Annotated in this window: 93 protein-coding genes (1 of these 93 only partly in view); 41 read left to right on the plus strand and 52 right to left on the minus strand. The window is 74.2% G+C overall.

Annotated elements, in window-relative coordinates; genetic code table 11:
• From ACZ6J5_RS11955 to ACZ6J5_RS11965, 3 genes are all read right to left on the minus strand, one after another.
• Positions 1 to 294 carry the beginning of an amino acid permease gene (locus tag ACZ6J5_RS11955; protein ID WP_469390342.1) on the minus strand. The gene continues 1,170 nt to the left of window position 1, outside the view, so 294 of the gene's 1,464 nt are visible here — the first part of the coding sequence; the start codon lies at positions 292 to 294; the stop codon falls past the left edge of the window.
• A 66-nt stretch (positions 295 to 360) separates the two neighbouring features.
• A complete protein-coding gene (locus ACZ6J5_RS11960; protein WP_469390545.1) occupies positions 361 to 2,493 on the minus strand; it encodes a phage holin family protein in 2,133 nt (710 codons plus the stop codon).
• A gap of 189 nt (positions 2,494 to 2,682) precedes the next feature.
• Positions 2,683 to 3,087 (minus strand): recombinase family protein, encoded by a 405-nt coding sequence (locus ACZ6J5_RS11965; protein WP_469390343.1) that lies wholly within the window; start codon positions 3,085 to 3,087, stop codon positions 2,683 to 2,685.
• Positions 3,088 to 3,284: 197 nt separating this feature from the next.
• On the opposite strand from ACZ6J5_RS11965, the gene ACZ6J5_RS11970 reads away from it, so the two are divergent.
• Both ACZ6J5_RS11970 and ACZ6J5_RS11975 read left to right on the plus strand, forming a co-directional pair.
• Complete coding sequence (locus tag ACZ6J5_RS11970; RefSeq protein ID WP_469390345.1) at positions 3,285 to 4,064, plus strand: MBL fold metallo-hydrolase; 780 nt, start codon at positions 3,285 to 3,287, stop codon at positions 4,062 to 4,064.
• Positions 4,061 to 4,735, plus strand: coding sequence for a DedA family protein (locus ACZ6J5_RS11975; protein ID WP_469390347.1), 675 nt, complete (start codon positions 4,061 to 4,063; stop codon positions 4,733 to 4,735). Before ACZ6J5_RS11970 ends, ACZ6J5_RS11975 begins: the two co-directional genes overlap by 4 nt.
• Before the next feature lie 31 nt (positions 4,736 to 4,766).
• Here the strand turns inward: ACZ6J5_RS11975 and ACZ6J5_RS11980 are convergent, their stop codons facing one another.
• The 6 genes from ACZ6J5_RS11980 to ACZ6J5_RS12005 all read right to left on the minus strand — a co-directional run bounded on the left by ACZ6J5_RS11980 (position 4,767) and on the right by ACZ6J5_RS12005 (position 10,243).
• Complete coding sequence (locus ACZ6J5_RS11980; protein WP_469390349.1) at positions 4,767 to 5,420, minus strand: hypothetical protein; 654 nt, start codon at positions 5,418 to 5,420, stop codon at positions 4,767 to 4,769.
• A 44-nt stretch (positions 5,421 to 5,464) separates the two neighbouring features.
• Positions 5,465 to 6,496 (minus strand): MBL fold metallo-hydrolase, encoded by a 1,032-nt coding sequence (locus tag ACZ6J5_RS11985; RefSeq protein ID WP_469390351.1) that lies wholly within the window; start codon positions 6,494 to 6,496, stop codon positions 5,465 to 5,467.
• A 14-nt stretch (positions 6,497 to 6,510) separates the two neighbouring features.
• Entirely contained in the window at positions 6,511 to 7,749 is a 1,239-nt protein-coding gene (locus ACZ6J5_RS11990) for an aminotransferase class I/II-fold pyridoxal phosphate-dependent enzyme (RefSeq protein ID WP_469390353.1), read from the minus strand.
• A gap of 71 nt (positions 7,750 to 7,820) precedes the next feature.
• A complete protein-coding gene (locus ACZ6J5_RS11995) occupies positions 7,821 to 9,044 on the minus strand; it encodes a sulfite oxidase (protein ID WP_469390355.1) in 1,224 nt (407 codons plus the stop codon).
• Between the two features lie 183 nt (positions 9,045 to 9,227).
• Positions 9,228 to 9,575 (minus strand): hypothetical protein, encoded by a 348-nt coding sequence (locus ACZ6J5_RS12000; RefSeq protein WP_469390547.1) that lies wholly within the window; start codon positions 9,573 to 9,575, stop codon positions 9,228 to 9,230.
• A gap of 167 nt (positions 9,576 to 9,742) precedes the next feature.
• Positions 9,743 to 10,243, minus strand: coding sequence for a hypothetical protein (locus ACZ6J5_RS12005; protein WP_469390358.1), 501 nt, complete (start codon positions 10,241 to 10,243; stop codon positions 9,743 to 9,745).
• A 168-nt stretch (positions 10,244 to 10,411) separates the two neighbouring features.
• Here ACZ6J5_RS12005 and ACZ6J5_RS12010 point away from each other — a divergent pair, with 168 nt between their 5' ends.
• Positions 10,412 to 10,918 carry a GNAT family N-acetyltransferase gene (locus ACZ6J5_RS12010; RefSeq protein WP_469390360.1) on the plus strand — a complete coding sequence of 169 codons (507 nt, stop codon included), beginning with the start codon at positions 10,412 to 10,414 and terminating at the stop codon, positions 10,916 to 10,918.
• A 63-nt stretch (positions 10,919 to 10,981) separates the two neighbouring features.
• Here ACZ6J5_RS12010 and ACZ6J5_RS12015 read toward each other — a convergent pair whose 3' ends face one another.
• From ACZ6J5_RS12015 to ACZ6J5_RS12025, 3 genes are all read right to left on the minus strand, one after another.
• Positions 10,982 to 11,107, minus strand: a complete 126-nt coding sequence (locus ACZ6J5_RS12015; RefSeq protein ID WP_205628270.1) for an ALQxL family class IV lanthipeptide — start codon at positions 11,105 to 11,107, stop codon at positions 10,982 to 10,984.
• A gap of 97 nt (positions 11,108 to 11,204) precedes the next feature.
• Complete coding sequence (lanL, locus tag ACZ6J5_RS12020) at positions 11,205 to 14,135, minus strand: class IV lanthionine synthetase LanL (RefSeq protein ID WP_469390362.1); 2,931 nt, start codon at positions 14,133 to 14,135, stop codon at positions 11,205 to 11,207.
• 16 nt (positions 14,136 to 14,151) lie between these two features.
• Entirely contained in the window at positions 14,152 to 14,328 is a 177-nt protein-coding gene (locus ACZ6J5_RS12025; RefSeq protein ID WP_469390364.1) for a hypothetical protein, read from the minus strand.
• Positions 14,329 to 14,554: 226 nt separating this feature from the next.
• Between ACZ6J5_RS12025 and ACZ6J5_RS12030 the strand changes: the two genes are divergently transcribed.
• The 3 genes from ACZ6J5_RS12030 (at position 14,555) to ACZ6J5_RS12040 (ending at position 17,134) form a co-directional block, all read left to right on the plus strand.
• Positions 14,555 to 15,688, plus strand: a complete 1,134-nt coding sequence (locus tag ACZ6J5_RS12030; RefSeq protein ID WP_469390365.1) for a hypothetical protein — start codon at positions 14,555 to 14,557, stop codon at positions 15,686 to 15,688.
• Positions 15,685 to 16,215 carry a GNAT family N-acetyltransferase gene (locus tag ACZ6J5_RS12035; protein ID WP_469390367.1) on the plus strand — a complete coding sequence of 177 codons (531 nt, stop codon included), beginning with the start codon at positions 15,685 to 15,687 and terminating at the stop codon, positions 16,213 to 16,215. The genes ACZ6J5_RS12030 and ACZ6J5_RS12035 overlap by 4 nt, the downstream gene beginning before the upstream one ends.
• 85 nt (positions 16,216 to 16,300) lie before the next feature.
• Positions 16,301 to 17,134: a methyltransferase domain-containing protein gene (locus ACZ6J5_RS12040; RefSeq protein ID WP_469390369.1), complete on the plus strand. Its 834-nt coding sequence runs from the start codon at positions 16,301 to 16,303 to the stop codon at positions 17,132 to 17,134.
• 220 nt (positions 17,135 to 17,354) lie between these two features.
• Here ACZ6J5_RS12040 and ACZ6J5_RS12045 read toward each other — a convergent pair whose 3' ends face one another.
• Entirely contained in the window at positions 17,355 to 19,298 is a 1,944-nt protein-coding gene (locus tag ACZ6J5_RS12045; protein ID WP_469390371.1) for a DUF5107 domain-containing protein, read from the minus strand.
• 139 nt (positions 19,299 to 19,437) lie between these two features.
• Between ACZ6J5_RS12045 and ACZ6J5_RS12050 the strand changes: the two genes are divergently transcribed.
• Positions 19,438 to 19,770: a DUF6204 family protein gene (locus ACZ6J5_RS12050; protein WP_469390373.1), complete on the plus strand. Its 333-nt coding sequence runs from the start codon at positions 19,438 to 19,440 to the stop codon at positions 19,768 to 19,770.
• A gap of 207 nt (positions 19,771 to 19,977) precedes the next feature.
• On the opposite strand, the gene ACZ6J5_RS12055 is transcribed toward ACZ6J5_RS12050, so the two are convergent.
• Together ACZ6J5_RS12055 and ACZ6J5_RS12060 are read right to left on the minus strand one after the other, a co-directional pair.
• Positions 19,978 to 20,472: a hypothetical protein gene (locus tag ACZ6J5_RS12055; RefSeq protein WP_469390375.1), complete on the minus strand. Its 495-nt coding sequence runs from the start codon at positions 20,470 to 20,472 to the stop codon at positions 19,978 to 19,980.
• The gene (locus tag ACZ6J5_RS12060) at positions 20,469 to 20,714 is read right to left on the minus strand and encodes a LapA family protein (protein ID WP_362479448.1); all 246 of its coding nucleotides are present in this window, start codon (positions 20,712 to 20,714) and stop codon (positions 20,469 to 20,471) included. The genes ACZ6J5_RS12055 and ACZ6J5_RS12060 overlap by 4 nt, the downstream gene beginning before the upstream one ends.
• A gap of 174 nt (positions 20,715 to 20,888) precedes the next feature.
• Here ACZ6J5_RS12060 and ACZ6J5_RS12065 point away from each other — a divergent pair, with 174 nt between their 5' ends.
• A complete protein-coding gene (locus tag ACZ6J5_RS12065) occupies positions 20,889 to 21,638 on the plus strand; it encodes a GntR family transcriptional regulator (protein ID WP_469390377.1) in 750 nt (249 codons plus the stop codon).
• 56 nt (positions 21,639 to 21,694) lie between these two features.
• Complete coding sequence (locus tag ACZ6J5_RS12070) at positions 21,695 to 22,852, plus strand: adenosine deaminase (protein WP_469390379.1); 1,158 nt, start codon at positions 21,695 to 21,697, stop codon at positions 22,850 to 22,852.
• Between the two features lie 39 nt (positions 22,853 to 22,891).
• Here the strand turns inward: ACZ6J5_RS12070 and ACZ6J5_RS12075 are convergent, their stop codons facing one another.
• The 5 genes from ACZ6J5_RS12075 to ACZ6J5_RS12095 form a co-directional block, all read right to left on the minus strand.
• Positions 22,892 to 24,643, minus strand: coding sequence for a CocE/NonD family hydrolase (locus tag ACZ6J5_RS12075; RefSeq protein WP_469390549.1), 1,752 nt, complete (start codon positions 24,641 to 24,643; stop codon positions 22,892 to 22,894).
• A gap of 344 nt (positions 24,644 to 24,987) precedes the next feature.
• Complete coding sequence (locus ACZ6J5_RS12080) at positions 24,988 to 25,914, minus strand: S66 peptidase family protein (RefSeq protein ID WP_469390381.1); 927 nt, start codon at positions 25,912 to 25,914, stop codon at positions 24,988 to 24,990.
• Between the two features lie 101 nt (positions 25,915 to 26,015).
• Positions 26,016 to 28,001 carry a S9 family peptidase gene (locus tag ACZ6J5_RS12085; protein ID WP_469390383.1) on the minus strand — a complete coding sequence of 662 codons (1,986 nt, stop codon included), beginning with the start codon at positions 27,999 to 28,001 and terminating at the stop codon, positions 26,016 to 26,018.
• An 80-nt stretch (positions 28,002 to 28,081) separates the two neighbouring features.
• On the minus strand, positions 28,082 to 29,443 hold the full coding sequence (locus tag ACZ6J5_RS12090; protein ID WP_469390385.1) for a M20/M25/M40 family metallo-hydrolase: 1,362 nt from the start codon (positions 29,441 to 29,443) through the stop codon (positions 28,082 to 28,084).
• Positions 29,436 to 30,269, minus strand: a complete 834-nt coding sequence (locus ACZ6J5_RS12095; protein WP_469390387.1) for a M55 family metallopeptidase — start codon at positions 30,267 to 30,269, stop codon at positions 29,436 to 29,438. Before ACZ6J5_RS12095 ends, ACZ6J5_RS12090 begins: the two co-directional genes overlap by 8 nt.
• A 250-nt stretch (positions 30,270 to 30,519) precedes the next feature.
• Here ACZ6J5_RS12095 and ACZ6J5_RS12100 point away from each other — a divergent pair, with 250 nt between their 5' ends.
• Entirely contained in the window at positions 30,520 to 31,686 is a 1,167-nt protein-coding gene (locus ACZ6J5_RS12100; protein WP_469390388.1) for a hypothetical protein, read from the plus strand.
• A 129-nt stretch (positions 31,687 to 31,815) separates the two neighbouring features.
• Here ACZ6J5_RS12100 and ACZ6J5_RS12105 read toward each other — a convergent pair whose 3' ends face one another.
• Together ACZ6J5_RS12105 and ACZ6J5_RS12110 are read right to left on the minus strand one after the other, a co-directional pair.
• Positions 31,816 to 34,191: an MFS transporter gene (locus ACZ6J5_RS12105; protein ID WP_469390551.1), complete on the minus strand. Its 2,376-nt coding sequence runs from the start codon at positions 34,189 to 34,191 to the stop codon at positions 31,816 to 31,818.
• 399 nt (positions 34,192 to 34,590) lie between these two features.
• Positions 34,591 to 35,034 (minus strand): SRPBCC family protein, encoded by a 444-nt coding sequence (locus ACZ6J5_RS12110; protein ID WP_469390390.1) that lies wholly within the window; start codon positions 35,032 to 35,034, stop codon positions 34,591 to 34,593.
• Positions 35,035 to 35,253: 219 nt separating this feature from the next.
• On the opposite strand from ACZ6J5_RS12110, the gene ACZ6J5_RS12115 reads away from it, so the two are divergent.
• The 3 genes from ACZ6J5_RS12115 (at position 35,254) to ACZ6J5_RS12125 (ending at position 38,608) form a co-directional block, all read left to right on the plus strand.
• Positions 35,254 to 36,303, plus strand: a complete 1,050-nt coding sequence (locus ACZ6J5_RS12115; protein WP_469390392.1) for an Rv2578c family radical SAM protein — start codon at positions 35,254 to 35,256, stop codon at positions 36,301 to 36,303.
• Positions 36,304 to 36,405: 102 nt separating this feature from the next.
• The gene (locus ACZ6J5_RS12120) at positions 36,406 to 38,025 is read left to right on the plus strand and encodes an alpha/beta hydrolase (RefSeq protein ID WP_469390394.1); all 1,620 of its coding nucleotides are present in this window, start codon (positions 36,406 to 36,408) and stop codon (positions 38,023 to 38,025) included.
• Between the two features lie 133 nt (positions 38,026 to 38,158).
• Positions 38,159 to 38,608, plus strand: coding sequence for a RidA family protein (locus ACZ6J5_RS12125; protein ID WP_469390396.1), 450 nt, complete (start codon positions 38,159 to 38,161; stop codon positions 38,606 to 38,608).
• 70 nt (positions 38,609 to 38,678) lie between these two features.
• On the opposite strand, the gene ACZ6J5_RS12130 is transcribed toward ACZ6J5_RS12125, so the two are convergent.
• The 6 genes from ACZ6J5_RS12130 to ACZ6J5_RS12155 all read right to left on the minus strand — a co-directional run bounded on the left by ACZ6J5_RS12130 (position 38,679) and on the right by ACZ6J5_RS12155 (position 42,763).
• Positions 38,679 to 39,410 (minus strand): DUF6230 family protein, encoded by a 732-nt coding sequence (locus tag ACZ6J5_RS12130; RefSeq protein WP_469390397.1) that lies wholly within the window; start codon positions 39,408 to 39,410, stop codon positions 38,679 to 38,681.
• On the minus strand, positions 39,407 to 40,075 hold the full coding sequence (locus ACZ6J5_RS12135; protein WP_469390399.1) for a hypothetical protein: 669 nt from the start codon (positions 40,073 to 40,075) through the stop codon (positions 39,407 to 39,409). The genes ACZ6J5_RS12130 and ACZ6J5_RS12135 overlap by 4 nt, the downstream gene beginning before the upstream one ends.
• On the minus strand, positions 40,072 to 40,590 hold the full coding sequence (locus ACZ6J5_RS12140; RefSeq protein WP_469390401.1) for a DUF6114 domain-containing protein: 519 nt from the start codon (positions 40,588 to 40,590) through the stop codon (positions 40,072 to 40,074). The genes ACZ6J5_RS12135 and ACZ6J5_RS12140 overlap by 4 nt, the downstream gene beginning before the upstream one ends.
• A complete protein-coding gene (locus tag ACZ6J5_RS12145) occupies positions 40,584 to 41,345 on the minus strand; it encodes a DUF6230 family protein (RefSeq protein ID WP_469390403.1) in 762 nt (253 codons plus the stop codon). The genes ACZ6J5_RS12140 and ACZ6J5_RS12145 overlap by 7 nt, the downstream gene beginning before the upstream one ends.
• On the minus strand, positions 41,342 to 41,803 hold the full coding sequence (locus ACZ6J5_RS12150) for a DUF6114 domain-containing protein (RefSeq protein WP_469390404.1): 462 nt from the start codon (positions 41,801 to 41,803) through the stop codon (positions 41,342 to 41,344). The genes ACZ6J5_RS12145 and ACZ6J5_RS12150 overlap by 4 nt, the downstream gene beginning before the upstream one ends.
• A gap of 258 nt (positions 41,804 to 42,061) precedes the next feature.
• The gene (locus ACZ6J5_RS12155; protein ID WP_469390406.1) at positions 42,062 to 42,763 is read right to left on the minus strand and encodes a DUF6230 family protein; all 702 of its coding nucleotides are present in this window, start codon (positions 42,761 to 42,763) and stop codon (positions 42,062 to 42,064) included.
• Between the two features lie 148 nt (positions 42,764 to 42,911).
• Between ACZ6J5_RS12155 and ACZ6J5_RS12160 the strand changes: the two genes are divergently transcribed.
• Positions 42,912 to 43,562: a TetR family transcriptional regulator gene (locus tag ACZ6J5_RS12160; protein WP_469390408.1), complete on the plus strand. Its 651-nt coding sequence runs from the start codon at positions 42,912 to 42,914 to the stop codon at positions 43,560 to 43,562.
• 34 nt (positions 43,563 to 43,596) lie between these two features.
• Here ACZ6J5_RS12160 and lepB read toward each other — a convergent pair whose 3' ends face one another.
• The 3 genes from lepB to ACZ6J5_RS12175 all read right to left on the minus strand — a co-directional run bounded on the left by lepB (position 43,597) and on the right by ACZ6J5_RS12175 (position 45,430).
• The gene (lepB, locus tag ACZ6J5_RS12165) at positions 43,597 to 44,226 is read right to left on the minus strand and encodes a signal peptidase I (RefSeq protein WP_469390410.1); all 630 of its coding nucleotides are present in this window, start codon (positions 44,224 to 44,226) and stop codon (positions 43,597 to 43,599) included.
• An 81-nt stretch (positions 44,227 to 44,307) separates the two neighbouring features.
• Entirely contained in the window at positions 44,308 to 44,682 is a 375-nt protein-coding gene (locus tag ACZ6J5_RS12170; protein WP_469390411.1) for a helix-turn-helix transcriptional regulator, read from the minus strand.
• A 139-nt stretch (positions 44,683 to 44,821) separates the two neighbouring features.
• On the minus strand, positions 44,822 to 45,430 hold the full coding sequence (locus ACZ6J5_RS12175; protein WP_469390413.1) for a HEAT repeat domain-containing protein: 609 nt from the start codon (positions 45,428 to 45,430) through the stop codon (positions 44,822 to 44,824).
• A 319-nt stretch (positions 45,431 to 45,749) separates the two neighbouring features.
• Between ACZ6J5_RS12175 and ACZ6J5_RS12180 the strand changes: the two genes are divergently transcribed.
• The 9 genes from ACZ6J5_RS12180 to pssA all read left to right on the plus strand — a co-directional run bounded on the left by ACZ6J5_RS12180 (position 45,750) and on the right by pssA (position 56,718).
• Positions 45,750 to 47,531, plus strand: a complete 1,782-nt coding sequence (locus ACZ6J5_RS12180) for a 3-hydroxyacyl-CoA dehydrogenase family protein (protein WP_469390415.1) — start codon at positions 45,750 to 45,752, stop codon at positions 47,529 to 47,531.
• A 124-nt stretch (positions 47,532 to 47,655) separates the two neighbouring features.
• Complete coding sequence (locus ACZ6J5_RS12185) at positions 47,656 to 48,507, plus strand: TetR family transcriptional regulator (RefSeq protein ID WP_469390417.1); 852 nt, start codon at positions 47,656 to 47,658, stop codon at positions 48,505 to 48,507.
• A gap of 407 nt (positions 48,508 to 48,914) precedes the next feature.
• Positions 48,915 to 50,252, plus strand: a complete 1,338-nt coding sequence (gene ccrA / locus ACZ6J5_RS12190; protein WP_469390419.1) for a crotonyl-CoA carboxylase/reductase — start codon at positions 48,915 to 48,917, stop codon at positions 50,250 to 50,252.
• A gap of 14 nt (positions 50,253 to 50,266) precedes the next feature.
• A complete protein-coding gene (locus ACZ6J5_RS12195; RefSeq protein ID WP_469390421.1) occupies positions 50,267 to 52,327 on the plus strand; it encodes a protein meaA in 2,061 nt (686 codons plus the stop codon).
• Positions 52,324 to 53,298, plus strand: coding sequence for an HpcH/HpaI aldolase/citrate lyase family protein (locus ACZ6J5_RS12200; RefSeq protein WP_469390423.1), 975 nt, complete (start codon positions 52,324 to 52,326; stop codon positions 53,296 to 53,298). Before ACZ6J5_RS12195 ends, ACZ6J5_RS12200 begins: the two co-directional genes overlap by 4 nt.
• 4 nt (positions 53,299 to 53,302) lie before the next feature.
• Positions 53,303 to 53,815: a MaoC family dehydratase gene (locus ACZ6J5_RS12205; RefSeq protein WP_351660024.1), complete on the plus strand. Its 513-nt coding sequence runs from the start codon at positions 53,303 to 53,305 to the stop codon at positions 53,813 to 53,815.
• A gap of 2 nt (positions 53,816 to 53,817) precedes the next feature.
• The gene (locus ACZ6J5_RS12210) at positions 53,818 to 55,023 is read left to right on the plus strand and encodes an acyl-CoA dehydrogenase family protein (RefSeq protein ID WP_469390425.1); all 1,206 of its coding nucleotides are present in this window, start codon (positions 53,818 to 53,820) and stop codon (positions 55,021 to 55,023) included.
• 170 nt (positions 55,024 to 55,193) lie between these two features.
• The gene (locus ACZ6J5_RS12215; protein ID WP_362479495.1) at positions 55,194 to 55,850 is read left to right on the plus strand and encodes a phosphatidylserine decarboxylase; all 657 of its coding nucleotides are present in this window, start codon (positions 55,194 to 55,196) and stop codon (positions 55,848 to 55,850) included.
• Positions 55,843 to 56,718: a CDP-diacylglycerol--serine O-phosphatidyltransferase gene (gene pssA / locus ACZ6J5_RS12220; protein WP_469390553.1), complete on the plus strand. Its 876-nt coding sequence runs from the start codon at positions 55,843 to 55,845 to the stop codon at positions 56,716 to 56,718. The genes ACZ6J5_RS12215 and pssA overlap by 8 nt, the downstream gene beginning before the upstream one ends.
• Before the next feature lie 75 nt (positions 56,719 to 56,793).
• Here pssA and ACZ6J5_RS12225 read toward each other — a convergent pair whose 3' ends face one another.
• Positions 56,794 to 57,315 carry a GNAT family N-acetyltransferase gene (locus tag ACZ6J5_RS12225; protein WP_469390427.1) on the minus strand — a complete coding sequence of 174 codons (522 nt, stop codon included), beginning with the start codon at positions 57,313 to 57,315 and terminating at the stop codon, positions 56,794 to 56,796.
• A 69-nt stretch (positions 57,316 to 57,384) separates the two neighbouring features.
• Complete coding sequence (locus tag ACZ6J5_RS12230; protein ID WP_469390429.1) at positions 57,385 to 58,536, minus strand: glycerate kinase; 1,152 nt, start codon at positions 58,534 to 58,536, stop codon at positions 57,385 to 57,387.
• Positions 58,537 to 58,648: 112 nt separating this feature from the next.
• Here ACZ6J5_RS12230 and ACZ6J5_RS12235 point away from each other — a divergent pair, with 112 nt between their 5' ends.
• The 4 genes from ACZ6J5_RS12235 to ACZ6J5_RS12250 all read left to right on the plus strand — a co-directional run bounded on the left by ACZ6J5_RS12235 (position 58,649) and on the right by ACZ6J5_RS12250 (position 62,756).
• Positions 58,649 to 60,337, plus strand: a complete 1,689-nt coding sequence (locus ACZ6J5_RS12235; RefSeq protein WP_469390431.1) for a BCCT family transporter — start codon at positions 58,649 to 58,651, stop codon at positions 60,335 to 60,337.
• 69 nt (positions 60,338 to 60,406) lie between these two features.
• On the plus strand, positions 60,407 to 61,480 hold the full coding sequence (locus ACZ6J5_RS12240) for an ADP-ribosylglycohydrolase family protein (RefSeq protein ID WP_469390433.1): 1,074 nt from the start codon (positions 60,407 to 60,409) through the stop codon (positions 61,478 to 61,480).
• The gene (locus tag ACZ6J5_RS12245; protein ID WP_469390435.1) at positions 61,477 to 61,998 is read left to right on the plus strand and encodes an NUDIX domain-containing protein; all 522 of its coding nucleotides are present in this window, start codon (positions 61,477 to 61,479) and stop codon (positions 61,996 to 61,998) included. Before ACZ6J5_RS12240 ends, ACZ6J5_RS12245 begins: the two co-directional genes overlap by 4 nt.
• 41 nt (positions 61,999 to 62,039) lie before the next feature.
• Positions 62,040 to 62,756: an SIR2 family NAD-dependent protein deacylase gene (locus tag ACZ6J5_RS12250; protein ID WP_469390436.1), complete on the plus strand. Its 717-nt coding sequence runs from the start codon at positions 62,040 to 62,042 to the stop codon at positions 62,754 to 62,756.
• On the opposite strand, the gene ACZ6J5_RS12255 is transcribed toward ACZ6J5_RS12250, so the two are convergent.
• The 5 genes from ACZ6J5_RS12255 to ACZ6J5_RS12275 form a co-directional block, all read right to left on the minus strand.
• Complete coding sequence (locus ACZ6J5_RS12255) at positions 62,753 to 63,256, minus strand: methylated-DNA--[protein]-cysteine S-methyltransferase (RefSeq protein WP_469390437.1); 504 nt, start codon at positions 63,254 to 63,256, stop codon at positions 62,753 to 62,755. The two genes, ACZ6J5_RS12250 and ACZ6J5_RS12255, sit on opposite strands and share 4 nt — an antisense overlap.
• Positions 63,257 to 63,268: 12 nt before the next feature.
• On the minus strand, positions 63,269 to 64,741 hold the full coding sequence (locus tag ACZ6J5_RS12260; RefSeq protein WP_469390439.1) for an AlkA N-terminal domain-containing protein: 1,473 nt from the start codon (positions 64,739 to 64,741) through the stop codon (positions 63,269 to 63,271).
• Positions 64,742 to 64,790: 49 nt separating this feature from the next.
• The gene (locus tag ACZ6J5_RS12265) at positions 64,791 to 65,342 is read right to left on the minus strand and encodes an O-acetyl-ADP-ribose deacetylase (RefSeq protein ID WP_469390441.1); all 552 of its coding nucleotides are present in this window, start codon (positions 65,340 to 65,342) and stop codon (positions 64,791 to 64,793) included.
• Between the two features lie 41 nt (positions 65,343 to 65,383).
• Positions 65,384 to 66,805: a phytoene desaturase family protein gene (locus tag ACZ6J5_RS12270; protein ID WP_469390443.1), complete on the minus strand. Its 1,422-nt coding sequence runs from the start codon at positions 66,803 to 66,805 to the stop codon at positions 65,384 to 65,386.
• A 70-nt stretch (positions 66,806 to 66,875) separates the two neighbouring features.
• Positions 66,876 to 67,733 (minus strand): inositol monophosphatase family protein, encoded by an 858-nt coding sequence (locus ACZ6J5_RS12275; protein WP_469390445.1) that lies wholly within the window; start codon positions 67,731 to 67,733, stop codon positions 66,876 to 66,878.
• A 201-nt stretch (positions 67,734 to 67,934) separates the two neighbouring features.
• On the opposite strand from ACZ6J5_RS12275, the gene ACZ6J5_RS12280 reads away from it, so the two are divergent.
• Entirely contained in the window at positions 67,935 to 68,990 is a 1,056-nt protein-coding gene (locus ACZ6J5_RS12280; RefSeq protein WP_469390447.1) for a lipoate--protein ligase family protein, read from the plus strand.
• A 25-nt stretch (positions 68,991 to 69,015) separates the two neighbouring features.
• On the opposite strand, the gene ACZ6J5_RS12285 is transcribed toward ACZ6J5_RS12280, so the two are convergent.
• From ACZ6J5_RS12285 to ACZ6J5_RS12295, 3 genes are all read right to left on the minus strand, one after another.
• Positions 69,016 to 69,603, minus strand: coding sequence for a class I SAM-dependent methyltransferase (locus ACZ6J5_RS12285; protein ID WP_469390449.1), 588 nt, complete (start codon positions 69,601 to 69,603; stop codon positions 69,016 to 69,018).
• A 178-nt stretch (positions 69,604 to 69,781) separates the two neighbouring features.
• Positions 69,782 to 71,017, minus strand: a complete 1,236-nt coding sequence (locus ACZ6J5_RS12290; RefSeq protein WP_469390452.1) for a sensor histidine kinase — start codon at positions 71,015 to 71,017, stop codon at positions 69,782 to 69,784.
• Entirely contained in the window at positions 71,014 to 71,670 is a 657-nt protein-coding gene (locus tag ACZ6J5_RS12295; protein WP_469390454.1) for a response regulator transcription factor, read from the minus strand. The genes ACZ6J5_RS12290 and ACZ6J5_RS12295 overlap by 4 nt, the downstream gene beginning before the upstream one ends.
• Positions 71,671 to 71,845: 175 nt before the next feature.
• On the opposite strand from ACZ6J5_RS12295, the gene ACZ6J5_RS12300 reads away from it, so the two are divergent.
• Genes ACZ6J5_RS12300 through ACZ6J5_RS12315 form a run of 4 tightly spaced genes read left to right on the plus strand, consistent with a single transcriptional unit; the run spans position 71,846 to position 75,448 of the window.
• A complete protein-coding gene (locus ACZ6J5_RS12300) occupies positions 71,846 to 72,376 on the plus strand; it encodes a hypothetical protein (RefSeq protein WP_469390456.1) in 531 nt (176 codons plus the stop codon).
• Positions 72,373 to 73,500 carry a peptidoglycan-binding protein gene (locus tag ACZ6J5_RS12305; RefSeq protein ID WP_469390458.1) on the plus strand — a complete coding sequence of 376 codons (1,128 nt, stop codon included), beginning with the start codon at positions 72,373 to 72,375 and terminating at the stop codon, positions 73,498 to 73,500. Before ACZ6J5_RS12300 ends, ACZ6J5_RS12305 begins: the two co-directional genes overlap by 4 nt.
• The gene (locus tag ACZ6J5_RS12310; protein ID WP_469390460.1) at positions 73,497 to 74,258 is read left to right on the plus strand and encodes an ABC transporter ATP-binding protein; all 762 of its coding nucleotides are present in this window, start codon (positions 73,497 to 73,499) and stop codon (positions 74,256 to 74,258) included. The genes ACZ6J5_RS12305 and ACZ6J5_RS12310 overlap by 4 nt, the downstream gene beginning before the upstream one ends.
• Positions 74,255 to 75,448, plus strand: coding sequence for an ABC transporter permease (locus ACZ6J5_RS12315; protein WP_469390462.1), 1,194 nt, complete (start codon positions 74,255 to 74,257; stop codon positions 75,446 to 75,448). Before ACZ6J5_RS12310 ends, ACZ6J5_RS12315 begins: the two co-directional genes overlap by 4 nt.
• An 80-nt stretch (positions 75,449 to 75,528) precedes the next feature.
• Here the strand turns inward: ACZ6J5_RS12315 and ACZ6J5_RS12320 are convergent, their stop codons facing one another.
• On the minus strand, positions 75,529 to 76,689 hold the full coding sequence (locus tag ACZ6J5_RS12320; RefSeq protein ID WP_469390464.1) for an agmatine deiminase family protein: 1,161 nt from the start codon (positions 76,687 to 76,689) through the stop codon (positions 75,529 to 75,531).
• A 120-nt stretch (positions 76,690 to 76,809) separates the two neighbouring features.
• Here ACZ6J5_RS12320 and ACZ6J5_RS12325 point away from each other — a divergent pair, with 120 nt between their 5' ends.
• Positions 76,810 to 77,454, plus strand: a complete 645-nt coding sequence (locus tag ACZ6J5_RS12325) for a TetR/AcrR family transcriptional regulator (protein WP_469390466.1) — start codon at positions 76,810 to 76,812, stop codon at positions 77,452 to 77,454.
• Positions 77,455 to 77,480: 26 nt separating this feature from the next.
• Here ACZ6J5_RS12325 and ACZ6J5_RS12330 read toward each other — a convergent pair whose 3' ends face one another.
• The 8 genes from ACZ6J5_RS12330 to ACZ6J5_RS12365 all read right to left on the minus strand — a co-directional run bounded on the left by ACZ6J5_RS12330 (position 77,481) and on the right by ACZ6J5_RS12365 (position 86,532).
• Positions 77,481 to 78,287, minus strand: coding sequence for an ABC transporter ATP-binding protein (locus ACZ6J5_RS12330; RefSeq protein ID WP_469390469.1), 807 nt, complete (start codon positions 78,285 to 78,287; stop codon positions 77,481 to 77,483).
• A complete protein-coding gene (locus tag ACZ6J5_RS12335; protein WP_469390471.1) occupies positions 78,280 to 79,272 on the minus strand; it encodes an ABC transporter ATP-binding protein in 993 nt (330 codons plus the stop codon). The genes ACZ6J5_RS12330 and ACZ6J5_RS12335 overlap by 8 nt, the downstream gene beginning before the upstream one ends.
• Complete coding sequence (locus ACZ6J5_RS12340) at positions 79,269 to 80,123, minus strand: ABC transporter permease (protein ID WP_469390473.1); 855 nt, start codon at positions 80,121 to 80,123, stop codon at positions 79,269 to 79,271. The genes ACZ6J5_RS12335 and ACZ6J5_RS12340 overlap by 4 nt, the downstream gene beginning before the upstream one ends.
• Positions 80,120 to 81,079 carry an ABC transporter permease gene (locus ACZ6J5_RS12345; protein ID WP_469390475.1) on the minus strand — a complete coding sequence of 320 codons (960 nt, stop codon included), beginning with the start codon at positions 81,077 to 81,079 and terminating at the stop codon, positions 80,120 to 80,122. Before ACZ6J5_RS12345 ends, ACZ6J5_RS12340 begins: the two co-directional genes overlap by 4 nt.
• Positions 81,076 to 82,749: an ABC transporter substrate-binding protein gene (locus ACZ6J5_RS12350; protein ID WP_469390477.1), complete on the minus strand. Its 1,674-nt coding sequence runs from the start codon at positions 82,747 to 82,749 to the stop codon at positions 81,076 to 81,078. Before ACZ6J5_RS12350 ends, ACZ6J5_RS12345 begins: the two co-directional genes overlap by 4 nt.
• A 98-nt stretch (positions 82,750 to 82,847) precedes the next feature.
• Entirely contained in the window at positions 82,848 to 83,861 is a 1,014-nt protein-coding gene (locus tag ACZ6J5_RS12355) for an agmatine deiminase family protein (RefSeq protein ID WP_469390479.1), read from the minus strand.
• A 348-nt stretch (positions 83,862 to 84,209) separates the two neighbouring features.
• The gene (locus ACZ6J5_RS12360) at positions 84,210 to 84,785 is read right to left on the minus strand and encodes a TetR/AcrR family transcriptional regulator (RefSeq protein ID WP_469390481.1); all 576 of its coding nucleotides are present in this window, start codon (positions 84,783 to 84,785) and stop codon (positions 84,210 to 84,212) included.
• Between the two features lie 34 nt (positions 84,786 to 84,819).
• The gene (locus tag ACZ6J5_RS12365; protein WP_469390483.1) at positions 84,820 to 86,532 is read right to left on the minus strand and encodes a serine/threonine-protein kinase; all 1,713 of its coding nucleotides are present in this window, start codon (positions 86,530 to 86,532) and stop codon (positions 84,820 to 84,822) included.
• Positions 86,533 to 86,651: 119 nt separating this feature from the next.
• On the opposite strand from ACZ6J5_RS12365, the gene ACZ6J5_RS12370 reads away from it, so the two are divergent.
• The 4 genes from ACZ6J5_RS12370 to ACZ6J5_RS12385 all read left to right on the plus strand — a co-directional run bounded on the left by ACZ6J5_RS12370 (position 86,652) and on the right by ACZ6J5_RS12385 (position 90,271).
• Entirely contained in the window at positions 86,652 to 87,269 is a 618-nt protein-coding gene (locus ACZ6J5_RS12370) for a TetR/AcrR family transcriptional regulator (protein WP_469390485.1), read from the plus strand.
• Between the two features lie 171 nt (positions 87,270 to 87,440).
• Positions 87,441 to 88,610, plus strand: coding sequence for an agmatine deiminase family protein (locus ACZ6J5_RS12375; RefSeq protein WP_469390487.1), 1,170 nt, complete (start codon positions 87,441 to 87,443; stop codon positions 88,608 to 88,610).
• 77 nt (positions 88,611 to 88,687) lie between these two features.
• Positions 88,688 to 89,623, plus strand: a complete 936-nt coding sequence (locus ACZ6J5_RS12380; RefSeq protein WP_469390489.1) for a DUF4436 domain-containing protein — start codon at positions 88,688 to 88,690, stop codon at positions 89,621 to 89,623.
• Between the two features lie 48 nt (positions 89,624 to 89,671).
• Complete coding sequence (locus ACZ6J5_RS12385; RefSeq protein ID WP_469390491.1) at positions 89,672 to 90,271, plus strand: TetR/AcrR family transcriptional regulator; 600 nt, start codon at positions 89,672 to 89,674, stop codon at positions 90,269 to 90,271.
• Between the two features lie 25 nt (positions 90,272 to 90,296).
• Here the strand turns inward: ACZ6J5_RS12385 and ACZ6J5_RS12390 are convergent, their stop codons facing one another.
• On the minus strand, positions 90,297 to 91,856 hold the full coding sequence (locus ACZ6J5_RS12390) for an AMP-binding protein (RefSeq protein WP_469390493.1): 1,560 nt from the start codon (positions 91,854 to 91,856) through the stop codon (positions 90,297 to 90,299).
• A 318-nt stretch (positions 91,857 to 92,174) separates the two neighbouring features.
• On the opposite strand from ACZ6J5_RS12390, the gene ACZ6J5_RS12395 reads away from it, so the two are divergent.
• The 4 genes from ACZ6J5_RS12395 to leuD all read left to right on the plus strand — a co-directional run bounded on the left by ACZ6J5_RS12395 (position 92,175) and on the right by leuD (position 97,668).
• Positions 92,175 to 94,178, plus strand: a complete 2,004-nt coding sequence (locus ACZ6J5_RS12395; protein ID WP_469390495.1) for an alkyl/aryl-sulfatase — start codon at positions 92,175 to 92,177, stop codon at positions 94,176 to 94,178.
• Between the two features lie 294 nt (positions 94,179 to 94,472).
• Entirely contained in the window at positions 94,473 to 95,642 is a 1,170-nt protein-coding gene (locus tag ACZ6J5_RS12400) for a LeuA family protein (protein WP_469390497.1), read from the plus strand.
• 27 nt (positions 95,643 to 95,669) lie between these two features.
• A complete protein-coding gene (leuC, locus tag ACZ6J5_RS12405; RefSeq protein WP_469390499.1) occupies positions 95,670 to 97,079 on the plus strand; it encodes a 3-isopropylmalate dehydratase large subunit in 1,410 nt (469 codons plus the stop codon).
• Between the two features lies 1 nt (position 97,080).
• Complete coding sequence (gene leuD / locus ACZ6J5_RS12410) at positions 97,081 to 97,668, plus strand: 3-isopropylmalate dehydratase small subunit (RefSeq protein WP_469390500.1); 588 nt, start codon at positions 97,081 to 97,083, stop codon at positions 97,666 to 97,668.
• Between the two features lie 84 nt (positions 97,669 to 97,752).
• On the opposite strand, the gene ACZ6J5_RS12415 is transcribed toward leuD, so the two are convergent.
• The coding region (locus ACZ6J5_RS12415) for a condensation domain-containing protein (RefSeq protein WP_469390502.1) at positions 97,753 to 100,002 on the minus strand (2,250 nt) is incomplete at its 5' end.

The raw sequence follows: 100,002 nt of genomic DNA on the forward strand, positions 1-100,002 counted from the left end.
GAAGACCAGGGCGAGGGCGAGGGCGCCCAGGGTGAGGATGCCGAAGGCGACCAGGCTGATGGTGCCGTACGGGGCCACGGAGGCGGGGAGCAGGAAGATGCCGCCGCCGATGATGTTGCCCGCGACGAGGGCGGTGGCGACCGGGAGGCCGAAGCCGCGGGCGGGCTTGCCGGGAGCCGGCTCGCCGGGGGCGGGCTGCGCGGGCGCGCCGGGGGCCTCCCCCTCGGGCCGGTGCGCGGGCCGGGGCTCCGGGTCGGCGGTGTCGCGGCGGGTGTGGGGGGTGGCCGTGCTCATGGGGGGTGGTGCGCCTCTCGTCGTGCAAACGCGTCCATCGTCCGCCTGCCGAGACGCCGTTCCAAATCACCCGCTTTTGTCCTGTACGGCCGGGCCATCGACCGGAAGAAACGCTTCCGCATCGCCGCCGGGCGGCGAAATCTCCAGCGGCACCTGCGGCCCCCGCGACCCCTCGCTCTCCCGCAGCCAGCCCCGCAGCACCCGGTGCACCCGCTCGGCGCCCACGATCTCCCCGGGCGGATCGGTCAGCTCACGCGGCCACAGCAGGAAGGGGCGCCCCTGCTCGCCGCCGAGCCCGCCGTGGGAGCCGATCTGCTCCTCGAAGGCGTGCACGGTGCCCGTCGCCGGGTCGTACATCGAGTTGACCATGATGTCGGCGACGTGCGGGAAGCCGTCCGTGCGCCGCACCGCGTCCGCCGCGCCGGGACCGAAGACCGCGAGCGGCCCGGCGTCGGCGTCGCTCAGCTCCGCCAGCGGGACCTCGACGCCGCCCCGGGCCAGCACCACCGAGCCGTGCTCCTCGCTCGCCACCAGCAGGAAGCCGATCCCGGGGTGCTCGGCCAGGGTGCGCAGCAGCGCCGGGTGGAGGCGGTCGATCTCCTCGCGGGTCATCCGGTGCGGCACGCCCGGGAACGAGACCAGGCCCAGGTTCCCCGAGGCCAGCACCACCGGCTCGGAGGCGCGGGCGGCCGCGGCGGCGGCCGCCTCCGCCGCCTCCCGGCCCCACTCGGCCGTCTCGTCCGGGGAGCGGTGCAGGGCGCCGCGCAGCGCGTCGCGGGCCGCGTCCCGGGCCTCCGAGCCGCCGGACTCCGGCTCCGGGTGGCCCCAGCGGGTCCGCCGCACCCGGCGCGGCACCGGCAGCCCGCAGCCGGCCCGGACCAGCTCGCGCAGGCTCAGCCCGTACGCGCCCGCGAAGGTCTCCCCCGGGCTCTGCCCGTGGTCGGAGAGCAGCACGATCCGGTACGGGCGGGGCGCGTGCTCGGCGACCCGGGCGATCAGCGCCAGCGCGCGGTCCAGCCGCCGGAGCACCTGGTCGGTGTCGGGGCCGTGCGGCCCCGAGTGGTGGGCGACCTCGTCGTAGGCGACCAGGTCGGCGTAGACCGCGGTCCGGCCGGCCAGCATGTCGCCCATCACGGCGGCGACCACCACGTCCCGCTCGATCACCGTGGCGAAGGCGCGCACCAGGGGGTAGAGGCCGCCCCGGGAGACCCGGGGGGTGCGGCGGCGCAGCCGGGCCCGGGTCGACTGGGCGATCTCGCGGAACGCCTCGGTGACGAAGGAGCCGGCGGTGCGGACGGCGTTGGCGGGGTCGGAGAAGTAGGCGAAGTAGCCGGACCGCGAGCGGTTGCGGCGGCCCCGGCGGGCGGCCACCGACAGGACCAGGGCGAGCTGGTCGGCGCCGCCGCTGAACAGGTTGCCCCGGGAGGCCCCGTCGTAGGTGAGCAGCCCGCCGTCGCCGGTGCGCTCGACCGCGCGGCGCTGGAGTTCGACGGCGCTGGCGGGCCGGTTGGAGACCATCAGCCGGCCGGTGTCCTTCTCGTACCAGCGGAAGGCGGGCACGTCCTCGTTGGAGCCGTGCAGGATGCCGAGCTGGCTGGCGCCGGTCTGGCTGGACCAGTCGGTGCGCCAGGCGGCGACCCGGTGGCTGGTGGCGAGCCACTCGCCGACGGTGGGCATCAGCCCGTCGGCGACGGCGTCCTTCAGGACCCGGTGGCCGACGCCGTCGAGCTGGAGGAAGACGGTGCCGGGCACCGGCTCGGGCCCCCGGGCGAGCCTCGGCCGCTTGCGGTCGGCGAGCCGGTGGAGGCGCCGCCGGTAGGCGTCGTCGTCGCGCACGGCGAGCGCGGTGGAGGTGGCCGAGGCGACCGCCGACATCACCGCGGCGACCAGGACGGCGGTCTGGGGCGCCACGGTGCCGCGCCCGTCGGGCGTCAGCCACAGCGCGACGAGCAGCAGCGAGCCGTTGAGGAAGAACACCAGCAGGCCGAGGACCAGCGCCGGTACGAGCAGCAGCGCCCGCACGATGACCGGCCACACCAGGGCGCCGAGCACACCGAAGGCCCCGGCGCCGAGGGCGGCGGTGTACGCGATGGTGGTGAGGCTGTCGCCGTCGCGGGACTGGAGCTGGAAGTCGGGCAGCGCGGCGGCGAGCACGAGCAGGGTGAGCGTGGAGACCGCCCACACCGTGACCACCCGCATCACGGTCCGGCCCGCGCTCCGCCAGCGGACGGGGGACTGCGCTCGCCGTTCGCCCACGCCTGGTACACCTTTCGCCCGTTTCCTGCCCCAAGCGTGGCACAACGGCCACCGCGCGCGGGTCGGCCGGGAAGGAGCTTGTGTGTCAGGTCCGGGCCCGGCGCCGCGCGGCGGCGGCGCCCGCACAGCCCTTCAGCAGCCGTCGTACCCGGCGGTGGGCATGGACATCCGCCGGTGCACCCAGGCCTTCATCGACGCGTCGTAGGACGGTTCGTCGAGCCCCGCCGTCTCCAGGCGCACCCCGCGCCGCTCGCACTCGGCGAAGAACGCCGGCACGTCGGTCAGGGCGCGGGCCAGCACGCGCTCGTTCGGCGCGACGAAGAGGTCCACGGTCCCCGCGTCCACGTCCGCCCACAGCGCCTCGTGGTCGGGCCGGATGCCGTAGAACAGCAGCCGCCTCGCCACCACGTACCCCTTGTCGACGGCCCAGCGCGCGCACATCGCGTGCTGGCTGCGGGTGTCGACCAGGAAGGGATCTTCGTCGAGCTCTTCGAGCGGGGTGAGGCTGGCGATCGCCGCCACCCGAACGTCGTCCATGGGGCGACCCTACTGCGTCCCCGGACCCCCGAGGAGATCTTCCGCGCGCCCGCGCCGCGCGGCCCGCCGCGGACCGGTCACACCGGCGGCACCGGACATCTACCCTCGTTACGGAAGGACGGAAGGCCCGAAGGACGGAAGGCCCGGCGGCGAGCGGCGGCCGGGGGCGGGAGCGGGAGCGGACGAGGAAGGACGGGGTGCCGGTGGAGGTCACCTGGTGGGGTCATGCCACCTGCACGGTCGAGGACTCCGGAGTGCGGTTCCTGACGGACCCGGTCTTCACCCGCCGCCTCGCCCACCTGCGCCGGCGGCGCGGCGCGCTCCCCCCGCCGGAGGCCGCCCGTGCCGAGGCGGTGCTCGTCTCGCACCTGCACGCCGACCACCTCCACCTGCCCTCGCTGGCCCTGCTCGCCCCCGGCACCCGGGTGCTGGTGCCCATGGGCGCGCCCCGCGCGGTGCCCGCGCTGCGGCGGCTCGACGCGCGCGGGCTGCGGCTCACCGAGCTGGCGCCCGGCGACGCGGTGGACGTCGAGGGCGTGACCGTACGGGCCGTCCCGGCACTGCACGACGGGCGGCGGCTGCCGGTCGGCCCGCACCGCTCCCCCGCGCTCGGTTACGTGGTCGAGGGCGAGGCCCGCACCTACTTCGCCGGGGACACCGGACTGTTCGACGCGATGGCGGAGGCCGTCGGGCCCGTGGACGTGGCGCTGCTGCCCGTCGGCGGCTGGGGCCCGTACCTCGGCCACGGACACCTGGACGCGGGCCGGGCCGCCGAGGCGCTCGCCGCGCTGTCGCCCGCCGCGGCGGTGCCGGTGCACTACGGCACGTACTGGCCGATCGGCATGGACGCGGTCCGCCCGCACGAGTTCCACGCGCCGGGCGGCGAGTTCGTCCGGCACGCGGCCCGGCTGGCGCCCAAGGTGGCGGTGCACCTGCTCGGGCACGGCGAGCGGGTCCGCCCGGAGGTCGCCCGGTGATCGACCGGATCCTGACGGCGGTGCGCGAGCTGCCGCCGGAGTCGACCCAGCAGGCCGTCGGCTACCCCTCGCTGTTCCTGCTGGTGGCGCTCGGCGCGCTGGTGCCCGTGGTGCCGACCGGGGCGATCGTGAGCTCGGCGGCGGTGGTCGCCTTCCACCAGACCGCGCCGCTCGCCCTGCTGTACGTCTTCCTGGTGGCGGCGGGCGCCGCCTTCCTCGGCGACCTCGCCCTGTACTGGCTCGGGCAGCGCGGGGTGCGCTCCCGCAACGGCTCGCGGTGGCTGGCGGCGCTGCGCGGCCGGGTGACCCCGGAGCGGCTGGCGCAGGCGCAGGAGCGGCTGGAGACCCACCAGGTGCCGGTGCTGGTGCTGTCGCGGCTGGTGCCGGCCGGCCGGATCCCGGTGATGCTGGCCTGCCTGCTCGCCGGGATGCCGCTGCGCCGCTTCGCCCGGGGCGACCTGCCGGCCTGTCTGGCGTGGGCGGCGACGTACCAGCTCATCGGCATCCTGGGCGGCTCGCTCTTCCCCGAACCGTGGGAGGGCGTGGTGGCGGCGGTCGCCCTGACGGTGCTGCTCGGCGCGGCGCCCGCGCTGTGGCGGCGGCTGCGGGGGCGGGGCGGGGGCGACGGGAAGCCGTCGACGCCCGGCGGGACACCCGCCCCGAAGGGCTGACCGCCCGGGAGGGGGCGGCGGCGGGCCTCGGTCACAGGCCGTTCAGGAGCCGCTTGCTCAGGGGGGAGCGGTCCTCGTGCACCGCCCGCAGGTCGGCTCGGGCCCGGCGTATCAGTTCCGTGCGGTACGCCTGCCACGCGGGGGTCGTCTCGACCCGCGCCCCGGCGTCCAGCTCGCCGAGGAGGGCGCGCCACGCGGCGTTGCCGATGAAGCCGGGTCGGCGTGCGTCGGGTCGGCGGGGTTCTCGCCAGTCGGCCAGGGTCTCCTCGACGAGCGCACGGTGGTCGCCGCCCGGTGCCAGCGCCCCCAGCCCGGGTGCGCGACGCTCGATCTCGCGCCACGTCTCCTCCGGCCACGGGCCCAGGCCGTACGTGGCGGCCAGCACGGCCCGCTGCCGCTCGGTCTGGGCCTGCTGGATCGCCGCCGCCATGACATGCGCGAGGCGCGGCGAGTGCCGGCCGCGGGAGGTCTTCTGGATGTCGAAGGGCCGCCAGCACCAGAACCGGTAGGGCCGGGTCCGCCGGGTGGACTCCACGACGAAGCGGTAACCCAGCGGGCCTTCGTGATCGTGGTCGGGGCTCTGCGCGGCGACATGGACGAGCTCCGCCAGCCGGAAGCGGCGCACCCGCGGGCCGGGCACGGGGCACCACCAGCGCGTCACGACGAGGAACCGGCCGTCGAACACCAGCTTCACCCCCGTCCGCCGAAGCCGGAGGCCCGGGTACGGGGTCACGGGCCGACCGACCGGGAGGCGCCGACCGGGAGGTCCCAGAGGTCCTCGCGGGGCAGCCCGGCGCGGTCCCAGGCGGCGCGCAGGCGGGTGAGGGGTTCGAGGACGGGCTCGGAGGAGAGCACGAAGGTGGCCCAGTGCATGGGGGCCATCCGGCGGGCGCCGAGGTCCTGGTAGGCCCGCACCGCCTCCTCGGGGTCGGTGTGGACGTCGCTGAGCCACCAGCGCGGGTCGTAGGCGCCGATCGGCAGCAGGGCGAGGTCGAGGTCCGGGTGGCGGCGGCCGATCTCGCCGAACCAGTGCCCGTAGCCGGTGTCCCCGGCGAAGTAGACCCGCCGCCCGTCCCGCTCGCCGAGCACCCAGCCGCCCCACAGCGAGCGGCAGGTGTCCAGGAGGGTCCGCTTGGACCAGTGGTGGGCGGGGACGAACTCGAAACGGACGCCGTCGAGTTCGGCCGCCTCCCACCAGTCGAGCTCGGTCACCCGGGCGAACCGGCGGCGGGTGAACCAGCGGCCGAGCCCGGCGGGCACGAAGACCGGGGTGCGGCGCGGGAGGCGCTTGAGGGTGGGGGCGTCGAGGTGGTCGAAGTGGTTGTGGCTGATGACGACGGCGTCGACCGGCGGCAGGTCCTCCCAGCGGACCCCGACGGGGGTGAGCCGGGCCGTGGTGCCGAGGACGCGGCGCGACCAGACGGGGTCGGTGAGCACGGTCAGGCCGCCGATCCGCACCACCCAGGAGGCGTGCCCGGCCCAGGTGACGGCGAGGGTGCCGGGGCCCGCGTCGGGCAGCGGTCCGGGGGCGAAGGGCAGCAGCGGGATGTCCCGCAGCCCCTCGGGCCCGGGGCGGACGGCGCCCTCGCGGGCGAGCCGGGCCAGGGCGCGCACGCCCGGCAGCGGCGCGGTGAGGCGGTCGGCGAAGGAGCGCGGCCAGTCGTGGCGCAGCCGGCCCAGGGGCTGGAGCGCGGGGGCGGGCGGCGCGGGAGGCGCGGGGTGCGGGGCGGGCCGGGTGGGCCGGGCGGTCTGTTCCGTCATGGCTGGGACCTCCGTCACGGGCGGGCCAGTTCGTCGAGTGCGGTGGCGAACGTGTTCAACGCCCGGGCCACGTTGGGGGATTCCTCGGGGCGGGCGGCGGCGAGGGTCTCCTCGCGTTCCGCCGGTCCGGCCCCCAGGAAGGCCGCGGTGTCGAACCGGACGCGCAGCGCGCCGAGTTCGTCGCCGAAGCGGTGTCCGCCGGCGACGGGGGTGCCGAGCCGCCGGGTGAGGTGGTTCTCCAGCTCCAGCGAGTCGGTGACCCCCCGGGCGGCGAGCCCGGCGCGCAACGGCCCGAGGTCGGCGTAGAGATGGCGGCCGGCCTGCGGCGGCCGGGCGAACGCCCCGGCGTCGAGGACGGCGCGGTGGGCCGCCGAGGCGAGGGCGCCGTGCAGGGCGGCGGTGGTCGCGGTCCGTACGGTGACGTCCTCGGGTTCGTCGAGGGCGTGGGCGGCGGCGGGGGCGACCGGGCCGGCGACGAGCGCGCCGAGCGCGGTGAGGATATCGAGGGTGCGGGCCCCCCGGTCGGTGTAGCGGTCGGCGCGGGTGGGGGCGGTGGGCGGCAGGCGGGCGACGGCGCAGGGCCAGGCGGCGGGGGTGAGGGCGCCGGACAGGTCGGTGAGGACGGTGACGTCGTCGGGGCACATCTCGGCGGGGCTGAGCAGCACCGTCTCCCGGGGGTGGTGCAGGGTGTCGCGCCAGGTCTCGTCGCTGATGATGTGCAGCCCTTCGGCGACGGCCGCCTCGCAGGCCTCGCGGACGAGTTCGGGCGGGGCGACGGTGGCGGTGGGGTCGTCGGCGACGGAGAGCAGCAGCAGGCGGGGGCTGCCGCCCTCGGCCCGGATCCGCCGCACGGTCTCCAGGAGGGCGTACGGGTCGGGGACGCCGCCGCACTCGGCGGGCGTGGGCACGTGATAGGCGGGCCGGCCGAGCAGCCGGGCCTGCGCGGTCCACCAGGCGGGGCGGGGCCGGGGCATCAGCAGGTCGCCGCCGTGGGCGGCGATGAGGGCGAGCAGCAGCGGGGCGGCGCCGGGCGCGGCGACGACGTCCTCGGCGTGGGTGCGCAGGCCGCGGCGCCACCAGTGGCCGGCGGCGGCCTGGCGGAGCACCGGCCCGCCGCCGGGCGGTTCGGGCGCGGTGCGGTCGGCCGCGGCGGCGAGCAGCGCGGCGAGGCCGGGCAGCACGGGGAGGCCGGACTCCGGGGCGGGTGGTCCGTAGCGCACCGGCCCGCGGCCTTCCGGAGCTGTCTGCCGCATCGCCCTGTCCTCCCTGGCCTCCCGGACCTCCTTTATACGAAGGTTCGGGACATTCCGCCGCTCGGCCGGGGTCAGGCGAGGGTGACGGGGTGCCGGACGATCGCGTCGAAGAGGTAGCCCTGGGTGTTGGGGACCGCCCGCTCGGGCTGGACGTTCCCGGCCGCGTCGGTGACCCGGGACAGCAGCGTGGCCGGTCCGGTGGCGCGCGGGCGCCAGGAGGCGGTCCAGCGGACCCAGCCGGCCCGGCGGGGCGAGTCGAGCAGCCGGGCGGGCCGCCAGTGGGCGCCGCCGTCGGTGGAGACGTCCACCCGGCGCACGGGCGCGTGGGCGGACCAGGCGCGGCCGGAGAGGAGGTGGGTCCTGTGCGCCTCCAGGGTGGCGCCGAAGGGCAGTTCGTAGGCGCTCTTGAGGGTCTGGCGGGTGAGCGGGACGCTGCCGCCGGGCGGGTGTGCGGCCCCGAACAGGCGGTAGTAGTCGGTGGACCAGGGCGAGGCGAGCGGGGCCCGGGAGACCTCGATGTCGCCGAGCCACTTGATGGAGGCGATGCCGATCCAGGAGGGCACGATGAGCCGGACCGGGTACCCGTGGTCGTACGGGAGGGGCTCGCCGTTCATCTCGTACGCGAGGAGGACGTCGTCCAGGGCCTTGGCGACGGGCAGCGGGCGGCGGACCCGGCCGAGGTCGACGCCGCCGGTGACATAGGGGGCGTCGAGGCCGCGGGGCTGCACGGACACCGCGTCGGAGGCAATCCCGGCGCGCCGGAGCACGTCGGAGAGCCGGGCGCCGCGCCAGCGGGCGGCACTGATCGCGCCGAGCGTCCAGGGGGTGCCGGTGACGGTCTCGCCCTGCTGGGTGGCGTAGAGGCTGCGGCCGTTCCCGGCGCACTCGACCAGGACCGTCCGGGTGACGGCGGGCAGGTCCCGGAGCTGCCCGTAGCCGAAGCGGACGGGGCCGCGGCCGTGCAGTCCGTCGCCCCACACGGTCAGGCTCCAGGTGTCCGCGTCGAGGACGGGCGTGGAGGTGTGGTTGCGGACGAAGAAACGGTCCACCGGGGTGAGCGGACCGGTACCGGCGAAGGTCTCGTAGCGGGCCTCGGCGTTGGTGCCGCGCAGGGTGAAGTACGCGTCGGGCGTCGGCTTCACGATGCCGGGGGCGGTCGCGGCGGGCACGGCGGCGGCGGGCGCCCCGCCCAGAAGCGGCAGGGCGGGGGCGCCGGCGAGGGCCTTCAGCAGGGTGCGGCGGGCGGGCACGGACGGTCTCCTCGGCACGTCGGGGGCGGGGGTCCGCCACACCATAGGGGCGGACCGGGTGCCGGGACGGGCCGTTCACGGAGCCGTCATATGAACATCCGTCAGGTCAGGTGGACGGGCATCCGCGCGGGACGGTCGGGACGGTCGGGACGGGCCACGGCACAGGACTGACCGACGGCGGGTGGGGCACGTCTTCCGACGTGCCCCACCCTTCGCCGCGTGCGCCTGTCAGCAGGAGGCGGAGCTGGAGATCCGCACCCCGGTCAGCGTTCCACCGGACACGGTGAAGCTGCTCTTCGGGGGAACGCACGCCGTGGCACCGCCGGACCAGCGGATGTAGGCGACGTCGTCGTTGCGGGTGTTCTGAACCACCAGCCCGGGCCCGGACGGGCTGGACGGCAGCGTCTGCCAGGTGGAGGTGACGTCCTGGAACTGACCGATCTTCACGCCGTTCTTGAAGAAACACACATACGGGTAGGCACAGGTGGCCGCCACCTGCCCGGCGGCGGGTCCACTATCGGCCACGGCGGCCGCCTGGGCCGTCACAGAAAGACCGCCGACCAACGCCACCGCCATTGCCGCACTGCCGAGAACGCGTCCTATCACCTTCACGATGATCCCTTTCGCCTCAGAGGTCCAGAGTTCATGGATGCGCTCCGCACCCTCTCGCAGCGAAACGGGACGTTCAACAGCAGTACCGGCCAACCGGGAACAGTCACGAACCGGCCAATCGAAATGATCGATCAAACATAGGTAAAGAACCTCTCCCACCAGGTGTAACCACTTGGCTGATGGGGCGTTGAATGGCGCCCGTCATACGCGCCCGTGCAGTACTTCTTCGGAATGGAAACAAAGCCGTGCGACTGGAGCGAGGTCTCGATGCATTCCTTCTCGGCAGGCGACAGGGCGCCACCTTCGACTGCATGATCGAGGTCATCCCAGACTCCGGGATCCAGTTTCGCGGAGCCAATCACGACAGAGACCATGTCCCCAAAATTACTAAACCACACAACGAACCCGGATCCGGACTCCATGAATTCCGGCAGCACGCTCAGCTGCCAGGTCGCCGCAGAATCCTCCTGGATAAGACCGTGACACTCCCCGAAATATTCGGCAAAGTCCTTCTCGACCAGCCCGATCCTCTGCTCCAGAGGTTCCCAAGCGGATTCCAAAGGATACTGAAGCACCCCCGGCAGGTCGTCCAGCGCAGCAAACAGCGACGTGCATTCATCGAGGGTTTTCATCTTGATACCACTTCCCGGTGACGCGGTTCGCGGAGGTAGGCGGCCTTGATTTTGCCATCCGGCATGAAGGCCACCTTCAGGACCGTCCCGCCATTCTCCCCGATGGGCGGATGCCCCATCGGCAACGGCGCCTCCGGGGCGGACCGGGGCCCGGGAGACACTGGTCGCATGGACTCCTCCCCCGTGACCGCCGTCCCCCTGCGCACCGCTCGTCTGGATCTGGAGCCGCTGCGGCTCGGCCACGCGCCCGAGATGGCCGGGGTGCTGGCCGATCCGGCGCTGCACGTCTTCATCGGCGGGGCGCCGCTCGCGGAGCCGGAGTTGCGGGCCCGGTACGCGCGGATGCTGGCGGGCCCGGCGGAGCCGGGGACGGCCTGGTGCAACTGGGTGCTGCGGCTGCGGGAGCAGGGCGCCGCGGTCGGCACCGTGCAGGCCACCGTGACCGGGGCGGGGGCCGAGATCGCGTGGGTGACGGGCACCGGCTGGCAGGGCCGGGGGCTGGCGAAGGAGGCGGCGGGCGCGCTGGCCGACTGGCTGCGCGGGCGGGGCGTACCGGTGCTGGTGGCGCACGTCCACCCGGACCACCTGGCCTCGGCGGCGGTGGCCGATGCGGCGGGCCTGGCGCCGACGGAGGTGTTCGTGGACGGGGAGCGCCGCTGGGAGTGGCGGGCCTGAGATCCGGGGGCGATGCCGGGCGGGACCCCCGCTGCCGGGGGTCCCGCTCTGCGCCGCCGTGGGTCAGCAGCCGCTGGTCAGCCAGCGGCAGGCGGTGATGAGGGCGGCGGCGTGCTCCTCGCCGCGGGCGTCCTCGGTGCGGACCTCCTGGGGCAGCACCTGCAGGGCGTCGATGTCGTGCTCCATCATGGCGTTCTCCTTCGTGTGTCGCGGTGGGCGCCGGTCCGTGCGGGACCGGCCTCCACGGACCGGCGGCCCGTGGAAGTCTGGGGAGGGGCGAGGCCCGTCAGCCCTCGGGAAGCCAGGCGCGGGGGCCGCCGCAGCGCAGGCGCAGCAGCAGGGAGAGGCTGCCGGCGAGGCCGGTGGCGTACTCGGCGAGCACGGTCCTGCGGTTCTCGTCGGGGACGAGGAGCCGGCCGTCGCGCAGGACGGCCTGGGCGGCGAGGTGTTCGACGAGCAGCTCCGCGTCGGCGCGGTGGTGGGCCCGGCCGGTGAGCTCGGCGGCGTCGAGGAGGAACTCGGCGTTGCCCGCGAGTCCGTGGCAGGTGGCGGGCGAGTCGGTGACCCGGCCCGCCCGGACGGCGCGGGCCGCGCCGTCCACCAGGGCCGGCAGCCCGTCGGCGGCGCCGTCGCCGGCCGCCCAGAGACGGGCCAGGAAGGTGCCGACCCCGGAGGAGCCGCTGCACCAGTGCCGGGCGAGCTCCGGGGAGTCGGCGAGGTGCCGGGCCCGGTCCACGGGCCAGAGCACCCCGGCTGCCCCGACCCGGGCGGCGGTGGCGAGGGTGCCGCCGGCCTCGGTGGCGGCGGCGCGGAAGCGGTCGTCCCCGGTGGCCCCGGCGGCCAGCAGCAGGAAGGTGCCGACTCCGGCCACGCCGTGCGCGAAGCCGTAGTGCCAGGCCCCGGCGAGCGCGGAGCCGAAGTCCTCGGGCACCGGCCAGAACAGGCCCTCGGGAGTGCGCCGGCCGGCCGCGAGGAGCCCTTCGGCAGCCTCGGCGGCCCGGTCCAGGAAGCGCGGGTCGCCGGTGGCGTTCCAGAAGTGCAGCTGGGCCAGGCCGGAGCCGGCCGCGCCGTGGCAGACGTCCGGGTTGGGCCAGCGGACGGGCAGCGCGAGCGCGAGGTCGGTGGCCCGCCCTGCCAGGTCGGGGTCGTCCAGCGCGTGGGCGGCGTCGAGGAGCGCCCAGGCGGTGCCGGAGCGCCCGAAGTGGAGTCCGGGCAGGTGGCCGGGGAGGTCGCCCACCCGGTCGGCGGTCCAGCGGGCGGCGGTCGCGAGGCCCGCGCGCAGGGCGCCGCGGTCCAGCTGCACCCCGGCGGCGTCCAGGGCGTCGGCGTGGGTGAGCGCGCGGGCCAGCAGCGCGACCCCGCCCGCGGAGCCGTGCTGCACGGCGACCGGGTCACAGGTCTCGCCGAAGGAGTCGGAGGGCCAGAGGCGTTCGGGTTCGTCCGGGCGCAGGGTGGCCAGCAGGTGCGCGATGCCGTCGCCGAGCAGCCGGTCGCGGACGGCGGCCGGATCCGGCGGTTCGGCGGCGACGGCCACGGCGACGGCGGTGGGCGTGGCGGCGAGGGCGGGTGCGGGGACTCGGGCCTCGGGTCCGGCATCGGCTCCGCCCCTGCCTCCGCCGTCGCCGTCCCGCCCGCCCCCGCCCGCCGCCGGGCGCCCGTCCGCGCGGAGTCCCGTGACGAACGTACGGGCCTGGTCGAGGCTCCAGCGGTCCTCGGCGGCGTCGCGCGTCAGGCCGCGGATCAGCGGGGCGTAGGCGCGGACGAGCGGCTGGTCGCGGGCGAGCAGGGCGACGAGGGCGGCCAGCCGCTCCTCGTCGGGTCGGGCGTCGGCGGCGGGCCGGTCGGCGGCGAACAGCGGGTCGGCGCCGCTCAGCGCGTGCAGCACGGTGGCGCCGAGGGCGTACAGGTCGACGGCGGGCGGGAAGGCGGGGGCCACCTGGTCGGCGGCGCGCAGTTCGGGCGCGGTGTAGCCGGGGGTGGCGCCGAGCACCCAGCGCTCGCCGGGGGCGGCGGCCATCTCCAGGTCGATGAGGAGGAGCCGCCCGTCGGGGGTGACCATGACGTTGTTGGGGTTGAAGTCGTGCAGGGTGACGCCGAGTCCGTGGGCGGTGGCGACGAGCTCGATGAGCTGCCAGACCAGGGAGCCGGCGGTGCGGGCGTCGGGGCAGGCGGCGCCCTCGGCGGCGAGGCGTTCGGCGACGGTGCGGCGCAGGGTCGCCCCGGGCACCGCCTCGACGGCCAGGAAGACACTGCCCTGCTGCTCGAAGACCTCGACCGGGCGCGGCACGAGGTCGGCTCCGGCGGTGGCGAAGCGGGCGAGCAGGGTGGCCTCGCGGCGCAGCAGGTCGCGGACGTCGAGCCCTTCGAGTCCGGCGCCGACGTGCGGGCGGGCCTGCTTGACGACGACCTGGTCGCCGTGGCGGGTGTCCTCGGCGCGGAAGACGCCGCCCTTGTTGGAGTGCTGGATGGCGCCGCGCACGACGTACCGCCCGGCGAGCAGGACGGGCTTGGCGGCGGCGGTGCTGCGGGGCGGGGCCGCCGGGCGGTCCGGGAAGGGCTCGCCGGCCCAGGCGGGCGGGCTGAACCAGGCGTTGCGCTCGTCGGCGACGGGACGGCCCTCGGGGTCGGTGAGCCGGGCGGCGAAGCCGCCGTCCTCGGTGAGCTCCCACACGCCGGTGAACACCCCGTAGCGGTAGGAGACCTGGCTGTCGGGGAGATAGCGCCGGTCGGAGAGGACGGCGGGGCCGGGCAGTCCGGCGGTGGCCTGGTGCAGTTCCTCGGCGAGCAGCCGGAAGCTCGTGTCGTCGGCCGGGTAGACGGTGAGGAACTTGCCGCCCCCGCCGCGCGCGGAGCGCCCGGAGACGAGGGCGGCGACCCGGCCCGGGCTGCCGGCGAACTTGAAGGTGGCGCCGTGCGCGACGAGCACGTCGGCGGCGCGGGCCAGGACGAGCGGGGCGGACAGCGGGGTGGCGGAGACGTGCAGCTTCCAGCCCTGGGCGCGGCGGACCGGTGCGGCGGGCCGCACGTGGCACCAGAAGGGTCCGGGGGCCACGGTCCAGCCGGCCGCGTCGCCGGAGCGGGCGACGGCGGCGCGCACCAGGTCGGGCAGGAGCGCCAGGTCGGCGGGGCACTCGGCGCGGGCCCGGCGGGGGCCGGGGCCGGTGGCGGAGCCGGGGCCGGTGGCGGGGCCGGTGGCGGGCGAGGAGGAGGTCGACACGTTCCGTACCCCGTCCCTACTGCTGCGGGCGGACGTAGTGGTCGCCCCAGCTGGTGTCCATCGGATCGGCGGCGACCGTGCGCGCCGCGCCCCCGTCCCGTCCTTCGGCCGTCGCGGCGACGGCACCGGTGAGTCCGGTGAGTCCGGTGAGCAGGACGGTGAGGGCGAGGAGACAGCGGACGGCTGCGGACATGCGAGGGCTCCTGGTTCGGGAGGCATGGGGTGCCGGCATGACCCGTGTTCGACGGGTTCACGCAGGATGTCGTCCTCGCGGGGTTTGCCCCCGTCGGACCCCCTCAGTCCATCCCGGCGGGCCCGCTGGGTCCAGGGCCGCGACCCGGCAATACCCTGCATGGCACGGAAGTAGCAGGGCCGCGAACCGGGGGGAACGGATGCGGATGGGGACACATCACGATGAGATGCCACGGCTGGACGCGCGGGCGGTCGCCGTCTTCGAGTACGTACTGGCGCGCGGCAGTCTGACCCGCTGGCCGCCCGACGTCGTACCGGCGCTCGGCCTGAGCCAGGAGGAGGTGGAGGCCGCGTCCCGCACGCTGCTGCGGCTGCGGCTGCTGCGCCCGGCCCCCGGCCGACCGGAGGAGCTGATACCGGTGAGCCCGGACGCCGCGGCGGCGGAGGTGGTCGGCCCGCTGGAGGCGGAGCTGGCCCAGGCCGCCGCGCACGCCCAGGCGGTACGGGACGAACTGCACGCGCTGATGCCGCAGTACCGGGCGGCGCGGCGCGAGCAGGCCCGACGGACGGGGGTGGACCTGCTGCCGGACATCGCGTCCGCGTCGGCGATGCTGACGGAGGAGTCGGCGCGCTGCCGCGAGGAGGTATTCAGCATCCAGCCGGGCGGCGGGCGGGCGCCGGGGCGGCTCGGCGCGGCGATCGACCGGGACCTGGCGATGCTGGACCGGGGGGTGCGGATGCGCACCCTGTACCAGCACTCGGCGCGCGCCAGCCTCTCGACGCAGGGGTACGTGGAGCGGCTCACGGAGGCCGGTGCCGAGTACCGCACGGCGGCCGAACTCCCGGACCGGGCCGTGGTGTTCGACCGTTCGGTGGCCTTCCTGCCACGCCGCGCCGACGGGGGTACGGGCGAGGGCGCGGTGCTGGTCAGGGACCCGGACGTGGTGGCGTACCTGTGCCGGGTCTTCGAGCAGCACTGGTCGGGCGCCGTCCCCTTCCACGGCACGAGCGAGGCCGCGTACAAGGACGTCGGGCCGAGCCTGCGCCGGGCGCTGGCGGGGCTGCTGGCCGAGGGCGCCAAGGACGAGGTGATCGCCCGTCGGATGGGCATGTCGCTGCGCACCTGCCGCCGCCACATCGCCGAACTCCTGGAGGAGCTGGGCGCGGAGAGCCGTTTCCAGGGCGGCGCGCTGGCCGAGCGCGCGGGGCTGACCGACCCGTCGCCGGCCGCCCCAGCACCGGAGGACCCGACACCGGCCGACCAGAGCCCGGAGGACCCGACACCGACCGGCCCGGCACCGGCCGACCCGAGACCGGCCGGCCCGAGACCGGCCGACCCGGCACCCGGGGAGTTCGCGTGACGGCCCGGGCCCGGGCGACGGTCCGGGTGGCGACGGCCGACGACGCCGCCGCCCTCGCCGACGTGCACGTCCGCTCCTGGCGCGCCGCCTACCGGGGGCTGGTGCCGGACGCGTACCTCGACGGTCTCGACGCCGGGGAGCGGGCGGAGCGGTGGCGGGAGCGCCTCGGCGGGCCGGAGGCGCCGACCGTGCTGCTGGCGGAGCGGGCGGGCCCGGTGGCGTTCGCGTGCTTCCGCCCCTGCGGGGACGCGGACGCGGACCCGGCGGCGACGGCGGAGCTGGCGGCGCTGTACGCGGTGCCGGAGGTGTGGGGTCTCGGCGTGGGGCGGACGCTGATGGCGGCGACGTTCGAGGCGATGACGGCGGCCGGTCTCCGCGCGGCCCGGCTCTGGGTCCTGGAGCGCAATCCTCGGGCGCGGGCCTTCTACGAGGCGGCCGGGTGGCGGCCGGACGGGACCGCCGTGACGGAGGGGACGGGCGGCCGGCCGCTCACCGAACTGCGCTATCGGATCGGCCCGTTCGACTGACACGTCCACATGGTGAGAACTGGGTCTCACTATACGGCCGGGCGGCGTACGGTTGCGCCATCGACCCATACGAGGGAGTCCGGCCATGACGTCTGCCCAGGAACAGCCCGCCGCGCGCGAGACCGCCGTCTACACCCACGGACACCACGAGTCGGTGCTGCGCTCGCACGCCTGGCGCACGGTGGAGAACTCCGCCGCCTATCTGATCCCCGCGCTGCGCGCCGGGCTGGACGTCCTGGACGTCGGCTGCGGGCCCGGCACGATCACCGCCGATCTGGCCGGGCGGGTCGCGCCGGGCCGGGTCGTCGCGGTGGACGCCGCCGAGGACGTGCTGGCGGCGGCGCGCGCCGCGGCGGCCGAACGGGGCGTGACCAACGTGGAGTTCGCCGTCGCCGACGTCCACGCCCTGGACTTCCCCGACGACTCCTTCGACGTCGTCCACGCCCACCAGGTGCTGCAGCACGTGGGCGACCCGGTCCAGGCGCTGCGGGAGATGCGCCGGGTGTGCCGCCCCGGCGGCGTGGTCGCCGCCCGGGACAGCGACTACGGGGCCTTCACCTGGTTCCCCGAACACCCGGGCCTGGACCGCTGGTCCGCGCTGTACCGGGAGGTCGCCCGCGCCAACGGCGGCGAACCGGACGCGGGCCGACGGCTGTTCTCCTGGGCCCGCGAGGCCGGCTTCACCGAGGTCGCCGCGGGCGCCGGGACCTGGTGCTTCGCCACACCCGACGAGCGGGCCTGGTGGAGCGGCCTGTGGGCGGACCGCACCACGCGGTCGGGCTACGCCGATCTGACCGTGGGCGGCGGCCACGCGACCCGGGACGACCTGACCGGCATCGCCGAGGCGTGGCGCGCCTGGGGCGCCCACGAGGACGCCTGGTTCATGGTGCCGCACGGCGAGATCCTGTGCCGGGCGTGACCGGGCGGGCCCGGCCATGACCCGCCGGGCGCGCCCGGACATCACCCGGCGGGCCCGGCGAGTGGACCCTGCCATGGCCCGGCGGGCCCGGACATGAGCCGGTGGGCCCGGCGAGCGGACCCGGACATGACCCGGCGGGCCCGGCGGGGGGCGTACGGGGCCGGCGGGGCGTACGAGGCCGGGGCCCGCCCCTCCCTCTCTCCCCCCGGGCCCGCCCGGCTCAGCTCGGCCGCATCCTGAACTCGTACGCGTCCGGGAGCGGTTCGTCCGTGAGGCGGGCCCACACCTCGCCCAAGATCTCCGCCCCCTCCCGCAGGTCGGCCACCTCGAAGCCCGCGTCGAAGACGGCGCGGGCCTCGGCCCGCCGCCCCTCGGCCAGCAGCAGCCGCGCCTCCAGGAAGCGGAACGCCCCCCGGGCGCGTGCCTCTTCGGGCAGCCGCTCCAGGACCGCGCGGGCCCGCACCGCGCCGCCCGTCTCCAGGAGGGCGTCGATCGTCTCGCGCCCGAGGGCCGCGGTGACCAGCGGGTCGCCGCCGCACTGTTCGTCGAAGGCCTCCGCGTACCGCTCGGCCGCCCGGCGCGGATGGCCGCACTCGTGGTCGGCGACGGCCAGGCAGCGGAGCAGCGGCCAGCGCACGGAGGCGTTCTTCAGGCCCCGCTCCCAGCTCCGTACCGCCTGGGCGAGGTCGCCGCCGGCCCACTGGGCGATACCGAGGTGGTATTCGGTGGCCGGGTCGGCCGGGGCCGTCTCCAGCATGTCGCGCCAGGCGTCGGACACCGGGGTGCGCCCGGGGCGCGTCTCCTCCGCGTCCGGCAGCGCGCCCGTCCGCAGCAGGTGCGCCCACGGCCGCTGCTCCTCGCCCAGCTGCTCCTCGCCGAAGGGGGTGCCGGGCAGCGCGTACCCCGCGCGGAGCACTTCGAGCGCGCCCCAGCCCGAGCCCTCGGCCAGCCGCTCCCCCGGCTCGGCGTCGGCGCCCCGCGTCCGCCAGAGCGCGTACGCCTCCTCGACCTCCGCCCGGGGCACGGCCCGGTCCAGGGCCTCCTCGACGGTGCCGGTGGCCGCCGCCCAGTCGGCGCCGTGGACGGCCGCAGGGTCGGCGGCCAGCGGCCCGTACACCTCCATCCAGGAGATCTCGCTCTCCGGCTCCAGGGTGGGGTGCTCCAGCTGGGTGCGGGCGAGTCCCGCCTGGATCTCGGCGTAGCCGGGGGTGCCGGGCTCGGTCAGCCACTCCTGCCAGCGGCGTCCGCCGCGCCCGGAGCCCCACAGGAACAGCTTGCGCCCGCGCAGCGGGTCCGTGGAGGTCTGGACGAGCCCCGCGCCGGTCTCGTCCAGGGCGGCGATCCAGCGCCGCCGCCCGTCCGGCACCTCGTAGAAGTAGTCGGCGGCGTGGCTGCCGCGCAGCGGGTACGTGCGGTCGGTGCCGTCCGGGGTGACGGGCACCGGGACCCGGCGCAGGGCCCGCTCGTAGCCGTAGTGCCAGGCCTGGTCGGCGGGGGCGAGGATCCGGCGGTCCTCCGGCACGGCCGTGTTGGACCACCAGTACGTGGGCACCGGCCGCTCGTGCGGGTTGCGGATCCGGACCGCGACCCGCAGGTGCGCGGCCCCGGCGGGCAGCCACAGGTCCACCTGGAAGGGCAGGTCGCGCAGCGGCTCCCACTCCCACAGCCGGAGCATCTCGCCGCCGCCGTCGGGGGCGGGGACGGCCGCCGCGTGCAGCGGGGCGCAGGAGAGCGTGGTGTGGCCGCGCGCGCCGATGTTCCACTCGATGCCGCCGGAGAACCAGGCCCCGTTGAGCGCGAAGGCAGCGGGCTGGAACACCGGGTTGCGGTAGAGGAGTTCGCGGTCCGCCGTCTTGTCGTACAGGGAGTGGACCCGGCCGCCGAGTCCGGGCAGCACGGTGGCCCGCAGCCGCTCGTTCTCGATCACGAGCGCGTCGAGGTCCCGGGGCGTCCGGGTGCGCCCGTAGCCGTCCCGGACCCGGGCGGGCAGCAGGGTGCGCAGCGGGGCGTGCCCGAGCTGCCGGGCCATGTCGCGCGGGAGCGCGGCCCGGCCGTCGACCGCGGGGGCGGCGGCCCCGTCGAGGAGGTGCAGGGCCGGGAGCGGGTTGTCCGGGCCCAACGGCGCCGCGGGCAGGGTGAGTACGGCACGTCGTACGGTCGTCATGACGCCATGGAACACGCCGGAACCACCGCTGGCCAGAGGGTGGACAACACCCTCGGGGGTACGCCGGAAATTCCGTTGCGGAGTACACCGGTCGCCGTAGGGTTGTTGCTTTGCGGTGAGGGTTCCGAGGAGGCAGGGCATGGGCACGCAGCACACCTACCGGGTGATCGTGCGCGGTACGTTCGACGGGCTGGGCGACGAGAGCCGTGCGCGGCTGCTCGCGGAGGTCGAGGAGCACGGCATGTCGGCCATGCGCTTCACCGACGAGGGCTCGCTCGCCTACGACCGGACCCTGAAGCACTTCTCGTACCGCCTGATCGTGCTCTCCGACGCGGCGGACGGCGACGAGATGGCGGGGGCGATCGCCGAGGACCGGGTGGAGGCCGCCCTGAAGGAGCTGGGGCACGGCTTCCGCGACCTGAAGTCCAAGGTCACCGACATGGACACGATGAAGATCAACTACAAGCGCTGACGGGGGTGGGTCGGGGGGTACGGGGGACGGGGGGGACGGGGTACGGGGGTCCCGCCCCGGCTCCGACCCTCACGGCACGGTCCTGCCGGCGCGGCGGCGCCCGGCGCGGCGGCGCCCGGCGCGGCACGGCCCGGCCCGGCCCGGCAGCGCCCGGCATGGCGCTGCCCGGCACGGCCCGGCGCGGCCCGGCTCAGCCCCGCGCGCTGTTCAGCGGCGGGCCGACGTGACGCGGGCCGGGCAGGGCTCGCCCTTCTTCAGGACGCCCACCACGACCCGCCCCCGCGCTCCGCGCGGGACGCCGGGCGCGGGATGCTGGGTGCAGACGCGCCAGTTCGGCGGCCAGAGCACCCGCCGGTCGCCGCCCGCCACGTCGTGGACGTCGAGCCGGGTGCGCGGGTCCAGCGCGGTGAAGACCCGCCACAGCCCCTGGCCCAGGAAGTCCGGCATGGGCTGCCCGTCGGCGGGACGGCCCGGCGGCGCGCCGCCCTCGGCACCCGGACCGGTTCCGCGACGCGGACCGGCACCGGCACCGGCACCGGGCTCCGCCCCGGACCCGGCCATGGGCCCGGCCCCGGCCCCGGCCCCGGCCTCAGACCCATGTCCGGCCCCGGCCTCCGCTTCCGTCCGGGTCTCCGCCGAGCTCACCGCCATCGCCGCGAGCGCGAGCACCGTGCCGGCGGCCACCACCGTCGCCCGCCTCACTTGCGCCTCCGGGCCGCCGCGTAATAGCCGCAGACCGCACCGAGCACGGCCGTGATCAGCAGGGCGAGGTAGAGCGGCATGGAGACCTCGGGGATCAGCAGCCGGATCCGCACCTGCCGGGTGTTCTCGAAGATGAAGACCAGCAGCAGCACCAGCACCGCCGCGATCGCGATCCGGCCGGGCGTGAAGACCCCGCCGGAGCGGGCCGCCCTGCCCGTGCTCGACGTCTCCTTGGCACTCATCGCCGGCCCTCTCCTCCGTCGTCCGTCCCACCAGGATGAGCCGATTCGCACCCCGTGGCGGCGGTGAACACGCCCGTCCGAGTGACTTGTCAGACAACACGGGCCCGCCACCGGCCCGCTACCGTAAGAGCATCGGGGGCCGGCCGGGCCGGCCCGAAGGCACAAGGAGGATCCGTGGCAGCCGGCGGACAGCAGCGGCGACCGGTCGTCGCGCTCTACGAGCGGATCGCGGACGCCGTCCACGAGGGCACCTACCCCCCGGGCTCCACGCTGCCCTCGGAGCCCAAGCTGGCGGCCGAGCTCGGCGTGAGCCGCCCCGCGCTGCGCGAGGCACTGCTGCTGCTCCAGGAGGACGGGCTGCTCAGCGTCCGCCGCGGGGTCGGCCGCACGGTCAACGCCCACCCGCCCCGGCGCGGCTTCGAACACCTCCAGCCGCTCGAAGAGCTGCTCGGCGGCGGCGCCCAGGCGCGGGTGCGCGGCCTGCTGCGCTCCACCGAGGAGCCGACCGACTTCACCACCCAGCACCTGCTCGCCCCGGCCGGCGCCGAGCTGCGGTTCTGGGAGTCGGTGCTCACCGGCGAGGCGGGTCCTGCGGCGCTGAGCCACGAGTGGGCGGCGCCCGACGAGGTCCTGGAACGCGCCCATCCGGCCTTCGCCGAGGCGCTGCGGACGGCGCCCGCCCCGGACCGCGTCTCGATGCTGGCCGTGCTCGCCGGAGCCTCGCGCGGGGTGCAGCTCGCGGGCCACGGCGCCGTCAGCGCGACCCTGCTCGGGCGCCGCAGGGGCGAGCAGCTGGGACGTTCGGCGGACACCCCGGCGGTGCTCGTCACCCAGGTCGTACGGGTCGACGGGACCCCGGTCCTGGCGGCCAAGCACATGCTGCCGACCGGGGCCCCCGCGCTGCCCGTGCTCCAGTCGAACTGAGCGGTGTCACCGGCGTCACATCCCGCATCCCGCGCGATGACGTACACTTCCCGGCCATGCACTTGTCTGACAACCCTGCCGCCCCCACCTCCGCCGCCTTCTCCGCGCCCTCCGCCGCGTCCTCCTCGGCGCCCGCTCCCGCCGGGTCCGCGTCCACCGTCGCCGACTGGATCCGCGAGGCCCCGAAGGCCGTCCTGCACGACCACCTCGACGGCGGCCTGCGCCCCGCGACCATCGTCGAACTGGCCCGTTCCCGCGGCTACACCGCGCTGCCCACCGAGGACCCGGCGGAGCTCGCCGCGTGGTTCCGGGACGCCGCCGACTCCGGCTCCCTGGAGCGGTACCTGGAGACCTTCGCCCACACCTGCGCGGTCATGCAGACCCGCGAGGCGCTGGAGCGGATCGCGGCCGAGTGCGCCGAGGACCTGGCCGCCGACGGGGTCGTCTACGCCGAGATCCGCTACGCCCCCGAGCAGCACCTGGAGGGCGGGCTGAGCCTCGACGAGGTCGTCGAGGCCGTCAACGCGGGCTTCCGCGAGGGCGAGCGCCGCTCCGGCGGCCGGATCACCGTCCGCACCCTGCTCACCGGGATGCGGCACACCGACCGCTCGCTGGAGATCGCCGAGCTCACCGTCGCGCACCGCGACAAGGGCGTGGCGGGCTTCGACATCGCGGGCGGCGAGATCGGCAACCCGCCGGCCCGCCACCTCCCCGCCTTCCAGCACCTGAAGCGGGAGAACTGCCACTTCACCATCCACGCCGGCGAGGCCGTCGGCGCCGAGTCGATCCACGAGGCCGTGCAGGTCTGCGGCAGCGAGCGGATCGGCCACGGCGTGCGCATCACCGACGACATCGCCGAGGACGGCACCCTCGGCCGGCTCGCCTCGTACGTGCGGGACAACCGGATCGCCCTGGAGGTCTGCCCGACCTCCAACCTCCAGACCGGCGCCGCGAAGGACTACGCCTCGCACCCGATCGACGAACTGCGCCGGCTGGGCTTCCGGATCACCCTGAACACGGACAACCGGCTGGTCTCCGGCACCACCATGAGCGAGGAGTTCCAGCACATGGCGGACGCCTTCGGTTACGGTCCCGAGGTCTTCGAGGAGTTCACGGTCGCCGCCCTGGAGGCCGCGTTCCTGCCGCTGCCGGAGCGCCGCCGCCTGATCGACGAGCTCGTCCGCCCCGGCTACGCGGCGCTCGCGGCACGCTAGGACCTGTCGCGGCCACCGGGGTGCCGCCCCGGCCGACGGCTACCCGACCCGCCCCCGCACCACAGGCAGCTCCAGCGTCCCCGTCTCCCCGGGGGCGCTGGAGACGGTCACGAGCTTCATCCCCCGGTTGCCGAAGTAGGCCGTGTCGCTCGCCGCGATGACGAACTCCAGCCGGTGACCCGCCTCGTAGCGGTGCACGATGGCGGGGAGCTCGACGGTGAAGGGCCGGGTGACGTCCGGGACGCGGACCGGCGCGACCAGCCGGTGGACCAGGGTCCGGCCGCCGTCGGGGGCGAGGTCGTAGAGCTTGGCGAAGAGGACGAGCTTGTCGGCGGCGTCGCCGGAGCCCTGGACCCGCTCGGCGGCCGGCGAGGAGACCCGCAGCGTCGCGCGGGGCGCGCCGACCAGCTCGACGGGACCGGTGAGCGGGGCGCCGCGCCAGGAGAGGAAGGTGCCCGGGAGGTCGTACGGGGCGGGGTCGGGCAGCCCGAGGAACCGGGCGGCCGCCGACTCCGAATGGCTGGTCGGCAGCGGCCAGTTGAGGTACGCCCGGGTGCCCCGGACGACCTGGGCGGCGCTGCCGGTCAGGGTGCCGTCGCCGGAGAGGTAGAGCTTCCGGCTGAGGGCGGGCACGGCGTCCGCCGTGGCGTAGCCGCTCCCCCAGTCGCGGTAGTAGGCGAACGCGGGGCCGGTGTCGGCTCCGAGATCGCGGCGGAGGTACCGGTCGAACCAGCCGAGGATCCGCCGCCCTACATAACTGACCGTCAGATCTCCTTGTGCGAGGTCGAGTTCGCCGGGCACCTGCCCGCCGCTGTGGCCCCAGGACTGCCAGATCATCCTGGTCTCCACGCCCCGGCCCGCGAGCCGCTCGTAGGTGGCACGCGCCTCGTTGAGGGTGAACAGGCTGTCGGCCTGGCCCTGGACGAGCAGGGTGGGGGCCGTGACCCGGTCCAGGTAGGAGACCGGGGAGACGCTCCGGGCGTAGTCGAGGACCTTCCGGGTGGCCGCGTCGGGGTACGAGCCGGAGTTGAGCAGGCGGACGGTGGCGCAGGCGTCGGTGACGAAGTGCAGGCAGCCCAGGGAGTTGATCCGGCTGGGGTCGAGCGAGGGCACGAGCAGCGGCTGCCCCTCCCCCATCAGGTAGAAGCCGTTGGCCCACTGCCACTTGAAGACGCCGGGGGTGGCCGGGTCGGCGGCGTTCGGCGCGAGGGAGTGGGCGAGGTCGTGCCAGGTGATCAGGGGGACGAGGGCGTCGAGCCGGGGGTCCACGGAGGCCGTCGCGAGCTGGACGGCACCGCCGTAGGAGCCGCCGACCATGCCGACGCGCGGGTCGCCCGCGCCGTCGCGGATGACGAAGTCGGCGCGGGTGCCGTCGTCGGCGGCGCGGGTGCCGGCCAGGAAGTCGACGAGCCGCGAGGCGGCGGCGCCGTCGAGGCGCGGGTCGTCCAGCGAGATCAGGCAGCCGCTGCGGCCGAAGCCGAGGCCGGAGTAGACGAGGGCGACATAGCCGCGCGAGGCGAGGGCCCGGCCGATGGCGTCGGTGGTGCCGTCGGACTTGCTCCCGCCGAAGCCGTTGGTGGCGAGCACGGCCGGGGTGGGGTGCGCGGCGTCCACCGCGACGGGCCGGTAGAGGTCGGCGTCGACGGCGCAACGGCGCCCGGCCGCCTCGACGGTGAAGCGCAGCGGGACGACCCGGTACGCGCCGGGCACGCCCCCGGCCCCCGCCCCGGCGGCCGGCACCGCCCCGCCGGTCAGCGCGGCCCCGGCGGCCCCGACGGTCAGCGCGAGCAGCGCGCAGAGCCGGGCCCGTAAGCCGGCCCGCGCACGGGCGCGGCGAGGAAGGACACGGACGGGCTCACGGACGGGCACGCCATCGGGGAGACGAGCGGGGCGAAGCCCGAACTCTCGGCAGGGAACGGGGGCGGGGTCGGGGTCACAGTCGGAGTCACGGTCGGGGGACGGTACGGGAAGGGGCACGGGGGACCTCCACACCGGGGGCGCTTGAGGGCGGCCCGACTCCCGGCGGGCCCGCCGATCCGCGCCCATGGTCCGGCGCGCCTCACCGGGCCGTCAACGCGCCCGTCGGGGCTCGTCGGGGGGAGATCCGGTCGGCGCCGCGCGCCCCCGCGCGCCGGTCAGGCCAGCGCCGGCACCTCCAGGGTGAGCGTCCCGGCCTCGGCGTCGAGCACGCCGGGGAGGCCGAACGGCACGGTCGGCGCGCTCGCCTGGTGCCCGAAGCCCATCCGCTCGACGACCGGGACGCCGAGGCCGCCGAGCCGGTCGGCGAGGACCGCGCGGACCTCCTCGTGGGGCCCGCACTCCTCCCAGGAGCCGAGGCCGATCCCGGCGACCCCGTCCAGCCAGCCGGAGCGCAGCAGTTGGGTGAGGATTCGGTCCAGGCGGTACGGATCCTCACCCACGTCCTCCAGGAGGAGCAGCCCGCCCCGGGCGGAGGGCCGGGCGTGCGGAGTGCCGAGCTCGGCGGCGAGCAGGCTGACACAGCCGCCGAGGGTGACCCCCCGGGCCCGGCCGGGCACCAGGGCCCCGGCCGTCGCCGTGGCGATCGTGCGCACCGACTCCGGCTCGAAGAGGGTGGCGCGCAGGGAGGCGCGGGTGTCCGGGTCCTGGAGGAAGGGGGCCGCCGCGACCATGGGGCCGTGGAGGGTGGCGAGGCCGAGCCGGGTGGCGAAGGCCTCGTGGAGGGCGGTGATGTCGCTGTAGCCGACGAAGACCTTGGGCCCGGCGGCCCGCAGCGCCGCCCAGTCGACGAGGTCGGCCATGCGCTGGGCTCCGTAACCGCCGCGCGCGCAGAGCACGGCCGAGACGCGCGGGTCGCACCAGGCCTCGGTGAGGTCGCGGGCGCGGGCCTCGTCGGCCCCGGCGAGGTAGCCGAGCGCGGGGTGGGTGTCGAGGACGTGCGGGGCGACGACCGGGTCGAGGTCCCAGCCGCGCAGGATGTCGAGCCCGGCCGCCAGGCGGTCCTCGGGGATCGGGCCGCTGGGCGCGACGACGGCCACCCGGTCGCCTGGGCGCAGCCGGGGCGGCCGGGTGAGCGCGGGCACGTGCACGGACCGCCCGGCCCCCGCCGCCCTCGCCCCCGCCCCCGTTCCCGTCCCTGCTCCTGCTCCTGCTCCTGCTCCTGCTCCTGCTCCTGCCATGGCGTTCACGCGCGGAACTCCAGGTCGGGGACGTCCGTCCGGTCGAGACCGAAGGTCCTTACGTAGAGGGCGAGTTCGGCTTCGAGGGCGCGGATCATGGTGTCGGCGCGGCGGAAGCCGTGGCCCTCGCCCGTGAAGGCGAGGTAGGCGTGCGGGACACCCCGGCCGGCCATCCGGGCCAGCAGGCGCTCGGCCTGCGCGGGCGGGCAGATGGGGTCGTCGAGGCCCTGGAGCAGCAGGAACGGAGCGGTGATCCGGTCGGCGTGCTCCAGCGGCGAGCGCTCCCGGTAGCGGCCGGGCACCTTGTCGAGGGGGCCGATCAGCGAGTGCAGGTACTGGGACTCGAAGTCGTGGGTCTCGTCGGTGGCCCAGCCGGTGAGGTCCAGCACGGGGTAGATGACGGTGCCGCAGGCGTACACGTCGGTGAGGGCGAGCGAGGCGGCGCTGGTCCAGCCGCCGGCGCTGCCGCCTCGGACGGCGAGCCGGGCGGGGTCGGCGGTGCCCTCGTCGGCGAGCGCGCGGGCGACGGCGGCGCAGTCCTCGACGTCCACCACGCCCCACTGCTCGCGCAGCCGTTCGCGGTACTCCCTGCCGTAGCCGGTGGAACCGCCGTAGTTGACCTCGACGACGCCGATGCCTCGGGAGGTGAAGTAGGCGAGCTCCAGGTCGAGCACGAGCGGGGCGTGGCCGGTAGGCCCGCCGTGGGCCCACACCACGTAGGGCGGGAGCTCGGTGCCGGGGGCGGTCCGGTCGGGGCTGTGCGGCGGGTACACGTGGGCGTGGATGTCCCGGCCGCCGGGTCCGGTGAAGGTGCGGACCACGGGCTCGGGGTAGTAGGCGGGGTCGACCGGGTCCTCGTGGGCGGCGCCGATGACCCGGGTCCGGCCGGTGCGGGTGTCGAGCTCGACGACCTCGGCGCCGCTGCGGGGCCCGGCGGCGATGCCGACGACCCGGGTGCCGTGGACGGCGAGGGAGGAGGACCACTGGGTCCAGGGTCCCGCGGCGTCGACGAGCTCGCCGCTGTCGGGGTCGAGTATGCCGAGGCGGGTGGCTCCCGTGCCGTGCACGACGGCGATCAGCCCGTTCTCCAGGGGCTCGAACCAGCGCTGGCCCAGGGTCCAGAGCGGTCCGCCGAACTCCTCCGCGCGGGGGCAGAGGGCGACGGGCGTGCCGTCCTCGCCGGTGCGGTACAGGTTCCACCAGCCGGTGCGGTCGCTGAGGTGGAGGAGCCGTCCGTCGGCGGTCCAGCCGACCTGGGGCACCGACTCCTCGGGGCCGCCCGCGACGGTGCGGGCGTCCTGGAAGGTGCCGTCCGGGGCGATCCGGGCGAGCTGGACCTCGGTGCCGTCCCAGGGCATCCGGGGGTGGTCCCAGCCGATCCAGGCGGCCTGCCGGCCGTCCGGCGAGAGCCGGGGCCCGGTGACGAACCGGTGGCGGCCGTCGGAGAGCTCGCGGATCCGGCCTCGGTCCTCGGCGGCGGAGCCGTCCAGCGGCACGGCCGCGATCACCCGGCGCACATCGGTCGGGGCGGGCCCGGTGAACTCCTCCAGGACGCACCAGACCTCGTCCCGCCCGGGGAGCACGACGGGGTCCGCCCAGCGCAGCCCGCCGCCGGTCGCCGAGACCGGGGTGAGCGGCCGGGGCGCGGCGCCGGGCCCGGCGTCCGGCTCGTACGCGTAGAGCCGCTGGTCGGGGAAGTGGCAGAAGACGAGGAGCGGGGAGCCGTCGGGCCGCAGGGTGCCGGCCCAGGGCGTGCCGCCGTACTCGATGACCCGGCTGCGCACGTTCCACGGTGCGGGCAGCACGGATTCCTCGGTGCCGTCGGGCCGGCGGCGCACCAGGGCGCGTCGGCCGCCCTCGGTGGGCCGCGGGGCGGTCCACCAGACCTCGTCGCCGAGCACCCCGACGTGGTCGGGACGCCCGTCGTGTGCGGCGGCGAGCGCGGCGTCGATGGGTGACGGCCAGCTGCCGTAGGCGGCCGTGGTTGCCATCTCGATCCCCCCTGGGTGGAGCGTGTGGACGGTGGAAGTGGACGTGACGTGCGGAGCGCGGTGGGCGGCCGGATGTGGTGTCAGGCCGTCCGCAGATAGCGGTCGAGGACCCGGACGCCGAAGTGCAGCGCGTCGACGGGGACGCGTTCGTCGACGCCGTGGAAGAGCGCCCCGTAGTCGAGCTCGGGGGGCAGCTTCAGGGGCGAGAAGCCGTAGCCGGTGATGCCGAGGCGGGAGAACTGCTTGGCGTCGGTGCCACCCGACATGGAGAAGGGGACGACGTGCCCGGCCGGATCGACGTGCTCGACGGCGGCCCGCAGCTTGGCGAAGGTCGGCGAGTCCACCGGCGCCTGCAGCGGCACCTCGCGGTGGTGGAACTCCCAGGAGACGTCGGGGCCGGTGAGCCGGTCCATGGTCTCGATGAACTCCTCCTCGCCGCCGGGCACGGTCCGCCCGTCGACGAAGGCCACGGCCTGGCCCGGGATCACGTTCACCTTGTAGCCGGCGTCCAGCATCGTCGGGTTGGCGCTGTTGCGGACGGTGGGCTCCACCAGGGCGGCGGCCGGGCCCAGCTTCTCCAGGAGCAGGTCGGTGTCGAAGTCGCGGGCGTCGACGTCCACCTCGATCCCGTACAGCGCGGCGAGCTCCCGCAGCGCGGCGCGGACGGTGGGGCTGAGCCGGACGGGCCAGGAATGGGCGCCGACGCGGGCGACGGCCGCGGCGAGGCGGGTCACCGCGTTGGCCGTGTTGACCTTGGAGCCGTGGCCCGCGCGGCCGTGGGCGGTGAGCTTGATCCAGGCGGTGCCGCGCTCGCCCGCCGCGATCGGGTAGAGGGTGGTCCGCGGGTCCGGGTGGAAGCTGAAGGCGCCCGACTCGCTGATGCCCTCCGTGCAGCCCTCGAAGAGGCCGGGGTGCCGGTCGGCGAGGAAGCCGGAGCCGTCCTCGGCGCTGGCCTCCTCGTCGGCGGTGTAGGCGAGGACGATGTCCCGGCGCGGGCGGAAGCCCTCGCGGGCCCAGGAGCGGACCACGGACAGGACCATCGCGTCCATGTTCTTCATGTCCACGGCGCCTCGGCCCCAGACCACGCCGTCGCGGACCTCCCCGGAGAAGGGGTGCACGGTCCAGTCGGCGGGCTCGGCGGGGACGACGTCCAGGTGCCCGTGGACCAGCAGGGCCTCGGCGGCCGGGTCGGTGCCGGCGAGGCGGGCCACGACGTTGGTGCGGCCGGGGGTGCGCTCCAGCAGCACCGGTTCGAGTCCGGCGCCGGCGAGGCGCTCGGCCACGTACTCGGCGGCGGGCCGCTCGCGGCAGTCGCCGCCGCCCCGGTTGGTGGTGTCGATCGCGATCAGCTCGGAGGTGAACGCGACCACCTCGTCGAGCGCCCGCGCGTCCGGTCCCGGGACCTCCCGGGCCGGGCCGGTGCCCCGCTCCTGCTCAGCCATACTGTTCCTCCACCGCGGCGGAGACGATGGTCGTGACCGCCTTGAACGTGCGAATCGCCTCGTACATCGTCTCGCTGGTGTACGCGACCTTGCGTTCGCCACTCCGCCCGGCGCCGGGGACCACCGTCGCGGCGGCGGCCAGGTGCTCGGCGTCGAACTCCAGCTCCACCGTGAACGGCCCGGCGGCGACCGGCTCGTGCCGCACCGCGAGCGAGGCGGCCGCCTTGGCCGCCGCGCGGATGTCGGCGGCCGTCCGGGCCGGGGTCCGGCACACCGCCGCGTACCGCGAGACGTGGTCCTTGACGGCGACCTTGTGCGCCTCCGGCGCGTAGCCCAGGGCGTCCTCGCAGGTGAGGTCGTCGCCGGTGACGAGGACGACGGGCACCCCGAACTCGGCGACCACGTGCGCGTTGAGCAGGCCCTCGCTCGCGCGGACCCCGTTGAGCCAGACGCCGGTGATGGAGTTGGCGAGGTAGGTGTGCGCGAGGACGCCTTCGGCGCCCGCGCCCGTGTGATAGCCGAGGAACGCGATGCCGTCGACGTCCCCGTGCTGGACGCCCTCGACCATGGAGAGCGACTTGTGCCGCCCGGTGAGCATCTCGGCCCGCTCGTCGAGCCGCTCCAGGAGCAGATTGCGCATGGTCCAGTGCGCCTCGTTGATCAGCACCTCGTCGGCGCCGCCGTCGAAGAAGCCGAGCACCGCCGCGTTCACGTCCGAGGTGAACAGGGACCGGCACCGCTCCCACTGGGGGGTGCCGGGCAGCACGTCGGCGGGCCAGGTCACGCCGGTGGCGCCTTCCATGTCGGCGCTGATCAGGATCTTCATGCCTGGCACCGTACGCGCCGAGCGGCGGACCCGACCACCCCTGTGGAAAAGTGTCGGAGGCGTGGACCAGTGGCGGTCTCCCGCGACACCGGCGGGGACACTCGCGGGACACCTGCGGGGCGCGGACGGGACACCGGCGGGGCGCGGGCAGCGGGCGGGCGCGGCGGTGATTCGGGGCGAATCCTTTCATCTCGTACGTATAGGCTGACGGGCGCAGTTTTCCCGCCCCCGCGACTCCAGGAGCCCCTCGGTGACCACCTCGCTCGCCCCGTCCGAGACCCCCGCCGACACCGACGCCGCCGTCGAGGCCGGCGTCGGGACCCCTGCCGGGACCCCTGCCGGGACCCCTGCCGGGACCGCCGTCGAGGCCGGGTCCGAGGCCCCCTTCGTACTCGACACCGGCGAGTGGGTCGAGCCCGCCGCGCAGGCCGTCGCCGAGAGCGTCGTCCGCGACGCGCGCGACTTCGGCGTGTACGCGCGCACCGGCGGCTGGGCGTTCGCGCTCAAGGTGGCGCGGAGCGTGCGGCCGGGCGGGCAGCCCGCCGAGGGCACGGAGAAGGTGTCGGCGAAGGCGTTCGCGGAGCTCGCCGGCTGCTCCCCCGAGCGGGTCATGCGCTACTACAAGGCCTGGGACATGGCCGCCGACGACGCGCTGGTGCCGCAGTTCGAGGCGCTGGTCCCCGGCGAGGACGTGGAGCTGCCCGAGGCCGACGTCTGGCTGTCGTACTACTCCTCCCGCTCCAGCGCGACCTCCGTGCGCGGCCACGCGATCAGCGCGGCGGCCGAGGCCGAGGGCATCAAGCCGACCAAGGCGCTGGAGGTGGCCGAGAACCCGACCGCGCTGCGCGCCGCGATCCTCGCCGACCCGGGCACGGCCGAGGCGGCGCGCGGGGCGCTGCTCGACCGGATGAAGGAGGACCCGGCGCTGCAGACCGAGATGGCCCGCGCGATCGCCCGCACCGGCGGCCTCAAGAAGGCGGTGGCGCAGGAGGCGAAGGCGGCGGACCGGATCGAGTACGTACGGCAGATCGCCGAGGGCGGCCAGATCCGGACGCCCGCGGGGCAGACGGTGGCGGCCCCGGCCGAGCTGCGCGCGGAGGCCGAGCGGCACCTGTCGCTCATCGACGAGCTCGACGACTCCGAGGAGGCGGGCGAGTGGGCCGGTGAGGCCTACGACACGGTGAAGACGCTGGTGGCGCGGGCCGTGGAGGCGGACCCGGAGCTGCGGGTGCGGGAGCGGCGGACGAAGTTCTACAGCAGCCTGCAGAAGGCGACGAAGGTCTTCGAGGAGCTGACCCTGGACGAGGTCCTGGAAGAGGACGTCGTGGAGGAGGACATGCTCCAGCGGCTGGAGGCCCTCCAGGAGGCGATCGGCGCCTGCATCAGCGCGATCCGCAAGGCGACGACCGCCTCCTGACCGGGGCGCGGACGGAGGGCCGGCCCGGGCGCACCGGGCCGGCCCTCCGTCGTCCGCGTCGTCCGCTTCGTCCGCGACGACGGCCGCGCGTGCCGCTTCCGTCGCGTCCGTCGCTTCCGCCGCGTCCGGTCAGTCCTCGTGGCCGAGCTGGAGGTCCCGCTCGGTGCGCCCGCCGCCCGCGACCTGGAGGACGGTGGCGACCGGCGGGTAGCCGGCGGCGATGACGGTGTACTCGCCGGAGGACAGGTCCACGAAGCGGAAGGTGCCGTCGGGCCCGGTGGTGAGGGTGTCGACGACGTTGCCGGCGGCGTCGAGCAGGGTGACGCGGGCGTCCTCGACGGGGCGTCCGCCGCCCGCGCGCACGGTGCCCCGGAGCACGGCGCCGCCGGCGAGCTCGATGTCCTGGCGGGTCTCCCGCGCGGACTGCACGCTGACCGGGACGGCGGCGGGCCGGAAGGCGGGGGCGCTGGCGGCCAGCGTGTACTCGCCGGCCACCAGCTCCCCCATGGTGTACGTCCCCTCGCGCCCGCTGCGGGTGCTGGCGACGACCTCGCCGCGTACGTCGGTGAGGGTGACGGCGGCGTCCCGGACGGGGGTGCCGTCGGCGGTGAGCACGCTGCCCGCGAGGCGCCCGGCGCCGCCGAGGACGACGTCCAGGTCGACGGGGCGCTCGCCGACGGTCACGGACACCGCCTGCGGCTGGTGCCCGCCGGCCGCCGCGATCAGCACGTACGAGCCGGGGCCTGGCACGGCCAGCGCGTAGCGCCCGTCCTCACCGCTGGCCCCGCGCCCGATCTGGCGTCCGGCGACGTCGATGAGGGTGAGGGCGGCGCGCGGGACGCAGCTGCCGTCGGGGTGCTGCACGTGGCCGCAGACCGGCACTCCGGAGGCGAGCGCCGCCCGGGCCGGGGGGATCGGGGCGAAGGCTTCGGTGGCGAAGGCTTCGGCGGCGGGGGCCTCGGTGGCGGGGGTGTGGTGGGACACCAGCGGTTTCTCCTTGAGGAAGAAGGCGAGGACGAGGCCGAGCACGAGGACCGGCACGAGGTAGAGGAAGATCCGCGGCATCGCGTCCGCGTACGCCTGGACGAAGGCGTCGCGCAGGGCGGGCGGCAGGGTGTGGACGGCTCCCGGGGTGATCGAGTCGGCGGCCGGGAGCGCGGCGCCCGTGTCGGCGGGGAGCCGGGCGGCGAGGGCGTCGTCGAGGCGGGAGGCGAAGAGGGTGCCGAAGATCGCGGCGCCGACGCTGCCGCCGATCTGCCGGAAGTAGTTGTGGGCGCTGGTGGCGGTGCCGAGGTCGGCGGGGCGCACGGAGTTCTGCACGGCGAGCACCAGGACCGGCATGACCAGGCCGATGCCGAGGCCGAGGACGGCCTGCCAGAGGCTCTGCTGGAGGCGCGGGGTGTCGGTGCCGAGGCGGGAGAGCAGCCACATGCCGAGGGTGGCGACGGCGCCGCCGAGCACCGGGTAGACCTTGTAGTGGCCGGTGCGGCTGATGAGCTGTCCTGAGACCACGGAGGCGACCACGATGCCGCCCATCAGGGGCAGCATGAGCAGGCCCGACTCGGTGGCGGTGGCGCCCTCGACCATCTGCAGGAAGGTGGGCAGGTAGCTGGCGGCGCCGAAGAGGGCGATGCCGACGACCATGCCGACCAGGCTGGTGACGGTGAACACGGAGTCGCGGAACAGGCGCAGCGGGATGAGGGGTTCGCGGGCGAAGCGCTCGACGACCAGGAAGAGGACGGCGGCCACGACGGCGCCGCAGCCGAGGCCGAGGACGACCCGGGAGTCCCAGGCGTAGCGGGTGCCGCCCCAACTGGTCAGCAGCACCAGGCAGGTGGAGGCGGCGGCGAGCAGCAGGGCGCCGAGGACGTCGAAGCGGGCCCGGGCGGCGGGCTTGGGGAGCTTGAGGACGACGGCCACGACGGCGAGGGTGACGAGCCCGAAGGGCACGTTGAAGTAGAAGCACCAGCGCCAGGAGACGTGGTCGGTGAAGAAGCCGCCGAGCAGCGGTCCGGCGACGGAGGCGAGGCCGAAGGCGGCGCCGATGAGGCCCATGTAGCGGCCGCGTTCCCGGGGCGGGACGATGTCCGCGATGATCGCCTGGACGCCGATCATCAGCCCGCCGGCCCCGGCGCCCTGGAGCGCGCGGAAGGCGATGAGCTGGTCCATGCTGCGGGACCAGCCGGCCAGGGCGGAGCCGATCACGAAGACGACGATGGCGAAGAGGAAGACGCCCTTGCGGCCGAGGAGGTCGCCGAGCTTCCCGTAGACGGGCAGGCCGATGGTGGCGGTGAGCAGGTAGGCGGTGATCGCCCAGGACATCCGGTCCAGGCCCTGGAGTTCGCCGACGATCTTCGGCAGGGCGGTGGCGACGATCATCTGCTCCAGCGCGGCGAGGAGCAGCGCGAGCATCAGCCCGACGAAGACGAGCCGGACCCGCCGGGGGTCGAGGGCGTCCGGCGCCCCGGGGGGCGGCGGCGCCTCTCCGGCGGGCGGTCCCGCCACCGGGAGCGGGACCGTTTCACCGCTCTCCGGGGCCGGCTGGGCGGTATCGGTCGCCCGGGTGTGTTTGGCCAGCGTGATCGCACCCACGTGCTGCTCCCCTCGTCACGGCGTCTGCGCGCGCCATTCTTCGCATTGCGCGCGAAGCGGGAGCAAGTCGGGCGGGACGCGAGGGAGGTGGCCGAGGGGGCCGCGAACACCCCCCGGGGAGCGCGCACTTGGGGCGCTCATCAGGGCGTTTACGGGGCGCACCGCGACCCCTGGGCGCGCCGGGCGCTCGTACAGGGGTCGCGGGGAAACCACTCGAATCGGTGACGGACCGGGGCGTTACTTCTCCCCGACCGTTTCCCGAGGCTACTTCCCCGACCGGGCCGGGGGGCGCTCCCCCGGCCGGACCGGATGCTACTTCTCGACCTCGGTGGCGAGCTTGGCGAGCACCGCGTCGTAGATGCGGCCGAGGCCCTTGGGGGCGAAGGTCCGCTCGAAGAAGCCGCCGATGCCGCCGGCGCCGTTCCAGACGGTGCTGACGACGACCTTCGCGCCGCCCTCACCGGCGGGGGTGACGGTCCAGGTGGTGACCATGGAGGAGTTGCGGTCCTTCTCGACGAGCTGCCCGTCGGTCGGCTCGGCGACCTCCAGCAGACAGTCGCGGACGCGCTTGCTGGTGGCCTGGAGCTTCCAGTGGACGAGGGTGCCCTCACCGTCGCCGCCCTCGCGCACCTCGTACTCGCTGAAGTGCTCGGGGAGCAGCTTCGCGCGCGTGCCGCTGTAGTCGGCCAGGGCGTCGAACACCGTCTCCGCGTCGGCGGCGATGATCCGCTCCGTCGTGGCCTCGACCTGCGCCATGGGGGTCCTCCAGCTGATCTCTCGGGGATGTGGGCCAAGCCAACCACCTGGGCGCCGGGGCGCGAAATCCGGGTTGCGACGATCAAGGGAACAGGTGTTCTATTCTGGTTCCCCTCTCGCCCCGCCGAACCGGCCACCCCGCCCGGACCCGACCCGACCGACCCGACCCACACCGACCAGACCCGACCGACCCGACCCGACCCGCACCGAGGAGCCGCCATGCGCTGGGACCGGCTGGCCGACAGCCCCGTCACCGCCGCCACGCCGGCCGCGCCCGCCGACGCCGCCCTGTTCGGCACGGACGCGGTCACCACCCGCACGTTCGACACGCCCGAGTTCCGCGGCGTCACCTTCCACGAGATCCGGGCCCGGTCGATCGTCAACCGGGTGCCCGGCGCCTCCCGGATGCCGTTCGAGTGGACGGTCAACCCGTACCGCGGCTGCACCCACGCCTGCGTGTACTGCTTCGCCCGCCGCAGCCATGCCTATCTGGACCTCGACACCGGCGTCGGCTTCGACTCCCAGATCGTGGTCAAGGTCAACGCCCCGGAGCTGCTGCGCGCGCGGCTGGCCTCCCGGAGCTGGCAGGGGGCGCACATCGCGATGGGCACCAACGTGGACTGCTACCAGCGCGCGGAGGGCCGCTACCGGCTGATGCCCGGGATCATCGAGGCGCTGCGGGACCGCGCCAACCCGTTCTCGATCCTCACCAAGGGCACCCTGATCCTGCGCGACCAGGAGCTGATCCGGCAGGCCGCCGAGGTCACCGAGGTCGGCGTGTCCGTCTCCGTCGGCTTCACCGACCGGGAGCTGTGGCGCACGGTCGAACCCGGCACCCCCTCCCCCGAGCGGCGCCTGGACGTGGTGCGCGCCTTCGCCGGGCACGGCATCGACTGCGGGGTCCTGATGGCCCCCGTGGTGCCCTTCCTCGGCGACCGGCCCGAGCAGCTGCGCGACACGGTCCGCGCGATCGCCGGGGCCGGCGCCTCCTCGGTCACCCCGCTCGTGCTGCACCTGCGGCCCGGCGCGCGCGAGTGGTTCTTCGCCTGGCTGCACCGACACCACCCGGAGCTGGTGGGGCGGTACGAGCGGCTGTACGGGGCCGGGGCCTACGCGCCGACCTGGTACCAGCGCCGGATCACCCGTCAGGTGCACGAACTGGCCGCCGAGTTCGGTATCGGCCCCGCCCACCGGGGCGCCGCGCGCCGGATCCCGCTGCCCGACCACCACGCGGGCCCGCCCGCCGCCGAACAGCTCACCCTGCTCTGAGAGCACCGCAACACCACGCGGGAGCGCCCCGGATGTCCTCTGAACGGGTCAACTCTGGCCGGAATCGGTCCTTCCGGACCTTCTTCCGGGCACGGACGCCGTATGACCCCACGCGCAGGAACGCTGATCGCCGCTGGGGCGCTGGTCGCCGGGACGGTCACCGTCCTGCCCGCGTCCGCCGCCACCGGCACCCCCGACGGGACCGCCCCGGCCGCCCGTCCCACCGCCCCGCTGATCTGGACCGGCTGCGGCACCAAGGCGTACCCGAAGCTCCAGTGCGCCACCCTCAAGGTGCCGCTGAACCACGCCGCTCCCGGCGGCCGGACCATCCGGCTCGCCCTCACCCGGGTCCCGCACACCGCCAGGGCCTACCAGGGGCCGCTGCTCGTCAACCCGGGCGGACCGGGCGGCAGCGGGCGCGGCATGGCCGGGTACGTGGCCGCTTCGCTGAAGCCGGAGGTGGCCGCGCAGTACGACGTGATCGGCTTCGACCCGCGCGGAGTCGGCAAGAGCGAGCCCGCCCTGGACTGCGCGCCCGGCCACTTCAAGCCCGTACGCCCGGACTCCGTCCCGCGCGGGGCCGAGGAGGAGGCAGCCGGCCTGGCGCGCGCCAAGTCCTTCGCCAAGGCGTGCGGCGACAAGTACGCCGACGTCCTGCCGTACATCGACACCGTCTCCACCGCGCGGGACCTCGACGCCATGCGCGCGGCGCTCGGCTCGACGAAGATCAACTACCTCGGCTACTCCTACGGCACCTACCTGGGCGCGGTGTACGCCAAGCTGTTCCCCGAGCGGGTCCGGCGCATGGCCCTGGACTCCGTCGTCAACCCGCACGGCGTCTGGTACGAGGACAACCTCGCGCAGGACTACGCCTTCGACACCCGGCACAAGGACTTCGACGCCTGGGTGGCCCGCAACGACGCCACCTACCGGCTCGGCGGCGACCCGGCGGAGGTCGACGCGGCCTGGTACCGGATGCGGGAGGCGCTGCGCACCGCGCCCGCGGGCGGCAAGGTCGGTCCGGGCGAGCTGGAGGACACCTTCCTGCCCGGCGGCTACTACGACGGCTACTGGCCGCGGCTCGCGGCGGCGTTCAGCGCCTACGTGAACGACGCCGACCCGGCGCCGCTGGTGAAGGCGTACGAGACCCTCGGCGCCGCCGACGCGGCCGCCGACAACGGCTACTCGGTCTACACGAGCGTGCAGTGCCGCGACGCCGTCTGGCCGCGCGACTGGAACGTGTGGCGCAAGGACAACTGGGAGGCGCACACCAAGGCGCCGTTCTCCACCTGGAACAACGCCTGGTACAACGCGCCCTGCGCCTTCTGGCCGGTGGCGTCGCTGACCCCGCCGGACGTCACCAACGACCGGGTGGCGCCGGTGCTGATCCTCCAGGCGACCGAGGACGCCGCCACCCCGTACGAGGGCGGGCTCGCCCTGCACCGGATGCTGGCCGACTCCAGCCTGGTCGTCGAGCAGGGCGGCGGGAACCACGGGGTGACGCTGGCCGGGAACGACTGCCTGGACGGCCACCTCGACGCCTACCTGGCCGACGGGACGGTGCCGCGCGGCGCGGCCGGCTCGGACGCCGACGCCACCTGCGAGGCACTGCCCGAGCCCCGGCCCGCGAAGGCCGCGAAGGCCGCGAAGGCCGAGACGGCCCGCGAGGGTGCCCCGTCGTCGGGCACGGCCCTGCACGGGCTGCTCGGCCACGAGCAGTGAGCCCGGGCGACTGAGCGAGCCCGGGGCGGGGGGCCGGCCCGGGGCGGGCTCGGGGTCGGCTCCGGGCGGCTCCGGGCGGCTGCGGCCGGGCGCGGGGACGGGACTGTCAGTGGGGTGCGTCAGGATGTGACGCATGACCACGCACCTGACCCATGTGACCGCGCCCGAGGGCCTCGCCCCGAGCCCTCAGTACAGCCATGTCGTGTGGGGCACCGGCCGGTTCGTGGCCGTGTCCGGGCAGTGCGCCCTCGACGCCTCGGGCGCGGTCGTCGGCCCCGGCGACCCGGTGGCCCAGGCCCACCAGGTCTTCGACAACCTGCGCCGCTGCCTGGCCTCGGCCGGCGCGGGCTTCGAGGACGTCGTGAAGCTGACCTACTTCGTGACGGACGTGGCGCACCTGCCCGCCGTCCGCGCCGCCCGGGACGCCGCCTTCGGCGCCGCCCCGCTCCCGGCGAGCTCGGCGGTCCAGGTGAGCGCCCTGGTCCGGCCCGAACTCCTCGTCGAGATCGAGGCGTTCGCGCTGATACCGGAGGAGCGCCGGGACCCGTCCGGCGACCGCCTCCGGGGACCGTCCGGCACCTGAGCGGGCGGCGGCGGTCCGAGACCGGCGCGCGCGGACGTGCTGTGGTTGTCGATGCCCTTCACACGGCTGCTCACCGGCGCGAGGTGGCGTCGTCCAGGCCCCTGGGAGAGCCCGGCGTGCCCGTGGGCCGGGGCGGCCTCGGGCAGGAGACGGCGCCGCGCCGCACGGACAGGCTCAGCCTCGGGGTGGTCAGCAGCCCGGGGAGCTGCATGTCCTGTGCGGTGCCGGTGATGGCGTCGAACTTGGCGTACCGGGCCTGGATCCCGAAGCGGTCCGGCGGGCTGTCCAGCGGGTTGACGACATAGGCGCCGGAGGCGTCCTTCACGGTCCGCACGTCGGTGCCGGTGACGTTCAGGTCGACGACGCCGTCCATGTCGAGGGTGCCGGTGGCGGTCCGCAGGTCGAGGACGGTGTTCCTGGTCCTGATCTCCCAGGTCCCGGGATCGTCGTCGCCGAGGGTCAGCAGCAGGGTGTACGTGAGTCCGGCGATCCGCTGCCGCTGGCTCAGGCACAGCCCGTTGAGGACCCCGTCGGCGAAGCCCATCCGCAGCACCCGCACCGTCCCGGTGCCCCCGTCGGGCCGGGCGACGGCCTGGTCGACGACGGCGGCGCCGTACTGGGTGCCGTACAGGCTGCTGGTGGTGAAGTCGACGGGCCGGTCCTGCATCCGCAGCCCGACGGCGAGCGCGCCCCGGGCCATCGCGCCCCCGAGGAGGCCCGCGAGGAGCAGCGCGGGCAGCGCGACGGCGAGCGACCGGCGCCAGTGGGTGCGGCCCTCGGCGGGGACGGGGACGCCGCTCACGAGCCGGTCACCGTGATCGTGCCGGGCAGGTGGACGGGGTTGTCGGTGCCGCCGAGGGCGGCGTGGTCGTCGGTGGTGCGGATCGCGTAGATCGTCCCGGCGAACTCGGTGGCCCCGGCGGTGAGGGGGATGAACTGGCCGAACCAGTCGAGCAGTCCCTGCACGTCGCAGGCGACGAGCAGGACGCAGATGCGGTCGATGCGGCCCCACATCACCGTCGTCTCGGGCCTGCCCGCGCTGTCGTGGCCGCCCAGCGAGCCCTCGTCGGGGACGTCGATGGTGAGGGTGTGGCCGGGCGCGCGCTGGGTCACGCTCATGTGCCGGCGGATCTTCAGCTTGCTGAAGGTGTACTTGTTGGTGCGCACCTCGGTGCCGTCGGAGAGCCGGATCGTGACGTCCCTCTCGACCGTCAGGGAGACCGCGAGCAGGCTGTCGATCCGCACGTCCAGCGGGTCCGGCGAGGGCAGGAACGGCACCCCGAGCGGCAGGGGCGCGGCGGCGGGCCGGGGGGCGGCGCCGCTGAGCCGCGCCGGGCCGAGCGCCGTCGCGACGGCCGCCAGCAGGACGGCCCCCACGGCGAGGACCCGGCGTCCGGCCCGGACGGCCCGAAAGGTGCGGCCGGCCCGGACGCGCAGGACGCCCCGTGCGGCCTGGTCGCCGCTCATCGCGCCTCCTCCGGCACCCCGGGGCGCTCGCTCCGCCCTTCGCTTCGCCGTACGCTTCGCCCCTCGTCCCGCCGTTCGCTCCGCCCCTCGTCCCGCCGTTCGCTCCGGCGGGGCCCGCGTGGCCCCCAGCCGACCAGCATCGCGCCGCCGAGGACGCCGAGGGCCATGCCGAGGAGGAAGCCGCCCAGGTTGGAGACGACGAGCGAGACGACGGCGAGGACACTGCCGATCAGGCCGAAGGTGTAGCGCTGCCGGGGCGCCACCAGCGGGATGAGGCCGCAGAGAATCATCCCGCCGCCGGTGAGGTAGCCGGCCAGCGCCCCGAAGCCGGTGCTGACGATCAGCTGGACCGAGCTGAGCGAGAAGCGGAGCACCGTCCAGCCGCCCGCCACCAGCCACACCGCGCCCCAGAAGGGCCGGGTCCGCCGGAAGGCCCGGAACCAGCGGCGGGCCCGGCCCGCCGTCGCCGTCGCCGTCGCCCTCGCCTTCCCGCTCGCCTTCGCCGCGCTCAGCATGTCGTCGCCGATCCGCCGACGATCCTGATGTCGAGCCGAGGCAGCACCAGCGCACCCGCGATCTCGGCGTCGTAGGCGGTCGCGTCGAGGCCGTGGAGCGTCACCGAACTGCCGCCCGGGCCGCCCGCCGAGCCGAGCCCGAAGCCGCCGGGGACGGCGCCGGTGAGCGGCTTGCCGTCCACGAGGACCTGGTCGGCGGACTGGCCGATGACCGCGTTCTGGAGGGTGGCGGGGCCGTACGACCTGAGCTCGGTGGCCTGGATGAAGAGGTTCGAGGCGTCGATGTCGGTGGTGAAGGAGGCGGGCGGGGACGGCGTCACCTTCTGGCCCGCCGTCAGCAGCAGGGAGTACGGCACTCCGGCGATCGACTGGTGGACGATCCCGCACAGCCCGGCCAGCCCCGCGCTGGCGAAGCCGACCCGGGCCATGCCGGTGTCGGTGGTCGAGCCGCCGTCCGGGCGCCCGACCGGCGGGGTGTTCACGATCGCCCCGAAACCGGTGCCCGAGATGCCGTTGGAGGTGAGCGAGAAGGGCTGGCCCGTGACGCTGAAGTTCGCGGCGAGGGCACCCTGGGCCAGGGCGGCGCCGAGCGCTCCGGCGGCCAGCGCGGAGGGGACGAAGGTGAGTGCGCCGCGCCCCCAGCGGGTGCCGCGCCGGGTGCCGTCGGCGGCCTCGGCGAGCATGGCGGCGTTCCAGTCGGCGGCGGCGCGGGCGAGGGAGCGGGCCGCCTCGCGCGGGCGGGGCAGCGGGCTCACGCGGCGGCGCTCCCCTCGTACGCCCGGCGCCGCCGGGTCCGCCTCGGCGGCCTCCCGGGCAGCCAGGAGAAGGCCATCGAGCCGCCGAGCACGGCGAGGAACATGCCGAGGAACAGGCCGCCGAGGTTGGACAGCGGAAAAGAGGCGACGCCCGCGATCACGGCCATCACCCCAGCGGTATACCGCTGGCCCGGCAGCAGCAGGATCAGCAGCGCCAGGGCCATCAGGACGACCCCGCCGGCCATCCCCGCGACGCCGCCGACGCCGATCTGGAGGATCTTGCCGAGCGGGGCCAGCGGCAGGAAGAAGATCACGAAGCCGCCGAGGCCGGTCCACAGCCCCGCCCAGAAGGGCCGGGTGCGGCGCCAGCGCCGGAAGGCGAGCCTGGCCCGGTACGGGAGGGCGGCGCGCGGGATGGGCGCGGACCCGGGCGGTGCGGTTGCCGGTTCTGGGGTCATGGGGAGCCTCGCAGCGGTCTGGTCAGGGGGAGGGGAGACGTACGGGGTGATCCGGGAGGGGGGACGTACGGGGTGATCCGGGAGGGGGCAGCCCGGGAGCCGGGAGCCGGGAGGGGGGACGGTCCGGAGCGCCGCGCGCGACGCGGCACCCCGGACCGCCGGTGACCCGGACCGCCGGTGGCCCGGACCGCCGGTGGCCCGGACCGCCGGTGGCCCGGACGGCCGGTGGCGGGGCGGACGGGTGATGCGGGAGCCCGGTCAGCAGCTCGTGGTGCCGTGGGCGATGGCGATGGTGAGGTCGGGCAGGGTGATCGCGCCCGCGATGGTCGCCCCGTTCGCGTCGGCCCTGAGGCCCTCGATCGTGGTGCGCCCGCCGGTGGCGTCCAGGCCGAACTGGCCCGGGGTGCCGTCGGTGATCCCGCTGCCCTTGATGCCGCTGCCGTCGGCGGCGGCGCCGATCACGTTGGGAGTGGTCTCGCTCGCGGTGAGGATCGCCTTGGAGGTCTTGAGCGCCTGGGCGTCGAGGATCAGCTTGCGGGCCTGGAGCCCCGCGCCCCCGGCGAGCTGGTCGGGGGTGAGCGGGGTGGCCGCGGCCGGTGAGGAGATGTTGAGCGACCAGGTGCCGAGGCTGCCGATCACCGGCAGGTCGACGGACTGGGTGGCGTGCACGCACAGCCCGTCGAGACCGGCCTGGGCAATGCCGACCTCGGCCGCGCCCCTGGCGCCTCCGGCGTCGACGGTGTGCATGACGGCGCCGATGCCGGTGGGCGCGGCGACCGTGCGGGAGCTGAGGGTGAAGGGGACGCTGGTGAGCGAGAGGTTGGCGGCGAGGGCGCCCTGCACCATCGCCGTGGCCATCCCGGCTACGGCGATGGTGGCCGGAAGGGCCAGGAACAGGGACCTGCGCCAGCGGGTGACCCCGCGCGGCCCGGCGGCCGTGGGGCTCGTCTCTTCGGTCATGTGCCTTCTCCAACTGTCGTGGGGTGTCGCGGGGTTCGCGGGGCTATGACAGTGCGTGGCCACTCGTTCGAGAATTGGACACTATTAGAGAACGTGTCAACAGTCTGGACGGTCTCGTCTGAAATTCCCGCTGGACTAGGCTGAGCCGATGGCCAGGTTCAGGGAGACGGTGCGCACGCTGCTGCGCGAGCGCCTGTTGGACGCCGCGTACGAACTCGTCGCGGAGCGCGGCTTCGAGAAGCTGCGCATGGCGCACGTCGCCGCCGCCGTGGGCGTGAGCCGGCAGACGCTGTACTCGGAGTTCGCCTCCAAGGAGGCGATCGGCCGGGCCCTGCTCCAACGCGAGCTGGAGCGCTGCCTGGTGGGGGTGCAGGCGGCGCTCGACGAGCACCGCGAGGACCTGCGCGAGGCCGTGTCGGCGGCCGTCCGCTTCACGCTGACGCTGGCCGCGCGCAACCCGCTGGTGAAGGCGGCGCTCACCAGCGCCGGGGACGACGGGCTGCTGCCCTACCTCACCACCCGGGCCGGCTCGGCCTTCGCCACGGCGACGGAGATGGCCGACGCGTACGTGGCCGAGGCCTGGCCCGCCGTCGACCCGGCCGCGCGGGACCTGGCCGTGGACGCGGCCGTGCGGCTGACCACCAGTCACATGGTGCAGGCGGCGGGTCCCCCCGAGGAGGCGGCCCGGCGCGTCGCGGACACCTTCCTGCGGATCGCGCTCAGCACCGGGGAGCCGCGACCGCCTGCACCCGGCACGCCAGCCGCACCCACCGCACCCACCGCACCCACCGCGGACTGACTCCGGCCGGGCGCGGACCGGCTCCCACCCGTACTCACGGCAGCGGACCCGGCTCCGCCACCAGGGCCGGCCGCCCGCCCGGTCCCGCGGTGAGCGGCAGCGGGCTGCCGGTCAGCCCCACCCGGCCCGCCACCCGGGCGATCTCGCCCCAGCCGTACGTCCGGGAGTCGTCGGAGCGGTCGGGGTCGTCCCCCAGGTAGAAGAAGAGCCCCGCCGGGACGGTCCGCAGCACCGGGCGGGCCGAGCGGGTGCCGTCCGGGGCGCAGCAGTTGCCGGTGCGCCGCACCCGGCCGGTCCACTGCGGGGCCGTCACCCGGCGCACCGGGCCGGCGCCGTGCTCCTGGAGCAGGACCCGGAAGGGGTCGTCCGGGGTGGACACGATCGCGATCCGGTCGCCCGGCACCGCGATCACCCGCTTCACCAGCAGGGCATCCTGGTGCCGCGAGCGCAGCAGGACCACGTCGAAGCGGCGCACTTCGCCCGCCGAGCCGGGCACCGCGAGCAGCCGGTCGCCGTCGCGCAGGGTCGGGGTCATGCTCGCCCCCTCGACCCGCACGCCCAGCGCCGTCAGCGCGACGCCCGCGAGGAGCGCCGGGGCGACGAGGGCGGCAAGGGCTGCGGCCACCACCCGGGGCAGTCTGCGGGGCCGGGGTATCGCTTCCATGGCCGGGACGGTAGGACCGGGGGCAGGGCCTTGGCCGTGACCGTACCGCTCAGCCTCCGTACCGCTCAGCCTCCGTACCGCTCAGCCTCCGTGCCGCTGGTACGCCCCCGGGGTCACCCCGGTCCAGCGCCGGAACGCCCGGTGGAACGCGCTGGGTTCGGAGAAGCCGAGCCGCCGCGAGAGGCCCTCGATCGACAGCGCGCCGCGCGCCAGGGCCGCGAGCGCGTGCTCGCGGCGGACCTGGTCGCGCAGCAGCCGGTACGTGGTCCCCTCGGCGGCCAGCCGGCGCCGCAGGGTCTGCGGGCTGACGGCCAGGAGCCGGGCGATGTCCTCGGGCGAGGGGACGGGCCCGTCGGGCAGGGCGGCCCCGATCATCCGCCGCACCCGCCGGGCGCTGACGGCGGGGCCCGCCCCTCGGGTCCTGCCGGCCGTCTCCGTCGGGCCCCCAGGGGGCATGGCGGGCCTCCGCTTCCCCGGCGTGACGGCTGGCGTGGCGACGCGCCGGACAGAATTCACACGAGCGACTGACATCAGACACTCTAATGAGAACTGTCAAGCAGGCACGAGATCCCGCCCCCCGGGAACCCTCTCGGCCCTACACGCCGCCCGGCCGCCCCAGCCGCCTCAGCGCCTCCCGCGCCGCACCCGCCAGCCTCGGGTGCGGCAGCGCCGCCTCCAGGACCTCCCGCGCGCGGGCGTCGGCGAGCGCACCGAGCCCCTCCACGCACGCGAGCCCCACCCGCCAGTGCGGGTCGCCGGGCACCAGCCGCCGCTCCAGCACCGTCACCAGGGCGGGCACGCTCTCGGGGGCGCGGAGCCCGGCGAGCAGCCGGACCGGCGACAGGGCGTAGGCGACGCGCAGTTCGTTGGTGGCGAGCGCGGCGGCGGCGCGGGCGGTGCGGGGGTCGCCGAGCCGACTCAGGGCGTGGGCGGCACTGACGCACCGCTCGGGGTCTCGGTGGTTCAGGAGCAGCACCAGCGCCTCGAACGCCCGCCGGTCGCCCGCGAGTCCGAGCCGGAAGGCGGCGATCTCCCGGGCCCAGAGCGGGCGTCCGGGGGCGGTGAGGGCGGCGTGCAGCTCCTCCGCTCCGAGCGGCCCCGCGAGTTCCTCGAATGCCGCGGGTATCGCCTCTCCCCCCTTTCCGATCTCTTCCCGCAAACGATCGATCATCGAGCAGAATTCGGGGTCTTCAGCGGAATTCATATTCCGCAGCCTATCCGCGACCCAGATCACACTTCCCCCAACTCACGAGGACTGGCGCGCTCGTTACCCGGCGGTTAATCTCAGGTGAGCGGGTCACCCCCCGCATTTCACAACGGCCTGGTGACGCAGCCGTTGTGCGTGGTCTTTCGGTTCGGCAGTTCTCGACGTGACTCCGGGACAGAGTCCGTCACCCCTTTTCCCGCGCCCCTCCCGCGCCCCGCGCGTCCTTCCCAGCGCTTCGCGCGCTCTTCAAGGCGCCCCGCGCTCCCTCTCCGCGCACTGCCTTCAGTCGTCACTTCTTCCTCCCAGGAGTCCCCTGATGGACACCCCTCTCTCCACCATCGCCGTCGTCGGCCTCGGCACCATGGGCACCGGAATCGCCGACGTCCTGGCCCGGGCCGGCCGCGAGGTCATCGGCATCGACATCAGCGAGAACGCCGCCGCCAAGGCCGTCGCCGCCCTGGAGGCCTCCACCGCCCGCGCGGTGGGCCGCGGCCGGATCACCGAGGAGGAGCGGCAGGACGTCCTGGCCCGCTTCCGCACCTACTCCGACCTGCACGCGGCGGCCGAGGCCGACCTCGTCATCGAGGTCGTGCCCGAGTCGTACGAGACGAAGCAGGAGGTCTTCCGGGCGCTGGACGGCATCGTCCGCCCCGACACCATCCTGGCCACCGGCACCAACGCGCTCTCCGTGACCCGGCTCGCCGCCGAGTCGGCGCACCCCGAGCGGGTCCTGGGGCTGCACTTCTTCACCCCGGTCCAGGCGATGAAGCTGGTCGAGGTGGTCTCCTCGGTGCTGACCTCCCCGGTCGCCGTGGACGCCGTGACCGTCCTCGCGCAGGAGCTCGGCAAGGAGCCCGTGGCGGTCGGCGACCGGCCGGGCTTCGTCGCCGACGGGCTGCTCTTCGGCTACCTCAACCAGGCCGCCGCGATGTACGAGGCCAAGTACGCCTCCCGGGAGGACATCGACGCGGCCATGCGGCTCGGCTGCGGGCTGCCGATGGGCCCGCTGGCGCTGCTCGACCTGATCGGCGTCGACACGGCCCGTACGGTCCTGGAGGCCATGTACGCCTCCTCCCAGGACCGGCTGCACGCCCCCGCGCCGGTCCTCAGGCAGCTCAGCGAGGCGGGCCTGACCGGCCGCAAGTCGGGCCGCGGCTTCTACACGTACGCCGCCCCCGGCTCCGCCGAGGTGGTCCCGGACGCGCTGACCCCGGCGGAGGCCGCCGCCGGCGGCGAGAGCCGCGCGGTGCGCTCGGTGGGCGTCGCCGGCTCCGGGACGATGGCCTCCGGCATCGCCGAGGTCTTCGCCAAGGCCGGTTACGACGTGGTCCTCGCCGCCCGCTCGCGGGAGAAGGCGGACACCGCCAAGGCGCGGATCGCGAAGTCCCTGGCCCGCTCCGTCGACAAGGGCCGGATGACGGCCGAGGCGCGCGACGAGACGCTGGCCCGGATCGCCCCGGCCGGCTCGCTGGACGCCTTCGCCGAGGTCGACCTGGCGGTCGAGGCGGTCGCCGAGGACCTGGCGGTCAAGCAGGAGCTGTTCGCCCGCCTGGACAAGATCTGCAAGCCGGGCGCGGTGCTCGCCACCACCACCTCCTCGCTGCCGGTCGTCGCCTGCGCGAAGGCGACGAGCCGCCCGCAGGACGTCATCGGGATGCACTTCTTCAACCCGGCGCCCGCGATGAAGCTGGTCGAGGTCGTCCGTACGGTGCTGACCGCCGACGACGTCCACGCCACCGTCCGCGAGGTCACCGCGAAGATCCGCAAGCACCCGGTGGACTGCGGCGACCGGGCCGGCTTCATCGTGAACGCGCTGCTCTTCCCGTACCTCAACAACGCGATCAAGATGGTCGAGGAGCACTACGCCAGCCTGGACGACATCGACGCCGCGATGAAGCTGGGCGGCGGCTACCCGATGGGGCCCTTCGAGCTCCTCGACGTGGTCGGCCTGGACGTCTCGCTCGCCATCGAGCGGGTGCTGCACCGCGAGTTCCGCGACCCCGGCCTGGCCCCCGCCCCGCTCCTGGAGCACCTGGTGGCCGCGGGCTGCCTGGGCCGCAAGACCGGGCGCGGCTTCCGCGAATATGCCCGCCGCTGAGCCCTCCGCCGAGCCGTACGGGCAGTGGGGAGGGCTGCTGAGCCCCTCGGGCACCCCGGGCGCGGGGCCCGGCTCCCCTCCCCCACCTGGGCACACTCCCGCTCCGATGCAGTACGTTCGGTCCATGTCCAAGGCCGCGAAGACACCCCGTGCCACGTCCACGCCCGACGCTCAGGAGAGCGCGGCGGGGACCCGCGCCGCCGCGCAGCGGCTCAAGATGCGCCGGGAGCTCGCCGCCGCGGCCATGGAGCTCTTCGCGACGAAGGGGTACGAGGCCACCACGGTCGACGAGATCGCCGCGACGGCCGGGGTGGCCCGGCGCACCTTCTTCCGCCACTTCCGCTCCAAGGAAGAGGCGATCTTCCCGGACCACGACGACACCCTGGTGCGCGCCGAGGCCGTGCTGAACGCGGCCCCGCCGCACGAGCACCCGCTGGACACGGTGTGCCGGGGCATCAAGGAAGTCATGAAGATGTACGCCGGCTCGCCCGCGGTCTCCGTGGAGCGCTACCGGCTGACCCGCGAGGTGCCGACCCTGCGGGAGCGCGAGATCGCCTCGGTGGCCCGCTACGAGCGTCTCTTCACGCGCTATCTGCTGGGCCACTTCGACGAGCGCGACCACCACGACGGCAACGACGACCCGCTGCTCGCCGAGGTGGCCGCCTCCGCGGTGGTCACCGCCCACAACCACGTGCTGCGGCGATGGCTGCGGGCGGGCGGCCAGGGGGACGTGGAGGCGCAGCTGGACCACGCCTTCGCCATCGTGCGGGAGACCTTCGGCACCGGCATAGGCGCGGGCCGCCCCGCGACCCCGGCGGGGGCCGCGACGGCCCTCCCGGCGGCCGCCGCCGCGGAGGGGCCGGCGCCGGTGGCGACCGCCTCCGCGGCGGGTGACGTGGTCATCGCCGTCGCCCGTACGGACGCACCGCTCGACGAGGTCATGCGGACCATCCAGCAGGCCCTCACGCGGGGCTGAACCCCGCTCCATCGCTCTCACCCATGGGTCGTTCCCGGTTTTCCGGGGGCGGCCCATGTCGCGTTTGCGCAGCTCAGCCGGGTTCTCGATCGATCATCGCTCATCTGCGGGCACCAGATCGCATCTGAGAGAAATTGTTGGCACGCAGTGCCTTGTCACGTGACACGGCGTGCCATACGTTGAAGTCGTCCGGGCGGCCGGCCCGCGGAGAATCTCCTCGCGCGCCGGCTGTCCCCACAAGCGATCCTGCTCGTGCGCCCGGACGCCTGCGTCACAGGCACCCCTCGCGCCCCACACCGGCGCCGCCACCGCACCACCGGCCGAACCGACGGCACACCTCCACAGCACCCACCCCGACGTAACCCTCAGCGCGTCCCCCGGGGACGCCGCACCGCCGGAGGCATCCCGTGAAGGACATCCTGGACGCGATCCAGTCGCCCGACTCCACGTCGGCCGACTTCGCCAGCATCAAGCTCCCCGAGTCGTACCGCGCCATCACCGTCCACAAGGACGAGGCGGAGATGTTCGCCGGGCTGGAGAGCCGCGACAAGGACCCGCGCAAGTCGCTGCACCTCGACGACGTGGCGCTGCCCGAGCTCGGCCCGGGCGAGGCCCTGGTCGCCGTCATGGCCAGCTCGGTCAACTACAACTCGGTCTGGACCTCGATCTTCGAGCCGGTCTCCACCTTCGGCTTCCTGGAGCGCTACGGGCGCCTGTCCGAGCTCACCAAGCGCCACGACCTGCCGTACCACGTCATCGGCTCCGACCTGGCCGGCGTCGTGCTGCGCACCGGCCCGGGCGTCAACTCCTGGAAGCCCGGCGACGAGGTCGTCGCGCACTGCCTGAGCGTCGAGCTGGAGTCCTCCGACGGGCACAACGACACGATGCTCGACCCCGAGCAGCGCATCTGGGGCTTCGAGACCAACTTCGGCGGCCTCGCCGAGATCGCCCTGGTCAAGTCGAACCAGCTGATGCCCAAGCCCGGCCACCTCAGCTGGGAGGAGGCGGCCTCCCCCGGCCTCGTCAACTCGACCGCGTACCGCCAGCTCGTCTCCCGCAACGGCGCCGGGATGAAGCAGGGCGACAACGTCCTCATCTGGGGCGCGAGCGGCGGCCTCGGCTCGTACGCCACCCAGTTCGCGCTGGCCGGCGGCGCCAACCCGATCTGCGTCGTCTCCTCCCCGGAGAAGGCCGACATCTGCCGCTCCATGGGCGCCGACGCGGTCATCGACCGCAACGCCGAGGGCTACAGGTTCTGGAAGGACGAGAACACCCAGGACCCGCGCGAGTGGAAGCGCTTCGGCTCCAGGATCCGCGAGCTGACCGGCGGCGAGGACATCGACATCGTCTTCGAGCACCCGGGCCGTGAGACCTTCGGCGCCTCCGTCTACGTCACCCGCAAGGGCGGCACCATCACCACCTGCGCCTCCACCTCGGGCTACATGCACCAGTACGACAACCGCTACCTGTGGATGTCGCTGAAGCGGATCATCGGCTCGCACTTCGCCAACTACCGCGAGGCGTGGGAGGCCAACCGCCTGATCGCCAAGGGCAAGATCCACCCCACCCTCTCCAAGGTCTACTCCCTGGAGGACACCGGCCAGGCCGCGTACGACGTCCACCGCAACCTGCACCAGGGCAAGGTCGGCGTGCTCGCCCTCGCCCCCGAGGAGGGCCTCGGCGTCCGCGACCCGGAGCTGCGCGCCCAGCACATCGACGCCATCAACCGCTTCCGTAACGTCTGACCCCGGGACCAGAGATGACAGAGCGTCAGAAGGACCGGCCGTGGCTCATGCGGACCTACGCCGGCCACTCGACCGCCGAGGCGTCGAACGAGCTCTACCGGCGGAACCTCGCCAAGGGCCAGACCGGCCTCTCGGTCGCGTTCGACCTGCCCACGCAGACCGGCTACGACCCCGACCACGTCCTCGCCCGAGGCGAGGTCGGCCGGGTCGGGGTGCCCGTCTCGCACCTCGGTGACATGCGGCGGCTGTTCCAGGACATCCCCCTGGAGCAGATGAACACCTCCATGACCATCAACGCCACCGCGATGTGGCTGCTGGCGCTCTACCAGGTGGTGGCCGAGGAGCAGGGGGCGGACGTCACCCGGCTCCAGGGCACCACCCAGAACGACATCGTGAAGGAGTACCTGTCGCGCGGGACGCACGTCTTCCCGCCCGGCCCCTCGCTCCGGCTCACGACGGACATGATCGCGTACACGGTCAACCACATCCCGAAGTGGAACCCGATCAACATCTGCAGCTACCACCTGCAGGAGGCGGGCGCCACGCCGGTCCAGGAGATCGCGTACGCGATGTCCACGGCCATCGCCGTCCTCGACGCCGTCCGCGACTCCGGACAGGTCCCCGAGGAGCGCTTCGGCGAGGTCGTCGCCCGCATCTCCTTCTTCGTGAACGCGGGCGTCCGCTTCATCGAGGAGATGTGCAAGATGCGCGCCTTCGGCCGCATCTGGGACACCGTCACCCGGGAGCGGTACGGCATCGAGGACGCCAAGCAGCGCCGCTTCCGCTACGGCGTCCAGGTCAACTCGCTCGGCCTGACCGAGGCCCAGCCGGAGAACAACGTCCAGCGGATCGTCCTGGAGATGCTGGCCGTCACCCTCTCCAAGGACGCCCGCGCCCGCGCGGTGCAGCTGCCCGCCTGGAACGAGGCGCTCGGCCTGCCGCGCCCCTGGGACCAGCAGTGGTCGCTGCGCATCCAGCAGGTCCTCGCCCACGAGTCCGACCTGCTGGAGTACGAGGACATCTTCGCCGGCTCGCACGTGATCGAGGCCAAGGTGGAGGCGCTGGTCGCCGAGTGCCTGGCCGAGATCGAGCGGATCCAGGAGATGGGCGGCGCCATGGCCGCCGTCGAGTCCGGCTACCTCAAGGCGCAGCTCGTCTCCTCGCACGCCGAGCGGCGCGCCCGCATCGAGTCGGGCGACGACAAGATCATCGGCGTCAACATCTTCGAGACGACCGAGCCCAACCCGCTCACCGCCGACCTGGACACCGCGATCCAGACCGTCGACCCGGCCGTCGAGGCCCGGGTGGTCGCCGCCGTCGGGCGCTGGCGCGCCGAGCGCCAGGAGTCCACGGACCGGCAGGGCGGCGGCGACCCGTTCGTCTTCCCCACCACCCAGCAGGCCCTGGAGCAGCTCAAGGAGGCCGCGAAGGGCACCGCGAACCTGATGGAGGCCACCCTGGAGTGCGCCAGGGCCGGCGTCACCACGGGCGAGTGGTCCGAGGCGCTGCGCGAGGTCTTCGGCGAGTTCCGCGCGCCCACCGGCGTCTCCTCCGCCCCCGTGGCCGTCCCCGCCGAGCCGGGCTCCCCGATGGCCGAGGTCCGCGGCAAGGTGGACCGCACCGCCCGGGACATGGGCGTGGGCAAGCTGCGCTTCCTGGTCGGCAAGCCGGGCCTGGACGGGCACTCCAACGGCGCCGAGCAGATCGCCGTACGGGCCCGCGACGCCGGGTTCGAGGTGGTCTACCAGGGCATCCGGCTCACGCCCGAGCAGATCGTGGACGCGGCCCTGGAGGAGGACGTGCACGCCGTCGGGCTGTCGATCCTCTCCGGCTCGCACGCCCAGCTCGTGCCCGACGTGCTGGAGCGGCTGCGGACGGCCGGCGCGGCCGACATCCCGGTGGTCGTCGGCGGGATCATCCCGAACGCCGACGCCGAGGAGCTCCGGGCCGCGGGCGTGGCCGCCGTCTTCACCCCGAAGGACTTCGGCATCACCGGGATCATCGGCCGTATCGTCGACGAGATCCGCAAAGCCAACCAGCTCAGCCCCCTTGAATGTACGGAGGTCCCCGCATGACCAGCCCTGTCTCCCCGGTGAACCGGCTGCGCCCGCGCCGCTCCTGCCTCGCGGTGCCCGGCTCCAACCCGCGCTTCCTGGAGAAGGCCCAGGGCCTCGCCGCCGACCAGGTCTTCCTGGACCTGGAGGACGCCTGCGCGCCGCTGGCCAAGCCGGACGCCCGGCACACCATCGTGAAGTTCCTCAACGAGGGCGACTGGACCGGCAAGACCCGCGTGGTCCGCGTCAACGACTGGACGACCCACTGGACGTACCGCGACGTCGTCACCGTCGTCGAGGGCGCCGGCCAGAACCTCGACTGCATCATGCTGCCGAAGGTGCAGAACGCCGAGCAGATCGTCGCGCTCGACCTGCTGCTCACCCAGATCGAGAAGACCATGGGCTTCGAGGTCGGCAAGATCGGCATCGAGGCGCAGATCGAGAACGCCCAGGGCCTGAACAACGTCAACGCCATCGCGCGGGCCTCGCAGCGCGTGGAGACCATCATCTTCGGCCCGGCCGACTTCATGGCCTCCATCAACATGAAGTCGCTGGTCGTCGGCGAGCAGCCGCCCGGCTACCCGGCGGACGCCTACCACCACATCCTGATGAGCATCCTGATGGCCGCCCGCGCCAACAACCTCCAGGCGATCGACGGCCCCTACCTCCAGATCCGCAACCAGGAGGGCTACCGCGCGGTCGCGCGGCGCGCCGCCGCGCTCGGCTTCGACGGCAAGTGGGTGCTGCACCCGGACCAGGTCGCCGCGGCGAACGAGATCTTCTCGCCCTCCCAGGAGGACTTCGACCACGCCGAGCTGATCCTCGACGCGTACGACTACTACACGTCCGAGGCCGGCGGGAAGAAGGGCTCGGCGATGCTCGGCGACGAGATGATCGACGAGGCCTCCCGCAAGATGGCCCTGGTCATCTCGGGCAAGGGCCGTGCCGCCGGCATGAAGCGCACCACCGAGTTCGAGATCCCGGAGGCCTGAGTCCATGCAGTTCGGCCGCACCTACGAAGAGTTCGAGATCGGCGCCGTCTACAAGCACTGGCCCGGGAAGACGGTCACCGAGTACGACGACCATCTCTTCTGTCTGCTGACGATGAACCACCATCCGCTGCACATGGACGCGAACTTCGCCGAGAACACCACCGACTTCAAGCGGAACGTGGTCGTCGGCAACTACGTCTACTCGCTGCTGCTCGGCATGTCCGTCCCGGACGTCTCGGGCAAGGCGATCGCCAACTTGGAGATCGAGTCGCTGCGGCACGTGGCACCGACCTTCCACGGCGACACGATCTACGGCGAGACGACCGTCCTGGACAAGACGCCGTCGAGGTCGAAGAGCGACCGCGGCATCGTCCACGTCGAGACCAAGGGCTACAAGCAGGACGGCACCCTGGTGTGCGTCTTCCGCCGCAAGGTGATGGTCCCGACCGCCGAGTACATCGAAGCGCGCGGCGGCGAGCAGCCCGGCCGCCCCCAGCTCAAGGAACAGGGGAAGTAGTCATGGCGCGACTCGCCCAGACCCACGGTCTGACCGACGTCCAGCGGGAGATCCTCGCCACGGTCCGGGACTTCGTCGACAAGGAGATCATCCCGGTCGCCACGGAGCTGGAGCACCGTGACGAGTACCCCCAGCAGATCGTCGACGGCCTCAAGGAGCTCGGCGTCTTCGGTCTGATGATCCCCGAGGAGTACGGGGGTCTCGGTGAGTCGCTGCTCACCTACGCGCTGTGCGTGGAGGAGATCGCGCGCGGCTGGATGTCGGTCTCCGGCATCATCAACACGCACTTCATCGTGGCGTACATGCTGAAGCAGCACGGCACCCAGGAGCAGAAGGAGTACTTCCTGCCCCGGATGGCGGCCGGCGAGACGCGCGGCGCGTTCTCCATGTCGGAGCCGGGGCTCGGCTCGGACGTGTCGGCCATCACCTCCAAGGCGGTGAAGGACGGCGACGCGTACGTCCTCAACGGCCAGAAGATGTGGCTGACCAACGGCGGCACGTCAACGCTGGTCGCGGTGCTCGTCCGAAGTGACGAAGGACACCCCGAGGGCACCGCCCCGCACAAGTCGATGACGACCTTCCTCGTCGAGAAGGAGCCCGGCTTCGGCGAGGTGCGTCCCGGTCTCACCATTCCCGGCAAGATCGAGAAGATGGGCTACAAGGGCGTCGACACGACCGAGCTCATCATGGACGGACTGCGCATTCCGGCCGATCGGGTCCTCGGCGGCCAGACCGGGCGAGGGTTTTACCAAATGATGGACGGCGTCGAGGTCGGCCGCGTGAACGTGGCGGCCCGTGGCTGCGGCGTCGCACAGCGTGCTTTCGAACTCGGCGTCCAGTATGCCCAGCAGCGTCACACTTTCGGTAAGCCGATCGCCCAGCACCAGGCGATCCAGTTCAAGCTGGCCGAGATGGCTACCAAGGTCGAGGCCGCCCATGCGATGATGGTCAATGCAGCACGCAAAAAGGACTCCGGGGAACGAAACGACCTCGAAGCCGGGATGGCGAAGTACCTCGCCTCCGAATACTGCAAGGAGGTCGTCGAGGATGCGTTCCGCATTCACGGTGGCTACGGCTTCTCCAAGGAGTACGAGATCGAGCGCCTCTACCGCGAGGCACCGATGCTGCTCATCGGTGAAGGTACCGCCGAGATCCAGAAAATGATCATTGGCCGCCGCCTCCTGGAGGAATACCGATTCCAGGGCTGATTGTCGCTTTTGAGTTGGTTCGGCCGCGAAGAAGATCACACCCCGTGTTCGTCTTCCGGCCGCCGACTCGGTTCCTGGCTTGCCCAGTTGCGCCCCGCAACCGATAGCATCGCCGGAAAGCCGCCGTCCCCCTGTTGCCAGCGCGGCATCATCCGCTACGAAGGTCATCCATGCCCGACAGTCGAACCTCCGCACATCGCGACACCCTCAAGGGCGCCCGCATCGCACGGGGAGCGTCCCCGTGGCTCCTGCCGACCGTCGCCACCGCGGCGCTCAGCCTCGCGCGCTCCCGCAAGTCGAGGCGCGCCGCGGCCATCGCCGTGCCGACCACGGCGCTCGCGGCCGGAATGCTGTGGTTCTTCCGCGACCCCGAGCGCGAGATCGCTCAGGGCCGGGTCATCTCGCCCGCCGACGGCGTGGTGCAGAGCATCATGCCGTGGAAGGACGGACGCACCCGCGTCGCCATCTTCATGAGCCCGTTGAACGTGCACGTCAACCGCGCGCCGCTGGCCGGCACCGTGACGTCCGTGGAGCATGTCCCCGGTGGCTTCGTGCCGGCGTTCAACAAGGAGAGCGAGAACAACGAGCGTGTCGTCTGGCACTTCGACACCGAGCTCGGTGACATCGAGATGATCCAGATCGCGGGTGCCGTCGCCCGGCGCATCGTGCCGTACATCCCGCAGGGGACGAAGGTCGAGCAGGGAGACCGCATCGGTCTGATCCGCTTCGGTTCGCGCGTCGACATCTACCTCCCGGAAGGTGTCGAGGTCGCCGTCGAGGTCGGTCAGACCACGACCGCGGGGGTGACTCGCATTGACCGTGATTGATCCCGACACACGGGCGGCCGACTGGGTCGCCGACGGTGACCAGGAGGCCGCCGACGAGGCCGAGGAGATGCCGCTGTCGCTGAGGCTGTCCATAGCGGACGCCCTCACGCTCGGTAACGCCACGTGCGGCTTCATGGCGGTCTACTTCACGACGACCGGCATCCTGATCCCGCACCTCACCGGCAGCAGCGAGACCGGCATGGCGCGCAACAGCGCCGCCACCGCCGTGATCCTGATGCTGGCCGCGGCGATCTTCGACCTCTTCGACGGCATCGTGGCGCGCAAGCTCCGCAGCTCGCCGATGGGCGCCGAGCTCGACAACCTCTCGGACCTGATCAGCTTCGGCCTCGCCCCGGCGTACTTCGTGCTGGTCTACGGCATGGTCGCGGACGACGCGCAGCAGAAGGTCTCGGCGCTGGCCGCGATCGTGGTGCTGCTCGCGGTGGTGCTGAGACTCGCGCGCTTCTCGTGCGTGACGATGAAGGACGGGATGTTCCAGGGCATGCCGAGCCCCTTCGGCGCCCTGACCGTCGTGTCGATCATCCTGCTGGAGCTGCCGTTCATCCCGACGCTCCTCGCGATCATCGGCGTCGCCTGGCTGATGGTGAGCCGGGTCGAGTACCCGAAGCCGCGGGGCATCCTCGCGGTGGCGATGCTCAGCTGGATCGTCGGCGCGATGGCGATGCTCGCGGCGTGGGCGTTCGACGCGCCGGGCGGAGCGTTCCTGCTCCAGACCGGTTGCGCGCTCCAGGTGGTGCTGGGCGCCGTGATCCCCCTCTTCGCGACGGCCCGGCGGGTGAACACCTTCCGCGGCAACCGGCGCGAGAGCCGGGAGGCGCGGCAGGCGCAGGCGGCTCAGCTCCCGTAGCGGGGGCGGAGCGACAACGGCGAAGGGCCCCGGACGCGCGAGCGTCCGGGGCCCTTCGGCATGTCCGGGGAGGTTTCAGGCGAGGCGCTTGTAGAAGAGCGTGGTGGCCCTCAGGGTGCCGCCGGGGTCGGCCGCGAAGTCCGGTATCGACCCCGCCTCGGTCCAGCCGGCCGCGCGGTAGAGGCGCTCGGCGGGGCTGCCGGTCTCGGTGTCCAGGACGAGCAGGCTGAGCCCGGTGGCGGCGGCGTGGGCCTCGGCGGCGGCCAGCAGGCGGGGGCCGAGGCCCCGGCCTCGGGCGGCCCGGTGGACGACCAGCTTGGCGATCTCGCCCCGGTGCCGCCCGTTGGCCTTGCCGTCCCGGACCAGGGTGACGGCGCCGAGGACCTCGTCCCCGGGCCCGTACGCCGCCCAGACCTCGCGGTCCCCGGCGGCCCCGGCCCACCAGGCGGCGGCCTCGGCGGGCTCCAGGGGGTCCAGGAAGCCGATGGAGGCACCGGAGGCCACGGCGTCCACGAGGAGGTCCCCGAGGCCGTCAGCGGCCCGCCGACGGACCTCCTCGGGGGTGAGCGGGCGGACGGTGTCGGTGTGCGCGTTCATACCGGGGAGCCTCACACGCCCGTGTTACGCGGGCGTGTCCCGCGCGGCCGCGCGGGACACCGGGCGCCCCTACGCGAGGAAGTCCCGCGCGATGTTCGCCGCGGCGCGCTCCAGGAGCGGGCCCGCGTTCGCCATGGACAGGGCCGGGTCGGGCTCCAGCTCGGCCAGCGGGTAGGCGCGCCGGATGCCGGCGGCGCCCAGGGCCTCCGGCGGCAGGGCGAGCCGTCCGCAGACCGCGACGACCTCCTTGCCGGCCGCGCGGGCCGCCGCGGCGACGCCCGCCGGGGCCTTGCCGTGCAGGGTCTGCTCGTCCAGCGAGCCCTCGCCCGTGATGACCAGGGTGGCGCGCTCCAGGGCCGGGGCGAAGCCCAGCACCTCCAGCATCAGCTCGATGCCGGGGCGGAAGCTCGCGTCGAGCAGCAGGGCCCCGTAGCCGATGCCGCCCGCGCCGCCCGCGCCCGGGGAGGCGGCCAGCTCGGCGGCCTTGGGGCCGATGGCCTTCTCCAGGATCCGCGCGTAGTGCGCGAGGGCCGCGTCGAGGGCGGCCACGTCCTCGGGGGTGGCGCCCTTCTGCGGGCCGTACACGGCGGCGCAGCCCTTGGGGCCGGTCAGCGGGTTGTCCACGTCGCTGGCGAGGACCAGGTCCACGGCGGCGAAGCGGGGGTCGACGCCGGACAGGTCGGCGGAGGCCAGGCCCGCGAGGGCGCCGCCGCCGGGACCGACCGGGGCGCCGTCCGCGTCCAGGAAGACCGCGCCGAGCGCGGCGAGCATCCCGGCGCCGCCGTCGGTGGTGGCGCTGCCGCCGACCCCGAAGACGATCGTGGTGGCACCGGCGTCGAGGGCCGCGCGCAGCAGCTCGCCGGAGCCGTAGGTGGTGGCGGTCAGCGGCGCGAAGACCCCGGCCGGCAGCAGCTGGAGACCGGAGGCCTCCGCCATCTCCACCACGGCGGTGCTCCCGCGCAGCGCGAACGCCGCGGTGACGGGCGCGCCGAGCGGCCCGGTCACGGTGACCTCGTGGCGCTCGAATCCGGCCGCGACGGCCGCCGCGACGGTGCCGTCGCCGCCGTCGGCGACGGGCAGGGTCTCCACTTCGAGCTCCGGGACGACCTGTCGCAGGCCGGCCGTGACCCGCTCCGCGACCTGTACGGCCGTGAGCGAGCCCTTGAACTTGTCGGCCGCGACCAGTACGCGCGCAGCCTCAGTTACTGCTCCGTCCGTCACCTTGCATCCCTTGCTTTCGAACGTGCAGTCGCGCCGAGGCCGACCTTATCCGCACGGCAAGACGGCGTGCCACCCCCGGATAAAGCGAAATTCCACATCATAGTGGGCCATCATGAGTACCGAACCGATCGATCAGACATCACAAGAAGGCCCTGGTCCCGCCCCCTCCTCCGGCCCCGACGCGAAGGTCATCGCCATCGGGATGGCGGTCGTGGTCGGCGTGGTCGGCTGGGCGGCGCTCGGCAAGCACTCCTTCGACAGCGCCTCCTCCTCGGCCCTGAACTGGGTCCTGTCGAATTTCGCCTGGCTCTTCGTCACCGCCGCCGACGTCTTCCTGGTGCTGTGCGTGGTGATCGCACTGAGCCGCTACGGCCGGATCCGGCTGGGCGCCGACGACTCGGAGCCGGAGTTCACCAACCTCGCGTGGATCGCGATGATGTTCAGCGCGGGCATGGGCATCGGCCTGATGTTCTACGGGGTGGGCGAACCGCTCCAGCACTTCCTCAGCCCGCCCCCGGCGAGCGGGGTGCCGCCCCAGTCCGGCGAGGCGGCCCGTACCGCCCTGGAGTACTCGTTCTTCCACTGGACGCTCACCCCGTGGGCGATCTACGGCATCGCGGGCCTCGCGCTGGCGTACGCGGGCTTCCGCAAGGGGCGTGGCAACACGCTGAGCGCCGCCTTCGTGCCGCTCATGGGCGAGCGCAGGGCCCGGTCCTGGCCGGGGAAGGCGATCGACCTGCTGGCGGTCTTCGCGACGGTCTTCGGCACCGCGACCAGCCTCGGGCTCGGCGCGCTCCAGGTCGCCGAGGGGCTGAACCTGACGGTGGGCGTGAAGGACTCCACGGCCACCGAGCTGATCATCATCGTGTCGCTGTCGGCGGCCTTCGTCCTGTCGGCCTTCTCGGGCCTGCACAAGGGGGTGAAGTGGCTGTCGACGCTGAACATCGTGCTGGCGGGCTGCATGGCGCTGTTCGTCTTCCTGATCGGCCCGACGGTCTACATCCTCGACACCATCCCGGCCTCGGTCGGCGGCTACCTGCACCAGCTGCTGCCGATGGCGAGCCGCACCGGGGCGTTCACGGACCGGGCCTGGCTGGGCGCCTGGACGATCTTCTACTGGGCGTGGTGGCTGTCCTGGGCCCCCTTCGTCGGCACCTTCATCGCCCGGATCTCGCGCGGCCGGACGGTGCGGGAGTTCCTGTTCGGGGTGCTGCTGGTGCCCTCGGGGGCGACGGTCATCTGGTTCTGCGTGATGGGCGGCACCGCGATCCGGCTCCAGTCCACCGGCGAGGCGGACCTGGCGACGGCGGTCAAGGACGGCCCGGAGGCCTCGCTGTTCGCGATGCTCGACGCGCTGCCGATCGGCACGGTCACCTCGTACCTGGCGATGCTCCTGGTGATGACGTACTTCGTCACCAGCGCCGACTCGGCGTCCCTGGTGATGGGCTCGCTGACCAGCCGGGGCGCGCTACACCCGCCGACCTGGCTCGTGGTGGCCTGGGGCGTGCTGATGGCGGCGGTCGCGGCGGTGCTGCTGGTGGCGGGCGGGCTCAGCTCGCTGCAGACGGCGACGATCCTGGTCGCGCTGCCGTTCGTGCTGGTGATGCTGGGCCTGTGCTGGGCGCTGCTGAAGGAGCTCCGCGAGGACCCGGGCGCGGGTCCGGCCCGGCACCAGGCGCTGCACGGGGTGCGGGACGCGGTGCGCGCGGCGGTCGGCGAGGCGATCACCGAGCAGGGCGCCTCGCGCCACCACCGGCTGCGCCGGGCGGCGAAGTCCAAGTCGGGGGGCGAGGAGGAGTAGGGGGCCGAGGGGGCGACCCGCGCGGGGCGTCGGCGGGCGGCCCGGCGGTGTTCCCGGTACACCGGTCGCATGGGCCTCCTCACGCACGCCGAGCTCGCCGACCGGATCCTGGGCGGCTGGACGGGACGGATCGCCGGGAACATGCTCGGCAAGCCGGTCGAGCGGGGCGACCACTGGACGCCCGAGCGGATCGACGCCTATCTGCGCCTGACCGACGCCCTCCCGCTCACCGACTACCTGCCGGCGCCGCCCGCCGCCGGGGCCGACGGCTTCGAGCTGCGGCCGGAGTGGCCGCAGTGCGTGCGCGGCCGGATCCGCGGCAGCTGCCGGGACGACGACATCGACTACTCGATCCTGGTCCTGCACCTGCTGGAGACCCGGGGCTTCGCCTTCACCACCGAGCAGGTCGGTGAGGTGTGGCTGCTGCGGCTGCCCTATCTGCGGACCTTCACGGCGGAGCGGGTGGCGTACCGCAACCTCGCCAACGGGCTGAAGCCGCCGCTGACGGCCACGTACGACAATCCGCACCAGGAGTGGATCGGCGCGCTGATCCGGGCGGACGTCTACGGCTGGACCTCGCCCGGCGATCCGCGCCGGGCCGCCTCGCTGGCGCGCCGCGACGCGGTCCTCTCGCACACGGGCAACGGGGTGTACGGGGCGATGTGGGCGGCGGCGCTGGTCGCCGCCGCGTTCACGGCGCCGGGTCCGCGCGCGGCGCTGGAGACGGCGCTGGAGCGGGTGCCCGCGAGCAGCCGGCTGGCCCGGGCGGTGCGGCACACGATGGCCCTGCACGAGGCGGGGCTCGCCTGGTCGGAGACCCTCGCCGAGCTGCGGCGGGAGAACGGCGGCCTCGGCTGGATCCACGCGGTGCCGAACGCGGCGGTGCTGACCGCCGGACTGCTGTACGGGGAGGGGGACTTCACCCGGACGATCACGCTGACCGTGCGCGGCGGTCTGGACACCGACTCCAACGGGGCGACGGCGGGCTCGGTGGCGGGGGTGCTGTGCGGGGCGGCGGCCATTCCGCCGCAGTGGTCGGAGCCGCTGCGCGACCGGGTGCGCAGCGCGGTGTCCGGTTTCGACGGGGTGCGGATCGGCGAACTCGCCGAACGGACGCTGCGGCTGGCTACGCTGACGGGATGACACAGCCCGCTCAGCCCGCACAGCCCACGTCGTCCGCCTATGCCGCGTACATCGCCGGCCTGCCCCGGGTCCTGGCCGCCGCGGCGGTCCTGTTCCGGGACGAGGACGGCCGGATCCTGATCGTCGAGCCGAACTACCGGGAGGGCTGGGCGCTGCCGGGCGGCACGGTGGAGTCCGACGCGGGCGAGACGCCCCGCCAGGCGGCCCGCCGGGAGACGGCGGAGGAGATCGGCCTGGACGTGGCGGTCGGCGGGCTGCTCGTGGTGGACTGGGCGCACGGGACGGGACGGCCGCCGATCGTGGCGTACCTGTACGACGGCGGGGTGCTGTCGGAGGCGCGGTTCGCGGCGATCCGGCTCCAGAGGGAGGAGCTGGTGTCCTGGAAGCTGATCGACCCGGCGGAGACCACGGCGTACCTGCCGGGCAGCCTGGGCCCGCGGGTGCTCGCCGCGCTCGGCGCGCTGGCGGACGGCCGAGGCCCGGTGGAGCTGGAGAACGGGCGCCCGGCGGCGCGGTAATCGGCTCGCGGGGCCTTCCCGGCACGCCCTAGGCTCGCGGGATGACCATGATCGCGATCCTCACCGGGGCCGGCGTCTCCACCGATTCGGGCATCCCCGACTACCGGGGCCCGCGGGGCGTGTGGCGGACCGACCCGGAGGCCGAGCGGCTCGTCACCTACGGGCCGTACATGGCCGATCCGGAGATCCGCCGCCGCTCCTGGCGGATGCGGCTGGACGGCCCGGTGCTGGAGGCGGAGCCGAACGCGGCGCACCACGCGATCGCCGCGTTCGAGCGGAGCGGGCACGCGCTGCGGGTGCTCACGCAGAACGTGGACGGGCTGCACCAGGCGGCCGGGGTCCCGGAGCGCAAGGTCCTCGAACTGCACGGCTCGGCGCGCGCGGTGGTCTGCACGGCCTGCCACGCGCGCTCGTCGGCGGCGGAGGCGCTGGACCGGGTGCGGGCGGGCGAGGCCGATCCGGCGTGCCGCGTCTGCGGCGGGATCCTGAAGCCGGCGACGGTGATGTTCGGGCAGCGGCTGGACCCGGTGGTGCTGGCGAACGCCATGGCGATCGCCAAGGCGGCCGAGGTGTTCCTGGCCGTCGGCTCCTCCCTCCAGGTCCAGCCGGCCGCCTCCCTGGCGGGCATCGCGGCGGAACACGGCGCCCGACTGATCGTCGTGAACGCCGAGCCGACCCCGTACGACCCGCTCGCCGCCGAAGTGATCCGCGAACCGATCGGCACGGCCCTCCCGGCGCTGCTGGAGCGGCTGGGCTAGAACAGCGTCTCCTCCCGCCCCGATTCTCCCGATTCGAAGGCGAGGAGGCGCTTCTTGCGGGCAAGGCCGCCGCCGTAGCCGGTGAGGGAGCCGCCGGAGCCGATGACGCGGTGGCAGGGGACGATGATCGAGACCGGGTTCCTGCCGTTGGCGAGGCCGACCGCGCGGGAGGCGCCGGGGCTGCCGAGGGCCTCGGCGAGTTCGCCGTACGTCCGGGTCTCCCCGTACGGGATGAGGCGGAGCTGTTCCCAGACGCGGAGCTGGAACGGGGTGCCGATGAGGCGGAGTTCCAGGTCGAAGTCGGTGAGCTCGCCGGCGAAGTAGGCGTCGAGCTGGCGGACGGTCTCGGTGAAGGGGCGGGGGTCGGGGGTGCCGAAGGACTCCTCGGGCGGGCGGTGGCGCTGGTCGGTCATGTGGACGCGGCTGAGCACGCCGTCGACGGCGACCAGGGTCAGCGCGTCGTAGGGGCTGTCCACGACGGTGTGCTGGACGGTGGGCATGACGGGCTTTCCTTAGGCGGGGAGGTGGTTGATCGGATGGCTGTCGGTGGCCCAGAGGTACTGGACGGCATAGGCCCGCCAGGGGCGCCAGGCGGCGGCGCGGGAGGTGAGCGCGGCGGGGGTGGCGGGCAGGCCGAGGCCCTGGGCGGCGCGGCGGACGCCGAGGTCGCCGGGGAGGAAGGCGTCGGGGTCGCCGAGCGCCCGCATGGCGATGACCTCGGTGGTCCAGGGGCCGAAGCCGGGGAGGGCGAGGAGCCGGGCGCGGGCCTCCGTCCAGTCGCTCTCGGGGCCGAGGGAGAGGCCGCCGTCGGCGAGCGCGGTGACGAGGGTGAGCAGGGTGGCGCGGCGGCTGCGGGGCAGGGCAAGGGTCTCGGGGTCGAGTCCGGCGAGCGCCTCGGGGGTCGGGAAGAGGTGGGTGAGGCCGCCCTCCGGGTCGTCGACGGGGACGCCGTGCGCGGTGACCAGGCGGGCGGCGTGGGTGCGGGCGGCGGCGGTGGAGACCTGCTGGCCGAGCACGGCCCGGACGGCGAACTCGGCGGCGTCCACGGTGCGCGGGACCCGGCGGCCGGGCGCCGCGTCGACCAGGGGCGCGAGCAGCGGGTCGGTGCGCAGCTGTCCGTCGACGGCGACGGGGTCGGCGTCGAGGTCGAGCAGCCGGCGGCAGCGGCTGATGGCGTGGGTGAGGTCGCGCGGGTCGGTGAGGGAGAGCCGGCACAGCACGTGGTCGGCGCGGGGCGCGAGGGCGACGATGCCGTGCCCGTACGGGAGGGCGAGGGTCCTGCGGTAGGCGCCGTCGCGCCATTCCTCGACGCCGGGGACGGCGGTCGCGGCGAGGTGGCCGAAGAGGTTGGAGGGCTCCAGCGGGGCGCGGAACGGCAGCCGGAGGGCGAGCACCGTGCCGGTGGCGGCGGCGGGGGCGGCGGGGGCCGCGCGCGAGCGCAGTTCGCCGGGGGTGAGGGCGAAGACCTCGCGGACGGTGTCGTTGAAGGTGCGGACGGAGGAGAAGCCGGCCGCGAAGGCGATCTGGGCCATCGGCAGCGCGGTGCTCTCGATGAGCAGCCGGGCGGTCTGGGCGCGCTGGGCGCGAGCGAGGGCGAGGGGGCCGGCGCCGAGTTCGGCGAGGAGCTGGCGTTCGATCTGGCGGGCGGAGTAGCCGAGCCGGGCGGCGAGTCCGGGGACGCCCTCGCGGTCCACGACGCCGTCGCGGATGAGCCGTACGGCGCGGGCGACGGTGTCGGCGCGGGCGTCCCACGCGGGCGAGCCGGGGCTGGTGTCGGGGCGGCAGCGCTTGCAGGCGCGGAAGCCGGCCCGCTGGCAGGAGGCGGCGCTGGGGTGGAACTCCATGTTCTCGGCCTTGGGCGGGACGGCCGGGCAGCTGGGGCGGCAGTAGATCCGAGTGGTGCGGACGGCGGTGAAGAAGACGCCGTCGAAGCGGGCGTCCTTCGACCGGACGGCCCGCACGCAGCGCTCGGTGTCGGTGTGCATGTCTCAAGGATCGGCGATGGACGGGCGCCTGGCTGGCGGGAAAACGACATCAACGTCCGGTGGCGTCAGCCTCGGCGAGGGCCGTGACGAAGACCTCGTAGGCGTCCTCGTCGTAGAGCACGAAGCGGATCTCCCGGAGCGGCGGGGCGGTCTCGGCGTGGACGGCGTGCACGGCGCGGATCGCGAGGCGCGCGGCGGCGGCCATGGGCCAGCGGAAGATGCCGGTGGAGACGGCCGGGAAGGCGATCGTCTCGGCGCCGAGCGCGGCGGCGACCCGGAGGGATTCGGTGTAGCAGGAGGTGAGGAGCGCCGAGCGGTCCTCCGCCCCGTCGTACACGGGTCCCACGGTGTGCACGACCCAGCGGGCGGCCAGGTTCCCCGCGGTGGTGGCGACGGCGCGGCCGGTGGGCAGGCCCCGGCCGTAGTGGCCGGCGCGCAGGGCGCGGCACTCGGCGAGGATGGCGGGGCCGCCCGCGCGGTGGATGGCGCCGTCGACTCCGCCGCCGCCGAGCAGCGAGGAGTTGGCGGCGTTGACGATGACGTCGGCGTGCTGGCGGGTGATGTCACCGAGGACGAGGAGGATGCGGGGACGGCTGCTCATGCCCCCATCCTCGCTCCGCCCGCCGCCTGCCCGCGCGGGGTTTACCGGACGGGTGCGCGCAGGCGGCGCCAGACCGCCTTGGCGGCGTTGTGCCCGGACATGCCGTGGACGCCGGGGCCGGGCGGGGTGGCGGAGGAGCAGAGGAAGACCGCCGGGTGCGGGGTGTTGTAGGGGTGCGGCGACAGCTTGGGGCGCAGCAGCAGCTGGAGGCCTCGGGCGGCGCCGCAGGCGATGTCGCCGCCGATGTAGTTGGCGTTGCGCTCGGCGAGCTCGGGCGGGCCCGCGGTGGCGCGGGCGAGGACGAGGTCGCGGAAGCCGGGGGCGAAGCGCTCGATCTGCCGCTCGATGGCGTCGGTGAGGTCGCCCCGCCAGCCGTTGGGGACGTGGCCGTAGACCCAGAAGACGTGCTTGCCGTCGGGGGCGCGGCCGGGGTCGACGAGGGTGGGCTGGGCGGCGATGAGGAAGGGGGTGTCGGGGGCGGTGCCGGAGGAGGCCTGGGTGAGGGCGGTGCCGATCTCCCCGGCGGTGGGTCCGATCTGGACGGTGCCCGCGCGGCGGGCCTCGGCGGCGGTCCAGGGCACGGGGCCCGAGAGCGCGTAGTCGATCTTGAAGGCGCTGGCGCCGTAGCGGTAGGAGTCGTAGTGGCCGCCGAGTCCGGCGATCCGGGCGAGGGCGGTGGGCGAGGTGTCGAAGACGTAGGCCCGCGCGGGCGGCAGGTCGTCGAGCCGCTTGACCTCGTAGTCGGTGTGGACGGTGCCGCCGAGCTCCGTGAGGTACGAGGTGAGGGCGTCGGAGATGGACTGGGAGCCGCCCTTGGGGATCGGCCAGCCGCCCGCGTGCGCGGCGAGCGCGAAGACCAGGCCGACGGCGCCGGTGGCGATGCCGCCGAGCGGGGCGATGACGTGGCCGACGAGGCCGGCGAAGAGGGCGGGCGCCTTCTCGTCGCGGAAGCGGCGCAGCAGCCAGGTGGACGGCGGGAGCCCGGCGAGGCCGAAGCGGGCGAGGGTGACCGGGTCGCGGGGCAGCGCGGTGAGCGGGAGCCGCATGAAGTCACCGGCGAGGGTGTCCCACTTGCCGAGGAAGGGCGCGACGAGCCGCCGGTAGGCGCCGGCGTCTCGGGGGCCGAAGGAGGCGGCGGTCTCGGCGACCGAGCGGGAGAGGACGGCCGCGGTGCCGTCGTCCCAGGGGTGGGCCATCGGGAGCTCGGGGTGCAGCCACTCCAGGCCGTGCCGGGCCAGCGGCATGGTCTTGAAGACCGGCGACCCGGCGCCCAGCGGGTGGACCGCCGAGCACGGGTCGTGGCGGAAGCCGGGGAGGGTGAGCTCCTCGGTGCGGGCGCCGCCGCCGACGGTGGACTTCGCCTCGAAGACCGCGACGGAGAAGCCGCGCCGGGCCAGCTCCACGGCGGCGGTCAGCCCGTTGGGTCCCGCCCCCACGATGACGGCATCGAGCATCGACGGCACCTTCGGACTCCTTCGTCAGCCGATGGCCAGGGGCCAGGGATTCCAGCATAGGCCGGGCCCCGCAAGGGACTTACGGGGCCCCGAGCAGCGCGCGGACGCGCTGTGCGGTGGCGGCGTCGCGGGCGGCGGTGAACGGCAGCGCGTTGCCCCCGGTGACGCGGAAGCGCTCGCCGGTGAGGGTCAGGTCCGTGCCGCCGGCCTCCTCGACCAGGAGCAGTCCCGCGGCGTGGTCCCAGGCGTACTCCCAGGAGAAGGCGACCGCGTCGAGCTCGCCCTTGGCGACCGCCAGGTACTCCAGGCCGGCGGAGCCGCAGGGCCGGGGACGGACGCCCTCGACGCGCAGGCCGAGCAGGGCGCGCTTCTGGTCCGGGGTGGTGTAGTCGGGGTGCGAGGTGGCGACGGCCAGGTCCGCTCCCGGGGCGGGCGCCCCCGACCGTATGACCCGTCCGTCGACGGTGGCGCCGCGGCCCCGCACCGCGACGGCCAGCTCCTCCAGGGCGGGGGCGTAGGTCCAGGAGGCGAGGAGCTCGCCGCGCACGGCCAGGGCGACCAGGGTGCAGAAGCCGTCCTCGCCGCGCACGAACTGGCGGGTGCCGTCGACCGGGTCGACGATCCAGACGGGGGCGTCGCCCCCGAGCGCGTCGTACACCGAGGGGTCGGCGTGCACGGCCTCCTCGCCGACGACGACGGAGCCGGGCAGCAGGGCGGTGAGCGAGGCGGTCAGATGGGCCTCGGCGGCCCGGTCGGCGACGGTGACCAGGTCGTGCGGGCCGTTCTTCTCGACGATCTCCTCGGCGCCGAGCCGGCGGAAGCGCGGCATGATCTCGGCGGCGGCGGCCTTGCGGACGGCCTCCTCCACCTCGGTCGTCCCTCCGGCGAGGAGGTGCTCCAGGAACGCTGCGGCTGTGGTCTGGTCGTCTCGGCTCATGTGACCAGCCAAACACACCGCGCTGACATTCCGGAGACCCCGTGACGGCCTGGGGGCGACCCCGTGACGACCTGGGGGCGACCGCCTGTGGACAACCGGCGGACCTCCGCCGCTCCGCGAGTACGCTTTGATCGAGTTCACCCCTTTGTCTCTTTCTCTGCAGGTCCATCCCCCTGCAGGTCCATCTCCGGGGAGGGTCCCGTGCACGGCGAGTACAAGGTTCCGGGCGGCAAGCTGGTCGTCGTCGACCTCGACGTGGAGGACGGCGCGCTGCGCCGGGTCCGGGTCGCGGGCGACTTCTTCCTGGAGCCCGACGAGGCGATCCTGGCGATCGACGGGGCCCTGGAGGGCGCCCCGGCGGACACCGACGCGGCCGGTCTGGCCGCCCGGATCGACGCGGCGCTGCCGCCGGGCACCCAGATGTACGGGCTGACCACGGAGGGCGTCGGCGTGGCGGTCCGCCGCGCCCTGGCGCACGCCACCGACTGGACCGACTACGACTGGCAGCTCGTCCACGAGCCGCCGCAGTCCCCGGCGCTGCACATGGCCCTGGACGAGGTGCTGACCGCCGAGGTCGCGGCGGGCCGCCGGCCGCCGACGCTGCGGGTCTGGGAGTGGGGCGCGCCCGCCGTCGTGATCGGCAGCTTCCAGTCGCTGCGCAACGAGGTGGACCCGGAGGCGGCGGAGCGGCACGGCATCGAGGTGGTGCGCCGGATCAGCGGCGGCGGGGCGATGTTCATCGAGCCGGGCAACACCATCACGTACTCGCTGTCGGTCCCGGACGCCCTGGTGCAGGGCCTGTCCTTCACCGACAGCTACGCGTACCTGGACGACTGGGTGCTGGGCGCGCTCGGCGACATGGGCGTGAAGGCCTGGTACCAGCCGCTCAACGACATCGCCACCGAGGCGGGCAAGATCGCGGGCGCCGCGCAGAAGCGGATGGCCTCCGGGGACGGCGCCGTGCTGCACCACGTGACGATGGCGTACGACATCGACGCCGACAAGATGACCGAGGTGCTGCGCATCGGCCGGGAGAAGCTGTCCGACAAGGGCACCAAGAGCGCGAAGAAGCGGGTGGACCCGCTGCGCCGCCAGACCGGGCTGCCCCGGGAGGCGGTCATCGAGCGGATGACCGCCTCCTTCCGCTCCCGCTACGGCCTGTCGGAGGGCCGGGTCACGGAGGAGGAGCTGGCCCGGGCGAAGGAGCTCGCGGAGACGAAGTTCGCGACTCCGGAGTGGACCGCCCGGGTGCCCTGATGCGGACGGGTCCCGGTGGCCCGGGTCAGGTGCGGGCCACCAGGATGAACTCGTTGTACGGGAAGGCCTTGCCGACCGACCGGGCGAAGGGGAACGAGTACGTCCGGTCGACGGTCAGGCCGAGCTTCTCGGCGTGGCCGCGCAGGCCGTCGAAGTCGACGAAGCGGACGTGCGTGGCGTCCGTCTTGTAGCCGGCCTCCTGGGGACAGATCAGCACGACCTGACCGCCCGGCTTCACCAGCGACAGGTACTGCTCCAGGACCGAGTTCCCCAGGGCCTCGTCCATGTGCTCCAGGACGTGCGCGCACAGCAGCGAGTCGAAGGAGCCGGGACCGCAGTCCGGCGCGGCGGCGAGCTCGTCGGGCGTGTACGCGGTCAGGCCCCGCTCACGGCAGACGGCGACCGAGTCGGCGTTGTGGTCGACGCCGACGCTGTCGGGACCGCAGTTCAGCAGGTTGCGCCCCAGACCGCAGCCCACGTCCAGCACCCGGCCGAGGCCCAGTCTCTTCAGGTTCCACCGGTACGGCGCCTGCGTCGGCAACAGCCGCTTGATACCCGAGGTCTCAAGCCGCGCGAGGCGCTGGGTGTAGTCGGAGGACTCCGTGCCGGACATTGATGACCGCCTTCGTTGCGTCGTGTGGACGCATAACGACACCGTGGGAAACGAGTCACGACGGCGGCTGCGGGTCCGGAGCCGCATACGGCTCGGACCGGGGCACGCCCAGTCGTGTCTCGGTAGGGCGAGGCTATGACACCAGGGAGGCCCTGGTCCAGGGTTCTCGGACACCTCGTCACATGTCAGAGGCATCCCGCGCCCGCCGGGGCAACTCGACGCGGACGGTCAGGCCGCCGCCGGGGCGGGGTACGGCGGTGATCTCGCCGTGGTGGTTGGCGGTGATCGCGCGGACCACGGCGAGCCCGAGGCCGCTGCCCTCCGCCCGGCGTCCCGCGCCCCGCCGGAACGGCTCGAAGAGCTCGGGCAGCTCCGCCGGGTCCACCACCGGCCCGGTGTTGCCGACCTCCAGGAAGGCCCGGTCGCCCGAGGTGCCGGTGGTGAGCGTCGCGGTGCCGCCCGGCCGGTTGTGCCGGACCGCGTTGGCCAGCAGGTTCAGGGCGACCTGGCGCAGCAGCGCGGGTTCGCCGGTGACCGGCGCGGGCGCGGTGCCCGCGTCGATCCGCACCCCTGCCGTACGGGCCTCCCCCGCGAGGTCGGCGAGCGCGGCGCCGGCCGCGTCCGCGAGGTCGTCCGGGTGCCGGGCCGGCGGCTCGCTCTCGCCGCGCGCCAGGGTGAGCAGCGCCGCGATCAAGCGCTCGGTGCGCGCGTTGGCGTCCAGGGCGCGGCGCAGGTCGGGGCGGAGGTCGGCGGGGACCCGGCCCTGGGCCAGCGGGATCTCCAGGGCGGTGCGCTGGAGGGTGAGCGGGGTGCGCAGCTCGTGGGAGGCGTGGGCGGTGAAGCGGCGCTGGGCGGTGAAGCTGCGGTCCAGCCGGTCGAGCATCGCATCGAAGGTGTCGCCGAGCTCCCGCACCTCGTCGTGCGGGCCGGTGAGGGCGAGCCGCTCGTCGAGGGCGCTGCCCGCGCCGATCCGGCGGGCGGCGGCGGTGACCCGGTGCAGCCGGGCCAGCGAGCGGCGGCCGGCCCACCAGGCGAGCAGCGCGGCGAGCGCGGTGAAGACGAGAAGGAGGAGCAGGGAGCGGGCGAGCAGCTCGCCGAGGACGCTGTGCTGGAACTCCCGGAAGCCCTCGGCGGCGGTCGCGGGGGTGAGGGTCTGGGCGGGGAGCGACGGCGGGGCGGTCGCGGTCGGCATGGGCGTGGGGGTGCCGGGCGGCATCGGCTCGACGGGCAGGGTGTCGACGGCGGGGACGACCAGGTAGCGGTTGTCCTCGATGAGCTGCCGGGAGCTGAGCCAGTTGAGGACGAGCAGTCCGCAGCCGAGGAGCGCGAACACGACGGTGGTGACCAGGGTCAGCCGGCCGCGCAGCGGCAGCCGGGGGCGCGGGGGCCGCCGGCCGGTGCGGGCGCCGCTCACAGCCGGTACCCGAAACCGGGCTCGTGGGTGATCAACGGGGGGTCGCCGAGTTTGCGGCGCAGGGAGTGGACGGTGACCCGGACGGCGGTGGTGGCCGGGTCGAGCGCCGGGTCCCAGAGGCAGGCGCGCAGCTCCTCGGTGCTGACGGGGGCGCCGTCCGCGGCGAGCAGCAGTTCCAGCACGCCGAGCTCGCGGGGGGTCAGCCGCAGCGGCCGGCCGTCGCGCTCGGCGGCCCGGCGCGCGGTGTCCAGGCTCAGTCCGCGCCGGCTCAGCACGGTGGGGAGCGCGCCGCCCGGGGTGCGGCGGCCGAGCGCGCGCAGCCGGGCCACCAGCTCCAGGTAGGAGAAGGGCTTGCCCATGTAGTCGTCGGCGCCCTGGCCGAGGCCGTCGACCAGGTCGGAGAGGGTGCCGGCGGCGGTGAGCATGAGGATCCTGGCCGGATAGCCGGCGGCGGTCAGCGCCCGGCACACGGCGTCGCCGCTCAGTCCCGGCAGGTCCCGGTCGAGCACGAGGACGTCGTACGCGTGGGCGGCGGTGAGCTCCAGCGCGCGGGCGCCGTCGTGGGCGACCTCGGGGACCATGCCCTCGCCGCGCAGTCCGTCGGCGAGCATCGCCGCCAGTTCCGGCTCGTCCTCGACGATGAGCACCCGCATCCGTCCCACTCCCTCCGGCTCCTTCGGGCGCCGTCGCCGTCGCGGTCCTCGCCGCCGCACGTCAAGGATGCCCCGGCCGCCGTTAGCCACCGGTTAGGCACACGCTCACGGGTGGCTCACCGGGCCCTCCGTAGAACTGCGGACGTCACACGAGACGACCGGCGGGGAGAGGCCCATGCGGGAGAAGACACGACGGATGCTGCTGGCGGCGACCGCCGTCGCGGCCGTACTGGCGGCGGGCGGCTGCGCGTCCGCCGAGGACACGGCGCCGAGGGTGGCGGGCGCCGGGGACGGCGCCGGGAAGAAGGCGCCGCAGGACGACGACGCGGTCCGCAGGGCCTGGGTGGACTGTATGCACGCCCAGGGACAGAGCGAGGTCACCCAGGACAAGGACGGCAACATCGGCGTCCCGGCGGCGGGCGTCGGCGGCGGGTCGGTCGAGGGGTACGAGACCGCCGCGAAGGTGTGCGACGCCAAGGTGCCCGGGATCCACCAGGTCAAGGCGAAGAACGACGCGAAGTTCGTGGAGATGGGCCGCGCCTTCGTGGCCTGCGCGCGGAAGAACGGCTATCCGGACCTGCCCGACCCCGAGCCGAAGCAGGGAATCCTGGTGATCCCCACGGCCGTCTTCGACGCGGCCAAGTGGGACGCGATCCAGCCCGCCTGCGGCAAGCTGCCGATGCCCGGCTACCGGATCGGCGAGTGAGCGTGGACGAGACCGGTACGGCGCGGCGCCGAGGGCGCCGCCGGATCGTGGTGCCGCTCGCCCTGGTCGCCGTCCTCGGCGGCTCCGGCGCGCTGGCCGTGGCCCGCCCCTGGGAGTCGCCCGGCACCACCGACGCGCGGCCCGCCGTCGAGCACGGCACGGTGGTGGTGGAGAAGGGCTCGCTGTCCAGCGGCATCCAGGTCGCGGGCGCGCTCGCCTTCGACGCGCCCACGCCGGTCGTCGCCGCCGGGCAGGGCACGCTGACGGCGCTGCCGTCCGTCGGCGCCGAAGTCCGGGCCGGTGAGCGGCTGTACGAGGTGGACGGGCGGCCGGTGGTCCTGATGACGGGCAGGCGTCCGCTCTGGCGCGACCTCGGCCCCGGGGTCCCGGACGGGCCGGACGTGGAGCAGCTCAAGCGCACGCTGCTGCGCCTCGGTCACGCCGACGGGCTCGGTCTGAGCGTGGACGGGAAGTTCACCAAGGCCACGGCGGTCGCGGTGAAGCGCTGGCAGAAGGCGCTCGGCGTCCGCCAGACGGGGACGGTCGGCCGCGGCGACGTCGTCATGCTGCCGCAGGGCTCGGTCCGGGTGGAGCGGGTCTCGGCCCAGCTCGGCGCGGCCGTGGGCACCGGCCCGGTGCTGACGGTCACCGACACGGCCCTGGTGGCGGTGGTGCGGCCGGCGGAGAACCAGCTCTCCCGGTTCAAGCCGAACGGGCGGGTCACGGTGCGGCTGGCCGACGGGGGCACGGTCGAGGGGCGGATCCGTTCCCTGATCCGCGGCGGCGCCGGGGGCGGCTCGGACGGCGGGGACGGCGGGGACGGCGGTTCGGGCGGCGGCGCGGAGAAGACCACCGTCACCGTCGTCCTGGCCGACCAGGCCAAGGCCCGGCAGGCCGGTCCCTCCGGCGTGACCGTGACGATCGTCGGCGACACCGCGCGGGACGCCCTGATCGTCCCCGTCACCGCGCTCCTCGCGCTGGACGGCGGCGGCTACGGCGTGCGGGTCGAGCGGGGCGGCGCAGCGGCGCGGCTCGTCCCGGTCCGGCTGGGGCTGGTCGCCGACGCGAAGGCCCAGATCGACGGGGACGTCCGCGCGGGCGACCGGGTGGTGGTGCCGCGGTGACGGCCCCGTCCGCCCCGTCCGCCCTGTCCGCCCCGTCCGCCCCGTCCGCCCCGTCCGCCCCCGTGCTGGAGCTCACCGGAGTCGTCAAGGAGTACCCGGGGGAGCCCCCGCTGCGGATCCTGCACGGCATCGACCTGACCGTGACGGCCGGGGAGCTGCTCGCCGTCGTCGGGCCCTCGGGCTCCGGCAAGTCGACCCTGCTGGCGCTGCTCGGCTCGCTCGACCGGCCCACCGCCGGGCGGCTGCGCTTCGAGGGGCGCGACCTGGACGGCCTCCCGGACCGCGAGCTGGCCGCGCTGCGCGCCCGGCGGATCGGCTTCGTCTTCCAGCAGTTCTTCCTGCTGGCCGGGCTCAGCACGGTGGAGAACGTGGCCACCGGACTGCTCTACAGCGGCGTGCCCGCACCGCGCCGGCGCGCCGCCGCCGTGGAGGCGCTGCGCGAGGTGGGGCTCGGCCACCGGCTGGACCACCGCCCCGACCAGCTGTCCGGCGGCGAGAAGCAGCGGGTGGCGATCGCCCGCGCGCTCGTCGGGCGGCCGGCCCTGCTGCTGGCCGACGAGCCCACGGGCGCCCTGGACAGCGTCTCCGGCGCGGCCGTCGTCGGGCTGCTGCGGGAGCTGAACGAACGGGGCACGACCGTCGTCGTGATCACCCATGACCGCGAGCTGGCCGCCTCCTTCCCCCGGCGTGTCGGCATCCACGACGGCCGCGTCGACTTCGACGAACGCGGCCCCCACCCGGCAGGAGCCCTCCCGTGACGCGAGCACCGCGCCGCACCCGGCTGCGCCCGGCGGACCTGCTCCGCCTGGGCACGATCGGCCCGCGCACCCGCAGGACCCGGTCCGCGCTCTCGGCGCTCGGCATCGCGCTGGGCATCGCCGCCGTCATCGCGGTGACCGGGATCTCCCTGTCCAACCAGGCGCACCTGCTGGCGCGCCTGGACGCGCTGGGCTCGAACCTGATCACCGTGGGCCCCGGCAAGGACGCCGAGCAGCGCCCGGTGCCGCTGCCCGCCACGGCGGAGAAGATGCTCGCGGACATCGGCCCGGTCCAGCGGGTGACCGCGACCGGGGCCACCGAGGCCGAGGTGTACCGCAACGACCTGGTGCCGAAGCAGCAGACGGGCAGCCTGACGGTGCTGGCGGCCCGGCTCGACCTGCTGGAGGTGCTGCGCGCCCGGATGGCGAGCGGGCGCTGGCTGGACCGGGCGAGCGAGCGGCTCCCGGTGACCGTGCTCGGCGACGTGGCCGCCGGCCGCCTCGGGGTCACCGCCCCGGGCGAGCGGGTCTGGCTGGGCGGCGAGTGGTACGTGGTCTCCGGCATCCTGGCGCCGAACGAGCTGGCGCCCGAGCTGGGCACCGCCGCCCTCGTCGGCTGGCCGAGGGCGACGGCCCGGCTCGGCGCGGACGGCACGGCCGCCACCGTCTATCTGCGCGCGCATCCGGAGCGGGTGCCCGACGTGCAGGCGGTGGCCGGGGCGACCGCCAATCCGGCGAGCCCGAGCGGGGTGGCCGTCAGCCGCCCGTCCGATCTGCTGGCGGCGCGCGACGAGGCGGAGGACGCGCTCACCGGGCTGGTGCTGTCGCTGGCCGCGGTCGCGCTGCTGGTGGGCGGGGTCGGCATCGCCAACACGATGGTGGTGGGGGTGATGGAGCGCCGGGGCGAGATCGGGCTGCGCCGGGCGCTGGGCGCGCGGGGCGGGCAGATCGCCGTCCAGTTCCTGCTGGAGGCGGTGCTGATGGGCTTCGTGGGCGGGGTCGCCGGGCTGGTGCTGGGCGGGCTCACGGTGTACGGCTACGCCTTCGCCCAGGGCTGGCCGGCGGCTGTGCCGCTCTCCCTGGTGGCGGCGGGCCCGGCGGTGTCGGTGCTGGTCGCCGCGCTCGCCGGGATCTATCCGGCGCTGCGCGCGGCGCGCTCCTCCCCGACGGACGCCCTGCGCTCGGCCTGAGGGCGGGGACCGACGGCCGACGGCCACCTGTACGAGGGCCCCTGCCGGCGCGCGCCGGCAGGGGCCCTCGTACAGGTGCGTCAGCTCACGGGCTGCTGCTGGGTGACGCAGTGGATTCCGCCGCCGCCGGTGCCGAGGCGGTCGATGTTGAGCTGCTCGATCACCCGGCCCGGGTAGAGCCGGGCGAGGGTGGCCTTGGCGGAGGTGTCGGCGGAGGTGTCGCCGAACTGCCCGGAGATGATCGCCCCGTTGCAGACGTAGTAGTTGGCGTAGGAGGCGAGGAAGTCGGCGTTGGTGGAGCGGATCTTGTAGTAGTCGGGGCCCTGGAGCCTGCTCGCCGCCATGGCGGCGCCGGTCGCGGTGGTGGCCGCGGACAGCACGGCGTACTGCTGGCGGGCGTCCTTGGCGTAGACGTCGTTGTCGGTGGAGAGCGGCATCTGCACCAGGGCCTTGCCGGGGGCGAGGAAGCGCGAGGTGGCGTCGACGTGGTCGTCGGTGATGTCCTGGTTGCGGACGCCGTCGAACCAGATGACCTTGGAGGCGCCGTAGGCGGCGCACATCGCCGCCTCGATCTGGCGCTCGGTCATGCCCGGGTTGCGGTTGTTGTTGACGAGGCTGCTGCGGGTGGCCATCAGCGTGCCGGCGCCGTCCTGTTCGATGGCGCCGCCCTCGCCGATGAGCCCGGCGGAGGTGTACGGGACGCCGACGTAGGCGGCGATCCGGCCCGCGACGAGGTTGTCCTTGGCGTGGGTCTGCCGGTTGCCCCAGCCGTTGAAGTTGAGGCCGATCGCGTCGAGGCCGCCGGCTCCGTTGGTGCGGAAGACCGGACCGGTGTCGCGCATCCAGCAGTCGTCGACGGGGATCGAGCTGATCACGGTGACCGTGGAGCCGCACAGCGAGCGGGCCTTGGCGGCGCTGCCCGAGTTGGCGCACATGACGACCGGCTCGTACTTCGCGATGGTGCGGGCGATGAGCGCGATGTCCGCCTGGACGCCGCTGAGCTTGCTGCCCCAGATCGAGGTGGAGTCCGGGAAGGCCATCCAGGTGCGGGTGTGCCGGACGTCCTCGATCGGTACGGAGAACCCGCCGGCCGCGGCGCTGCGGCCCACCAGCGAACGGACGGCCGCCTGGGCCTCCGTGGCCGCCAGGGCGGTGCCGACGGCCGCGATTCCGGCGGCCTTCAGGAACCGGCGTCTGCCCAGGCCCCCGCCGCCCGGTGCGCGCTCTGCGTGCTCGTTCATTGCTGCCTCCAGCTCTCAACTCCCCACGGAACACCCGTGGTTGATTCGGAAACGTAGAACTGACCGAGCGCTCGGTCAATATTTTCGACCAGGATTGTGGCGGCTGGTTAGAGTGAGCCCATGGCCGCACCCGCGAAGGACTCCCGGACCCCCAGCGCTCCCCCGCCCGCGGGGCCGCCGGCCCCGCGCTCCCGGGCGTCGGCGAAGGGCGAGCAGACCCGCGCGCGCCTGATCGCGGCCGCCCGGACACTGCTCGCCGGGGAACAGGGCGAACGGTTCACCACCCGCAACGTGGCCGCGCTCTGCGGGGTCTCGCACGGGATGTGCCACTACCACTTCCAGGACCGCACCGACCTCGTGCTGGCCGTCGTCGAGGACATCCGCCCCGAGTGGATCCTGCCGCTGGAGGAGGCGGTCGCCGCCCCCGGCACCTTCGCCGAGCGCGCCGAGCGCGTGCTGGCCCTGCTCGACGGGCCCGAGAGCCCCGACCTCGCCCACCTCCACTCCGCGCTGCACTGGCACGCCCTCAACGACGAGCGGGTACGGGCCTCCCTGGAGGCGGAGTACCGGCGCTGGCGCGCCTGCTTCGTCGCCCTGTTCCAGGTGCTGGCCGACGAGCGCGGCGGCGGGCTCGACCCGCGCCCGCTCGGCGAGGCGGTCGCCGCCGCCGTGGACGGACTGGCGGCCGTCGCCTCGCTGGACCCCGGGCTCGACGGCGGAGCGGTGCTGCGGACCCTCGTCGGCACGCTCGCGGCCGGCGTCTGAACCGGCCGGCGCCCGGGCCGCCGCCCCTACAGCGCCCGGCGGGCCGCCGCGATCCGCTCCGGGTTCCAGCCCGGCCGGGGCACCGACTCCAGCAGGAGCCGGGTGTACGGATGCTCCGGGGCCGCCAGCACCTCGGCGGTGCGGCCCGCCTCCACGACGGCGCCGTGCCGCATCACGATGACCTCGTCGGTGACGCACCGGACCACGCCGAGGTCGTGGGTGATGAACAGATAGCCGATCGAGGTCTCCTCGCGGATGTCGGCGAGCAGGTTGAGGATCTGCGCCTGTACCGACACGTCCAGCGCCGCGACCGCCTCGTCCAGCACCAGCACGGCCGGCTCCACGGCCAGCGCCCGCGCGATGGCGACCCGCTGCCGCTGCCCGCCGGAGAGGTGCTTCGGCAGGGCGTCGGCCGCCCGGGTGCCGAGCCCGACCTGGTCGAGCAGCTCCCGCACCCGCCGGGCGTGGTCCCGCTCCGGGAAGTGCAGCCTCAGCGTCTCGCGCAGCGCCGCCTCCACGCTGGTGCGCGGATCGAGCGAGGAGTACGGGTCCTGGAAGACCATCTGGACCTCGCGGGCCCGCGCCAGCCGCCCGGCCCGGCCGCGCGCCCGCTCGGTCCTGGACCGGCCGAGGACATGGACCTCGCCCTCGTCCGCGTACTCCAGGCCGACGACGATCCGCGCCGTGGTGGTCTTGCCGGAGCCCGACTCCCCCACGATGCCCAGCGATCCGCCGCGCGGCAGGACGAACGACACGTCGTCCACCGCCCGTACGGCTCCGTAGCTGCGTCGCAGCCCCTCGACGACCAGCACGTGCTCGGCGTTCTCAGACATCGGCGGCGCTCCCTTCGAGCCGGTCGCTGTGGTGGCAGGCGGCCCGGTGGCCGGGCCGGCCGGGGGCGCCGAGCATCTCGGGCGCCCGCAGGTCGCAGGCCTCCGTGGCCAGCGGGCAGCGGGCGGCGAAGGCGCAGCCCGGCAGCTCGGTCCGCAGGTCCGGCGGCTGTCCCTCGATGGCGGCGAGACGGCCGCCGGCGCCCTCCATCCGGGGTGTGGAGGCCAGCAGCGCCGCCGTGTACGGGTGCCGGGGGCGGGCGAACAGCTCCGTCGCGGGCCCGCTCTCGGCGATCCGCCCGGCGTACATCACGTACACCCGGTCGCTGATGGCGGCGGCGAGGTCCAGGTCGTGGGTGACGAACAGCAGCCCGGTGCCGAAGCGTTCGCGCAGCCGCCCGAGGAGGGCGACGACCTCGGCCTGGGTGGTGACGTCCAGGGCGGTCGTCGGCTCGTCGGCGAGGAGCAGGGCCGGATCGCCCATCAGGGCCGCGGCGATCATCACGCGCTGGAGCATCCCGCCGGACACCTGGCCGGGGTACTTGTCCAGGGCGGTCGCGTCCAGGCCGACGGCCTCCAGGAGTTCGACGGCGCGGGCCCGGGCCCGGTCCGCCGTCATCGTCCTCGTCAGCCGCACGCTCTCGGTGAGGAAGTCGCCGATCCGCCGCAGCGGGTTGACGGCCGCCCTCGGGTCCTGGAAGACCATGGCCACGGTGCCGGTGCGCAGCGCGCGCAGCCGCTCCGCGTCGAGGGCGAGGACGTCCTGCCCGTCGACGAGGACGGCGCCCTCGGTGACGGCGCCGGACGGCAGCAGCCGCAGCGCGCTGCGGGAGGTGAGGCTCTTGCCGGAGCCGGACTCGCCGACGAGGGCGACGGTCTCGCCGCGCCCGACGGTGAGGTCGACGCCGTCGAGGACGGGGCGGGCCGTGCCCGGCAGGGTGATCCGCAGCCCCCGGACGTCGAGGGCGGGCCGGTCGGTCGGGTTCATCGGTCTCTCCTGGCGACACGGTCGGCCCAGCGCTCGCCGACCACGTTGAAGGCGACCACCGTCAGCACGATGAGGGCGCAGGGCAGGATCGCGGACAGCGGATAGCCGTGCTGGACGGCGGTCTGGCCGTCGAAGACCATGCGGCCCCAGTCGGGCGTGAGCGCCGGGACGCCGAGCCCGAGGAAGGACAGGCCGGCGAGGTCCATGAGGGCGTAGCCGAAGTTGATGGTGGACTGGGCGAGGACGACGGGCGCGATGTTGGGCAGTACGTGGCGCAGGCAGATCTGGAGCGCCGAGTGCCCCTGCACCTGGTAGGCGCTGACGTACGGCCTGGCCCGTTCGGCGAGGACCAGGGAGCGGGTCAGCCGGCTGACGTAGGGCAGGTAGGCGATCGCGAGGGCGATGACCGGGGCGGTCAGCCCCTCCCCGTACATGGAGATGATGAGGATCGCCAGCAGCATCCCGGGGAAGGCGAAGACCAGTTCGGTGGAGCGGGAGAGCAGCGAGTCGAGCCAGCCGCCGCGCCAGGCGGCGGCCATCCCGACGGCGACGCCCGCGACGGTGGAGAAGAGGACCACGCCGAGCGGGCCGAGCAGCGAGGTGCGGGCGCCGAGGAGCAGCCGGGAGAGGGTGTCGCGGCCGGCCGCGTCCACGCCGAGCGGGTGCGCGGCCGAGGGTCCGGCGAGCGCGTCGCCCAGGTCCACGGCGTTCGGGTCGTGCGGTACGAGGAGCGGGGCGAGCAGCGCGGCGGCCACGACCAGGAGCACGAAGCCGAGGCAGCAGAGGTGGAGCGGTGAGCCGGCCGTACGGATCCGGGCGAGGCCGGGGCGGCGGGTGAGGACCGCGGTCATGCGGTGGACCTCCTCGATCCGAGGGTGATCCGCGGGTCGACCAGCGGGAGCAGCAGGTCGACGATGAGGTTCACGGTCATGAACAGGGCGACGATGATGAGGGAGATGGCCTGGACGGTCGGGAAGTCCTTGGTGGAGGTGGACAGTTCCAGGAGCTGGCCGATGCCGCCGATGCTGAACGCGGTCTCGACGAGGATCGTGCAGACCAGCAGGGTCGAGACGATCAGCCCGCCGGTGGTCAGGACGGTGCCCAGGGAGTTGCGGAAGACGTGCCGGCGGATGACCTGGCGCTCGGGCACGCCCCGGCTGCGGGCGACGGTGACGTGCTCGCTGTCGAGGGCTTCGAGCATGGCGGAGCGGGTGACCCGGGCGAGCATCCCGATCAGGTAGAGGGCGAGCGCGACGGCCGGGAGGGTGAGGTGCCAGACCTTGTCCAGGAAGCCCTCGCCCGCGCCGCCGCTGGGGAACCAGCCGAGCTTGACGGCGAACAGCGCCTGGAGCAGGACGGCGGCGACGAAGGACGGGGTGCCGACGGCGAAGGTGGTGGTGACCAGGACGGCGGAGTCGGTGGCGCCGCCGCGCACTGCGGCCACCCGGCCGAGCACGAGGCCGACGACCACGACCACGGCGAGCGCCATCACGACCAGCAGCAGGGTGGTGGGGAGGCGGTCGGCGAGCAGCCGGGAGACGTCGGTGCGGTAGGTGATGGACCGTCCGAAGTCGCCGTGGAGCAGGTCGCCGAGCCAGCGCAGGTAGCGGACGAGGAAGGGGTCGTCCAGGTGGTACTGGGCGTTGATGGCGGCGAGCGCCTCGGGCGAGGCGGAGCGGCCGGAGAGCAGGAAGCTGGCGGGGCTGCCGGGCGCCAGGTACATCGCGCCGAAGACGACGAAGGAGGCGCACAGCAGGGTGGCGGCCATCTCGGCGAGGCGCCGGGCGGCGAAGCGGGCGAAGCTCACCGTGCGGCCCCCACATCGGCGGCCCACGGGTAGTACATGTAGGAGATGGTGGTGGGGGCGCCGGTGATCCGCTTGTTGAGGAAGACGGAGGTGGGCCACTCGGCGACCGGGATCCACAGCAGCTGCTCGGCGGCGTGCTTCTGGAGCTCGGTCTCGATCAGCAGGCGCTTGTCGGGGTCGTACTCGGCGGTCGCCCGCTCGACGCCCTGGTCGTACGTCTTGTCGCTGTAGCCCGCGAAGTTGAGGTACGCGCCGGTCTTGAAGCTGGTGAGCAGGTCCAGCGGGTCGGTGATCGAGTCGTAGTAGGTGAGCGGGAACATGTCGATGCCCTCGCGCGCCTTGGGGTCGGTGAACAGCGCGGTGAAGGCGTTCGGGGCGATGGTCTTGAGCCGGATGTCGAGCCCGATCCGCGCGCCGGCGGACTGCACGGCGGTGGCGAGCAGGGAGACGTCCTGGCCGATGGAGCTGGTGGCGACGGTGAGGGTCTTGCCGTCGGCGCCGGCCTCCTTGACGAGCGCCTTGGCCTTCTCGATGTCGGGTCCGCCGGTGGGCAGCCAGTCGAGGGCCGTCTTGCGGGTCCGCTCCGAGCCGGCGGCCCAGGCGGCGCGCGTGGTGAGGGAGTGGGTGGCGGTGCCGGCGCCGCCGAGGCCGGCCTTGACGAAGCCGGTGCGGTCGAGGGCGAGGGAGAGCGCGCGGCGGACGCGGACGTCGCCGAGCGGGCCCTTCATGTTGGTGATGTTGACGTTGACCGTGCTGAGGCCCTCGCCGAAGTAGAGGGTGCCGACGCCGCTGTCCTTGAGCCGTCCGTAGCTCTCGGTGGGGATCAGGTAGCCGCCGTCGGCCTCGCCGCTGAGCAGGGCGTTGGTGCGGGCCGAGGGGTCGGTCATGAAGCGGAAGACGACCTTGCCGGACGTGGCCTTGCGGCCCCAGTAGCCGTCGAAGCGGTCGAGCTCGACGGACTGGCCCTTGTTCCAGGTGCCGAGGGTGAAGGGGCCGGTGCAGGCGAGGCCGCCGGTGGTGCCGTAGTCCTTGCCTGCCTTCTCGACACCCGCCTTGGAGGCGACGACTCCGGCGGCGGTGGCCATGTACTGGGGGAACTGCGAGTCGGGCTTCTTGAGGGTGACGGTGACCTGGAGCGGGCCGGTCTTCCTGACGGCGGCGACGTTCTGGAAGTTCTGCGCCCAGGCGGCGGCGTTGTCGGGGTTCGTCTGCCGGCCGAGGCTGTAGACCACGTCGTCGGCGGTCATCGTGCGCCCGTCGTGGAAGCGGACCCCCGCGCGCAGGTCGTAGACCCAGGTGGTGGGGTCGGGGTTGGACGCCTTGCGGGCGAGGCCCGGTTCGAGGGTGAGGCCCGGGGTCCAGCGCATCAGGCTCTCGCACACGTTGGACAGGATGGTGTTCTGCGGGTAGTCGAACGCCACCGTGTAGTCGAGGGTGGGCGGCTCCGCGTAGACGGCCCAGGTGAAGGAGTCGAGCGGGCCCTTGGCGGCGGGCGTGCCCTTCGAGAGGGAGACGGCCCCGGCCCCGTCGCCCGCCTTGGGCGGCCCGGCGCAGGCCGCCAGCAGGGCGGTGGAGGTCAGGAGGGCGGCCGCGGCCGCGAGCGGGCGCCCGGCCCCGGGGCCGCGTAGCCCCCCGGTGCGTCTGCTGGTGCGGAGTACGGATGTGATCATCGTCGCGCTCTCTTTCCGTACGCGGTGCGTACGCGATGGGGGAGGCCGCCGGACCGCGGGGACGGTCCGGCGGGAGCGGGCGGGGGCCGGTCCGGGGGTTACGGCAGGGGCTGGGCGACGGGGATCTGCTGCGTGATGCAGTGCACCCCGCCGCCGCCGAACGCGATCGCGAGCGCGCGCACGCCGACCACCTCGCGGCCGGGGTAGGCCTCGGCGATCACGGCGAGGGCCGCGTCGTCCTCGGGCAGACCGGCCACGGGCACGACGACTCCGCCGTTGGCGACGTAGTAGTTCAGGTAGGACACCTCGACCCGGCCGTCGGCCATGTCGGCGAACGCGGTCTGCGGCACGTCGACGATCTCCAGACGGCGGCCCCGCGCGTCGGTGGTGGCCTCCAGTACGGCACGGTTGGCCCGCATCCGGGCGTAGTCGGGGTGCGCGGGGTCCTCGGGGAGGGAGACGACGACCTTGCCGGGGGCGGCGAAGGCGCAGACCCCGTCGACGTGGCCGTCGGTCTCGGTGTCGAGCAGACCGCCGTACGGAAGCCAGACAACCTTACGGACGCCCAGCCGGGATATCAGCTCGGCCTCGATCTCGTCCCGGTTCATGCCGGGGTTCCGGTTGGGGTGCAGGAGGCACTGCTCGGTCGTGATCAGCGTGCCCTCGCCGTCGACGGTGATCGCGCCGCCTTCGAGGATCATCTCGGAGCCGATCCGCTCCACCCCGAGGTGGTCGAGGAGCAGGGAGCTGATCCGGTCGTCGGAGTCGTAGGGGTGGTGCTTGCGGCCCCAGGCGTTGAAGCGGAAGTCGACGCCGGCCCGGCGGCCCTCGGCGTCGAGGACGAACAGCGGGGCGGAGTCGCGGAACCAGGAGTCGTCCAGCGGGAGCTCCACGACGGTGATCTCCGGGCCGCACCAGGTCCGGGCGTCGTCCCCGTGGCCGGGCGGGGCGACCATCGTCACCGGCTCGAACGCGGCGATGGCCCGGGCGACGTTCGCGTACTCCTCCTTGACGTCGGCGAGCACGCTGCCCCAGAGGTCGGGGCGGGTCGGCCAGGCCATCAGACAGCCCTCGTGGGCGGACCACTCGGCGGGCATCTGGAATGCGGTCATCGGAAGCTCTCTCTTCGGTGGGTGGAATCTTCCTCTCGACTGAAAATTCAGTCAAGAGTGAGGACGTCAGAGGATCGGGGCACGGCGATCGAGATCGGGGGGCGGGGTTGTGGGATGCGGGATCGGGAATCGGGTCCGGGCACGCGTCCGGTGGGGCGCACCGGGCGTCGGGGCCGCATCCTGCCGGGGTGAGGGAGGACCGGGCGGGCCCGGAGGGCCGGCGACTGCGGGGCCGCCCGCTCTCGGCGTGCCCACACTGTGGCACTGACTGAAAAGACAGTCAAGGTTTTGACGAAGGGCCCGTGACGCAGGGGCGAAGCGGGGATGACGGGCGGGGGCGGGCGGCTCTCAGCCGAGCCCGGCGAGCTCCGCCTCGACGGCGCCCCGCAGCAGGTCGCGCGCGTGCTCGATCCGGATGCCGCCGCCGAGCCAGCGCATGCTCAGGCCCTCCAGGAGCGCGGTCAGCCGCTCCCCCGACGCGGCGAGCGCGGAGGCGGGGGCCATCGGCCGGACCTGACCGAGCAGCGCGGCCACCTCCTGGGTCCACACCAGGGTGGCCCGCGCCAGGTCCTCGCGCAGCAGCTCGTCGAAGACGGCGCTGGCCCGCAGCTCGCCCCAGGCGGCACTGTTCTCACGGACCTCGGGGATGTCCTGGAGCTCCAGGAGCAGGGTCTCCTCCAGCTCCTGGCGCGGGGTCAGCGGCGGGGCGTCGGGGTCGCGGTCGCTCGTGTAGCGCTCGGCGCGGTCGTTGATGAACTCCAGGGTGTGGCGCAGGATCCCGGCGCGGTCCTTGAAGTAGTAGTAGATCAGCGCCGTGGACACGCCCGCCTCGGCCGCGAGCTCCTCCACCCGCAGCCCGCGGATCCCGCGCCGGGCGATCACCCGCGCGGCGGCTTCCAGGATCTGAGTACGACGAGTCGCCATGGCCGAACCCTACCTGGCGCTTTCCCGGCCCCGCTCAGCCCGCCCGGCGGTATCGGTCGACGGCGACGGTGACGGAGCGGCCGTCCGGTGTCGCCTCGACCAGGCGCACGATCGCGATGTCCTTCTGGTCGGAACCACGCACGCAGAAGGGCCGTTCGCCGGCGAGCTCGGCGAAGGGCAGGGCCGTCACCGGACGGGTCTCGATGCCTCGGACACACTCGGCGACGCTCAGCTCGTCGCCGTCGGCGACGAAGGCGTCGGTCTCCTCGGACACGACGAACGCGGCGCCGTCGCGGGCCAGGTACCAGGACGCGGTGGACTCGGGGACCACCTTCCCGGCCCCGAGGTCGAACTCGTAGCCCGCGTCGGGGAGGGTGAGCTCCGCGTTCGCGTACCCCGGCGCGTAGCGGGCCGGGGCGTCCTCGGGCGGGGGGCCGAGTGCGAGGAAGGCGACCGCCCCGCCGCCGACCAGCACGCCGGCCGCCGCCAGCCCGGCGACCACGGCCCGCCGCCCCCGGCGGGGCGCCCGCCGGGAGTTCCGTGGGCCGTCCTCCGCGTACGGGGGCGGGGCCGGGGCCAATGGGGCGGAGGGGACCGACGGGACCGACGGGCCCGACGGGACTGACGGGGCGGGGAGCGGTGCCGGGGGCCCGGCGGAGGCCACCGTGGCCTGGGCGTGGACCGGGGCCGGGGGCGGCGTGGGAAGCGGCGTCGGGAACGGGCGCGGTGTCGGCGCCGGAGCCGGTGCCGGTGTCGGTGTCGATGCCCGCGTCGGGAACGGGGCCGGGGCCGGGGTCCGCGTCGGTGGGAACGCGGTCGGCGGGGGCGTGCTCCCCGAGCCGTAGCCCGCGAGGTCGGCGCTGACCGGCCGCGGCAGCCACTCCTCGGCGAAGCCCGGCCGGGGGCCCACGGCCGGGTGGGCGTGGACCGCGGCGATGAGCTCCGCGGTGCCGGGCCGCTCGCGCGGGTCCTTGGCGAGGCAGCGCCCGAGCAGTTCCCGCAGCTCCGGGGGGACGGGGCCGAGGTCGGGCGCCTCATGGACCACCCGGTAGAGCGCGGCGGCCTCGGGGCCGTTCCCGAACGGGGTCAGGCCGCAGGAGACGTAGGCGGCGAGGGCGCCGAGCGCGAACACGTCGGTGGCCGGGGTCACCGGATGCCCGAGGGCCTGCTCGGGCGCCATGTACGCGGCGGTGCCGATCCGCAGCCCGGCCCCGGTGAGCGCGACGGCGTCGGCCGCCCGTGCGATGCCGAAGTCGATCACGCGCGGCCCGTCGGCGGCGAGCAGCACGTTCGCGGGCTTGAGGTCCCGGTGCACGACGCCCACGCCGTGGATCGCCTGGAGGGCCTCGGCGATGCCCGCCACCAGCGGCAGCACGGTGCGGACGGGCAGCGGGCCGTGCCGCTGGACGACCTGCTGGAGGGTGGGCCCGGGGACGTACGCCGTCGCCAGCCACGGCGTCCGGGCGTCCACCCCGTGGTCCACCACCTGCGCGGTGTACAGGCCGTGGATCCGGCGGGCGCTGGCGACCTCCTGGGCGAAGCGCTCGCGGAACTCGGGATCGGCCGCGAACTCCTCCCGTACGGCCTTCAGCGCGAGGGGCCGGCCGCCGGGGGTGTACGCCAGGTACACCACGCCCATGCCGCCCGCGCCCAGCCGGGCGTGCAGCCGGTAGCCGCCGATCTCGCCCGGGTCGTCGGGGGACAGCGCCGTGCGGGCGGGCGGGACACCGGGGGGCTGTGCGGACATGCGGCGGCTCTTTCGGCGAGGGGGCGTGTGGGGGCGCGAGGCCCCCGCATCGTGCCTCTAACTAAAGTTTCAGTCAATATGACACGATGAGAACAGAGAGCACCGGAAGGGAACAGCTGGTGACGGATCGCAGAACCGCCATCCTGGAGGCGGCGGCCCGCACCCTGGGGCGGCGGGGGGTCCGCGGCCTGCGCGTGGACGAGCTCGCCGCCGAGGCGGGCGTGTCGACCGCACTGGTCTACTACCACTTCAAGGACCGGGCCGGCCTGCTCCGGAGCACCCTCGACTTCATGGCCGGCCGGGCCCGGCGGCCCTTGGCGGACCGGTCCCGCGCCGGCGGTCCCGCCGACGCCCAGGAGCTGCTGGAGCTCGCCTTACTCGGGGAGTTCCAGGACCTCCCCGAGGTGCGCGAGGCCGCCACCGCGTGGAGCGAGCTGCGCGCCGGGGCGATCTTCGAGCCGGGCCTCAGGGCGGCGCTCGCCGAGGCGGGCGGGGTCTGGATCCAGGAGGTCGCGGACCTCCTGGCGCTGGTCCGGCCGACCGCGGGCGCGGCGGCGCTGGGCGCCTCGGCCGAGCGCCTGACCGCGCTGCGCGAGGGGCTGGACACCCGGCGGTTCAGCGGCGTCCTGCACCCGGGGCACGCCCGCGAGCTGATGCGGGAGGCGATCGGGGCGGAGCTCGCCCACCTCCCCCACGGCGCCTCCTCGGGCATCGGGCACACCTCCCTCCCTGTTTGACTGAATTTTCAGTCAGTGCCACAGTGGGGGTCAGGAGGCCGTATCCGCCGTCGTGGCGAGCGGCGCTCCGGGTCCGCGTCACGCACCCTTGAAGCAGGACTCGCAGCAGGACTCACCCGGCGCTCCCGCGCCACCCCTCATCCCTCTCCCCCCCCCACCTCGGAGTCCACCGTGACCTTCCTCCCTTCCCGCCGCTCCACCCTCCGCGCCTTCGCCGGCATCGGCGCGCTCGTCCTCGGCGCCTCGGCCTGCGGCCCCTCCGACCCCGGTCTGGCCGGGGCCGCGGGCAGCGCGTCCCCGGACAAGGACGCGGACTCCCCCGCGGCGGGCAGGCGCCGCCTGGGCGCCGAGTGGGAGAGCCACACCCGCACCTTCATGTCCTGGCCCGCGCTGGAGTCGGTCTGGGAGGAGGACCTGCGGTACGTGCGCGAGGACATCGCCCGGATCGCGCGGGCCGTCGGCGAGTACGAGGCGGTCGTGATGATGGCCCGCCGCGACCAGGTCAAGGCCGCCCAGCGGGCCTGCGGCTCCCAGGTGGAGGTCATCCCGCTGGAGGTCGACGACCTCTGGGCCCGCGACACGGTCCCGGTCTTCGTCGAGGAGGGCGGCACCGTCACCGGCGTCGACTTCCACTTCAACGGCTGGGGGAACAAGCAGCGCCACGACAACGACGCCCTGGTCGGCGAGACCCTGCTCGGGACCTACCGGATCCCGCGCGAGGAGGCGCCGCTGGTGGCCGAGGGCGGCTCGTTCGAGACCGACGGCGAGGGCACCCTGCTGATCACCGAGAGCTCGATCGTCAACGACAACCGCAACCGCGGCAAGAGCCGCGACCGGATCGAGGCCGAGCTCAAGGAGACCCTGGGCCTGGAGAAGGTGGTCTGGCTCGCGGGCGTCCGCGGCGAGGACATCACCGACGCGCACGTCGACAGCCTCGTCCGCTTCACCGCCCCCGGTGTCGTCCTCCTGGACCGGGCCCACCCGAGCACTCCCGCCGACTCCTGGTCGCGCTCCGCCGACCAGGCGAAGGCGGTGCTGTCCCGGGCCACCGACGCGCGCGGACGGCGCTTCGAGATCATCGACCTGCCCCAGCCCGACCTGGACCGGATCACCGGCGAGGGCGACGACTTCGTCTCCACGTACGCCAACTTCTACATAGCCAACGACGCCGTCTTCATGCCCCGCTTCGGCGACCGCAAGGCCGACGCCACCGCCAAGGGCATCCTCCAGGAGCACTTCCCCAAGCGGGACATCGTCGCCGTGCCGATCGACACCATCGCCTCGGGCGGCGGCGGCATCCACTGCTCCACGCACGACCAGCCGGGCAGGCCCGCCGCCTGATCCCGGCCCGGGCCCGCACCCGTACGTCTCCGTGCGGGCCCGCCCCCCCACGCCCCCACGCACACCCCGGAGTCACCGTGTCCGAGAACCGGCGCCGTCCGCGCCCGCGCAGGCGGACCCTGGCCACCGCCCTGATCCCGCTCGCCATGGCGGCGGCCCTCACCGTCGGCGCCTGGCTGCAGTTCGGCGAGCGGCAGGACCTGGACACGGTGTACGCGGCGGGCGGGCGGGAGCCCGACCGGGTGGACGTCGACGCCACGGTCCAGCGCGTCGACGCCTCCGGCCGGGAGCTGGTGCTGCGGGTGCTGGTGACCCCCAGGGGCGCGCTCGCCGAGGCGGGCGGGATCTCCCCCGCCGGGGACCTGGTCGTGCAGACCTCGGCGTCCACCGGCGGCGACCTGTCCTTCCCCGCGCACAGCCGCATCTCCACCCGGGACGTGCCGGTGGCGCTGACCGGCGGGCCGATCACCGACTACCCCTTCGACTCCTACGCGACGACCCTGGAGTTCGGCGCCACGGTCGGCGGCGAGAAGGTCCCCGTGCACATGCGGCTGGGCAACGCCGACGCGCTCTTCGCCGCCTCGGTGGACCCCGGCGAGAGCGACGGCGTCGCCGTCTACGACGTCGGGCTGGGCCGCTCCACCAGCGTGCTGGTCTTCGCCGTCTTCATGATGGCGGCGATGTGGGCCCTGGCCGTGGCGGTGCTGATCGGCGCCTGGTACCTCGTCACCCGCCGCAAGGGCCTGACCTGGCCGGCCCTGGGCTGGATGGCCGCCACCCTGTTCGCCCTGGCCGCCTTCCGCAACACCGCCCCGGGCGCCCCGCCCATCGGCTCCCTCCTCGACTACCTCGCCTTCCTCTGGGCGGAGTCGGTCGTGGCGGCCTGCCTGATCGTGGCGGTCGTGGCCGGGATCAGGGCCGAGCCGGCCATCGAGGACCCGGCGCCGCCCGCCGGGGACCCCGAGCCGCCCGCCGACGAGCCCGCTCCGCCCACCTCGCCGATTCTCAACTGAAGTTTCAGTCAGCATGAGACAATCACCCGGACGACGAGGAGGAAGCGCGTGGCGACGGACCGCCGAACGGCGATTTTGGAGGGGGCCGCCCGGGTGATAGCCCGGCGCGGGGTCCGCGGGCTGCGGGTGGAGGAGCTGGCGGCCGAGGCGGGGGTCTCCACCGCGCTGGTCTACTACCACTTCAAGGACCGGGCGGGCATCCTGCGCCACACGCTGGAGTTCATCAGCGACCGGGCCGACCGCTACACCGCCGACGAGGACGGGGCGGACGAGCCCTTCGACCCTCGGCTGGAGCTGGAGCGCTCGCTGCTGCTGGAGTTCCAGGACCTCCCCGAGGTCCGCGAGAACAGCACGGCCTGGGGCGAGCTGCGCGCCAGCGCCGTCTTCGAGCCGGAGCTGCGCCCCGACCTGGCGCGGGCCGGGCTCACCTGGGTGCACGAGGTCGCCGCGCTGCTCGCCCAGGCCTGCCCGGCCGCCCCCGCCCCGACCCTGACGGCCTCCGCCGAGCGCCTGACCGCCCTGCTGGAGGGGCTGAGCACCCGCTGGCTGACCGACGCCCTGACCGTGACGCACGCCCGCGCCCTGATGCGGGAGGCGGTCGACGTGGAGCTCGGCCGACTGCACCGGACCTGGACCCCGGACGCCTGACCTCTCCCGCGACGCGGGCGGTCCGTCAGCCGCCCGCCGCCCGCAGGCGCAGCAGCTTCTTGTCCGGCTTGCCCGCGTCGGTGAGGGGCAGGGCGGGGACGAAGTCGACGACCTCGGGCTCGTACATCGGGCCCCGGCCCTCGCGGACCCAGGTCCGCAGGTCGTCGGCCGAGACCGAGGCGCCGGGGGCGGCGACGACGGTGGCGTGGACGCGTTCGTGGCCGCCGTCGCCCTTCACTCCGTAGACCGCGCTGTGCCGGACGGCCGGGTGGGTGTCGAGGAAGTCCTCCAGTTCGGTGGTGTACACATGGCCGCCGACCACGGCGATCATGTCCTTGATCCGGTCGACGACCGAGAGGTAGCCGCGCTCGTCGACGTGGCCGAGGTCGCCCGTGTGGACCCAGCCGTCCCGCAGGACCTCCGCGGTGAGTTCCGGGTTCTTCCAGTAGCCCTCGAAGACGTGGTCGGAGCGGACGCAGATCTCCCCCACCTCGCCCGGGGGCAGCGGGCGGCCCGCCGCGTCGCGGATCTCGACCTCGGCCCCGGGGACCGGGCGGCCGGCGGTGCGCAGGACGTCCGGGCGGTCGGGGTCGTGCTCGGCGGCGGTCAGCACGCTGACGGCGCCGGCCTCGAACTGCCCGTACCCCTGCTGGAGGACGGGGCCGAGCAGCCGCACCGCCTCGGCGATCCGGGCGGGGGACGAGGGGGTGCCGCCGTAGGTGAGCTGGCGGAGGCTGGAGGTGTCCGCGCGCGCGGCGTCGGGGTGGTCGATCACCTGGTAGAGCAGCGGCGGCAGCAGCATCAGGTTGGTGATGCGCTCGCGGGCGATGGTGGCGAGGATGGCGGCCGGGTCGAAGGCGTAGTGGAGCACGACGGTGCCGCCTGCGGAGAGGGTGGCGTCGGCGATGAAGCCGGCGGCGTGCGACAGCGGGGTGCAGACCAGGTCGCGCCGGCCGGTGCCGCTGAACAGCTCCCGGGTCCGGGCGAGTCCCTCGCCCATCCCGCCGAACGTGGCCCGGACGCCCTTGGGGTGGCCGGTGGTGCCCCCGGAGTGCCGGATGAAGCAGAGGTCGTCGGGGCGCGCGGCACCGGTCACCGGGGTGCCCGGCTGCTTCGCCGCCAGGGCCGACAGGTCCTCCCCCACGCCGGACAGCGGCCCCGCCGGGGCGCCGTCCAGGAGCAGGACGTGGGCGACGGGCGGGACCCTGCGCAGCAGTCGGGCCGCCCGGTCGGCGAGCCGGGGGTCGACGACGAGCGCGTACGTCTCGACGTCGGCCATCATCAGGGCCTGTACGTCCGGGGCGAGCCGGTTGTAGAGGTGGTTGAACCGGGCGCCGAGCAGATTGACGGCGTAGCGGACGGCCACGGTCTCCGGGAGGTTGCCGCACAGCAGCGTCACGGTCCGGCCGGGTCCGATGCCGCGCTCGCGCAGCGCCCGAGCGAACCGGTAGACGAGGGAGCGTAACTCCGGCGCGGTGAGGCGCCGTTCGTCGCCGACGAGGACATCGCGGCCGGGTTCCGCGGCCAGTCCTTCCAGGATGGTCTCGACGTAGTTGCGGAACCCGGGCGGGGGCGAGGCGGACACGGGCGTTCCCTTCTGAGGCAGGGTCGGTCGCCCCGGAACCTGTCCCGCGAGGGCGCCCGCCACGCATGATCCCGCCGGGCGCCCCGCCGGGCCGAGCGGGACGGCCGGTTCCGTCAGGCGCTTTGTCCGGAACGGGGCTTCAAGCGCCCGCCGGGCGGAACCTACTGTGCGCATACGGATCGACACGCACCGTGTCCGCGAGCGGTCCGTGTCCCGGCATGCCGTCGGGCGCGGATCCTCCGTCCAGGTCTCCGTCCAGACCTCCGTCCGAACCTCCGTCCGAACCTCCGTCCAGCCGACGAAAGGCAGAGAACACCCGTGGCTCTTCCCGATCGCGCCCAGCCCCAGCCCGCCACCCCGCTGACGCGGGACCTGAACGCGGCCGTCGTCGTCCCCGACCCGGCCACGGACGCGGAGGCCGCGTTCGCCGCCCAGGGGCTGATCGCGGCGTTACCCGCCGACTTCACCGTCGAGAAGGCCGACGGCGGCCCGGTCCCCGCCTGGTCCCTGACACCGTTCGGGTTCCTCGAAGGCGACGCCCCGGACACCGTCAACCCGAGCCTGTGGCGCAACGCGCGGCTGAACATGAACGCCGGCCTGTTCGAGGTCGTCGCGGACGCGGTCTACCAGGTCCGGGGCATGGACCTGTCCAACATCACCTTCCTGGAGGACCCGTCCGGCTCCTCCCGGGAGATCGTCGTCGTGGACCCCCTGATCAGCGAGGAGACCGCGGCCGCCGCGCTCGCACTCTACCGGGAGCAGCGGGGCGGCGACCGGGTCATCCGGGCCGTGATCTTCACCCACTCGCACATCGACCACTACGGCGGCGTGCTGGGCCTGTGGGCGGACGGGGCGCTGCCCGAAGGCGTCGACGTCATCGCCCCCGACGGCTTCCTGGAGCACGCCGTCAGCGAGAACGTCTACGCGGGCAACGCGATGCAGCGCCGCGCCCAGTTCATGTACGGCTCGCTCCTTGAGCGTTCGGAGCAGGGGCAGGTGGACGCGGGCCTGGGCAAGGCCAACTCGCTGGGCACCTCGGGGCTGCTGGCCCCGACCTTCACGGTGACCTCCGAGCTCGCGGCGCCGGGAATCGTGCACGCCTTCGGGCCGGTGAACATCGAGTTCCAGCTCACCCCCGGCACCGAGGCCCCGGCCGAGCTGAACTTCTACCTGCCCGACGTGCGCGCCCTGTGCATGGCGGAGAACGCGACCCCGACCCTGCACAACCTGTACAGCCTGCGCGGTGCCCAGGTCCGGGACGCCAAGGCGTGGTCGGAGTTCCTCCTCCAGTCCGCCGCCTGGTACGCGGACCGCTCCGACTCGCTGTTCGCCTCCCACTTCTGGCCGCGCTGGAACAGCGAGGAGGCGCCGGAGACGATCCGCTCCTTCCTCACCTCGCAGGCGGATCTGTACCGGTACCTGCACGACCAGTCGCTCCGGCTGGCCAACCACGGCCACACGATGACGGAGATCGGCGAGGAGCTGGACGGCGCCGTGCCGGAGTCCCTGGGCGGTCAGTGGTACAACCGGGGCTACTACGGCACCGTCAACCACGACTCCAAGGCGGTGTACCAGCGCTATCTCGGCTGGTACGACGGCAACGCGGCCCATCTGCACACGCTGCCGCCCGAGGAGGCCGGCGCCCGGTACGTCGACGCGTTCGGCGGCGCCGACAAGGTCGTGGACATCGCCCGTACGGTCTTCGACAACGCCAAGACCGCGCAGGACTACCGCTTCGCGGCCGAGCTCCTGACCCATGTGGTCTTCGCCGACCCGGCCGACTCCGCCGCCCGCGGCCTCCAGGCCGACGTGCTCGAACAGCTCGGGTACCAGGCGGAGAGCGGCCCCTGGCGCAACTTCTACCTCGCCGCCGCCAACGAGCTGCGGGTCCGCCCGGTCGACAGCCCCGTCTCCCTGCCCTCGCCGCAGATCATCACGCCGCCGGTGCTGGCCGCGATGCCGCTGGACATGCTCTTCGACTACCTCGGCATCCGGCTCAACGGCCCGAACGCGGCGAGGCAGCCGCTGTCCCTGGGCCTGACGGTGACCGGCGGGATCCCCGGCGACCCCACCACGTACACCCTGCGGGTCCGCAACGGCGTCCTGGTCCAGGAGCCCGGCACGCTCGACCCGGCCACCACGGACGCCGCCTACACCGTCACGCGTGACGGTCTGAACCGGCTCGCCATCGCGCAGGCCACGCCCGAGGAGCTCGTCGCGGACGGCTCGCTGACCGTCGACGCGGGCACCCTCGACACGCTGAACGCCTTCGACGCGCTGCTCGACACCTTCGCGTACTGGTTCGGCCTCACCACCCCCTGATCCGGCGGCTCCACCGGCCGGCGCCCTCCCCCGGGAGGGCGCCGGCCTCGTCATGTCGCGGGTGCGCGGTGAGCTCCTCGCTCTCTCTATGCCGGTCAGTCACCACCACTGCGTGGAAAGCGTGTTGAGGGAAATGAACCTCAACGATCAACAACATCAGGCACCTTGGCCAACTTTGTTCGAGAGAGATAACCTCTCGATCTACCGATGTGCCGACTCGTCAACCCCGGGGGACCGCCACCAGCAGGTCCTCGCGCTGCACGGCAGACTCAACTAGAGAGAGATTGCTTCAGAATGCGCCGAGTAACCATCTTCGACACCACACTTCGCGACGGTGAGCAGGCGCCGGGAAACGCCATGACGCCCGGCCAAAAGCTGCGTCTCGCATTGCACTTGGAGAAGCTGGGTGTCGATCGCATCGAGGTGGGGTTCCCCGCCTCCTCCCCCAGCGACTTCGAGGCCGCGCGACTCGTCTCGGAGAGCCTGACGACGGCCCGGTTCGCCACCCTCTCCCGAGCCGTCCGCGCGGACGTCGAAACCGCCGTGCGCGCGGGTGGCACCGACCGTCACGAGGTGCAGGTCCTCGTGTCCGGCAGCGACCTGCACCTTGAGCACAAGCGCGGGATCAGCCGCCGCGAGGGGATCCGCGAGGTCGTCGACGCCGTCGCGCACGCCCGGTCGCTGGGAGTGGAGTCGATCGCGCTGGCCATCGAGGACGCCAGCCGAGGCGAGCGCGACCTGCTGCGCGCCTACGTCGAGGGCGCGGTCGACGTGGGAGCCACCCGGCTCGTTCCCGCCGACACCTGCGGATACTCCACGCCCGACCAGTACGCGGACGTGATCGCCGACTTCCGCTCGTGGGCCCCGGAGCACGTCGGCGTCTCCACCCACTGTCACGACGACTTCGGCCTCTCCCTGGCGAACGCGGTGAGCGGCATCCAGGCCGGTGCGGACGAGGCCCAGGTCACCCTCGGCGGCATCGGCGAGCGGGCGGGAAACACCCCTCTGGAGCAGTTGGCCGCCCTCCTGCTCTACAAGAAGGAGCACTACGGGTTCTACACCTCGATCGACACGGAGGAGATGTACAGCGCCTACGGCGTGCTGCGCGAGGCGATCCGCCTGCCCGAGGTCCGCGCGAAGGCGATCTTCGGCACGTACGCCTTCGGCACCGCCGCGGGAATCCACCAGCAGGGAGTCCTGCGGAATCCCGCGACCTACGAGTACGTGGAGCCCGCCCGGTTCGGCCGGCAGCGCTCCCTGATGATCGGGCGCCACTCGGGCCGCGCCGTGCTGCGCCACCTCCTCACCGAGCTGAGCATCACCGTGACCGACGAGGAGCTCGAAAAGCTCTACCGGACGCACATCACCGAGCGGATCGACGGCGACTGCGACACCCTCGAAACGCTCAAGGAGCGCCTCGCTTCGGAGCTCATAGGCACCGGCCGGGAATCGGCCCAGGGCTGACAGCGGAAAGGGCCGGAATCACCACCCATGGGTTCGACACTGGCACGGAAGCTCTGGGACCTGCACGTCGTGCGGTCCGACGGCGGCGACGATCTGCTCTACATCGACCTCCACCTCCTCCACGAGGTGAACACCCCCCAGGCCTTCGACGGGCTGCGGGACGCGGGACGCACGGTCCGCAGACCCGATCTGACCATCGGTACGGAGGACCACAACACACCCACCATCGCCGTCGACCGGGGGATCCAGGACCCGCTGGCCCGGCAGCAGTCCGCGCTCATGCGGCAGAACTGCGCCGAGTTCGGCATCCCGCTCCACCGGCTCGGTGACGCGGGACAGGGCATCGTCCACGTCATCGGGCCGGAACTGGGCCTGACGCGGCCCGGCATGACGGTCGTGTGCTGCGACTCGCACACCACCACGCACGGCGCGTTCGGCGCCCTCGCACTCGGGATCGGCACCAGCCAGGTCGAACACGTGCTGGCCACCCAGACCCTCTCCCTGAAGTGGCCGGGGACCATGGCCGTCACCGTGAACGGCGCGCTGCCCCTCGGCGTGACGGCGAAGGACCTCGCCCTCGCCCTGATCGCACGGATCGGCACGGCCGGGGGCCGGGGACGCGTCATCGAATACCGGGGCGAGGCGATCGGCTCCCTCTCCATGGAGGGGCGCATGACCCTGTGCAACATGTCGGTCGAGGCAGGGGCCAGAGCGGGCCTGATCGCGCCTGACCAGGTCACCTTCGACTATCTGCGCGAACGGCCCGGTATGCCCGAGGGACCGGCCTGGGACGCCGAGGTCTCCTTCTGGGAATCCCTGCGCACGGACCCCGACGCGGTGTTCGACCATGAGATCGTCCTGGACGCCGCGGCACTCAGCCCCTACGTCAGCTGGGGCACGAACCCCAGCCAGAGCGCCCCGCTGCACGAGGCCGTGCCCGATCCCGGCACGCTGACGGACGCCCACGACCGGGCGGCGGCGGAGAAGGCCCTGGAGTACATGGACCTGAGCCCCGGCACTCCCCTCCGCGACCTCGGCGTCGATGTCGTGTTCGTCGGATCCTGCACCAACGGACGCATCGAGGACCTGCGGGAGTGCGCCGCGGTGCTGCGGGGCCGGAAGGTGGCCGAGTCCGTCGAGCTGATCATCGTCCCCGGCTCGGCCCAGGTGCGGCGCCAGGCCGTCTCCGAGGGCCTGGACGCGGTCTTCGCGGACGCCGGCGCGGACTTCCGGGCCGCCGCCGGCTGCTCGATGTGTGCCGCGCTGAACGAGGACCGGCTGCGCGCGGGGCAGCGCGCGGCCTCGACGACCAACCGGAACTACGAGGGCCGCCAAGGCAAGGGCGCACGCACCCACCTCGTCTCCCCGATGGTGGCGGCCGCCACCGCGGTGGCCGGCCACCTGGCGGCTCCCGGCGACCTGAAAGCGCGGGCCTGACATGCGACGGTTCACCGTTCACCAGGGCACGGCGGTGCCCCTGCGCAGGACCGACGTCGACACCGACCAGATCATCCCGGTGCGCTTCTGCACGCGCTCCACCCGGCACGGGCACGCCGACTCCCTCTTCGCCGACTGGCGGGACGACCCCGGGTTCGTACTCAACCGACGGGAGCACGAGGGCGCCTCGGTGCTCGTGGCGGGCACCGACTTCGGCACCGGTTCGTCCCGGGAGTACGCGGTCTGGGCCTTGCAGGACTACGGGTTCCGAGCCGTGCTCGCCCCGCGCTTCGGGGAGATCTTCCGGGGGAACGCGCTCCTCAACGGCCTGCTCACCGTCGCCCTCCCGGAGGACGTGATCGAGTCGCTCTGGCAGTCCATCGAAGCCGACCCGGCGACCGGGATCACGGTGGATCTCGAACGCCTGGAGGTCCGCTGGCCGGGCCGGTCGCAGGCGTTCGCCATCGACGCGGAGGCACGCCGCCGGCTGCTGGCCGGGCTCGACCCGATCGCGGCCACCCTGGACCATGAGGACGAGATCGCCGCGTACGAGAGCGGGCGGCGCCCGCAGTTGCCGACGACGCGCTGACACCGCGCGCTCCGCGTTCCACCCGCCACGAGCCCGAGGGCCGGGCCGCCCCGCGTGGGGAGGCCCGGCCCTCGCGCTCGTGTCTCAGTCGCCCTGGGACCAGTCGCCCAGCAGCCAGGCCCGCTCCTCGTCCGTCATGATCTCAAGCTGGTCGAGACGCTGGTCGGGCTCGGCCACCACCGATCGCAGGACCCTGGCCCACCGCTGGACGAGGGCATCGATCGTGGCCGCCTCGAACAGGTCCGCCGAGTACTCGATCGTGCCCTCGATGCCGACCGGCGCCCTCCCTTCACCGAACTGCTCCCAGAGGCTGAAGAACAGATCGAACCGCGAGGTCCCGGTGTCCACCTTCTGGTAGCTGGCCGAGAGGCCGTCCAGGGACAGGCGGCCCTGGGCGGTGTTCTGCAGGGCCAGCATGATCTGGAAGAGCGGGTGGTGGGAGAGCGTCCGCTGCGGATTCAGCTTCTCCACCAGGAGGTCGAAGGGCAGGTCCTGGTGGGCGTACGCGGCGAGGTCCGTGTCCCGTACGCGGGCGAGCAGCTCGCGGAAGGTGGGGTCGCCGGAGGTGTCGGTCCGCAGCACCAGCGTGTTGACGAAGAACCCGATGAGTCCCTCCAGCGCCTGGTCGGTGCGGTTGGCGATCGGGCTGCCGATCGGGATGTCGGAGCCCGCGCCCAGTCGGGTGAGGAGGGCCACCAGTGACGCCTGCAGCACCATGAACACGGTGGCGTCGGACTCCTGGGTGAGCCGGATGACGCCGCGGTGCGTCTCCTCGTCGAAGCTGAACGGCCGCCATTGCCCCTTGTACGAGCTGACCTCGGGGTGCGGACGGTCCACGGGCAGCGGGATCCGGTCGGGAAGTCCCGCCAGCTCCTTCATCCAGTAGTCGGTCTGCCGGCTGAGCAGGCTCTCCGGATCCTGCGCGTCGCCCAGCAGTTCCCCTTGCCACAGGGTGTAGTCGGCGTACTGCACCCGGAGCGCCTCCCACTGCGGAGCGGTCCCGCCGCGCCGTGCTCCGTACGCTCGCGCCAGGTCCCCGGTGAGCGGGCCCATCGACCAGCCGTCGCCCACGATGTGGTGCAGGACCAGCAGAAGCAGATGGGTATCGCCGTCCACCCTGAACACGCGCGCCCGCAGGGGTAGTTCGCTGGACAGGTCGAAGCTGCGCCCGGACTCCGCCGCGACCAGCTCCTCCAGGCCCTCGGCGTCCGCCTCGACCACGTCGAAGCCGATCGCCGCTTCGCCCGCCTTCAGGATGCGCTGGTGCGGCATCCCGTCGATCTCGGGGAAGACCGTCCGCAGGCTCTCGTGCCGCGCCACCACGTCACCCAGCGCCGCCCGCAGCGCCTCGATGTCCAGCTCGCCCCGCAGGTGCAGCGCGACCGGAATGTGGTAGGTCGAGGACTCCTCGAAGCGCTGGAGGAACCAGAGGCGTCGCTGCGCGAAGGACAACGGCAGCACCTCGGGCCGCACCGCGGGCTCCACCGGCGGACGGGAGTCCGCCCCCGAACCCGCCCCCGGCCCCAGCCGTACGGCCAGGGCTTCGACCGTAGGCGCCTCGAACAGCGCCCGGATCGCGACCTCCGCGCCGAGCACGGAGCGGATCCTGCTGATCAACTGCGTCGCCAGCAGCGAGTGACCGCCCAGGTCGAAGAAGTTGTCCTCGACACCGACCGAGGAGACCCCCAGCACCTCCGCGAACAGCTCGCACAGGATCTCCTCCACCGGCCCCCGCGCAGCCCGCCCCGACCCGGCGCTCTCCAGCACCGGAACGGGCAGCGCACGCCGGTCCAGCTTCCCGTTCGATGTCAGCGGGAACGCGTCGAGCACCACGACGGCGGCCGGAACCATGTACTCCGGCAGACGCCTGCCGACGTACGCCCGCAACTCCGCCGACGTCACCTCAGCACCGTCGTCCAACGTCACGTAGGCCACCAGCATCGCCTCGCCCGAACGGTCCTCACGAGCCAGCACCACCGCACCACGCACCGCCGGATGCTCACCGAGCACCGCGTCGATCTCACCCAGCTCGATACGGAAACCCCGCACCTTCACCTGATCATCCGTACGACCCAGATAGTCGAGCTGACCGTCCGCCCGCCACCGCACCAGGTCACCCGTGCGATACATCCGGGCACCCGCCGGACCGAACGGATCGGCCACGAAACGCTCGGCCGTCAGACCCCGCCGATTGACGTAGCCGCGCGCCAGGCCGCCCCCGGAGAGATAGAGCTCTCCGGCCACACCCACCGGAACCGGACGCAGCCCGCCATCAAGCACATAGGCCCGCTGGCCCGCGATCGGACCACCGATCGGCGGCGTCCCCTCGGCATC

It is taken from the genome of Streptomyces sp. NPDC042100, from assembly GCF_055582325.1.

What these genes read in the sequence shown, in the direction of transcription:
- ACZ6J5_RS11960 (WP_469390545.1), bottom strand. Translation starts at nt 2,493, where the DNA reads ATGCGGGTGGTCACGGTGTGGGCGGTCTCCACGCTCACCCTGCTCGTG.
- ACZ6J5_RS11965 (WP_469390343.1), bottom strand. Translation starts at nt 3,087, where the DNA reads ATGGACGACGTTCGGGTGGCGGCGATCGCCAGCCTCACCCCGCTCGAA.
- ACZ6J5_RS11985 (WP_469390351.1), bottom strand. Translation starts at nt 6,496, where the DNA reads ATGACGGAACAGACCGCCCGGCCCACCCGGCCCGCCCCGCACCCCGCG.
- ACZ6J5_RS11990 (WP_469390353.1), bottom strand. Translation starts at nt 7,749, where the DNA reads ATGCGGCAGACAGCTCCGGAAGGCCGCGGGCCGGTGCGCTACGGACCA.
- ACZ6J5_RS11995 (WP_469390355.1), bottom strand. Translation starts at nt 9,044, where the DNA reads ATGGTGTGGCGGACCCCCGCCCCCGACGTGCCGAGGAGACCGTCCGTG.
- ACZ6J5_RS12000 (WP_469390547.1), bottom strand. Translation starts at nt 9,575, where the DNA reads ATGGCGGTGGCGTTGGTCGGCGGTCTTTCTGTGACGGCCCAGGCGGCC.
- ACZ6J5_RS12005 (WP_469390358.1), bottom strand. Translation starts at nt 10,243, where the DNA reads ATGAAAACCCTCGATGAATGCACGTCGCTGTTTGCTGCGCTGGACGAC.
- ACZ6J5_RS12010 (WP_469390360.1), top strand. Translation starts at nt 10,412, where the DNA reads ATGGACTCCTCCCCCGTGACCGCCGTCCCCCTGCGCACCGCTCGTCTG.
- ACZ6J5_RS12015 (WP_205628270.1), bottom strand. Translation starts at nt 11,107, where the DNA reads ATGATGGAGCACGACATCGACGCCCTGCAGGTGCTGCCCCAGGAGGTC.
- ACZ6J5_RS12025 (WP_469390364.1), bottom strand. Translation starts at nt 14,328, where the DNA reads ATGTCCGCAGCCGTCCGCTGTCTCCTCGCCCTCACCGTCCTGCTCACC.
- ACZ6J5_RS12030 (WP_469390365.1), top strand. Translation starts at nt 14,555, where the DNA reads ATGCCACGGCTGGACGCGCGGGCGGTCGCCGTCTTCGAGTACGTACTG.
- ACZ6J5_RS12040 (WP_469390369.1), top strand. Translation starts at nt 16,301, where the DNA reads ATGACGTCTGCCCAGGAACAGCCCGCCGCGCGCGAGACCGCCGTCTAC.
- ACZ6J5_RS12045 (WP_469390371.1), bottom strand. Translation starts at nt 19,298, where the DNA reads ATGACGACCGTACGACGTGCCGTACTCACCCTGCCCGCGGCGCCGTTG.
- ACZ6J5_RS12050 (WP_469390373.1), top strand. Translation starts at nt 19,438, where the DNA reads ATGGGCACGCAGCACACCTACCGGGTGATCGTGCGCGGTACGTTCGAC.
- ACZ6J5_RS12060 (WP_362479448.1), bottom strand. Translation starts at nt 20,714, where the DNA reads ATGAGTGCCAAGGAGACGTCGAGCACGGGCAGGGCGGCCCGCTCCGGC.
- ACZ6J5_RS12070 (WP_469390379.1), top strand. Translation starts at nt 21,695, where the DNA reads ATGCACTTGTCTGACAACCCTGCCGCCCCCACCTCCGCCGCCTTCTCC.
- ACZ6J5_RS12085 (WP_469390383.1), bottom strand. Translation starts at nt 28,001, where the DNA reads ATGGCAACCACGGCCGCCTACGGCAGCTGGCCGTCACCCATCGACGCC.
- ACZ6J5_RS12090 (WP_469390385.1), bottom strand. Translation starts at nt 29,443, where the DNA reads ATGGCTGAGCAGGAGCGGGGCACCGGCCCGGCCCGGGAGGTCCCGGGA.
- ACZ6J5_RS12095 (WP_469390387.1), bottom strand. Translation starts at nt 30,269, where the DNA reads ATGAAGATCCTGATCAGCGCCGACATGGAAGGCGCCACCGGCGTGACC.
- ACZ6J5_RS12110 (WP_469390390.1), bottom strand. Translation starts at nt 35,034, where the DNA reads ATGGCGCAGGTCGAGGCCACGACGGAGCGGATCATCGCCGCCGACGCG.
- ACZ6J5_RS12115 (WP_469390392.1), top strand. Translation starts at nt 35,254, where the DNA reads ATGCGCTGGGACCGGCTGGCCGACAGCCCCGTCACCGCCGCCACGCCG.
- ACZ6J5_RS12120 (WP_469390394.1), top strand. Translation starts at nt 36,406, where the DNA reads ATGACCCCACGCGCAGGAACGCTGATCGCCGCTGGGGCGCTGGTCGCC.
- ACZ6J5_RS12125 (WP_469390396.1), top strand. Translation starts at nt 38,159, where the DNA reads ATGACCACGCACCTGACCCATGTGACCGCGCCCGAGGGCCTCGCCCCG.
- ACZ6J5_RS12135 (WP_469390399.1), bottom strand. Translation starts at nt 40,075, where the DNA reads ATGAGCGGCGACCAGGCCGCACGGGGCGTCCTGCGCGTCCGGGCCGGC.
- ACZ6J5_RS12140 (WP_469390401.1), bottom strand. Translation starts at nt 40,590, where the DNA reads ATGCTGAGCGCGGCGAAGGCGAGCGGGAAGGCGAGGGCGACGGCGACG.
- ACZ6J5_RS12150 (WP_469390404.1), bottom strand. Translation starts at nt 41,803, where the DNA reads ATGACCCCAGAACCGGCAACCGCACCGCCCGGGTCCGCGCCCATCCCG.
- ACZ6J5_RS12155 (WP_469390406.1), bottom strand. Translation starts at nt 42,763, where the DNA reads ATGACCGAAGAGACGAGCCCCACGGCCGCCGGGCCGCGCGGGGTCACC.
- ACZ6J5_RS12160 (WP_469390408.1), top strand. Translation starts at nt 42,912, where the DNA reads ATGGCCAGGTTCAGGGAGACGGTGCGCACGCTGCTGCGCGAGCGCCTG.
- lepB (WP_469390410.1), bottom strand. Translation starts at nt 44,226, where the DNA reads ATGGAAGCGATACCCCGGCCCCGCAGACTGCCCCGGGTGGTGGCCGCA.
- ACZ6J5_RS12170 (WP_469390411.1), bottom strand. Translation starts at nt 44,682, where the DNA reads ATGCCCCCTGGGGGCCCGACGGAGACGGCCGGCAGGACCCGAGGGGCG.
- ACZ6J5_RS12175 (WP_469390413.1), bottom strand. Translation starts at nt 45,430, where the DNA reads ATGAATTCCGCTGAAGACCCCGAATTCTGCTCGATGATCGATCGTTTG.
- ACZ6J5_RS12180 (WP_469390415.1), top strand. Translation starts at nt 45,750, where the DNA reads ATGGACACCCCTCTCTCCACCATCGCCGTCGTCGGCCTCGGCACCATG.
- ACZ6J5_RS12185 (WP_469390417.1), top strand. Translation starts at nt 47,656, where the DNA reads ATGTCCAAGGCCGCGAAGACACCCCGTGCCACGTCCACGCCCGACGCT.
- ACZ6J5_RS12195 (WP_469390421.1), top strand. Translation starts at nt 50,267, where the DNA reads ATGACAGAGCGTCAGAAGGACCGGCCGTGGCTCATGCGGACCTACGCC.
- ACZ6J5_RS12200 (WP_469390423.1), top strand. Translation starts at nt 52,324, where the DNA reads ATGACCAGCCCTGTCTCCCCGGTGAACCGGCTGCGCCCGCGCCGCTCC.
- ACZ6J5_RS12205 (WP_351660024.1), top strand. Translation starts at nt 53,303, where the DNA reads ATGCAGTTCGGCCGCACCTACGAAGAGTTCGAGATCGGCGCCGTCTAC.
- ACZ6J5_RS12210 (WP_469390425.1), top strand. Translation starts at nt 53,818, where the DNA reads ATGGCGCGACTCGCCCAGACCCACGGTCTGACCGACGTCCAGCGGGAG.
- ACZ6J5_RS12215 (WP_362479495.1), top strand. Translation starts at nt 55,194, where the DNA reads ATGCCCGACAGTCGAACCTCCGCACATCGCGACACCCTCAAGGGCGCC.
- ACZ6J5_RS12225 (WP_469390427.1), bottom strand. Translation starts at nt 57,315, where the DNA reads ATGAACGCGCACACCGACACCGTCCGCCCGCTCACCCCCGAGGAGGTC.
- ACZ6J5_RS12235 (WP_469390431.1), top strand. Translation starts at nt 58,649, where the DNA reads ATGAGTACCGAACCGATCGATCAGACATCACAAGAAGGCCCTGGTCCC.
- ACZ6J5_RS12240 (WP_469390433.1), top strand. Translation starts at nt 60,407, where the DNA reads ATGGGCCTCCTCACGCACGCCGAGCTCGCCGACCGGATCCTGGGCGGC.
- ACZ6J5_RS12245 (WP_469390435.1), top strand. Translation starts at nt 61,477, where the DNA reads ATGACACAGCCCGCTCAGCCCGCACAGCCCACGTCGTCCGCCTATGCC.
- ACZ6J5_RS12250 (WP_469390436.1), top strand. Translation starts at nt 62,040, where the DNA reads ATGACCATGATCGCGATCCTCACCGGGGCCGGCGTCTCCACCGATTCG.
- ACZ6J5_RS12255 (WP_469390437.1), bottom strand. Translation starts at nt 63,256, where the DNA reads ATGCCCACCGTCCAGCACACCGTCGTGGACAGCCCCTACGACGCGCTG.
- ACZ6J5_RS12260 (WP_469390439.1), bottom strand. Translation starts at nt 64,741, where the DNA reads ATGCACACCGACACCGAGCGCTGCGTGCGGGCCGTCCGGTCGAAGGAC.
- ACZ6J5_RS12265 (WP_469390441.1), bottom strand. Translation starts at nt 65,342, where the DNA reads ATGAGCAGCCGTCCCCGCATCCTCCTCGTCCTCGGTGACATCACCCGC.
- ACZ6J5_RS12275 (WP_469390445.1), bottom strand. Translation starts at nt 67,733, where the DNA reads ATGAGCCGAGACGACCAGACCACAGCCGCAGCGTTCCTGGAGCACCTC.
- ACZ6J5_RS12285 (WP_469390449.1), bottom strand. Translation starts at nt 69,603, where the DNA reads ATGTCCGGCACGGAGTCCTCCGACTACACCCAGCGCCTCGCGCGGCTT.
- ACZ6J5_RS12295 (WP_469390454.1), bottom strand. Translation starts at nt 71,670, where the DNA reads ATGCGGGTGCTCATCGTCGAGGACGAGCCGGAACTGGCGGCGATGCTC.
- ACZ6J5_RS12300 (WP_469390456.1), top strand. Translation starts at nt 71,846, where the DNA reads ATGCGGGAGAAGACACGACGGATGCTGCTGGCGGCGACCGCCGTCGCG.
- ACZ6J5_RS12320 (WP_469390464.1), bottom strand. Translation starts at nt 76,689, where the DNA reads ATGAACGAGCACGCAGAGCGCGCACCGGGCGGCGGGGGCCTGGGCAGA.
- ACZ6J5_RS12325 (WP_469390466.1), top strand. Translation starts at nt 76,810, where the DNA reads ATGGCCGCACCCGCGAAGGACTCCCGGACCCCCAGCGCTCCCCCGCCC.
- ACZ6J5_RS12330 (WP_469390469.1), bottom strand. Translation starts at nt 78,287, where the DNA reads ATGTCTGAGAACGCCGAGCACGTGCTGGTCGTCGAGGGGCTGCGACGC.
- ACZ6J5_RS12335 (WP_469390471.1), bottom strand. Translation starts at nt 79,272, where the DNA reads ATGAACCCGACCGACCGGCCCGCCCTCGACGTCCGGGGGCTGCGGATC.
- ACZ6J5_RS12340 (WP_469390473.1), bottom strand. Translation starts at nt 80,123, where the DNA reads ATGACCGCGGTCCTCACCCGCCGCCCCGGCCTCGCCCGGATCCGTACG.
- ACZ6J5_RS12350 (WP_469390477.1), bottom strand. Translation starts at nt 82,749, where the DNA reads ATGATCACATCCGTACTCCGCACCAGCAGACGCACCGGGGGGCTACGC.
- ACZ6J5_RS12355 (WP_469390479.1), bottom strand. Translation starts at nt 83,861, where the DNA reads ATGACCGCATTCCAGATGCCCGCCGAGTGGTCCGCCCACGAGGGCTGT.
- ACZ6J5_RS12360 (WP_469390481.1), bottom strand. Translation starts at nt 84,785, where the DNA reads ATGGCGACTCGTCGTACTCAGATCCTGGAAGCCGCCGCGCGGGTGATC.
- ACZ6J5_RS12365 (WP_469390483.1), bottom strand. Translation starts at nt 86,532, where the DNA reads ATGTCCGCACAGCCCCCCGGTGTCCCGCCCGCCCGCACGGCGCTGTCC.
- ACZ6J5_RS12400 (WP_469390497.1), top strand. Translation starts at nt 94,473, where the DNA reads ATGCGCCGAGTAACCATCTTCGACACCACACTTCGCGACGGTGAGCAG.
- leuC (WP_469390499.1), top strand. Translation starts at nt 95,670, where the DNA reads ATGGGTTCGACACTGGCACGGAAGCTCTGGGACCTGCACGTCGTGCGG.
- leuD (WP_469390500.1), top strand. Translation starts at nt 97,081, where the DNA reads ATGCGACGGTTCACCGTTCACCAGGGCACGGCGGTGCCCCTGCGCAGG.